The organism is Bradyrhizobium quebecense (genome assembly GCF_013373795.3).
GTDB classification, from domain to species: Bacteria; Pseudomonadota; Alphaproteobacteria; order Rhizobiales; family Xanthobacteraceae; genus Bradyrhizobium; species Bradyrhizobium quebecense.
The window spans coordinates 2,162,772-2,275,252 of the sequence record NZ_CP088022.1 but is presented as its reverse complement, the minus strand read 5'-3'; the positions used below and the strand labels follow the sequence as shown (position 1 = coordinate 2,275,252).

Here is a 112,481-nt window from a genome sequence, read left to right as displayed (position 1 = left end):
TGAATCCGGCGTCGAATGACGTGATGACGCAACCACCCGCGTAGTCTCCGGGTGTGGACACCCGCCGATTCGTCGCTTAGCTGTAAGCACCCGCGCTCGTCGTGTTGCGTCATGCGGGACCGACCCTCCCTGTTCATCTGCGTCAAAAGAATTGCGCATCCCGCCAGCGTCGAGAGGCCGCATCCCCGGCTTCGGCGTGGGTCGGAGGTTGCGAGGAGCACAACATGACCCATCGTTTCCGTTTGGTCGTCGCGGCGCTTGCATTGCTGCTCGGCAGCGGTGGTGCGGCGCTGGCCCAGTCGCTGCCCGACTATATGGCGCCGATCTCGGGCAAGACCACCTCCACGCCGGCCGATATCGCGACCAAGGACGTGCTCGCACTCAACACTGGCATGTTCGAGCTCTATGGCGATGCGGCACGGATCTTCCAGAAGAACATCCTCGACAAGCATCCGGTGATCCTCGGCCTGTTCTCCGGCGCCGGCGGCCGCCTGATCCTGTACCGGCCCGGCAAGCCGCCGACCGAAGCGCCGCAGGTGCCGGTCGTCTATCAGCTGCTCAAGTCGGTCGGCCACAGCACGATGGCGCTGGCCGAGGTGGTCGGCCCCTATGTCAACAATCCCGACGACAAGGCGTGGCGCGGCTCGATGCAGGCCTATCGCAGCCGGATGCAGTCGGCGCTCGACGGGCTCGATGCCACGCCAATGCAGGCGGACTGGCGCGACAACAACCGCGCCATCCTCAAGAACAACATCGCCTTCATGGATGAATGCCTCACCGCCGGCGCGATCCCCTTCGCGACGCTCGAAGCATTCGGCAAGAAGCAGGCGCCGCTGCTCGCCAGGAACGTCGCCTGGGCCGCGCAGACCCAGGTCGCGCACTGGATGACCGTCATGGCCGACTGGAAGACCCAGCTCGGCGCCGACTGGGACAAGACCTATGGCGCGAGCAACACGATCTACGTCGCGCGGCAGAACAACGTGATCTTCAGCGTGCTGGCGCAGTTCTTCGGGCCTGACGCCATCAACAGCCGCCTGATGCTGATCGAGACGATCTCCTTCACCACCACGCCGTCGGACATGCTGGAGTCGCTGACCCGGATCATCGCCGACCGCTCCGTGGGCGCGCTGTTCTTCGGCAGCTACCATTTGATGGACTACGAACTGATGGGGGGCGATGCGCGCGAGGCGATCATCGCCGAGACCAAGAAGCGCGGCATAACGACCTTCCTGCCGCCGCTGGTGCCGTTCGGTTCCAAGCAATGGCCGACCTTGATCACCCCGGGTCCGGGACCGGCCACCATCGCCGACCTCAAGTGAGGCCAGATCTACAAGTGAGAAGGCTACGACCTATTGCGGCATTGCGATCGCGCTCGCTTTGCCGCAACACTGCAGCGTGTATTTTTCCGGTTCATAAACTGCGGCGCGATACGCCGCCGAAGCGTTGATGAGAGATCAGACCATGCAGCCCTCGCGACGCGACTTCGTGAAGTGGTTGTCGGCAGGCGGCATCTCGGTCAGCCTGTCGCATCTGGCGCTTGCGAAGGAACCGGCCTTCGCGACCCGCGAGACGCTTCCCGGGTGCGGCCATTTCAATCCGGCGGCCAAGGGCGCCGGCCGCGTCGACGGGGTGGCAAAGGTCACCGGCGCAAAGCTCTACGCCTCCGACTTTCGCGCCGCCGACATGCCGGGCTGGCCTGCGACCACCTCGCACGCCATCCTGGTCCGCGCCAACGACGCCACGCATGTCTATGCCGGCATGGACCTCGCCCGGCTCGATGGTCCGGCGAAGCCCTCGATCGTCGTGACATCGGCCGATCTCGACCGGATCGGCACGCGGGTGCCGGAGTTCTATACCGGCGATCTGTTCTGCCCGGTCGGCACGACACCGCTCTATCTCGGGCAGCCGGTCGCGCTGCTGATCTTCGAGCAGTTCGACGCCTTCGACCGGGCACGCCTCGCGCTGCGCGATGCCGGCTTCGTCAAGTTCGGCGACGAGACCGGCCCGGTCATCCTGCCGAACTACGGCGCCTATCGCTTCACCCGCGTCGCCGGCGCCACGCCAGAGGCGCCCGACATCTATTCGCCGATCCAGGCCGGCTGGGTCTCGCCGAGCCGCATCCAGAACGCGGCGCTGCCGGTCTGGCTGCCGCTCGCCAAGGAGACCAAGGCCGATTACGCCAAGGCCGCGATCCATGGCGAAGCGATCCGCGCCCAACTCGGCAAGGACGATCCGTCACAGCTCGTGCTCGATCGCGAGTTCGAGACCCAGTCGGTCGATCCGATGTTCCTCGAGCCGGAGAGCGGGCTCGCCTGGTACAGCGACAACAGCGGCAATCTCGAACTGGCGCTCGGCGTGCAGTCGCCTTATGAGGCGACCGAGTCGATCGCCTTCATGCTCGGCAAGGCCCGCCCGCCCTTCCGCCCCTCACATATCAATGCGCAGTTCGCCCATGTCGGCGGCGGCTTCGGCGGCCGCGACCACACCCCGTTCGTGCTTTACGTGGCGCTGGCGGCGATGTTCTTCCCGGGACGGCCGGTGCGGCTGGCACACGACCGCTACCAGCAATTCCAGGGCGGCATCAAACGCCACCCGATCAAGATGCGCTCGCGGATCGGCATCGATCGCAAGAGCGGCAAGATCACCGCATTCGCCGCCGATCATGTGCTCGACGGCGGCGGGCTCGCCAACTTCTCCGCCAACGTCGCGACCGTCGCCGCCACCGCGGCGATCGGCATCTACGACATCCCGAAGGTCGACGTCACCACCGTGGCGCTACATTCGCGTGGCGTCACCGCGGGCTCGATGCGCGGCTACGGCACGCTACAGACCATGACCGCGCTGGAGGTGCTGATCGACGAGGCGGCGAGCGAGCTCAAGGTCGATCCGATCGCGTTCCGCCGCAACAATGCGCTGAAGCAGAACGGCCGGACCATGACCGGCAATCCCTACATCGTGTCGGTGCGCACACCCGACATCCTCGACAAGCTCGAAAAGCATCCGATCTGGCAGCAGCGCGCCGCGTTCAAGCAGAAGGCATCGGAGGGACAGCTGGTCGGCACCGGCGTCGCATGCGTCACCAAGGATTACGGCGCGGGCGCGGATTGCTCGCTCGGCCGGGTCGAGATCGATCCCGAGGGACGGATCGCGATCTTCTGCGATCACGTCGAGATGGGCAACGGCATCGGCACGGCGCTTGCGAACCGCGTTGCCGGCCGTCTCGGCGCCATTGCCGACGAGGTCGCCGTCTCCCGGGTCGACAGTTACGACGCGCTCGGGCTCATCACCTCGGGCGATCCCTACACGATGGATCAGAAGACCCAGGATCTCGCCGAGAAGAATCCGCGCTGGGTCCCCGCGATCAGCTCGGCGACGAGTGCGTCGATCGGCGCCCATGTCGGCACGCACTCTTCGGCCGAGGCCGCCCGCGTCATCTTCCGCTTCGGCCTGTGGCCGGCCGCGCTCGAGCTCTGGCACATCGGCAAGACCGATCCCCGCGCCCGGCAATGGGACAGGGCGCGCTGGAACGATGGCCAGCTCGTGCTCGATGATCTCGCGCCGCTGCCGCTGCCAAGGCTTGCCGCGACCGCGCATGCGCGCAGCTTCGTCACTGGCGCGGTGGCGCACAGCTTCTCGCGCTGGGCCTGGTCGCGCGCGCGCTTCCCGCTGTTCGGCGAGCAATACCGCGCCGAGATCGACGCACTGGCGATCCGCCGCGGCCGCGGCAGGTTCGAGCGCATCGACCGCGTCAGCGTCAAGTTTCCACCGACCGACAACAACCGGATCGGCACGGCCTATACCTCGATGTGCGGCACGCTGGTGCGTGTCGAGATCGAGCGCGCGACCGGCATCCTGCGCATCGCCAAGGCCTACAGCGTGTTCGAATGCGGCCAGGCGCTGGTGCCCGAGGTGGTGCTCGGCCAGTCGCATGGCGGTTTTGCGATGGGCGTCGGCTATGCACTGCTCGAAACCCTGCCGCCGTTCGAAGGCGGGCCCGGCAACGGGCAGTGGAATCTCGGCCAATACCTGATCGCGCGCGGCTCCGACCTGCCGCTGCACGATCTCGAGATCGAGATGCTGCCGCCATTGACGCCGGACGAACCGCCGAAGGGCATGGCCGAGGTGGTGATGATCCCGATCGTGCCGGCGCTGCTCAACGCCATCAACGATGCCACCGGCCACCGCTTCCGCTCATTGCCGGTGACATCGAGCCTGCTCAAGGGAGCGCTTGCGTGACGACGCTCAACCTCACCATCAACGGCCGGAAGCACGGCCCGATCGAGGTCCGCGACGACCTCTCGATGAACGATTTCCTTCGGGAAATGCTCGGCATGACCGGTACCAAGTTCGGCTGCGGCGCCGCGCAATGCCTGAGCTGCGCGGTCATCATCGATAACCCCGACGGCACGAGCTACACCAGCCCGACCTGCGTGGTGCCGGCAGCCAATTTCGATGGCATGGCGATCCGCACCGTCGAGGGCCACGCCAAGGACGGCGAGCTCTCCGCGTTGCAGCGCGCCTTCATCGACCACTTTGCGTTCCAGTGCGGCTATTGCACGGCCGGCTTCCTCAACGAGGGCCAGGTGCTGCTCGAACGGCTGGCGAAAACGCCGGTCGCGCGGGACCAGCTCGAGACAATCATCGCGGAAGCGCTCGACGGCCATCTGTGCCGGTGCACCGGCTACATCAAGTATCATCAGGCGGTACGCGATGTGATCCTCGCCGATTCCAAACGCTATCTGACCGCCAACAAGTGAGCGCGCGAGCGATGACATCGGAAACGCGGTTTCGGATCATTGCAGCGCTGACGGCGCTCGCGACCAGCCTGTGCGCCGGCTACGCGGCGTCGGAGAGCGCGAGCCACGCCCTCGCCTCGCCGGAAAGCTTTGCCGGGATCGAGAATGTCGAACAGCGCTCTGCGGCGATCTTCACCGAGCTCGGCAAGGTGCTGACCCATCCGCGCTGCACCAATTGCCATCCCGCCGGCGACAGCCCGCGGCAGGGCGACATCAGCCGCATGCACCAGCCCCCGGTCACGCGCGGTGCCGATGGCCATGGCACCAGCGCAATGCGCTGCTCGATCTGCCACCAGCACGCCAATTTCGATCCCGGTCGCGTGCCGGGCCACCCGGAATGGCATCTCGCACCGCGCGAGATGGCGTGGGCCGGCAAGACCATCGGCGAGATCTGCGAGCAAATCCGCGACCCCGCGCGCAATGGCGGCCGCAAGATCGAGGATCTGATCGAGCATATCGGCAAGGACACGCTGGTCGGCTGGGCCTGGCATCCCGGCTTCGGCCGCTCGCCGGCACCCGGCACGCAAGCAGAGGCCGGTGCCTTGGTCGAGGCCTGGGTCAAGACCGGCGCGGCGTGCCCGGCGCCCTAGCCGCACACGCTTAGTGGCGCTTGAAATACTGCACGTCGCGCTCGTGCTTTTCCGCCGCGGCGCGTGACTTGAAGGTGCCGAGATTGCGGCGCTTGCCGGTCTTCGGATTGACCTTGCGGGAATACAGCCGGTACTCGCCGGAACGCAGCTTGCGGATCATGACATCGCCTCACCAATGCCTGTCGCATGTCAACGACATGCGACCGCGAGCGTTCCTAGAAGCAGAGATTGGTCACGGCATTGCCGCGCTTGTCCTTGATCACGTAGGGACAGCGCGCCCGTTCCAGCGCCTTCTTGGCATCCTCATCGCCGAGCGCTGCCGCCCGTTCGTAGTAGGCTTTTGCCGCGTCGCTATCCTTCGGCCCGCCGCGGCCGGCCTGTGCAAACGCGCCCATTCGCTCCAGCGCCCCGGATGGTTCTGCGCGGCGGCTTTTTCGAACAGCGCCCGCGCGCCGGCATCGTCCTGCGCCCCGCCCTTGCCTTCCGCCAGCATCATGCCGAGCTGGTATTGCGCCTCCGCATTGGTCTCGGCAGATTTTGCCAGCAATTCGCGCGCGCGCGCCGGGTCGGATGCGACGCTGCCGCCGAGGGCAGCGAGATTGCTGACGCCGCGCGCGTTGCCGGCCTGCGCCGCGCGCTCGAACAGTTTGCGCGCCTGCGCCTCGTCCCTGGCAACGCCGGTGCCATTGCCGTAGAGCACGCCGAGCTCGACCATCGCCGACGTCGAGCCCTTGTCGGCCGCCTTGCGCCAGGCCGACATTGCTTCCGCGGTTTGCCGGTTGGCGGCATAGGCACGGCCGAGCTCGTACATCGCGCGGCGCGACGATTTTGCCGCCACCCCACAATATTTGATCGCGGTCGCGATATCCGCCGACGCGATTTCGGGCACGCCCTTCGCGTCGGCCGGCTTGTCGGGATCGGTGGGATCGGCGGCGAGCCGATCGCACAGCACAAGTTCGGCCGACTGCGCATGAGCAAGCACAGGCGCGGTCAGCGCCACGGCAAGGACGATTGCATGGAGTGTTCTGAACATGGCCGGTAGGTTGCGTCGCGGTGCGGGCAAATTCAAGGCTCGAGCCCGGTCTCGCGCAGCACCGGCGCGACCGCAGCCGATGCGAGATACCGCAGCAGGTGATCGGCGGCCTCTGGCCGCTGCGATGCGGACATGGGGCCCGCGGAAAACACCGCCGGCGTCTGCAAGCCTAAGGGAATTGGCCCGACGATTTCGATACCGTCGATCTGCTTCAACTCGCTGATCTGCTGGATCGCAAGCTCGGCTTCGCCGGTGACGAGCCGCTCCGCGGTGAAGCCTACCGGAATGATCACCGCACGGGCGTTGATCGCCTCCGCAATGCCGAGACGCGCGATCAGCCGCGCGAACAGGATGCCGCTGGCGCCGAGCCGCGAATAGGCCACCGCCCGCGCGCCGAGCAGCGCCGCACGCAATGCGGCTTCGCTCGCGATGTCGGGATGCGCAGCGCCCGCCCTCACGGCGACACCGACATAGGAGCGCGCGAGATCGACAGCACTTTCCCGCGCAACGAGGCCTTCGCCGGTCATCTCGTCGATGCCCTCGCGGGTCAGGATCACGAGGTCGGCGGCCTCGCCGCCGCGCAGGCGTTCGAGCAGCGCCAGCGTCGGCGCGAAATCGGCATCGATCCGCATACCACTTGCGGTCTGGTAGGCCGCGGCAAGGCGCGCAACCGCGCACTTCAGCGCCAGCGTCGAGAGCACGCGAACCGAATTGTCCATCTCGCCTACGCCCGCCGCATCAGCTTGAGCGTGGCCCTGAGGCGGAGGCTGCGCTTGCCAGCAAGCGCGGTTGCTTCGAGAACGGCGCCTTCCGCGTCACAGGTACCGGCAAAGCCGATGCCGACCTCATGGCCGCCGAAGACCGGGTTCTCACCCATCGCGGAGGTGTGCTCCTGATTGAGGATCTGCCCCTTCCAGCGGCCTTTCTCGGAGGTGTAGGTGCCGAGGTAGTAGAAGAACGCATCGCCGCCAAGGATGCGGCCGTTGTTCAGCAGCATCACTCCGGTAAGGCTGCCGTCGACACCGTCGAGCAGCTGGATGTGGATCGAATAGAGCCCGTTGATGATGCCGCCCTCGCCGACGCCGCCGGCGATCGGGATGTCATCCTCGGTGATCGGCGTCATCACCGACTGGAACGGCACGCCGGGCAATTCCTTCAGTTCACCCTTGAAACGATAGAGCTCGCCGTCGGACCCGCCCTTGGCGATGAGCGTCGCGTCATCGGTGCCCGCCATCGCACGGTAGTTCGGATCGGGGTTGTGGCGGACGGTCTGGATCTCGACCGCGACCTCGTCGCCGGCCTTCTCGTAGGTGCCGATATGGGCGAAGGCCGAGTTGCCGCCGAGCATCTTGCCGTCGCCGACATACATCACGCTGCGGCCGACGGCGCCGCCCAGCTCGAACCGGACCTTGTAAAACCCTTCAAACAAGCGCCGTGTCCCCGGCAGCCAAGATACAACCGCTGTCTAGCGCGGTTCATAACGCAGCGAAACCGCTTTCGGCGGCAAGCCCGCCGCAAAGACTGTCGTTAAAAAGCAAAGGTCCGCCAAGGCAGTCGCCCTGGCGGACCCGATAGCGGTACCGGATGGCTCCATCCGGGTCCGACAGCTGCTAGGTCGCGGCCATTAAGCCGCAGCCATTAAGCAGCAGCCATTTACGCCGCAGCCTTGGCGCCGGTCGGCACCTCGGAGATCGTCTTCAGGATCTGCGAAGCGATCTGGTAGGGGTCGCCTTGCGAGTTCGGACGGCGGTCTTCCAGATAGCCCTTGTAGCCGTTGTTGACGAAGGAGTGCGGCACGCGGATCGACGCACCACGGTCAGCCACGCCATAGCTGAACTTGTTCCACGGCGCGGTCTCGTGCTTGCCGGTCAGACGCTTGTCGTTGTCCGGGCCGTAGACGGCGATGTGGTCCATCAGGTTCTTGTCGAAGGCCTTCATCAGGCTCTCGAAGTACTCCTTGCCGCCGACTTCGCGCATGTACTTGGTCGAGAAGTTGGCGTGCATGCCCGAGCCGTTCCAGTCGGTGTCGCCGAGCGGCTTGCAATGGAATTCGATATCGATGCCGTAGCTCTCGGTGAGGCGCAGCATCAGATAGCGGGCCATCCACATCTGGTCAGCGGCGGTCTTGGAGCCCTTGCCGAAGATCTGGAATTCCCACTGGCCCTTCGCCACTTCGGCGTTGATGCCTTCGTGGTTGATGCCGGCGGCCAGGCAGAGATTGAGATGCTCTTCGACGATCTTGCGGGCGATGCTACCGACGTTCTTGTAGCCGACGCCGGTGTAGTACGGGCCCTGCGGCGCCGGATAACCCTCTTCCGGGAAGCCGAGCGGACGGCCGTCCTTATAGAAGAAGTATTCCTGCTCGAAGCCGAACCAGGCGCCTTCGTCATCCAGAATGGTGGCGCGCTTGTTCGAGACATGCGGCGTCTTGCCGTCGGGCATCATGACTTCGCACATCACCAGCACGCCGTTCTCGCGCGCCGCGTCGGGATAGCAGGCGACCGGCTTCAGCACGCAGTCAGAGCTGTGGCCTTCAGCCTGCTGGGTGGACGAACCGTCAAAGCCCCACAGCGGGAGCTGTTCGAGGGTCGGGAACGACGCGAATTCCTTGATCTGCGTCTTACCGCGCAGGCTCGGCGTCGGCGTATATCCGTCGAGCCAGATATACTCGAGCTTGTACTTGGTCATTGAACCTCTCTGTTGATGATGCAAAACCGTGAGGACCGAAAGCCAGTCGGCCGCCGCACGCGTACCCGGCCACCATCGGCCGGCTCTTACTAAGCAATTAAAATGCCAGTCGCTGCACTGCGGCACCCGCCGGGCCCGCGGATGTCCCCAGCGGACATCGCATTTTTAGCTGCGACAAAGCAGCGCAGCTGACATGCGTCATGGTCAGCCAAAATCTTCTCTCAGCGCCCTCCGCCGCTCGTTTCTGCAGCAAATTCAGCTACCGCGTCCGCCGCCGATTAATGCGGCGGCAGCGCCATGTGACAGTTCGTGTCCAACCATCGGGCGCCGAGCAACCTTCGGCTCGGCCCAAGCGTTGGTCAGCTGCATCCTGCCTCGCAGGATGCAAACCGGGATTTGCACACGAATTAGACAGATAATGACTGTTTCTTGGTCAACTTGCACCCTGCCGGACCCGGGCCGATATCAAAATGACGGTAACGACACGCGAATGAGTCGGGCGCACCATGGAGGCTCGCTCCGGCCATAGGAGATTTTGACATGATTACGACGGGCCAAAATCAGGGATCGGCAACGATCTATCAATTCCCGGCTGGGGGGCGCGCGGCTCTCGGCGGACGCCGCTACGGCGAGATGCGGACGGCGCGCGAGCTTGCCGCTGAGGTCGCGACCTCGGCCTGCAGCGAGAGCTGGTACCATCAGGCGGCCATCGACGATGCCAAACCGAGCCGCGATCACTGATGTCGATCAGGCAGAGAGGCGTGGCGCAAAAACGTCAGACAGCAACAGAGCAGTAAGAGAGGGTCGGAACGAAGCGTTTCGGCCCTTTTTTCATGCCAGCTCGCAGGCCGTCACCGGCCGCTTCGCATGCCGGAGCCTGGTCAATCCGGCCCGGGTGATCTCAAGCGTGACACCGCTGCCTCTGTAGCGCGTGCCCGTCAGCGACAGACGCTTCGTCAGTGTCACCGCCTTGCCGTCGAGTTGCAGATGCGCGCGGGTGTCCCCGTTGAAGAACGCGACAATGAACTGCGTGCCGTCGGCACAGTGATAATTCCGGAAGGCGGACTGCGCCGGCGCTGCCGAGGAACCAAAAATCTCGAAAAGAATTGCGCCGACAAGAATGGCGCCTCCGCGATAAGTCATATTCTCCCCCCGAGAGGCCGGTTATAGACCTGTCTGCGCCCATACTCCTGCGCCAGGATTTCTCTGCCAGGATTCCTGCGCCAGGATTCCTGCGCCAAGACCTCATCAGCTGCAACAGGTCCGCCCGATGTCAGAAGCCCCTGCCCGTCACCTCAACCTCGCCGGCGCCAGCAATTTTCGCGACCTGGGCGGCTACCAGACGCGTGATGGCCGGACGGTGCGCTGGCGGCAGATCTTCCGCTCCAACCATCTTGCGCATCTCACCGAACAGGACGTCGCGGTGGTGCGCTCGCTCGGGGTCAAGAGCGCATTCGATTTCCGCGGCGTCGCCGAGCGCGCCGAGGCGCTGTGCGGCATGAGCGACGTGACCGTGCATTCGCTTCCGGTCGAGCCGACGGTGGTTGCCTCGCTGCGAGCGATCGCCAGCACCCGTCAGCTATCGGAAGCCGATGCGATCGATGTGATGCGGGATTCCTACCGCGGCTATGTGCAGGACAACACGCCGCGCTATCGCACGCTGTTTGCCCATCTGCTCGAGGACCGTGCCCCGCTGGTGATCCACTGCACCGCCGGCAAGGATCGCACCGGCTTTGCCTGCGCGCTGATCCTGCACGCGCTCGGCGTGTCCGATCAGGTGATCGCGGACGACTATCTCCTGACCAACCAGTTCTACAAGCGCGACCCGGCCCACAGCACCGAGCTGCCCGATGACGTCAATCAGGTGCTCGGCACCGTACGCGCGGCGTTTCTCGAGGCGGCGTTCGAGGCGATCGATGCCGACTATGGCGGCCTCGACGGCTATTTCCGCGAAGGCCTCGGGCTCGGCCAGGCCGAGCGCAAGGCGCTTGAAGGCCGCTATCTGCAGGCCTGATCAATTTACGCGAGAGCGTTTTCGTGTGAAGCCTGTCCCGCACGTGATGCAGGATGGACACCGGTTCGCGTGATGAAAACGCGGCCAAACTGAAAAAAGCTCAGGCCGCGGCCTCGAGCTCGAGCTCCGCATCGAGGTCGGCAATCACATCCTCGAACGCCGAGATCGCCTGCTGAATCGCTGCGATCTGCATCAGCTCCCAGCTGCCCACTGGTCCGTTGCGGTTTTGCAGCGCCACCACGAGATCGCGCCGCTGCTCCTTAAGCTGAACGAGCGGTAAACCGTGATCCGGAAGATTTCCCATTCGCATAACCCCTACCTTGGCTAGAGTTCCGCTTCTAAGCAAAGGGTTCTGAAAACGACTTACGGAACTGCCGCAAATTTTATCCAACCGGCCCACCTCCGTAGTCTTACGTAGTCAAGACGACGTGCTCGCGCTGCGTGCCACTGCATCGTTGATCGCACCGAGCAACGCTTGCGTGACACAATCGGTCGCCCACTCGCTCGTATGGAGATGCTCCTGTGCACCATCGTCGAGTTCGGAGAGCGGAATTCCGGCAGCGACCCATTGCTTCATCAGCGCAAAGCGGCGGAACAGGTTGACTTTCCTGCTTGCAGCGACGTCGGCGATCATTGGCATGAACTGGTTGGCGAGCTTGAGCACGTCTGGCGCGCCGATGATTGCCTGGGTGTATTGCGAATCCATCACCACGACGTCCAGCGGCAGGCCGGCGAGCACATCGAGTCCTGCCTCGAATGTCGCTTGCACCTGATCGAAGTTGTAGTTCCTGTACACGGCGTTGGTGCCGACCTGCCAAATCACCATCACCGGTGCTTCAGCGATGACATCGGACTCGATGCGCGAGAACTCTTCCGGCGCCTCTTGCCCGCCGATCCCTCGGTTGACGATGTCGATCATCCTGCCGAAGGACTGCTTCTGGCTTCGCCATAAGATCTCCAGCCGCGGTGGAAACGGGAGAATTTTGTCGGCTCCCGCGGTCGACGATGATCCGAGGGCAACGATCTTGACCTTCCGGTCGCGCTTGAGCGCCTGCGCAAGATGCGGCAATCCGTAGCTGAACTTGACGAGTTCGAGATGGGTTTCGCACGGCCTTGGTGTCGGCATCGCAAACATCCTTGAGGCGAATGAATTGATGAATGCGCGCAGTAGGAGACGAAATTGGCAGCATTGCAAATGAAATCCGCCTGATCATAGTGGGCAGCAACCTGTTGCTGATACGGAGAGCGCCATGAACGGAAAAGCCATCGTCATCACCGGCGCGCTCGGCGCGCTTGGCAAGGTGGTCGCCGAAGAAGCCCTGGCGCGCGGCGCGCGCGTTGCCGGCATCGATCATGCGGCCTCGCAGCTTGCCGCGACGGCCGATCGTATCGAGCTCGGCAATGTCGACCTCACCGACACCGCACAGGCGACGGCCGCGATTGACAGGGCGGCTGCGCATTTCGGCCGGCTCGACGGGCTGATCAATATCGCAGGCGGCTTTACCTTCGAGGCGGTGAGCGACGGCGATCCCGCGACCTGGCAGCGCATGTTCGCGATGAACGTGATGACAGCCTTCAACACGTCGCACGCCGCGATCCCGTATCTCACCAAATCCGGCGCCGGACGCATCATCAATATCGGCGCGCTCGGCGCGCTGCAGGCGGCGTCCGGGATGGGTCCGTACGCGGCATCAAAGGCCGGCGTGCACCGCCTCACCGAGTCGCTCGCCGCGGAGCTCAAGGGCAAGGTCACGGTCAACGCGGTGCTGCCCTCGATCATCGACACCGCCGCCAATCGCGCCGCGATGCCGAAGGCCGACATTTCGAAATGGGTGACGCCGAAGGAACTCGCCGACGTGATCCTGTTCCTCGCCAGCGACGCCGCAGGCGCCGTCACCGGCGCGTTGCTGCCGGTCAACGGACGGGTTTAGTCGGCAACCAGCAGCCGCAGCTTCGACCTGAAGCGGATGCTCTGCTTGCCGGCCAGCGCCATGCCGTCGCCCTCGGCGGTCTCGTCGGTGTAGGTGCCGGTAAAACCGATGGTGACCACCTTGCGTTCCCACACCGGGCGCTCGCCATAGGTCGGCGAATGCTCCTCGTTGGTGACCTCGCCCTTCCACTTGCCGTCGGCCGCGGTGTAGCTGCCATGGGCGAAGAAGAACGAGTCACCGCCGCGCATCTGGCCGTCGCGCAGCACCATGACGCCCTGGTTGCCGCCAGAGACGCCATCGAGAAATTCGACGGTGATGTGATAGAGGCCGTTCCGGATCATGAAAATGGTCGCGCCCTGTCCCGGCCCAATAATAGCCGCCTGGCCGCGCTTTGGGCAAATTCCATCGGCCTCAGTAGGCGCAATTCCGCGCTATGCTGGCAACCTGAGTCGCGGCTGGATGCCGCAGGAGCCTGCCTGTTGGAAACCGCGCTTTATCTGCCCGTCAAACGCTTCCTCGAAAAGCTCGGCTTCACGGTGAAGGGCGAGATCGGCGGCTGCGATCTCGTGGCATTGAGCGGCGGCGGCCCGCCTGTCGTCGTGATCGGCGAACTGAAGCTCGCCTTCAATCTCGAACTGATCCTGCAGGCGGTCGATCGCGCCGCCGCCGCCGACGAGGTGTGGATCGCGGCCAAGGTTTCGGCGCGCGGCAAGGGCCGCGAGAGCGACGCGCGCTATCGCAATCTGTGCCGGCGGCTCGGTTTCGGCATGCTCGGCGTCACCGACCGCGGCGACGTCGAGGTGCTGGTGCCGCCGCCGACTGCGGCACCGCGCCGCAATCCGAAGAAGCGCTCGCGCCTGATCACCGAGCACCGGAAGCGCAAGGGCGATCCAGCCATGGGCGGATCGACGCGCGCGCCGATCATGACCGCCTACCGGCAGCAGGCGCTGGCCTGCGCCTGTGCGCTGTCGGATGGGCCCCGGCGAGTGCGCGACCTCCGCGCCGAGATTCCCGACGCCGGCAAGATCCTGCAGCATAATGTCTACGGCTGGTTCGATCGCGCGGAGCGCGGCATCTATGTCCTGACCGATGCCGGCCGTGCCGCGCTGAAGCGCTGGCCGCAGCAACCGATCAATGCGTCAGGGGCGGAAGCCGCCCCGTAACGGATTGGGGGAAATCATGATTGTCGTCACCGGCAGCGTCACCGCCCGCCCCGACTCGTTCGACGAGGTGCGTCGGCTGAGCCTCGAACATGTCCATCGCTCGCGCACAGAGCCCGGCTGCATCTCCCACGCGGTCCAGGTCGACTGCGAGAATCCGCTCAGGCTGGTGTTTTTCGAGCAATGGGCCGACCGCGCCGCGCTGGCGGCGCATTTCGCGGTCCCCGCCTCGCGCGATTTCGTCCGCTCCCTGCAATCTCTTGCGGCCGCAGCGACCACCATCGAACTTTATGACGCTCACAAGATTGAGAGACTCTAGCTGCATGGCTGGATTGCCATCTCATATTCATATTGCAATGCAACATTGGGGACCTTACGTATCTCCCGCGATTCAAAGATGAGGCGGCGATGAGCGGAGACTGGAACACCAAGTATGGCACCCGGCGCGTGCGGCATGATCCGCCGACGCTGGAGGAGGCAATCTTCGCCGCCATCGGCATCACCGATGACGTGGAGGCCCAGGCCGAAATCGCGTCGTCGCTGATGGGGCTGCCCTATGAAGAGGTGCTGGCCGAGGTGAAGAAGACCGCGCGCGTCAGCGCCCGCACCGGCACGGCAACCCGCGTGATCGCCGGCGAACAGGGCGCGCAGCGCTCGGTCGTGGTCGAGCGCCGCGTGGTCCGCCGTCTCGTGCCCGCCAAGCGCACCGGCACCTGAAATACAACATCCGGTTACTCAAAGAAAAAGGGCAATCCGCTGAACGGATTGCCTTTTTTACGTTTGATCTGAGATTCTTATTGGACGCGTTTCCTTCCCGCGAACTGGTGTCCCGTTCGCTTGGAAACGCTATCGGCTCAGGCGGCACGGCCCCAGCCGGACATCTGCATCACCATTCGCCAGTAGGCGCGGTTCATGTCGACGATCACGCGCGCGGCCTCGACCGGCGTAACCGGTGCAGCGGCCGGCGCCGGTTCGGGCTGATTCTGCTCGGTCAGGTCGATGCTGCCGGTGGACTCACCATGACGGAAGCTCAGCTGCGCACCGAACTTGGTGGCGAGCGCACGCATCGCGTCGTTCTGCGCGCCGGTGGTGATGCGCAGGCTGCTGTAGCCCTTGGCATGCGCCTCGGCGATCAGCTTGCGGAACAGGGTGCTGCCGACGCCCTTGCGCCGCACCGCCCGCTCCACGCTGAAGGCGATTTCCGGCTGCGCATCCGGTGACTGCTCCGACGGATGCAGCTCGGCTGCGCCGCGGACCACGCCATCCTCGAAATAGGCGATGATGACCGTGCCGTCGTTGGCGCAACGCTCGGCATAGCGGCGGATGAAACTGTCGTCGATGAAGCCATGAAAACGATCATGGCGGCTGGTACGATCCAGTCGCAGCAGGTGATCGCGCAGCAGAGGAAGCTCCTCCTGCTGGCTCAACGTCCGCACGGTGCCCCTGGCGGACGTCGGACGTATGGAATCATAGTTCATTTCATAACTCCTCTTGGTAGCCCTCGAGGAGGCGTCGAGTCCCTAGCGCTCCCTATATTGTGCGTCGCAGCATATAATTCAAGTACATAGATTCATTTGAATAAACAATGTTGTGATTTGAAAATCACATCATCGCCTCATTATAATACCAGCTGCGTTTGCGTGACGACGGCGACCAGCTTGCCGTCCTCGGTTTCCAGCCTGGTCTGCCAGACCTGGGTCCGCCGGCCCCGATGGACCGGGGTCGCCGTTGCGATCACGGTGGTCCCCTCCTTGGCCCCGCCGATGAAGTTGGTTTTGCTCTCCAGCGTCGTGGTGCCCTTGGCGTCCTCAGGCAGGTTGATCACGGTGGCGGCAGCACCGACCGAGTCCGCGAAGGCCATCACCGCGCCGCCGTGGATGGTGTTGCGGAGCGTGCAGAGGTCCGGCCGCACCAGCATTTTCGCGACCACGCGATCCTGGCCGGCCTCGGTGAAGGTGACGCCCTTCAGTTCCGCAAACGGCATCTTCATCGACTGGATCTTTTCGAGCGGCGTCATGGGCACTCCCTGCTTGTGCGGGCCTCTTCGAGATTGGTGTCGGCATGATGGATTGCCTCATCGGGCCGGGCAATGACCTCCGAGGTAATGGTACGGATGACGTCATGGACGTCGTGACAATCGCTGGCGAGTCTGCATACCGTTCTCGATGCGTGACTTCCCTCCCCGCCGGATCGTCTGCCTGACAGATGAGACGGTCGAGACGCTGTATCTGCTCGGCGAGCAGGACCGCATCGTCGGCGTCTCCGGCTATGCGATGCGGCCACCGCAGGTCCGCCGCGAGAAGCCGCGGGTGTCGGCGTTCATCTCCGCCGATCTCCCAAATATCCTGGCGCTCGATCCCGATCTGGTGCTCGCCTTCTCCGATCTGCAGGCCGACATCGTCGCCGATCTGGTGCGTGCCGGTGTCGCCGTGCACGTCTTCAACCAGCGCGACGTCGCCGGGATTCTCGCGATGATCCGCACTTTGGGTGCGATGGTCGGTGTCGCCGAGCGCGCCGGGCAGCTTGCGCAAGGCCTCGCACAACGGCTGGCCGCGATCGCGGCAACGCCGCGTCCGGCGCCGCGACCAAAGGTCTATTTCGAGGAATGGGACGATCCGCTGATCAGCGGCATCGGCTGGGTGTCCGAGCTGATCGAGATCGCCGGCGGCGAGGACGCGCTGCCGCATCTGCGGGTGCACAAGGCCGCCAGGGATCGCATCGTCACGCCCGACGCCGTGCGCGAGGCGATGCCCGACGTGATCCTGGCATCCTGGTGCGGCAAGAAGGTCGTGCCCGACCGCATCCGCAAGCGGGAGGGATGGAGCGACATCCCGGCCGTGCGCGACGACCGCATCGTCGAGATCAAGTCGCCGATCATCCTGCAGCCCGGCCCCGCCGCGTTGACGGATGGGCTCGATGCGATCGTCAGGGCGTTGTGGGCGGCGCGAGCGTGAATCTCTCCGCCGTCATAGCGAGGAGCGAAGCGACGAAGCAATCCATGTCTCCGCACGTGGTGAGATGGATTGCTTCGCTTCGCTCGCAATGACGCAAACGGGGCAGCTACGCCTTCTCCACCCCGCACCATTCCGCGATGAACAGCGCGGTGGCCTTGGTCGACTTCCGCAGCGATTCCAGCTCGACATATTCGTTGAAGCCGTGCATCGCCGCGCCACTGGCGCCAAAGCAGAGGCTCGGGATGTCGTAGTTCCGGCCGTAGAAGCGCGTGTCGGTCAACGCGGTGAAGGCGCGGTCTTCCACCGCCCCGCCATAGACCGCTTGATGCGCCCTAGCGAACGCCGCTTCCGCCGCTTCGGAGTTCACCAGTTCGTAGCCTTCCGACAGGAATCCCGACCATTCCACCTGCGGCGGATTGTTGGAGAGAAAGCGGTGATCGCGCGCCGCAGCCGACACGCAGGCCAGAATCTCCTTCTGACACTCGGCGATCGACCAGCCCGGCAGCACTGCGATGCGGCAGTCGACATCGCACCAGGCCGGCACGCTGGAGGCCCAGTCGCCGCCCTTGATGATGCCCGGATTGAAATTGATCGGATGATTGACGTCCTTGAAATGGCGGTCGGCCTTGGCGCGCTCGTTCCAGGCGATCTCGAGCTTCTCCAGCGCGTGCACCAGATGGTACGCCGCCACGATCGCGTTCGAGCCGGCGCCGGCCTCGAACACATGCACTGGGAAGCCGCGCACCTTCAGGCGGAACCAGATCACGCCGACCTGCGAGCGGATCATCTTGCCGTTGGTCGGCTCCGGGATGAAGCAGGCATCGGCGCGGTAGCCGCGCTGCAAGGTCGAGAGCGCGCCGACGCCGGTGCTCTCCTCCTCGATCACAGACTGGAAGTGAATCCGCGCCGTCGGCTTCAGCCCGGCCTGCTTGATCGCATCCAGCGCGTAGAGCGCGGCAATCGTGCCGGACTTCATGTCGCAGGCGCCGCGGCCGTACATCCTGCCGTCCTTGATGACCGGCGAGAACGGCGGCGTCTCCCACATCTCGAGCGGGCCGGTCGGCACCACGTCGCAGTGGCCCTGCAGGATCAGCGATTTGCCGGCATTGGTGGCCGGGCGGTAGGTACCGACCACGGTGCGCGCCTTGGAGAAATCATGCTCGATCGGGCCGAAGCCGCGCAAATCCTTCAGCTCGTCGAGATTGATGTGCCAGTCGTCGACCTCATAGCCGCGCTCGCGCAAGAGATCGCCGATCATGTCCTGGCACGGCCCCTCGGCGCCGCGGGTCGAGGGGATCGCGACAAAGGCCTGCGTCGTCGCAAGCTGCGCATCGAATCCCTCGTCAACGGCGCTGAGGATTCGTTGTTGCGTCTCGGCAGTCATTCGGCAGCTCCATGGGGGACATCAGAAAGGGCGGGAGCCGCACCGTAACCCGATTTCACCCCTCCTTGTATTGTGCAAAATAGGCATCCCGCAATGCATCTTCGAGCAGACGGCCTTCCGAATAGCCATCGAGCGTTGTCGGCCGCGTCACGCCGTCGAGCAGCCGCGGGCACGGCTCGGGCGCGCCGAGCACCGTGCGCACCGGAATGCGCTCGGCATAGATCGGCAACTCGTAATCGTCGTCGTCGTCGGCGACGCCCTTGGCGCGCACCTTTGCCGAGGCCTCCTCGATCTCCATCGCGATGAACGAGGTCGCCTTGATTTCCTGCTTGTTGCTGGCGCGCAAGCTCGCGGTACGCTCGGGAAAGAAGCGGTCGACCATCGCGACGATCGCGCGCTCCTTCTCTTCCGGGTCGGTCACGAGGTAGGCAGTGCCGAACGCCATCACCGCGCGATAGTCGGCTGAATGGTTGAAGCCGCAACGCGCCAGCACCAGGCTGTCGAGATGGGCGACCGTCAGGCACACCCGCTGCCCTTCCGACTGGTTCTCCAGCATTCGGCTCGCGCTGGAGCCGTGCCAATAGAGCTTGGTGCCCTCGCGCCAGAAGAAGGTCGGCGTGCAATAGGGCTGACCGTCGATCACGTAGGAGACGTGGCACAGCATCGAGGCGTCCAGGATCTTGTGCACGGTGGCGTGGTCGTAGAAGCCGCGGTCATGGCGGCGCTTGACCCGGTTGCGGGACGACATGGGTAGGACGGAGTGGACGCGCCTTCGGTCACGGCAGTGCCTTTCGAAATCTGGAATCTGTCCAGAGTTGTAGCGGCCCATTTGGTCTGCGATAGTGCCAATTCCATGCGAAAAATTCCGACCAATTCCCGCAAGCCCGCGGCGCGCAAGCCCGAGCTGCCGCTCGACCTCACCGGCCCGCACGTGACGGCGGCAGCGGCCTCGCAGCAGCGGCTCTATCAGGCGCTGTGCCACACCATCGTTGGCGGCCTCGTCAAGCCGGGCGAGCCGCTGCCGCCGTCGCGCGCGCTGGCCAGACAGACCGGGTTTCGCCGCAACGCGGTCACCACGGCATATGAGCGGCTGATCGCCGACGGCTTTGCGGTGGCGACCACGGGCTCCGGCACCTTCGTCGCCGCGCGCATTCCGGCGCAGGCCACAGCGCCGCGACGCGCGAAGATCGAGATCGAGCCGCCGCAGCACAATGCGTTGTCGCTCGGCTGCACGCATATCGATGAGCGCGCGCTGCAGCGCTTCCGCGCCTTTGCCGGCCGACGGCTGCGCGCCTTCGGCTCCGAGCACCTGCACTACGGCGATCCCCGCGGCAGCAGCGAATTGCGCGCAGCCATATCAGACCATCTGCTGTCGGCGCGCGGGCTGCGCTGCGATCCCGACCAGATCATGCTGGCCTCGGGTACGCTGCATGCGCTGCGCATCGTGCTTGGGGCGATCCTCAAGCCGGCGACCAGGTCTGGTGCGAGGACCCAGGTTATCCGGCGGCGCGGCGCGCGATCGAGCATTGCGGCTATCGCCCGGTGTCGGTGCCGGTCGATGGATCAGGCATGCGCATCGATAGGGGACGCGTATCCGCTGCCGCGGCACGCGCCGCCTACGTCACGCCGTCGCACCAGTTTCCGCTCGGCGTGCAGATGTCGATGCCGCGCCGGCTCGAGCTGCTCGACTGGGCCAGGGACGCCGGCGCTTTCGTGTTCGAAGACGATTACGACAGCGAGTTCCGCTATGACGGCGCGCCGCTGCTGTCGCTCGCCGGCATCGATCATCTGCGCCGCGTGATCTACATGGGGACGTTTGCGAAGACGCTGTTTCCGGGATTGCGGATCGGTTACTGCGCGCTGCCCGAAGCCTTGATCGGTCCGGTGACGGCGGCGCGCGCCGCGCTCGATCGCTTTCCCGGCACCCTGATGGAAGGCGCGGTCGCCGACATGCTGAACTCCGGCGCCTTCGCTGCGAACTTGCGCAAATCGCGCAAGCTCTATCGCGAGGCGCGCGACGTGCTGGCGTCGACACTCACCCGCGCATCCGAGGGCGAGCTCACCGTTCCGGTGCCGTCGCAAGGCCTGCATCTCGTGGCGCGGCTCGATCCCGCGACCGATCCGCTGGTTGCCGCGCAGGCCAAGGCGGCTGCCGGCGTCGGCGGCTGGCTGCTCGCCGAGACCTATCATCGCGCACGCCCACTGCCGGCTTCGTGCTGGGATTTTCCGGTCATCCGGTTCCGCAACTCGTCGCGTCGGCGGAACAATTGGCGAAGACAACGCTGGCTGCGCTGCGCGCGACGCGCAAGATATCGGTGAAGCCATCCGCCAGGCCGCAGCGCTCTAGGAGAATCGCAACCACCTGACTAAGGTCGCCCGCGTTCAGTCAGTGTCCGCCTACGGAGATACCGGATGCCCAATCGCAACGTCCTGTATCTCGTGATCGGCGCGCTGGTCGTGATCGCAGGATGCTCGGCTACAATTTGTATCAGGCAAAGAAGCAGCCCGAAGGATTGCAGATCAATGTCGGCCCGATGGGGTCAAGATCCAGAACAAGTGAAGGAGGCTGCGATGCCGCGCATTGGATTGGTCGCGCTGGTCAGCGCTGCAGCACTTGTCGCGATCATTCATGCCGCCTCCGCACAGACCGTCATGCGCGAGGCTGACATCGTCGACCTCCGGGTCGGTCAGCGCGTCCTGGTCGATGACGGCTCCTGCCCGGCCGGGCAGATCAAGCAGGTGATCGGCGCCAAGCTGAGCCAGAACGGTGTGGTGCGGACCCAAAGCTGCGTGCCGCGCCTCGCCAAAAAGTAAAGCGCCCCGCTGTCGCGAGGCGCCTCGTCCATCATTGCATCGGTAACGCGCCGCTCAGTTCGAGATCGGCTCGAACATGCATTGCAGCGTCGGCTTGGCGATCTTGGTGAAGGTCGGGCCAATCTCGTTTTGCTTGGATGGCGGCACCCAATCGGTCTCGATGGTCGGCACACCGGTCTCGCTGATGCCACGCAGCAGCGCCTGGCGCAGATCGGGATCGTCCACCGTCGCGGCAGCATGGTCATGCAGGCAACCGCACACGGCCTCGGGATGCGCCCAGCGCCCGAGCATATGCGGCGCGCACTGGCGCACGAACTCGTCGCGCGGTTCGGGCGCGCGGTAGAGCGACCGGATCTGTATCGAGTCGAGCGGAAGTTGCGATTGGGCCTGCGCGGAACCTAAGAGGGCGAGCGATGCCAGGATCGCGGCGGAACAGATGCGGAGCAACATGGGGAGCCTTTACCGGCAGTTCTGTCTGTCGCGTCGCGCTCAGTTGGCCTGCGCCATCACCATCGGGGCCGAGGTGACCACCGGCGAGCCGTTGTAGGAGAAGGTGCCGATGCCGGGCAAACCATTGTCGGGGGTACCAGCCATCGACGAACCGGCCATCACGAAAGCGAAGGCGAGGATCAGGCTCATGGTCCGCATCTGATAGTCTCCGTCATTCCTGTTCGGCGTCCGGCGCCGTTGTGTTGACGGATTGATAACGATCTGCCGTTTCGGGAGTTCTGCGGAACAAGCTGAAAATGGTTTCGTCGGCCGGAGAATTGTTTCGTCGGCGGGCAGCCCACGAAACATTGGCCGGAAAACACCAATGTTTTCAGTAAAGGTGCGACGCCCATAAGCGCGTTCAAAATTTCGCGCATCGGGGGGAGCCGCCCGGCGGCTGCACTCTGCCCGCAGATTATGCGTGCAAATTGAGCCGGCTACCGCGCTTTCTTAACTTTCCTCTGCTGAGACAGGAAGCAGTACAGCAAGGGCGGCGTGAACCGGCCGGCGGTTCGGCCGACTCATCTGGGCGCCGTGCAACCATCTCGGCGGTGGCACGTTGTGGTGATTCCCGATCCAACGAAGGATGTCAGTCGTGGGCAATGGCAACATCGGTGTTGGCAATCCATCCGCGGCCAGCAAATCCGGCCGGCAGCAACAGATGACGGCCGCGATGCCGCAACAAGGCGCTTATGTGATGGGCGACAATGAGTGCGCGCAGCAGAAGCTGGTCCATCTCGTCGGCTGCCGCGACCCGAAGGTCAAGCCAGGCCTCAGTATCGGCGCGAAGCAGTTCGGGCAAATCAAGCGCTAAAGCACGATGAAGAGCGCGCTTTAGCTACTTGTTTGCGCATGACGTTTCGGAAGACCGCTTCGCACTTTTCCGGATCATGCGTAGCTCGTCCGCCGCGTCAGCCGCCCGGGCCAAGCCCCTGGTCCCGCTACTGAATGAACTCGCCGCACTTCTGCACGGCGGTAGCGTCGGTCGCGCCCCACGGCATGATCGGTACCGACGACGTCGAGTTCTTCGGCGAGCCCTCGATCAGCTTGTCGGAATACACCATGTAAACCAGCACGTTGCGCTTGGCATCGCAGCCGCGCACGATCTGCATCTTCTTGAAGAACAGCGACCGCCGCTTGCTGAACATGTCGTCGCCCTGGCCGAGCTTGCCCTTGAAGCGGATCGGCCCGATCTGCCGGCAAGCCAGCGAGATATCAGAGACTTCCTCGGCAAGACCGAGCCAGCCCTTGAAGCCGCCCTTCTCCGGCACCGTGAAGTGACAGGCGACACCCTCGACCTCGGGGTCGTCGACGCCATAGGTCGCGAGCTTGTCGTTGGGGCTCACCCATTTGAACACCGTCGAACGACGAAAGATCAGGTCCGGTTCGTCGGCCGCGGCCGCGGGAACTGCCTGCCCCAAAGCCAGCAACATCAGCAGCGCCGCGCAGCCCCATCGAGACAACAATCGCACGTCACACAAGCTCACATTTCTCGATGTCATTGAGGTCTCCGCGGGGGTGGGTCCCGCCTATGTAGTGCGCAAACGCCGCACAGGAAGGCGCTGACAGTTCGGTGATCAGACCGGGCGCTTTAACCTCCTGTGAGGCTTTTTTGCTACTCTTTCGTCGAAAATCCGCCCCTCACGGAACGGTTAGATCGCTTGCGCTGGTGAACGCGTTCGGCGTCTGCGACAACCAACAGATAGTTTGGACTGGGATTCGGAATATGCGCGCACGCGGACGTGGGATTTCAATTTTTGATTCTGCGAATGGGCGGTTCTGGCAGTTTGCAATCCTGACGGCGGCCGGCACCGTGGCCGCCTCCTCGCAGGCCGATGCAGCCCTGTTCTACTGGAACCGTGACTCCGGCTATTACGGCGATGTCGAGCCGATGCCGCCGCAGCAGCCCCGGCCGAAGCCGAAGCGCAGCACGGTCAAGAAGAATCCGGCGATCGAGAAGGAGGCCGGCCGCAAGCCGCAGGGTCCCCTGATCATCTCGGTCTCGATCGACCAGCAGCGCGTCAGCATTTACGACACCAACGGCCTCTACGCCGAGAGCCCGGTATCGACGGGCATGAAGGGGCATTCGACCCCGATGGGTGTCTTCAGCGTTATCCAGAAGCAGAAATACCACCAGTCCAACATCTACAGCGGCGCGCCGATGCCGTACATGCAGCGCATCACCTGGTCGGGCATCGCCATGCACGCCGGCGTGCTGCCGGGCTATCCGGCCTCGCATGGCTGCATCCGCATGCCGATGTCGTTTGCGGTCAAGATGTACAACTGGACGCGGATGGGCGCCCGCGTGTTCGTCACGCCGGGCACGATCTCGCCGGAGAGTTTCTCGCATCCGCTGCTGGCGACGCAGAAGGTCATCCCGCAGCAGCCGGTTGCCGATGACGTCCTGAAGATGGATGCGCCGCTCGGCGTGAAGAGCGACAAGGGTGCGGACAGGCAATCCAGTCTCGACTTGCGCACCAGCGTCGGCCATGCGCCCGCGTCGCTGCGCGACAACACCCACACCGCCGACGCCAGCGGCGCGATGCCGGCGGCGAGCGCGTCGGCGACGATGTCCGATGCGTCCTCCTCGACCGCGCGCGACGCCATTGCGGAGAAGATCGCGGCTGACAAGTCCGAGACGACGGCGACCGAGGCTGCCGCGGCCGACAAGCCGGCCGAGGCCAACTCCGCCGCTGGCGACAGCAGCGTCGCCACCGACGACAAGACGGTCGGCGAAACCACCGGCAGCATCGACACGCCGAAGTCCGGGGTGTCCGCAAGCGCCCCGGTGAAGGCCGAAGCCAAAGTCGACGAGCCGAAGCCGGACGCCGCCAAGCCTGGCGTTGCCGAGGCACCCAAGGCCGACGCACCGAAGACTGACGCGGCCAATGCGGCGAATGCGGTCAAGACGGCGGACAAGCCCGCCGAGGCCGCAACCGCCGCTGATACTTCCGATGCCAAGCAGGACGCAGCCAAGGATCCGGCACGGCTGCCGGGCGTCGCCAAGATCGACGCGCCGAAGCGCGCCGGACAGATCGCGGTGTTCATCAGCCGCAAGGATTCCAAGCTCTATGTGCGGCAGAACTTTGCGCCGCTGTTCGAGGTGCCGGTGACGATCGCGGCGAGCGACCGGCCGCTCGGCACGCATGTGTTCACCGCGGAAGCCGACAAGACCGATGCGAACCTGCTGCGCTGGTCGGTGGTGACGCTGCCGACCCGCAACGCCGCCCGCATCGACGTCGAGGAGCGCGCCGCGCATCGTCGCAAGCTGGCGGCCGCAGCGCCGGCCGAGGTCAAGCCGCATCCGGCGACCGACACCCCGGCCGAGGCGCTCGACCGCATCACGATTCCGGCCGACGCGATGGCGCGGATCAACGAAGCGCTCGGCACCGGCGGATCGATCATCGTCTCCGACCTCGGCGTGAACCAGGGCGAGACCGGCGAAGGCACCGACTTCATCCTGCCGCTGCGCTGATTGCGACTTATAACGCCTTCTTGAAAGCCTGCGCCTGCCCACTGGATTATGATGTCAGTGACATCTGTTCCGGGGACGAGACCATGATGGACCGCAGGACACTGATCGTGGCGGCCTTCGCCGCTGCCGCAGGATCCCGTGCACTGCATGCGGAGCAGCAGGCGATGAGCCGGATCACGGCCTACGCCTTCTCATTTCCGGCACTCTCCGGCGGCGACATTCGCCTTGCCGACTATGCCGGCCATCCGCTGATGATCGTGAACACGGCCTCGCTCTGTGGCTTCACGCCGCAATATGCCGGCCTGCAGCAATTGTGGAACGAATTCCGCGATCGCGGCTTCGTCATCATCGGCGTACCCTCCAATGATTTCGGCGGCCAGGAACCCGGCGGCCCGACCGAGATCGCCGAGACCGCGCAGCATCAATACGGCGTCACCTTCCCGATCGCGGCGAAAGCCGTGGTCAAGGGCGCAAACGCGCATCCGTTTTACCGCTGGGCGGCGGAAACACGGCCCAAGGACGTGCCGCGCTGGAATTTCCACAAATACCTGATCGGCCGCGACGGCTATATCGCCGACGTCTTCCCTGAGTCGGTCACGCCGGACGACACGCGCATCAAGACCGGGATCGCACGGGCACTGGCAGCGGCCTGAGAGCCGGCGGTAATCCCCGGAATTAACTGGGATTTCGGACAGGGCCCCGCCACGTTCATTGCCTTGGCGTCGGCACTGTGACTAGGGTACGATCGGTTGGGGGTGAAGCGGCCTTGGTTGCGGCAGTGCCGGCACCGGGCGCGCGATCAGCAGGGAACACGCCATGCGCATTGCGGCAGGTCTGATTTTCGCAGGGACCGTATCGTTGCTCGCGTCGAGCGCAGCTTGGTCGCAGACGCCGCCCGCCAAGGGCGCCGCCGCGGCACCGGCGGCCGCAGCTCCAGCGCCTGCCGCAGCTGCGCCGGCGCCCACCGCAGCGGCCGCTCAAGTGCCGCCGAAGCAACCGCCGCAGCCGGCACGCGCCGCCTGCAACAACCCGAACGCGCTCGGCGTCGCCCGCACCGTCGAGATCGACACCACCGGCGGTCCAGGTTTCGGCTTCGAGCATTTCAAGCAGCTCGACTTCTTGCGCGACCATGAGGTGGTGCTGACCTTCGACGACGGTCCGTGGCCGGCCAACACACCGGCAGTGCTGAAGGCGCTCGCGGATGAATGCACCACGGGCATCTTCTTCCCGATCGGCAAGCACGCCACCTATCACCCGGAGATCCTGCGCCAGGTCTATGCCGCCGGCCACACCGTCGGCTCGCATACCTGGTCGCACGAGAATCTGAACAACAAGAAGCTGACCGAGGATCAGAAGAAGGACGAGATCGAGCGCGGCCTGGCTGCGGTCAAGTGGGCGCTCGAGACGTCGCCATCGCCGTTCTTCCGCTTCCCGGCGCTGCAGCATCCGCCGGAGATGGTCACCTATCTTGGCAACCGCAACATTGCGATCTTCTCCTGCGACCTCGACTCCTTCGACTTCAAGTCGAAGAACTCGCAAGCTGTGATCGACACCGTGATGAAGAAGCTCGCCAAGCTCGGCAAGGGCATCATCTTGATGCACGACTTCCAGAAGCACACCGCGGAAGCCCTGCCGACGCTGCTGACGCAGCTCAAGGCCGGCGGCTACAAGGTGGTGGCGATGCGCGCCAAATTCCCGGCGACCGTGCTGCCGCAATACGAGCAGGAGCTCGCCAAGGACGTCAAGCTGCCGACCGTGAGCTCGCGGCCGGTGAACAGCGTCGTCACCACCGTCGATCAGTAGCCGCGCCGGCGATCGCTTCTGTGCCAGCGTTGCGTGTTGAGGGCTTTGTCATCGTCTCGGCCGACGGCCGGCTGGCGAACGCGCACAACGTGATGCCTGACGATCTCAAGATCGAGGGCGACAAGCGGTTCTTCACCGCAGCCCTCGACCGCGCCGATCTCGTCGTGCATGGCCGCCACTCCCAGGAAGAGCAGCCGAACGCACCGAAACGGCGCCGCCTGATCCTGACCGGCAAGGTCGCGGCGATCGCACCCGACCCGGACAATCCGAAAGCGCTATTGTGGAATCCCGCCGGCTGCCCGTTCGAGACCGCGAGCCGCGAGGCCGGCGTGACCTCGGGCATGGTCGCGATCATCGGCGGCCCCGGCGTGTTCGGCATGTTCATGGACCGCTACGACACATTCTGGCTCTCGGTCGCGCCCAGGGTGCACATCCCCGACGGCGAGCCGTGCTTTCCCGGCGTCCCTGCCCGCACCCCGCAGCAGGTGCTGTCGGCGCACGGCCTTCACGCCGGTGCGCCGCAACTGATCGACGCCGCACAGGATGTCAGCGTCACGCCGTGGCGGCGGGTGGGTTGACAGCGCCGCGATCGTCACCTTGCGATCGGACATCGCTCGCGCCAAGCCATTTGGTTGATGCAGGTCATCGGGTTGAAACTGGTACCGCCGCCGGCCAGCGAAAAAACCGGCTCAAGAGCCAGCAATCGGCCCCGACGGCGGTCCAAACCCGCAGCTGGTTCCGCTTCTCAACAAAACCACCACGCAGCCCTGCGTCGATGTCCGACGCGCGCCGAGCTATAACCGGCAGGAGACGAACTTCGTCAATACGGGCTGATGCTCGAGAAACGCCGCATCAATAGACTGAGACAAAAACGCAAGCCGCGGTATCGCTTCGAACGGCCAGCGATCACTGCCGCGCGGCCATCGTCTTGGGGGAATATGACAACGGGTCGCGCCAAACGGCCCGGCGACGACTTTCCGTTCCGGTAGAGGCGACCTATACCGTGATCTTCCGAGACGATTCATCAAGGGATTGGCACGATCTGCCGCTATGCTCGGGGTGAACCGGCCGGATGCGAAGATCGAATCCCCCGGGAAGACTGTACGCCTGCCACAATGACCGACGACCCCGCGACAACCGGCCAGCAGGAAACCGCCGGAACAATCGGCGATGCTGCCTCCGTGTCGTCCCTACTGCCGACCTTCGGCTTTGCCGCCGCACGGATGGGGACGGATGAAAACATCGCAGCCTGGCGGGAGGCCGTCGCGACGCTGTTCGACGTCGACGAGTTGGGGCGCGACGAGCCAGCGCCGTTCAGCGCGGATCTTTGTTCCTATGCCATGGGACCCTTGCTGATCGGGCTCAGCCGCGCCGGCGGCCAGCGCTTCCTGCGGACCACCGCGACGGTGGCGCGGTCCGGCGTCGATCACATCATCCTGCAGCTCTATCTGAAGGGCGGATTCGACGGCCTTGCCGGTGAGTTGCCGATCCGCGTGCGCTCCGGCGACATATGCGTGTTCGACCTGGCGCAGACGCTGGAGACCAGAGCCACGGCCTTCGAGAACGTGACCCTTGTCGTGCCGCGACCGATGTTCGCGGCCCACATCGTGCACGTCGATGCCCTGCACGGCCTCGTGCTGCCGGCGAGCGGCGTGGTCGGACGCCTTCTGGCCGGGCATCTCACGGCCCTGTTCGAGTTCGCGCCGCGCATGACATTCCAGGAGTGCCCATCGGTCGTCGAAGGGACGATCTCGCTGCTGGCCGCTTGCCTCAGGGGCGAGTTGGAGCGCGGCGATTCCGACCGTGGCGTCACCGCGAACGCATCGCTGATGCGGATCAGGCAACATATCGAGGCGCAGCTCGGCGACGAACATCTCTCGGCCGCGTCGCTAGCGGTCCATTTCGGCTTGTCTCGGGCCTCGCCTTACCGGCTCTTCGCGCCGGTCGGAGGCATCGCCGAGTACATCCGCAGCCGCCGTCTGCATCGGGCTTTCTTCGAGCTCGCTGGCTCGAACGCGCGCCGCCTGAGGATCAGCGAACTTGCAAGGCGCTGGCACCTCGGCACCGACGCCCATTTCACCCGTTCGTTCAAAGCCGCCTACGGCATCACGCCCCGCGCGGCGCGCGAGGCCGCGTTGCTGGGCACCCGTACCGACCGATCAGCGACCGATGCCGACCGCGCGACGATCTCAAGGTGGATGCGGGAAATCGCCCCGCCCCGCATCGCGGACTGATTGCCGTCCGCACTTCCGGCTCGCTTGACCGGGGCTTTGGGGGCCTACACGTCCCCATACGCCGGGTCGTCGCGGCGGGGGCCGCGGCCGTAACCGGCGATGATGAACAGCGCGCCGATCAGCGACAGGTTCTTCAGCGCGTCGATCAGGGTCTTGGCGTTGTCGGGCGCCGGCTGATTCCAGAAATCATGGAAATAGAAGGTCGTGAAGCACACGAAGATGATCAGCAGGATCGCGAAGAACCTTGCCAGCACGTTCACCGCAATCATCAGGCCCGCGATGATCTCGAAGCCACCGATCGTGATCGCCAGCAGTTGCATGAACGGCATGCCGACGAAGGTTTCGATCTGCTGCGTATAGGGCGCGACGATGGCCGGGATCGTCACCTTGGCCGTGAGCAAATCCGCCGTCGCCTGGATGCCGAACAGCTTGCTCGCCCCCGAATAGAGGAACAGCACGGCGAACAGAATGCGCCCGAAGGTGATGAACGCTGGCATGGGTCGGCCTCACTGGATGGCAGAAATCGGACGAAGCAGGCGGAGCGAGTATGGCCGCCCCGCCTGCTTCGATCAAATCGAATCCGTCTCGAGCATGATCCGGACCCGAAGGACCGCGCTAGCGCAAAGTGCCTAGCGGTTTTCCCCCGCGACAAACGCCATGCGTTTGCGCGGAGATCATGCTGAAAACAGCTCTTGCTCAGCCGAACAGCGTCGGCTGCGCGCGGCCGGCGCGCTCCTGGGCCTCGACCGCGGCAACCGCGGTCATGTTGAGGATGCCGCGCGCCGTCACGCCGGGGGTGAGGATGTGCGCCGGACGCGCCGGACCGATCAGGATCGGCCCCACCGGCAATGCATTGGCCAGCGACTTGATCATCTGGTAGGCGATGTTGGCGGCGTCGAGGTTCGGCATGATCAGGATGTTGGCTTCGCCTTCCAGCCGCGACTGCGGCAGGACGAGCTTGCGCGCAACCGCCGACAGCGCGGTGTCGCCCTGCATTTCGCCGTCGGCCTCGATCTCCGGATGCTTGTCCTTCAAGAGCTGGGTGGCCCGCCGCATCTTGCGCGAGGAGTCCGTATCATAGCTGCCGAAGTCGGAATGTGACACGAAGGCGACCTTCGGCTTGAAGGCGAAGCGCTGGACGTGGATCGCCGCGAGCGAGGCGACTTCCGCCAATTCCTCCGCGCTCGGATTCGGCCGCACCTGGGTGTCGGCGAGGAAATGGGCGCCGGTGGAGGTGATCATCAGCGCCAGCGCGGCATAGTCGCTGACCCCCGGCAGGAAGCCGATGATCTCGCGGACATGGCGCAGATGGCTCATATAGCGGCCCTCGACGCCGCACAGCATCGCGTCGGCCTCGCCGCGCGCCACGGCCAGCGCCGCGATCACGGTATTGTTGGTGCGGACCACCGTCCGCGCAGCCTCCGGCGTCACGCCGCGACGGCCGGCGACGTCGATATAGGACTGCACGTAGGAACGGTAGCGCGGGTCGTCCTCGGGATTGACCAGGTCGAAATCGCGGCCGGCCTTGATCGACAGGCCGAAGCGCTTGATCCTGGTTTCGACCACGGACGGACGGCCGACCAGGATCGGCCGCGCCAGCTTTTCCTCGAGCACCACCTGTGTCGCGCGCAGCACGCGCTCGTCCTCGCCCTCGGCGTAGATCACGCGCACCGGCTGGGTCTTCGCCTTGGCAAACACCGGCTTCATGGTGAGGCCGGAGCGGAACGCGAAGCGTTCGAGGTTGGCGGCGTATTCGTCGAAATTGGTGATCGGCCGGGTCGCGACGCCGGACTCGATCGCGGCCCTGGCCACGGCCGGTGCGATGCGCAGGATCAGGCGCGGATCGAACGGGCTCGGGATCAGCGAGCCAGGTCCGAACCCTTGCGTCTCGCCGGTGTCGAAACCATGGGCCACCGCATCCGACGGCGGATCGCGCGCGAGCTGTGCGATCGCGTCGACTGCGGCATGCTTCATCGCCTCGTTGATCGCGGTGGCGCCGACGTCGAGCGCGCCGCGGAAGATGAAGGGGAAGCACAGCACATTGTTGACCTGGTTCGGATAGTCCGACCGGCCGGTGCAGATCATCGCGTCGGGACGCGCCGCGCGCGCCTCTTCCGGCATGATCTCCGGCACCGGATTGGCAAGCGCCATCACCAGCGGCTTGTCGGCCATCTGCTTGACCATCTCAGGCTTCAGCACGCCCGGCGCCGACAGCCCGATGAAGATGTCCGCGCCCGGAACGACGTCGGCGAGCACGCGCGCGTCGGTCTTCTGGGTGTAGACCGCCTTCCAGCGGTCCATCGTGGTGTTGCGGCCCTCATAGACCACACCGTCGATGTCGCAGACGAAGATGTTCTTGCGCTGCGCCCCCATCGAGACCAGGAGATTGAGCGTCGCGATCGCGGCAGCGCCCGCGCCCGAGCAGACGATCTTCACGTCGGACAGTTGCTTGCCGTTCAGCAGCAGCCCGTTGACGATCGCGGCCGCGACGATGATGGCGGTGCCATGCTGATCGTCGTGGAACACCGGGATCTTCATGCGCTCCTTGAGCTGCGTCTCGATCTCGAAGCACTCCGGCCCGCGGATGTCTTCCAGATTGATGCCGCCGAAGGTCGGCTCCAGCGCCGCGACGGTCTCGACCACGCGCTCGATCGTATTGGCGTTGATCTCGATGTCGAACACGTCGATGCCGGCGAACTTCTTGAACAGCACCGCCTTGCCTTCCATGACGGGCTTGGAGGCCAACGGGCCGATATTGCCGAGCCCAAGCACCGCCGTGCCGTTCGAGACCACGGCCACCAGATTGGCGCGGGCGGTCAGCGTCGCCGCCTCGGCCGGGTTCTTGGCGATCTCGGTGCAGGCGGCGGCCACGCCCGGCGAATAGGCCAGCGCCAGGTCGCGCTGGTTGGCAAGCGGCTTGATCGCCTGGATCTCGAGCTTGCCCGGCCGCGGCAGCCGGTGATAGGCGAGCGCGGCGTTATGGAGTTCTTCAGACGATGACGACATGCGTGCTTCCCGCGTTTCCGGCCCAAATTTCTTGTTTCTGTGCTAATCCAGGCAAAAGTCAGTTGTCCGGCAAATCGAGCCGGATGTGAAGCATGTCCCGCCGCTTGGATGCAACATCGGATTCCCCGTCAACAGGCCCGGGCGGGCCCGTTCATCGATGCTGCACCTTCCGACCGCCGATTGGCAATTTTTTTCCTTGATGATCCGGAGTTGACCGAATGAAGAAAATTCTGCTCGGCCTGGTCGCAGTCGTCGCGGCCGGCGGCTACTTCGGTTTCGACTTCTATGCCCAGCGCCGGGTCACGCGCGACGTCGAGGCCGCCTTCGAGCAGGTCCGTGCCGCCGGCGCCAAGGCGAGCCACGGCAAGATCACTTTCGACACCAAGAGCCGCACCCTGACGATTTCGGACATCGCCACCGAGTCGGCGACACAGCCCCCGGTCAGCATCAAGATTGCCAGCCTGACGGCGTCGGGCCTCGGCCAGCCGGAACCGGCACGCGTCTCCGCTGATCGTATCGAGTTCAACGATGTCGAGGTCGGTCTGGCCGGACCGACACCCGCGATCGGCTCCCTCACCTACAAAGCGCCGCGGGTCACGGTGAAGGACTATTCCGGCCCCGCCGGCCTGCCTCAGCTTCCGGCCTCGTCGTCGATCTTCGAACTGTACCGGTTTGGATTCGCCCAGCTTGCGCACATCAGCGCGTCATCGGTGAGCGCGCCTACCTTGACGGGACCGATGACCCTCAGCGCTGTCGCACATGCCGGCGAGGGCTCCAGCGGCGAGTTCGCTTATTCGGGCCTTACCATCGAAAACATGAAGGACGGAAAAATCGCGTCCAGCAAAACCGACAAGGTTGCGTTCACGGTCAACCAGCAGGCGGCCGGCACACCGATAAAGATGACCGGCGACCTCGCCAATATCGTCGCGATCGATATCGACGTCGGCGCGATGGCGGCGATGTTCGATCCCGCCAAGGCCAACGACGACCGGGAGTACCGGATTCAGGGACACGTTTCGGCCGGTCCCTATGTCATCACCGCCAGCCCTGGCATAAGCTTGCGGATCGCCGGCGTGACCATCGACGACGTCAGGATCAACCCGTCACGGATGCAACTGCCGGCGCTGCTGGCGATGATCCCGCCGCCAGGGAGCCCACCGCCGTCTGCGGCCCAGACGCGCGAACTGCTCGAAAAAATCGCCGGCATCTATGCGGGCACCGGCATCGGAAATGCCGAGATGCATGGGCTCTCGCTTGAGACACCGCAGGGCCCGACCAACCTCGCCTCGATGCGCTTCAACTTCGAACACGGCAAGATCGGCGAGCTTGCGGTCGAAGGACTTGATGCACGTGTGCCGAATGGCACCGTCAAGGTCGGGCGTTTCGCGCTGAAGTCGCTCGATGTCGCCAGCTCCGTCCGGCTATCGGCACAGTTCGCCGGGCAGAAGCCGTCACCTGAACAGGCGCTGGCGCTGTTCCCCCTGATCGAGGGCGTCGAGGTCAAGGGTGTCACGTCGCCCTACAAGGCCACCGGCAAGCCGGTCAACATCGACGTCCTCAGCCTCGATTGGGGCCAGTTCGTCGGGACGATCCCGAGCAAGCTGCGGCTGGTCGCGAAGATGGCGGCGCCGCTGGATGCGGCCGATCCGCGGCAACAAGCACTCGTCGCCGCCGGGATCGACCGGATGGCCGTCGACGCCGATCTCGGCGCGGTCTGGACCGAGGCGTCACGCTCGTTCGCGCTCGAGCCGATCAAGCTCGACATGGCGGGCCTGTTGAACGCGTCGGCGAAGGTCTCGCTCGCCAACGTGCCGCGCGAGGCATTCTCGACCAGCGCCGCGGAATCCCTGGGCGCGGTCGCGCAGATCGAGGCCGGCACGATCGAGCTTGCCGTCCACGACCTCGGCGTCATCGATCTCGCCATCGCCCAATACGCGCGCACCCAGAATGTCAGCCGCGACGAGGCGCGCAATGCCGTCCTCGGCAGCATCAAGGCGCAGGGCGAAGCGGTCGGCGGTGGCAATCCTGATGCCGCCGCCCTCATCACCGCGATCAGCCAGTTCATCGAGACGCCGGGGCAGACGCTCGTCATCAAGCTGACCCCACGCGCGAAGGCGCCGGCGCTTCAGCTGATGCAACTGCTCAAGACCGACCCGCAATCGGCACTGGCGCAATTCCGGATCGAGGCCTCGACGGGGTTGTGATCGCCGAGCCCTGACCTGCTCTTTTTCCTCTCCCCGTTCTTACGGGGCCGAGACGAGCGAAGCTCGCTCTTAGAGGGTCAGGGTGAGGGGCTGCATCCGCAAATTCGAAAGATGAGTTTGCACGGAGAGAAGCCCCTCACCCGGCGCTTCGCGCCGACCTCTCCCCGCAAGCGCGGGGCGAGGTGACTTCAAAGGCTAGCCCTTCGCCGGAAGGTTGGTACGGATGTGCAGCTCCTTAAGCTGCTTCGGCGAGGCTTCCGACGGCGCGCCCATCAACAGGTCCATGGCCTGCTGGTTCATCGGGAACAGCGAGATCTCGCGCAGATTGTTGGTGCCGCAAAGCAGCATCACAATGCGGTCGAGACCGGCCGCCATGCCGCCATGCGGCGGGGCGCCGTACTGGAACGCACGGTACATGCCGCCGAAACGGTCGACGACCTCCTGCTCGCCATAGCCCGCGATCTCGAACGCCTTCACCATCGCTTCCGGCTTGTGGTTGCGGATGCCGCCGGAGGCGATCTCGTAGCCATTGCAGGCAATGTCGTACTGGAACGCCTTGATAACAAGCGGGTCCTGCGACTTCAGCGCGTCGAGACCGCCCTGCGGCATCGAGAACGGGTTGTGCGAGAAGTCGACCTTCTTGTTCTCCTCGTCATACTCGTACATCGGGAAGTCGACGATCCAGGCGAGCTCGAACCGGTCCTTGTCGATCAGGTTCAATTCCTCGCCGAGCTTGGTGCGCGCGAGACCTGCGAACTTCCAGAACTTCTCGGGATCGCCGGCGACGAAGAAGGCGGCATCGCCCTCCTTCAGGCCGAGCTGGTCGCGAATCGCAGCGGTCCGTTCGGGGCCGATGTTGTTCGCAAGCGGACCGGCACCCTCGCCGCCCTCGCGCCACATGATGTAGCCGAGGCCCGGCTGTCCCTCGCCCTGCGCCCACGAGTTCATGCGGTCGCAGAAGGCGCGCGAGCCGCCGCCGGTGCCCGGAATGGCCCAGACCTGGTTCTTCGGATCTTCCAGCATCCGCGCGAACACCTTGAAGCCGGAGCCGCGGAAGTGCTCGGAGACTTCCTGCATCACGATCTTGTTGCGCAAGTCGGGTTTGTCAGAGCCGTATTTGCGCACGGCTTCCGCAAACGGAATCCGCGGCCAGTTCTTGGTCACCGGCTTGCCCTTGGCAAAGTCCTCGAACACACCGGTGATGACCGGCTCCATCGCCGCGAACACGTCGTCCTGAGTCACAAAACTCATCTCGACGTCGAGCTGGTAGAACTCGCCCGGCAGGCGGTCGGCGCGCGGGTCCTCGTCGCGGAAGCACGGCGCGATCTGGAAGTAGCGGTCGAAGCCCGACATCATCAAGAGCTGCTTGTACTGCTGCGGCGCCTGCGGCAGCGCGTAGAACTTGCCGGGATGGATGCGCGAGGGCACAAGGAAGTCGCGCGCGCCTTCCGGCGACGACGCCGTCAGGATCGGGGTCTGGAATTCGAAGAAGCCCTGCTCCTTCATCCGCTTGCGCATGGAATCGACCACCGCGCCGCGGGTCATGATGTTCTGGTGCAGCTTCTCGCGACGCAGGTCGAGGAAGCGGTACTTCAGCCTGATGTCTTCAGGATATTCCTGCTCGCCGAACACCGGCAGCGGCAGCTCGGCCGCCGGGCCAAGCACCTCGATCTCCTTGATGTAGATTTCGATCAGGCCGGTCGGCAGTTCGGGATTGTCGGTGCCGGCGGGACGGCGGCGCACCTTGCCGTCGATCCGCACCACCCACTCCGAGCGGAACTTCTCGACCTCTGCGAACGCCGGCGAGTCCGGATCGGCCACGCACTGGGTGATGCCGTAATGGTCGCGCAAATCGACGAACAGCACGCCGCCATGGTCTCGGACACGGTGGACCCAGCCTGACAGCCGGGCCGCCTGGTCGATATCGCTCTCTCGGAGCGCGCCGCATGTGTGTGACCGGTAGCGATGCATATTCGTTCCAAAACTGATGTCGGAGGGTCGAATCGCGACAGGGCCAAAATCCCCTGTCCGAAGTTGCGGAGGGTTTACCCGACGAGGCCGGGTGCGGCAACCAAGGGAACGGCCGGTTTTGCCCCGAAACCGCAGATTTTACGCCGATCCGGCGCCAAGTGAACGCCGATCGTTTGCCTATTCCGCCCGCAGGCCTATCTTCCCGATATGACCATCCATTTCCCGTTCCAGAACTCCTATTCGGCGCTGCCGGCGAACTTTTTCGCCCGCGTCGCGCCGACCCCGGTGGCCGCCCCCCGGCTGATCAAGCTGAACCGGCCGCTCGCGGTCCAGCTCGGGCTGGATCCGGACCTGTTGTCGACACCGGAGGGCGCCGAAATCCTCGCCGGCAAGCGCCTGCCTGACGGCGCCGACCCGATCGCGATGGCCTATGCCGGCCACCAGTTCGGGCACTTCGTTCCCCAGCTCGGCGACGGCCGCGCCATCCTGCTCGGCGAGGTCATCGACGGAGACGGCGTCCGCCGCGACATCCAGCTCAAGGGATCTGGCCCGACCCCGTTCTCCCGCCGCGGCGACGGCCGCGCCGCGCTCGGGCCCGTACTGCGCGAATACATCGTCAGCGAGGCGATGTTCGCGCTCGGCATTCCGACCACGCGTTCGCTCGCCGCGGTCGTCACCGGCGAGCCGGTGATGCGCGAGACCGCGCTGCCGGGTGCCGTGCTGACCCGCGTCGCCGCGAGCCACATCCGCGTCGGCACCTTCCAGTTCTTCGCCGCCCGCGGCGACACCGACGGCGTGCGCGCGCTGGCCGACCATGTCATCGCCAGGCACTATCCCGAGTTGAAGGATGCCGCCCGACCCTATCATGCGCTGCTCGCCGGCGTCGTCGCGCGGCAGGCAAGCCTCGTCGCGCGCTGGCTGCTGGTCGGCTTCATCCACGGCGTGATGAACACCGACAACTCTTCGATCTCGGGCGAGACCATCGACTACGGCCCCTGTGCCTTCCTCGACGCTTACAATCCGGCGCAGGTGTTCTCCTCGATCGATGAGATGGGCCGCTACGCCTATGCCAACCAGCCGCGCATCGCGTTGTGGAATCTGACCCGGCTCGCCGAGTGCCTGTTGCCGCTGTTCGATGGCGAACAGGAAAAGGCCATCGAGCAAGCACAGACCATCCTCGGCGAATTCCCCGAAAAATTCACTGCGGCCTATCAGGCCGGGCTGCGCGCCAAGGTCGGCCTGTTCACCGCACGCGACGGCGACGAGGCCCTGATCCAGGACCTGCTCGACGCGATGGCCAGGAACGCGGCCGACTTCACGCTGACCTTCCGCCATCTCGGCGAGGCAGCGAGCGGCGACGCCGCCGACGTCCGCGCGCAGTTCACCGATCCGGCAGCATTCGACGAATGGGCTGTCCGTTGGCGCGCGCGCCTTGCGCTGGAACAGCACAGCGCGGCCGAGCGCAAAATCGCGATGGGGGCCATCAATCCGGCCTTCATCCCACGCAACCATCGGATCGAGGCGGTGATCCAGGCAGCCGTCAACAGCGACGACTACGCGCCGTTCGAGGAGCTGCTGACGGTGCTGGCCAAGCCGTTCGAGGATCAGCCGCAATTCGCAGCCTACGCCGATCCTCCGCTGCCCGAGCAGATGGTGACGCAGACGTTCTGCGGGACGTGACCACCTTCGTCATTGCGAGGAGCGAAGCGACGAAGCAATCCACCCATCCGCGCATGCGGCCCGATGGATTGCTTCGCTCCGCTCGCAATGACGCGGCCAAGCATCCAGCATCAGGCGATCGTCTATCGCCGCCTGGGACGCGCGCGCCCATGGCTGTTCCCGCGCGACGGCCAGCCGCCGCGCGAGGTGTGGCCGGGCCGGGCGGCGGCTCAGGCTCGACGATCTCGAGGCCATCGCCGACGCCGCGGCACGCGGCATGGGGCTCGCATGGCTGCCCTCCTGGCTGGTGCGCGAACGCCTCGAGCGCGGCACGCTGGTCTGCGTTCTCGGCAATAAAGGGGAACTTCTCTATGATTGCCACGCGCTGTGGCTGCCGACGCCGCGACTGCCGCTGAAAGTCCGGCTTGTAGTGGACGCGCTTGCAGCCGCGCTGCCGAAGCTCGTGGCGTAGCGCAAACGCATTGTGCCGCGACGCCCGTCGTAAGCGTTAACTCACCCTCCACCATGCCGGGAGGCTCGCGGCGGTAACCATAAGGCTTAACAGCGCGTCAACGCTCCCCCAACAAGTCTAACTGTTTCTGATGGGGGAGAATGGCCCGTGGACGCATTTGCATTCGAATTCATGGGACTGGCGATGATCGCGCTGTGTCTCGTCGTGCTGGCAATGCCTGCGGCACGGCGGCCGTCGAAGAATATGCGCTACGAGTGACGCGCCCGATGCGGCGCGCGGATCGGTATCTGGTCGACAGGCGCCCTGCTCGGGCCGTCGCCTTCAACGCAGGGGATCGTTCATGTTGGACCACGTCTCCATCACCGTATCCGACATACGCGCTGCCGAGCCCTTCTACGACGCCGTGATGGCCGCGCTCGCCGTCACCAAGATGAGCAGCGGCGAGACGTGGATCAGCTACGGCGAGCGCTGCGACGCCGATCATCCTGACCTGACCTATTTGCTGATCCGCCCCGGACCGGTGCCCGAAGCAGCCTACGGGCGGCATTGGTGCTTCAAGGCGCAACTCCGGGAGCAGGTTGACGCCTTCTGGCGTGCCGGGCTTTCGGCAGGAGGATCGGACGACGGCACGCCGGGTCTGCGTCCCGAATATCATCCCCACTACTACGGCGCTTTTCTGCGCGACCCCGACGGCAACCGTATCGAAGCCGTCTGCCATCGGCGGTTCGCGTAACGCCGCATCGCGCGACGCCGCGGTCGTCCCGCCATCCGGACACGTCAGCCCTGCCCGATCACGGCCACGCAGCCGGGTTGCACGGTGCTATGTTCGCGCCCCTGCCCGCCGAATGGCGGCTCTCGATCATCCTGCTTGCGACGCTCGCATTCTGGATGACGGACAGCCTGCACGGCATCCGCCCGGTCTGGGTCGGGCTGGTCTCCGCATGCCTTTGCCTGCTGCCGCGCGTGGGCTTCCTCAACGGCGAGGAGTTCGCCGCCGGCGTCAATGTCCGCACCTGCATCTATCTCGGCGGCGGCATTCTCGGGCTTGCTGCCGTTCCGGCTGCCCGGTTGGATCGGCTGATGGTCGTCGCGAGAAATATCGCGCCGAGGCGTCATCGAATGACGATATGCTTGCCCGGATGAGTCCTGACATGGGACGCAACTCAGGGATTGACGACGCTTGAACGACACCGACGTCCAGCACTCCAACACATCCACCGCGGGTTCAGCACACTCGCCGCTCGAGGTGCTGTTCATTTTCCTCAAGCTCGGCGTAACCTGCTTCGGCGGCCCGATCGCGCATATCGGTTATTTCCGCGACGAGTTCGTGACCCGCAGGCGCTGGCTTGACGAGCAGGCCTATGCGGACCTGGTCGCGCTCTGCCAATTCCTGCCAGGCCCTGCCAGCAGCCAGGTCGGCTTTTCGCTCGGCCTGATGCGCGCAGGCTATCTGGGCGCGCTGGCGGCCTGGACCGGCTTCACGCTGCCGTCGGCGATCGCGCTGGTGCTGTTTGCCTTCGGCGCCGGCGGTTTGACCGGCCCGGCCGGCGCGGGCCTGGTGCACGGCCTCAAGCTGGTCGCGGTGGCGATCGTAGCCCAGGCGGTCTGGGGCATGGCGCGCTCGCTTTGTCCGGACCGCGAGCGCGCATCGATCGCGACGGTCGCGGCACTCGTCATCCTCACGAGCTCCTCGTCGATCGCGCAGATCGGCGCTATCGTTCTCGGCGCTATCGCCGGGCTGTGGTTCTGCCGGGCGGCGCAACCGGCCAACGGCGTCACCCACATCGCGATGCCGGTGTCGCGCCGCGTTGGCGTGGCAGCGCTGATCCTGTTCCTTGCGCTGCTGGCCGGACTGCCGCTCCTCGCCCGCGCATGGCCCGGCCTCGGCCTGTTCGAAGCCTTCTACCGCTCCGGCGCGCTGGTGTTCGGCGGCGGCCATGTCGTGCTGCCGCTGCTGCGCGAAGCGGTGGTGACGCCGGGCTGGATCGGCGACGACGCGTTCCTGACCGGCTACGGCGCCGCGCAGGCCGTGCCGGGCCCGCTGTTCACCTTCGCCGCCTATCTCGGCGCCGTGATCGGCGGCGTACCGGGCGCGGTCACAGGCCTCCTCGGCATCTTCATTCCGGGCATTCTCATCCTGCTCGCGGCACTGCCGTTCTGGGATAGCTTCCGCAAGCGGCCGGCGGCGCAAGCGATGATGCGCGGCGTCAACGCCGCCGTGGTCGGCATCCTCGGTGCCGCGCTCTACGATCCGGTCTGGACCAGCAGCGTGCAGCGTCCGCTCGATTTCGGCATCGCGCTGGCCGGCTTCGTCCTGCTCACGGCATGGCGCGCCCCACCGCTCGTGGTGGTCGTCCTCAGCGCGGCTGCCGGCATCGCCACGGGCCTCCTGCAATCGTGAACAGCCGCCCAGGCGTTCGGCCGGCCGGATTAAGAACGCCTTCATGCCTCGCCGCCATGATTGGGCGCGTATGCCGAGCCTACCCAAACAACCGGATCCGACCCGGGTTCCCGTGCTGGACCTGCTGCGGCTCGCCGCGGTCGGAGCCGTGATTCTGTACCATTACGGCTTCTGGGGCACCGCATCGCACGGCGCGCAGAAGGTGGCGATGCCGTACCTCGCCCCGGTCGCCCAGTACGGCTTCCTCGGCGTCCCCGTGTTCTTCGCGATCTCTGGCTTCGTCATTGCCTATTCGGCCGAAGGCCGCACGCCGGTCGGTTTCGCGATCGCCCGCTTCAGCCGGATCTATCCGACCTTCGTCATCTGCATGACGCTGACCTTCCTCACCACGCTGCTGCTGGGCCAGGCGTATTTCCACGTGACGTGGGGGCAATGGCTGGCAAACCTGCTCATCGCGGCGCCGATGCTCGGTCAGCCCTACATGGACGATGCCTACTGGTCGCTGGTGATCGAGGTGGTGTTCTACGTCTGGGTCGCGCTGTTTCTGGCCTGGGGTATTTTTCCGCGAAAGATCGACACCATCATCCTGGCGTGGATCGCCATCACCTTCGCCAACGAGCTGACGCTGGACGTTCCGCTGTTCGAGAAGCTGTTCATGGCCGACGACAGCGGCTTCTTCGCTGTCGGGTTGCTGATCTACGAACATTACCGGGGACGGCGCGACATGCGGCTCTACAGCCTGCTGACGCTGGCGATGGGCACCGCGACGTTCCAGGCCGTGCACAAGCTGGAGCGGCTCGGCGTCCACACCCACGGCGACTTCGATCCCCGTGTCGTCACGTTGATCTGCATCGTCTCGCTCGGCATCGTGTTCGCTGCCACCCGCATCAAGTCCGTGCCGCTGCCGGCCGGCCTCGTCAGGGCTGTCGGCGGCATCACCTATCCGCTCTATCTGCTGCACCTGCAACTCGGTTACGTGCTTCTGCTCCTGATCACGCCAGCACCGGACGCGCTTTCGACCGCGCTTGTTGTATCGGGCACGGTTGTGCTGGCATGGTTCGTCTGGCGCTTCCTCGAAAGTCCCGCGCATTACCTCGTCCGGGACAAGCTCACGATGCTGGCTTCGCGGTACGGATGGCCGTCGCGCCTCGGCCGCCCCGGCAATGCCCTGCTCACGGACGGTTGATCCGGGCCGATTGGTTGGAACGTCGCTATCAGCCGATCGTTGATCGCCATCTCACCGGAGTCTGTCACAGTCCGGCAGAGTTCTACCCGGAGCAAGGAGGCTCGACATGGCAAGTGCGACAGATCGAGACCCGCGTCATCATACGCAGAAGATGCAGAAGGCGCTGAAGGACATCCGCGCCCACCTGCGCGAAGACATTGAGAAAGTGGATGAACCGCAGTTAAAGGCGATGTTTGAAACATCTGCGGAGGTTCTTGGCGGCCTTGAGAAGGCATTCAAGGACTACGAACAGAGGAACGAAAAAGCCTGGCGTTGACGGGCTCCGACGATTACCGGACAGTGCGCGCCTCTGCAGCCGGAGTTCCATCATGGAAGTCGTTATGCCAAGCAAGCGTTGCCTGCTTCTGCTCGGAGGAGCGCTGGCGACCGTTGCGGCGCCCGCCGTTCTCGTCAGGCCGGCCTTCGCCGAAAGGAGAGAGAGCCACGACAAGCTGAAGGCTGCGGGGAAAAAGGAAGAGGATGTCACTCCGCCCGAAGACTTGATGCGCGAGCACGGCGTACTCGATCGCGTTCTCCTGCTCTACGAAGCGGCGATCCGAAAGCTATCGTCGAACGAAGACTTCAACCCCGCATTGGTCACCCAGTCGGCCAGGATCATTCGCGATTTCATCAACAACTATCACGAGAAATCGGAGGAGGAGCATGTCTTCCCGCGCTTCAAGAAGGCCGGGAAGATGACGGAATTGGTCGACACTTTGCTGCGCCAGCACGCAGCCGGCCGCAAGGTCACGGAGACGATCCTGCGGCTCGCGCCGTCAGGTCGGAGCAATGCCGACGATCGCCGGCAGCTGATCGGCTCCATGCAATCCTTCATCACGATGTACCGGCCGCATGCGGCGCGGGAGGACACTGATCTCTTCCCGAAACTGAAGGATGTGGTCTCGCCGCACGAGTACGACGCGATGGGTGAGGACTTCGAGAAGAAGGAGCACGAGCTGTTCGGCGAGGACGGCTTCGAGAAGATGGCGGCCCGCGTCGCTCAACTGGAGCAGCAGATGGGCATCCACGATCTCGACCAGTTCACTCCGCACTGATTGCTGGCGCCGCTACTAAGCGCTGCGACCAACGATTGCTTGCCCATCCTGCGCAGAACACAGCCTCGGCGCTGTTCGGGATGGTCTGCGCGAACCAGCGGTCCACATCCGGCGAGGTCTGGGTCGTTGCCTGATCGCGATAGCGAAGCCGGCCATAGGCGCCCCGCATCGCCATCGTCGCCTTCTCGAGGGCCTGACGAGGATACAGGGCTGCAGCCAGGCGGAGACAAAGCTCGTCGAGATCGCCCCCGTGTGTCTCGGCCGGAATAGCCGGCACAACGCTTCAGCATTGCGCGCGACGCTGGGGCCACAGCCCTCTTCAACAACACGACCCTGTGGTTATGGGTCCCTTGCTTTCGCAGGGACGACGATCGGGATGCAGGCCGCGTCACACATTCGGTGTCGTCCTGGCGAAAGCCAGGACCCATTACCCCCAATGCCGCCCATGGCCGCACGAGGCCGGGGCCGCGATCCCCCGACCAACGAACCCGGTGGCTATGGGTCCTGGCTTTCGCCAGGACGACGGATGGATTCGTGGTGCAAACGGGCCGAAAACGCCCGCGAATCGCGCCCAATCAATTCAAAAACGCCCTGTCCCTCACCCCGCGCAGGGCCAAAATCCCTGCAAGACCCTTGACATAGCTGCCCTTTCGGCAGAACGCGTGGTGTCAAGCCGTCATGGACTGTTCATGGATCTGATTAGCACGACCCCCGACCTCGCCGCCGCCTGCGACCGGCTCGCCAAACACAAGGTCATAACCGTCGACACCGAGTTCCTGCGGGAGACGACCTACTATCCGCTGCTCTGCGTCGTGCAGATGGCGAGCGCGGATGAAGCCGTCGTGGTCGACGCGCTGGCGCCCGGCATCGACCTCAAGCCGTTCTTCGATCTGATGTCGAACGAGGCCGTGCTGAAGGTGTTTCATGCCGCGCGGCAGGACATCGAAATCGTCTGGCACCTCTCCGGCACGATCCCGCATCCAATCTTCGATACCCAGGTCGCGGCCATGGTGCTCGGCTATGGCGACAGCATCGCCTATGACCAGCTCGTCGATCGCGTCACCGGTCACCGCCCCGACAAGACCCATCGCTTCACCGACTGGTCGCGCCGCCCGCTGACCGAGGAGCAACTGCATTACGCCGTCTCCGACGTCACCCATCTGCGCGAGGTGTTCGCGGCGCTCGATGCCGACTTGAGGAAGCGCGACCGCAGCGACTGGGTCAGCGAGGAGATGGAGATCCTGACCTCGCCGAAGACCTACGACTTCCATCCCGAGCGCGCCTGGGAGCGGCTCAAGACCCGCGTGCGCAAGCCGCGCGAGCTCGCGGTGCTGATCGAGGTTGCCGCCTGGCGCGAGCAGGAGGCGCAGAGCCGCGACGTGCCGCGCTCGCGCGTGCTCAAGGACGATGCGGTCGGCGACATCGCCACCCATGCGCCGACCTCGCTGGACAAGCTCGGCAATCTGCGTTCGCTGCCGAAGGGTTTCGAGCGCTCGAAATGGGGTGCCGACATCATCGCCGCGGTGCAGCGCGGGCTGGCCCGCGATCAGGCCACGCTCCCCAAGCTGGAAAAACCGAGAAACAATTCCAATGGCGCGGCGACCGTCGAGCTGTTGAAGGTGCTGCTGCGCATGACCTCCGAGCGCCACGGCGTCGCCAGCAAGGTGATCGCCACCGTCGACGACCTCGAACAGATCGCGGCCAGCGATGAGGCCGAGGTCGGCGCCCTGCACGGCTGGCGGCGTGAACTGTTCGGCGAGGCGGCGCTCAAGCTCAAGCACGGCCAGCTCGCACTCGCGATCGACAAGGGCCGCGTGGTGCGGGTGGATCGGGGCTAGCGCACGCCATTCGCTTGGTGCACGCGAAGTTCCGGCGCCTTCGACCGTCGGCCAGTGGCCGAACGCGCCGGGCCGGAGTTCAGCCGGCACAGGCTGAAGTTGCGTCACGCAAAACCAGCGCGCTTGCTAAGGCGCAGATTTCGTGTTGCAATCCCTTCACAATCGGATTGCGGCCGTTCGACTGTGCGTTTCACGACGTTGATAGCCAAGGCTTCGAGAGGCGAAACTTCGGACTTGAAGACCTTGGATATAGAGACCCGGGAATTGAACAGACAGCGGAGAGCCCGCTTGTGGCGTGGCACGTGGAAAACGTGGCCGCGTCTTTTTTATGTCTAGACTGGGAGAGAGACGATGCCGAAGGGTACCGTCAAATGGTTCAACCCGACCAAAGGTTACGGGTTCATCAAGCCGGCCGTCGGCGACAAGGACGTGTTCGTCCACATCTCGGCGGTCGAACGCGCAGGTCTCAGCACATTGAACGAGAACCAGACCGTCGAGTACGAGCTGGTGGAGAACCGCGGCAAGGCGTCGGCAGAGAACCTCAAGGTTCACTGAACGCCGCTGCTGGCGGAATTCATCTTGACGCCTCCCCCGGCCGCATCACCCGGGGGATTGTTCTCGGTGATCTCTCGTGCAATCGCGCGCTGAGGCGCCGGCGCGATCAGCGTGCTGTCGGTTGCGGCGCTGCCTTGCGTCCTGCAGACGTCGCCTTCGAGCTTGAGCCGGCCGCTCGCCAGAAGCCGAAGCGCCTCCGGATAGATGCGATGTTCGATGGTGATCACGCGTGCGGCGAGCGTCTCCGGCGTGTCGTCGTCCGCCACGGTGACCGCACCCTGCATCACGATCGGTCCCGCGTCGGTCTCCGGGATCACGAAATGCACCGTCGCGCCGGACAGCTTGACCCCTGCACGCAAGGCTTGGCCGTGCGGATCGAGGCCGGGAAAGCAGGGCAGCAGCGACGGATGGATGTTGAGCATCCGCCCGTACCAGTGCCGGACGAATTCGGCCGTGAACAGCCGCATGAAGCCGCCGAGGCAGATCAGCTCAACCTGCTTGTCGTCGAGCGCCCGCTGCAGCGCCGCCTCGAAACCGGCGCGGTCCTTGCCGAACGGCTTGCTCTCGATGACGACGATCGGAATCCCGCTCGCGGCCGCCTTCTCGAGCCCGGGAGCGTTGGCGCGGTTGGAGATCACGGCGACGATCTCGGCCGGAAAATCCGCAGCCTTCGCAGCCTCGATCAGCGCGGCCATGTTGGAGCCGCGGCCGGAAATCAGGATGGCTGTGCGGCGCTTCATCGCGAGAGATCGAGATGACCGTGATAGACCACGCGATGCTCGTGCTCATGCGCCCCCTTGGCCTCGATCACCTCACCCAGCAGCGTTACGGTCTCGCCGCCGGCGGTGAACGCCTCGGTCACCGCATCGACCGCATCGGCCTTGACGATCGCGATCATGCCGATGCCGCAGTTGAAGGTGCGCAGCAGCTCGAGCTCGGCGATGCCGCCCTGCTCGGCCAGCCATTTGAACACCGGCAGTACCGGCAGCCGCGCCAGATCGATGCCGACGCCGAGATGCTTCGGCAGTACGCGCGGAATGTTGTCGGTGAAGCCGCCGCCGGTGATGTGGGCGAGCCCCTTCACTGCGCCGGTCTCACGGATCGCGCGCAGGCAGGATTTCACATAGAGCCTGGTCGGGGTCAGCAGCGCCGCACCGAGCGTCATGACCGGAGCGAACGGCGCCGGCGCATCATAGCCAACGCCGGATTGCTCGACGATCTTGCGCACCAGCGAATAGCCGTTGGAGTGCACGCCGGAGGACGCCAGGCCGATCACGGCGTCGCCCGCCGCGATATCGCCCGTCGGCAGCAGGGTGCCGCGCTCGGCCGCACCGACCGCAAAGCCGCCGAGGTCGTAGTCGCCATCCTTGTAGAGGCCGGGCATCTCGGCGGTCTCGCCGCCGATCAGCGCGCAGCCGGATTCGCGGCAGCCCTCGGCAATCCCCGCGACGATCTGCGCCGTAGCCTCCGGGTGGAGCTTGCCGCAGGCGAAATAGTCGAGGAAGAACAGCGGTTCCGCGCCCTGCACGACGAGGTCGTTGACCGACATCGCGACCAGGTCGATGCCGATGCCGTTGTGGATACCTGTCTCGATCGCGATCTTCAGCTTCGTGCCGACGCCATCGGTCGCGGCCACCAGGACCGGATCCTTGAAGCCGGCGGCCTTGAGGTCGAACAGCCCGCCGAATCCGCCGATCTCGGCGTCCGCGCCGGGCCGTGCGGTGGCCCGCACCATCGGCTTGATCAGATCGACGAGACGATTGCCGGCGTCGATATCGACACCCGAATCCGCGTAAGTGAGCCCGTTTTTGCGCTCGGTCATGCCCAATTCCAGATGATAAGGGGCTGGTTACGAGGAATTCCGCCCCCGCGCAATGGCTCGCGGCGATGCGGCCGCGATACTATGTAGATAACACCCGGCCGCCGCGCAAAAGAGCCGGATATCGAGTAAAATCAGGCTTCTAGCCGGGAAGCGATTCAAGTTGAGCATTCCGAATATCATCACTCTCGGCCGCATCATCCTGGTGCCGGTGATCGTCTGGGCCATCGTCTCGAGCCAGATGGAGATCGCGTTTGCGATCTTCGTGATCGCCGGCGTTTCGGACGCGGTCGACGGTTTCCTCGCCAAGCGCTTCAACATGGCGAGCGAGCTCGGCGCCCTGCTCGACCCGCTCGCCGACAAGGCGCTGCTGGTGTCGATCTATGTCGCGCTGGGAATCTGGGGCGCGGTGCCGCGCTGGATCGTGATTCTCGTGGTGTCGCGCGACATCATGATCGTCTCCGCCGTGATTGTGTCATGGTTGTTCGACAAGCCGGTCGAGATGAAGCCGTTGATGGTGTCGAAGCTGAACACGGTGGCACAGGTCGCGTTCGCGGCTTTGGTGCTGGCCTCGCTCGGCTTCGGCTTTCAGCCGCACCCCTACGACCTGATCCTGATGGGTCTGGTCACGATCTTTACTTTGGGTTCGGTGTCCCTCTATCTCGTGGAGTGGGTGCGGCACATGAGCACGATCGAGGCTCGGTAGCGCACGATCCGGAAAAGTGGAAACCGGCTTTCCCGCGACAAACGCGAAGCGTTTGCGCAGGGATCATGCTAAAATAACCTGGTTTGGAGATTTGCGTGGCCGGTAGCGTTCAACCTCGTCAATTGGCTTTGGCCCTACCGCACGAGGAGAAGCTGACCCGCGACGATTTCCTCGAGGGGCCCGCCAATGAGGCGGCGCTGGCGCTGATCGACGGCTGGCCCGACTGGCCGAACCGAATCATGCTGCTGGTGGGGTCCGAAGGCTCCGGCAAAAGCCACCTCGCCGCGATCTGGGCCGAGATCGCTGGCGCACGCTCGACCGCGGCGCATGCCCTGACCGCCGACACGGTGCCGATGGCGCTTGCGACCGGCGCGCTGGTGGTCGAGGACCTGAGGCCGTCGGATTTCGACGAGCGCGCGATGTTCCATCTGATGAATCTCGCCCGCCAGGACGATGCCTTCGTGCTGATCACGGCGCGCGTGCCGCTGTCGGCGTTCGAGATCGAGCTGCGCGATCTGCGCTCGCGGCTCCGCGCGGTGCCGACAGTGATGTTGCTGCCGCCCGACGACCAGCTGTTCCGCGGCCTGATCGTCAAGTTCTGCGCCGACCGTCAGATGAGCGTGGACGAGCCGCTCGTCAGCTACCTGACCAACCGGATCGAGCGGTCCTATACCGCCGTCCGCCAGGCGGTCGAGCTGCTCGACACCGAGGCGCTCAGGCTCGGCCGGCCGGTGACCCGGGCGCTGGCGGCCGAGCTGTTGCGCGATGCCTGAGCAGTCCCGCGGCTTGACGGCGCAGGCCGGCGGAACATCAATGTCATCGAAACGTCATCGCAATATCACATGGTCTGCGCGGCCCTCGGCTAGACCGCCCCAGCCCCCTGCCCGGAATTGGACCAGCACTTGATGGACTCGGCACAAGCTCCTGAAATCAAAGAGAAAGAGGCGGAGCTTCCGCCCGTCCCCGCGGTCGCGACCAGCCCCGAGCGATTCATCAACCGGGAGCTGTCCTGGCTGCACTTCAACCGCCGGGTGCTCGAGGAATCGGTCAATCTTGGCCATCCCCTGCTGGAGCGGGTCCGCTTCCTGTCGATTTCGGCGAATAACCTCGACGAGTTCTTCATGGTCCGCGTCGCCGGCATCAAGGCCCAGGTCCGCGAGGGCATTGCCGAGCGCAGCCCGGACGGCCTGCTGCCGGCCGAGCAGCTGGTGATGATCAACAAGACCGTGTCGCAGCTCGCTTCCGATCAGCAGGCGATCTGGAGCGACCTGCGCGAGCTCCTGTCCAAGGTCGGCATCCAGCTGGTCGACGGGCGCGACGTGACCAAATCCGAGCGCACCTGGATCGAGGATCACTTCCTCCACAACATCTTCCCGCTGCTGACCCCGCTCGCGATCGACCCGGCGCATCCGTTCCCGTTCATCCCGAACCTCGGCTTCACGGTCGCGCTGCAATTGTCGCGGATCGCCGACGGCAAGGCGATGAACGCGCTGATCCGCATGCCCAGCAAGATCGACCGCTTCATCCGCATTCCCTCGACCAAGGAAGGCGCGCCGGCGCGGCTGATCACACTCGAGCAGGCCACCGGTCTGTTTATCGGCCGCCTGTTCCCCGGCTACACCGTCAAGGGCCAGGGCGCGTTCCGCATCATCAGGGACTCCGAACTCGAAATCGAGGAAGAGGCCGAAGACCTCGTTCGCCTGTTCGAGACCGCGCTCAAGCGCCGCCGGCGCGGATCGGTGATCCGGCTCGAGATCGAGGCCACGATGCCCGAAGAGCTGCGCGTCTTCGTGCAGCACGCGTTATCGGCCGCGGACGATGAAGTGATCCTGGTCGACGGCGTGCTCGCGATGAACGAACTGTCGCAGCTCACTCGCCTCAATCGCCCCGACCTCGAATTCCCGCCCTACGTGCCGCGCCATCCCGAACGCGTCCGCGACCATGGCGGCGATATCTTCGCCGCCATCCGCCAGAAGGACCTCGTGGTCCATCACCCCTACGAATCCTTCGACGTCGTTGTCCAGTTCCTGCAACAGGCGGCGCGCGATCCCGACGTGGTCGCGATCAAGCAGACGCTCTATCGCACCTCGAACAACTCGCCGATCGTACGCGCGCTGGCGGATGCCGCCGAAGCCGGCAAGTCGGTGACCGCGCTGATCGAATTGAAGGCGCGCTTCGACGAGGAGGCCAATATCCGCTGGGCGCGCGACCTCGAACGCGCCGGCGTGCAGGTCGTCTACGGCTTCATCGAGCTGAAGACGCACGCCAAGCTGTCGATGGTGGTGCGCCGCGAGGGCGGCAACCTCACCACCTATGTGCACACCGGCACCGGCAACTATCATCCGGTCACCGCCCGCATCTACACCGATGTCTCCTACTTTACGTCGGACCCGATCATCGGCCGCGACGTCGCGCGGGTGTTCAACTACATCACCGGCTATGCCGAGCCGAGCGACATCGAGAAGATGGCGGTGTCGCCGCTGACATTGCGCAAGCGGATCATCGAGCACATCCACGGCGAGATCGCCCACGTCAAGCATGGCCGGCCCGGCGCGATCTGGATGAAGATGAACGCGCTGGTCGATCCTGACATCATCGACGCGCTGTACGACGCCTCGCAGGCCGGCGTCTCGATCGAGCTCGTGGTGCGCGGCATCTGCTGCCTGCGGCCGGGGCTGCCTGGATTGTCCGAGAACATCCGCGTCAAATCGGTGATCGGCCGGTTCCTGGAACACGGCCGAATCTATTGCTTCGGCATGGGCCAGGGCCTGCCGAGCGCAAAAGCTGCTGTGTATATCTCGTCCGCCGACATGATGCCGCGGAACCTCGACCGCCGCGTCGAGGTTCTCTGTCCGCTGCAAAATCCGACGGTGCATCAGCAGGTTCTCGAACAGATCATGGTCGCGAACCTGAAGGATACCGAGCAGAGCTGGCAATTGTTGCCGGATGGGTCCTCAACGCGTATGAAGGCCGCGAAAGGCGAAGAGCCGTTCAATCTACATGACTATTTCATGACAAATCCGAGTCTGTCCGGCCGTGGTAAGTCTCTCAAGGAATCTTCACCGCGCCGTCTCACGCGTCGTAACGAGCGTCAGCAGCCATCGTCTTAAGGGGGCCCTACGGTGAAGCGGCCGCGGAAGCGCGCTTCCAGCGTCGCTGTGATCGATATCGGCTCGAACTCCGTTCGTCTCGTGGTTTACGAGGCGATGGCGCGCAGCCTCATCACCATCTTCAACGAGAAGGCGCTGTGCGGGCTCGGACGCGAGGTGCAGAGCACCGGCCTGCTCGCAACCGATGCGGTCAACAAGGCGCTCACCGCGCTGCGCCGCTTTCGCGCGCTGTGCCGGATCCAGCAGGTCGGCCGCGTCTACGCGATCGCGACCGCGGCCTGCCGCGATGCCAAGAACGGCCCGGACTTCATCGCCAAGGCCGAGCGCATCTGCGGCGCCAAGATCGAGATTCTGACCGGACCGCGTGAAGCGAAGCTGTCCGCGCTCGGCGTCGTCTCAGGCGTGCACAATCCGAACGGCATCGTCGGCGACCTCGGCGGCGGCTCGCTCGAACTGATCGACGTCAAGGGCAACCGCGTGCGCAGTGGCGTGACGCTGCCGCTCGGCAGCCTTGCGCTGCAGGACCTCTCGAACAAATCGCTCAAGCGCGCCGAACGCATCGTCAAGAACGAACTGCTCGGCGTCGCCCAGCTCAAGACCGGCCGCGGCCGTACCTTCTACGCGGTCGGCGGCACCTGGCGCGCGCTGGCGCGCATCCACATCATCCAGAGCGGCTACCCGCTCAAGGTGATGCACGGCTATTCGATTCCGGCAGCGGACGCGCTCGACTTCGCGCAGCGGCTGCGGCGGCTGGCGGCGACCAACATGCTGGCCAATATCGAATCCGTCGCAGATGCGCGGCGGCCGCTATTGGCCTACGCCGCGCTCGTGCTCGAATACATCATCCGCGTCGCCCAGCCGAAGACCATCGTATTCTCGACCTTCGGCGTGCGCGAGGGCCTGCTCTACGAGATGCTGCCGCAGGCCGAGCGCGCCAAGGACGGCTTGGTCTGCGCCGCGCAAAACCTCAACGAATTGCTGTCGCGCTCGGCCCGCCACGCCCAGGAGCTGACCGCCTGGACCGACCGGCTGGTGCGCGTCGTCAGGCTGCGAGAGACCGAGGAAGACCGCAGGCTGCGTCACGTCGCCTGCCTGCTCTCCGATATCGGCTGGCGCGTCCATCCCGATCATCGCGGCGAGGAAACCCTCAGCCTGATCATGAACGGCAATTTCGGCTCGATCACGCATCAGGGCCGCGCTTTCGTCGCGCTCTCGGTGTTCTATCGCTACGCCGGCCTCAGCGAGGAAAACGAACCGCCGCCGCAGATCCGCGCGCTGGTGACGCCGGCGATGGACGAGCGCGCGCGCGTGCTCGGTGCCGCATTCCGCGTGGCGCATCTGATCACGGCGGCGCGCACCGGCGTGCTGCCGGCAACCCATTTCCGCACCCAGGGCCGCAAGCTGATGCTGGTGTTCGAGCACCGGATGGTGGATCTGGTGGCCGATCGCGTCGGCAGCCGCTTCAAGCAATTGGCGCGACTGCTCGGCCGCGCCGGCTCGATCGTGCGGCGCTAGAGGCGTCGTCGATTTTGATTTCAATCAGAACCGACAATGACCAGCTCTCTCACCTAACGCGTTTTCGTCACGCGAACCGGCATCCACTTCGCTGGAAAGCGCTACGGGACCTCACGCCGCCTTGGCAGCGTGCTTGGCCTTGCGAAGCGCGTGACGGCGCCAGATCGATCCGATGACCAGCACCACGACGATGCCGAGCACGGCGAGCGTGATCTCGCCGCCGTTGCCGCCATGGGCAAATTGCGGCGACATCCCGACCGAGGTCAGCCAGGAATCGAGCCTGGCACCGAGCGGTCCGGCGAACAGCGCATCCAGCTTGGGATGCACGGCCGGATCGGTCGCGATGACGTCGCCCGCGATCCAGCCGAGCAGCGCGGCGCCGGCCCAGACCAGGATCGGCAGCTTGGAGAGCAGCGCCATGATCAGCGCCGCACCGGCAACGATCAGGGGAACGCTGATCGCGAGTCCGAGCACCAGCAGCGGCACGCTGCCGTTGGCGGCAGCGGCGACCGCAATCACATTGTCGAGGCTCATCACGATGTCGGCGACGACGACGATCTGAACCGCGGCCCACAGATGCGAGGCCGTATGCACGCTGTCCTCGTCCTCCTGTTCCGGCACCAGGAGCTTGGCGGCGATCACGATCAGCGCCAGTCCGCCGACCAGCTTCAAATATGGAAGCTCCATCAGGCTGGCGACGATGCCGGTGAAGATGACACGCAGCAGCACCGCCGCGGCGGCGCCGAGAATCATGCCCCACAGGCGCTGGCGCGGCGCGAGCCCGCGGCAGGCCAGCGCGATCACGAGCGCGTTGTCGCCTGACAGCAGGACGTTGATCCAGATGATCTTGCCGACGGCGACCCAGAAGATCGGGGTCGCCATCTCGTTCTTGAACTCGGTGAAGAACGCGCCGATGTACGCCGGATCAAAGATCTGCCACAGCCAGTCCACAGCGAGTCCTATTCGGCCTTGCGGCCGCCCCTGGCGGCGGTGGTCCGCCGCTCCCAGTTCATGTCAACGCGGTCTCCCCAGGAGACCGCGTCACTTTCTGTTGTTCGGCGTCAGCCGACGATCTCGTTGCCGGCGAAGAACTGCGCGATCTCGATCACCGCGGTCTCCGGCGCATCCGAACCGTGCACCGAATTCTCACCGATCGACTTCGCATAGAGCTTGCGGATGGTGCCTTCGGCGGCTTTCGACGGATCGGTCGCACCCATCACGTCGCGATATTTCAGGATGGCGTCCTCGCCTTCCAGCACCTGCACCACGACGGGGCCGGAGGTCATGAAGTCGACCAGTTCGCCGAAGAACGGGCGCGCCTTGTGGACGGCATAGAAGGTCTCGGCTTGGCCGCGGGTCATCTGGATGCGCTTCTGCGCCACGACCCGCAGGCCCGCCTTCTCGATCACCGCGTTGACCGCGCCGGTCAGGTTGCGCTCGGTGGCATCGGGCTTGATGATCGAAAAGGTGCGTTCAATCGCCATGATTTCGTCCTTGTAAACGGTGGCTGGGAGTTGCCGGGGCTTATATCGGCGCGATGGGGTAACGGCAAGCGACCCTGTGACGCGTTAGCCTTTAGTCTTGATGGATTTTCACGACAAAAGCCGTCGTCCGGGCGGTCTCCGGACAGAGACAGGCTCGGCCAACTTACCGCGATTTCACTTAGGTGAACCCATTCTGACAGCGCCGTGCCGCTGCCGTTCAGCTGCAGCCGCCTAGGCTCTGCACCGATCGGACGCCTTGCTGGCCCCCCCCATCCGCAAGCCTCACAGGACGTCTCGGGAAACGATGTCACCGCGGGCGCGTCATGCGCGCCCATACCTCGAGGAGACGATCATGTTACGCAAATTATCGCTCGCTGCCGTTGCCGCAATTTCGCTCAGTGCCGCCGCACTCGCCCCGACCTCCGCCTCAGCCTGGGGTGGTTGGCATGGCGGCTGGCACGGTGGATGGCACCACGGCTGGTGGGGCGGTCCGCGCGTCATCGTCGGAGGTCCGGCCTACTACGGCGGCTATGGATACGGCTACGGTGGCGGGTGCTACGTGCGCCGCGTCGTGCCGACCCCGTGGGGTCCGCGCTGGCGCCTGGTCAACCGCTGCTACTGATCCATCCGTTCTGTCGACTGCTCCCCTGACTTGCCTTCGCCCCGGCCTTGCGCCGGGGCTTTTTTATGCCCGCCAGGGAACCCGGCGGCATGATGCGCCTCACTACCTCAAGGCGAGAGTAAGGCGGAACGGAAACCAAATTCGGGGGTCGCGACTTGTCATGGCAAGGATTGACGAAACACGCGAGGTGGAACTCGCCAAGAGAAATGCCAAGAGCCATGACGATGACCCAGACCGACAACGATCCCGATCGGATTGATCGCAAGACCTGCCGTTACATCTGCGATGCCGTGGGTGAACGGCTCCAGCAAAGCATGCCGCCAGAACCCGCCCTTTCGTCCCGCCTGCAGCAGCTGCTCGAGGAAATGCAACGCCAGGAAACCGGGCGCCATTAGATATTACGGGCTCTCCAGCGGCCCAACTCAGGAGAGATTTTACAGACAGACGGGTTGCGTTTGGCAGCGGGTCCGGTGACAACGCTGCATGCTCTCCATCACTGATATTTCAGTCCGGATCGCCGGGCGGCTGTTGATTGATCACAGTTCTGTGCAAATCGTGCCCGGCGCACGCGTCGGATTTGTCGGCCGCAACGGTGTCGGCAAGTCGACGCTGTTTCATGCCATCCGGGGCGAGCTCCCGACCGAGAGCGGCAGCATCGCGCTTCCGCCACGCTGGCGGATCGGCAGCCTCGCGCAGGAAGCGCCCGACGGGCCCGAAAGCCTGATCAATGTCGTGCTGAAGGCCGACCTCGAGCGCGACGCGCTGCTGCGAGAGGCCGAGACTGCGCACGACCCGCATCGGATCGCCGAGATTCAGACCCGGCTGGTCGACATCGACGCCCACTCCGCCCCTGCCCGCGCCGCGGCGATCCTCTCCGGCCTCGGCTTCTCGACATCAGACCAGGCACGGCCTTGCGCGGAATTTTCCGGCGGCTGGCGCATGCGCGTCGCGCTGGCGGCGACGCTGTTCTCCGCGCCCGATCTCCTGCTGCTGGACGAACCGACCAACTATCTCGATCTCGAGGGCACGTTGTGGCTCGAGAACCACCTCGCCAGCTATCCGCGCACGGTGATCGTGATCAGCCACGACCGCGATCTCCTCGACACCTCGGTCGATCAGATCCTGCACCTCGATCGCGGCAAGCTCACGCTCTACAAGGGCACCTACTCCTCGTTCGAGGAGCAGCGCGCCGCGCGCGAATTGCTCGACGCCAAGCACGCCAAGCGGCAGGCCGACGAGCGCAAGCGCCTGCAGGACTTCGTCGACCGCTTCAAGGCCAAGGCGTCCAAGGCGCGGCAGGCGCAGTCGCGCGTCAAGATGCTGGAACGGATGAAGCCGATCACCGCACTGGTCACCCAGGACGTTCGCGAGATCTCCTTTCCGGCACCGGAGAAGCTGCTGTCGCCGCCGATCATCGCGGTCGACGACGTCTCGGTCGGCTACGAGCCGGGCAAGCCGGTGCTCAATCGCGTGACGCTGCGCATCGATACCGACGACCGCATCGCGCTGCTCGGGGCCAACGGCAACGGCAAGTCGACGCTGGTCAAGCTGCTGGCAGGCAAGCTCGCGCCGTTCGCAGGCAGGATCACGCGGGCGGACAAACTGTCGGTCGGCTATTTCGCCCAGCATCAGGTCGACGAGCTCAATCTCGACGGCTCGCCCTACGATCACATCCGCAAGCTGATGCCCGAGGCGCCGGAGAGCAAGGTGCGCGGCCGCGTCGGCGCGATCGGCTTCTCCGGCAAGGCCGGCGACACGCTGGTGAAGAGCCTGTCGGGCGGCGAGAAGGCGCGGCTATTGCTTGGGCTTGCGACGTTCTACGCCCCCAACATGATCATCCTGGACGAGCCGACCAACCATCTCGACATCGACAGCCGCGCGGCGCTGGCGGAAGCGATCAACGAATTCCCCGGCGCCATCATGATGGTCTCGCACGATCGTTATCTGATCGAGGCCTGCGCCGATCGTCTGTGGGTCGTGGCCAACCAGACCGTGACGGCATATGACGGCGATCTCGACGAATATCGTCGCATGATCCTGTCGGCCAATGACGGACGGACAGCGTCGCGCGAGCGCGTCAAGGAGCCGGCAAAGCCGGAACGTGCGCGCAACGAAAAGCGTGCTTCACCGAGGCAGCGGGTCGCGCAGGCCGAGAGCGAGATCGAGCGCATCAACGGCATCATCGCCAAGATCGATACCGCGCTCGCGCTGCCCGATATCTTCACGCGCGATCCCAAGCAGGCCGCACAGCTGACCAAGGCGCGCGCCGGCGCCGAGAGCGCGCTGCAACGCGCCGAAGAAGAATGGCTGGAAGCCAGCGCCGAACTCGACGAAGCCGCGAACTAGATTTGATCCGCCGGGCGGAGCCACATATTCGGTGTCGTCCCTGCCCAGAGCGCGATTGCGCTCTAGGCAGGGACGACGTGTGGAGGGAGCCTGGGCTCTCATTCTATCCGGTGTCATGCCCGCGCGTGCAGGCATCGAGCTGCCGCTGCCGGCGAAAATGCCCTAACCGTGCGCGGTCTTTTTCTTCTTCGGCTTCGCGGGCTTCGGCTCCGGCGCAGCATCCGGGCCGCGCTCGACCGACGTCAGGCGTCCTGAGGAGAACGTATAGATACCGGCGCGCGCGCCGCGCGACCAGGTCACGACCGCGACGCGCTCGCCGCCCGGCCCGCTGGACAGGTTGACGCTGTCGGGGGCGCCGATGCCGCGCACGACATCGCATTCAGTGTGGCCGAGTGCGACACTGCCGCCGGTCGGCTGCGGCGCACCGCCAGCCTGCGCGTTCGCGTCAGTGGCACCCGCCGGCGGCGCCATGCCGGGACAGCTTCCGTCGGCGCTGACGAGATCGTCGTTGGTCACCGGTTTGTCCGGCGTCAGCGGCGGCGATTCGATCGAGATGTTGCGGATGAACACCCGTCCAGGGCGCGAGAACCAATCTGCGTCACGCGAAAAGATGTCGGACGCGCCCGAGCAGCCGGCAAGGCCCGGCGCAAGTACCAGCAACGCCAGCAGCGACTTCCGACTGAATGTTCCGTCTCGCACGATCGACAAGGCTCCTAACCCCTCTACCTAAGGGCTTGTCCGAACATCACTTTGCGGCATGACCGTGACCCGCCCGAGGAAACGTCGAATTATCATTAATTCATCGATATCGCTATTGGCGCCGCTGCCAGCGTCCCCGCTCGTCGGTCTGCCAATAGGTGACCTCGAAGCCGCGTGCCTTACAGGCGGTCCAGCTCTCCCGCGCCGAAGCCACCGCGTCGGGGTCGTCGCCGTTGAACACGAGGACCAGGCGCTCGTAGCTGTCGCAGTCGGCCGGAAGCGCCGCGTTGTCGACCAGGAACCGGACATTGGCCCGATTCGGATTGCCCTCCTCGATCGACAGGATGATCGGCTGGTCCTGTGCGTCGGCAACGCGCGAGCTCGCATGCGGCAGGAATGAATCGTCGCTGTAGGTCCACAGATGCGCGTCGAGCGTCTCGGCGCGCTCCTGCGATGTCGATTGCACGACCACCCGCCACCCGCGCTCGAGCGACTTCTCGAGCAGCGGAGGCAGCACGCTTTCCAGCGTCATGTTCTGCAGATGGTAAAACAGAACCTCGGTCATGCGCCGGCCGACCCTCTATTGTTATTTCCTGGCTTCATAATATTCGGAGACGAGCCGCTCGAGCAGCCGGACGCCGTAACCTGAGCCCCAGCTCTGATTGATCTCGGTCTTCGGCGCGGCCATCGCGGTGCCGGCGATGTCGAGATGGGCCCATGGCGTGCCGTCGACGAAGCGCAGCAGGAATTGCGCGGCCGTGATCGAGCCGCCATTGCGTCCGCCGGTGTTCTTCATGTCGGCGAATTGCGAGTCGATCTGCTTGTCGTATTCGGGACCGAGCGGCATGCGCCACACTTTCTCGCCGGTCTGAAGGCCGACCGTGGCGAGGCGCTCGGCGAGTTCGTCATTGTTGGAGAACAGGCCGGCGTGATCGGTGCCGAGCGCAACCATGATCGCGCCGGTCAGCGTTGCGAGATCGACCATGAATTTCGGCTTGCACTTCTTGGCGACGTACCAGAGCACGTCGGCGAGCACGAGGCGCCCCTCCGCGTCGGTGTTGATGATTTCGATGGTCTGGCCGGACATCGAGGTGACGATGTCGCCCGGGCGCTGCGCATTGCCGTCGGGCATGTTCTCGACGAGGCCGATGGCGCCGACCGCGTTGACGCGGGCCTTGCGCGCCGCGAGCGCGTGCATCAGCCCGACCACGCAGGCCGCACCGCCCATGTCACCCTTCATATCCTCCATGCCGCCGGCCGACTTGATGGAGATACCGCCGGTGTCGAAGCAGACGCCCTTGCCGACGAATGCGACCGGCGCTTCGCTCTTCTTGCCGCCGTTCCAGCGCATGATCACGGTGCGGCTGGGCCGTACCGAGCCCTGCCCGACGCCGAGCAGCGCGCCCATGCCGAGCTTGGTCATCGCCTTGACGTCGAGGACCTCGACGGTGACGCCGAGCTTGCGCAGCTGGCTGGCGCGGCGCGCGAACTCTTCGGGGTACAGCACGTTCGGCGGCTCGTTGACGAGCTCACGCGCCAGGTTCACGCCGTCGACGATGGACGATTCGGGCGCAAACGCCTTCCTGGCAGAAGCGACGTCGTCGACCGCGATCGAGACGTCGGCGCGTACGGCGCCGTCCTCGCCGTCCTTCTTCTTTGTCTTGTAGCGGTCGAACTTGTAGGCGCGCAGCCGGATGCCAGTCGCGATCGTCGCCGCCTGGCCGGCTGTCATTGCGGCATCCGGCAGTTCCGCGAGGACCGTCATCGCGCCGCTGCCGGCGTTGAGCTTGCCCGCCACCACGCCGCCGAATTTGAGCAGATCCTTCTCCTTGAGGTCGGCCACCTTGCCGGTGCCGATCACGATCAGCCGGTCGACCTTGATTCCTTCCGGCGCCAGGATGTCCAGCGCCGCCCCGCTCTTGCCCTTGAACTGGTTGGCGGCCGCGGCCCGCTTGACGGTCTCGGCGGCAGCTCCCAGCGCCTTCCGGGTGGCGGCTCCCAGCTTCAATTGCTCGTCGCAAAAGGCGACCAGAATGCCGCGGGCGGACGCGGAGAACGGGACGAAGCCGACCTTGACGGCGTCGGACATAGGAAAATCCTCCAGAACTCAGGGTGTTGCTCGGGCCTGAGGCGGCCCTTCCGGCACGCGGGGGTGAGCATTGCGATGGTGGTCCGGAGCGACCCGGACCGGGCTTGTGGCACACTATGACCTGTCGGCTGCGCCGCTGCCAAGCGCCGGAGTGGCTGGAAGGCCACAAAAGCGATTAATTAACCATAAATTAAGCGTGCCTTGGCCCGGCCATTTTGTTGACGGATCAAAGGGATGGTAGTGAGATCGTGAACAGAGAGTGAGCCGGACGAGTCCGCGGCTCGACCATAGGGGAACCCGGGTTGACGGGATTGGTCGAAAGCCGTGCGTTTGGTTGCGCCAAGGGGGCCGTGCGGTAGCGATGGGGTCGATCGACAAGTACATCTTCAAAACGACGCTGGCGTCGTTTGCGCTTGTCCTGGTCAGCCTTACCGGCGTGATCTGGATTACCCAGGCGTTGCGCGGCATCGACCTGATGACCAGCCAGGGTCAGACCATCCTCACCTTCCTCGGCATCACCAGCCTCGTGATTCCTGCCCTGGTCCTGATCATCGCCCCGATCGCGCTGATGATCGCGATCTCGCACACGCTGAACAAGCTGGCGACCGATTCCGAGATCATCGTCATGAATGCGGCGGGCTTCTCGCCGTTCCGGCTGTTCCGGCCGTTCTTCTTCGCCACCTGCGTGGTGGCGGCGCTGGTCGCCTTCATCGGCGCCTATCTCGCCCCCGACGGCATGCGTCGAATCAAGCAGTGGGATGCCGAGATCACCGCCGACGTGCTGACCAACATCCTGCAGCCCGGCCGCTTCGCCCAGCTCGATCAGAACCTGACGATTCGGATCCGCGAACGCTTGCCCGGCGGCGTGCTCGGCGGCGTTTTCGTCGACGATCGCCGCGATCCGCAGCAGCGCGTCACCATCGTCGCCGACCACGGCACCGTGCTGAAGAACGAGAGCGGCTCATACCTCGTGCTGGAGGACGGCAATCTCGAGCGATTCGAGGTCGGCAAGCGCGATCCGACGCTGGTGGTGTTTCAGCGCTACGCCTTCGACATGTCGAAATTCTCGCAGGGCCGCGACGTCACGCTCGGAATTCGCGAGCGCTACCTCTGGGAACTGATGTGGCCGGACGAGAACGACCAGACCTATCAGCAGCTGTCGGGCCAGTTCTTCGCGGAGCTGCATGATCGCTTCATGGCACCGATCTATCCGTTTGCGTTCGCGGCCCTCACCTTTGCCTTCCTCGGCGCGCCGCGCACCACGCGACAGAGCCGCAATTTCTCGATCGGCGGCTCGGTATTCGCGGTGTTCGGCCTGCGCATGGTCGGATTCGCCTGCTCCGTCATGGCGGTGAAGACGCCGCTGGCGGCCCTGGTGCAATACCTGATGCTGTTCGCCGGCATCGGCGTCGGGATCTGGATGATCGTCGGCGGCGTGGTCGTCGAACCGCCGGCAGCATTGATGGAAGTCATCAACAGGAACAACGAGCGCATTGCGCGCCTCTTCCGGAGGCCCGCCACCGCATGAGCATGGTCACAAATACGCTCGGGCGCTATTTCGCCGGCCGCTTCGTCGTTGCGGCGGTGGGCGTGTTCGCGGGCATCTTCGTGCTGCTCGTGCTGGTCGACTACATCGAGATGGTACGCAAGACGTCGAGCCTCGTCGGGGCCTCCGCGATCACGGTCGCGGAAACCTCGCTGTTCCGCGTGCCGCAGCTGCTCGAGAAACTGATGCCGTTCTGCGTGCTGATCGGCGCGATGACCTGCTATCTCGCGCTGTCGCGGCGGCTGGAGCTCGTCGTGGCACGCGCGGCCGGCGTCTCGGCCTGGCAATTCATCTCGCCGGCGCTGGTCAGTGCGATCGTGCTCGGCATCTTCGCGACCACCGCCTACAATCCTGTGTCGGCCAATCTGCGCGAGCTCTCCAAACGGATGGAGGCCGAGCTGTTCGGCTCGGCGCCCGGCGGCGGCATCCAGGACGCGTCCGGTTTCTGGCTCAACCAGATCAACGACGAAGGTCAGGCGATCATCAATGCAGCCCGCAGCGAGCAGCAGGGCATCCGGCTGACCGGCCTCACGGTGTTCCGATTCGATACGGCGCTGCAGTTCAAGGAACGAATCGAGGCCCGCGAAGCGACGCTCGAAGAAGGCCGCTGGGCGTTCACGGGAGTACGCCGATACACCCTCGACAAGGCTCCGGTGGACCAGGACACCTTCTACCTGACCACCACTTTGACCCCTGCACAGGTGCGCAACAGTTTCTCCACCCCTGAAACTGTGTCCTTTTGGCAACTGCCGAACTACATCCGTTCGTCGGAGAGCTCAGGGTTCGCGACGGCTGGCTATCGCTTGCAGTATCACAAGCTTATCGCGCAGCCGTTTTTGCTGGCTGCGATGGTGATGTTGGCGGCTTCTGTGAGCCTCCGCTTCTTCCGGATGGGCGGCGTGCAGAAGATGGTTTTGAGTGGCGTGGGCGCAGGCTTTCTGCTCTACGTCCTGTCGAAAGTAACTGAAGATTTGAGCAAGGCTGAGTTGATGCATCCCATCGCTGCGGCGTGGTTGCCTGTCGTTGTGGGTAGCCTCACCGGTTTCTTAGCCTTGCTGTACCAGGAGGACGGGTAGTGGCTACCGTCGCCGCCCGCCAGTTGAGGTCGCCTGTATCCGGGCGGCGCAGTGCCCTGCGCCGTCAACGGAGCCGCATGGCCGCGTTTGGCGTTTCGATTTCTGCTCTCCTTGCCGCGTTCGTCGTGGTCAGTGCGCTCGACGTCGTCGCGTCGACGCCGGCTTCAGCGCAGGCATTCACCTACAATCCGCGTCCGCCGAAGCCGGTCCGCCCGCCGGCCAAGAATGACGGGCAGATGCTCGTTCAGGCGACCGAGGTCGATTACGACTACAACAACAGCCGCATCTCGGCCGTCGGCAACGTCCAGATGTTCTACAACGGCACCAGCGTCGAGGCCGACAAGGTCATCTACGACCAGAAGACCAAGCGTCTTCATGCCGAAGGCAACATCCGCATGACCGATGCGGAAGGCAAGATCACCTACGCCAACATCCTGGATCTCAGCGACGACTACCGCGACGGGTTCGTCGATTCGCTGCGCGTCGACACCGAAGACCAGACCCGCATGGCGGCGACCCGCGCCGACCGGTCCAGCGGCAATTACACGGTGTTCGACAACGGCGTTTATACCGCCTGCGCACCCTGTAAGGATGATCCGAAGAAGCCGCCGCTCTGGCAGGTCAAGGGCGCGCGCATCATCCATAACCAGACTGAGAAGATGCTGTATTTCGAGAACGCCCAGCTCGAATTCTTCGGCGTTCCGATGGCGTATCTGCCCTACTTCTCGACGCCCGATCCGACCGTGAAGCGCAAGAGCGGCTTCCTGATGCCGGGCTTCACCAGCTACACGGCGTTCGGCTACGGCGTCGAAATCCCCTATTATTGGGCGATCGCGCCCGACATGGACGCGACCTTCAGTCCGCGCATCACCTCGAAGCAGGGCGTGCTGATGCAGACCGAATTCCGCCAGCGCTTCGCGGACGGCTCTTATCAGATCCGGCTTTACGGCATCGACCAGCTCGATCAGGACGCCTTCAAGGGCCAGCCTGGCGACCGCCAATTCCGCTGGGGCGTCGACACCAAGGGCCAGTTCGCGCTGAACGACAAATGGGTCTGGGGCTGGGACGGCGTCGTGCTGTCCGACTACTTCTTCATGTCCGACTACCGGCTCGCCCAGTACAAGGATCCATTCGGTTCGTTCCTTTCACTGCCGACGGAAGCGATCTCGCAGCTCTATCTGACCGGTGTCGGCAACCGCAGCTTCTTCGACGCGCGCGCGATCTACTATCTCAGCTACTCGGGCAACCAGAACCAGGTCCCGGTGGTGGCGCCCGTCATCGACTACAACAACGTGATCAACAACAACATCCTGGGTGGCGAGTTCAGCTACAAGATGAACTTCGTCAACCTGACCCGCGAAACCGCGGTGTTCGATCCGATCACGACGACCGCCAACACCAACGGCCTGTGCTTGACCACGTCCGCGGATCCAATGGCGCGAACCCCGTCGCAGTGCCTGCTGCGCGGCATGCCGGGCACCTACACAAGGCTGACGGCCGAGGCGCAGTGGCGCAAGTCCTACACCGACCCACTCGGCCAGATCTGGACGCCGTTCGCCAGCGTCCGCGCCGATGCGATCAACGCCGACATCTCGAATCAGCCGGGCGTTTCCAACTTCCTGCCGGTCGGCGACACCCAGACGGTCCGCTTGATGCCGACCGTCGGCCTCGAATACCGCTACCCCTTCATCAATGTGCAGCCGTGGGGCACGACCACCGTCGAGCCGATCGCGCAGGTCATCATCCGGCCCAACGAACCCAATGCCGGCAAGCTTCCGAACGAGGACGCGCAGAGCCTGGTGTTCGACACCAGCAACCTGTTCGCGGTCGACAAGTTCTCCGGCTACGACCGCGTCGAGGGCGGCAGCCGCGCCAATGTCGGCGTGCAGGCCACCACGCAGTTCGATCGCGGCGGCAGCATCAAGGGGATGTTCGGACAGTCCTACCAGATGTTCGGGATGAACTCGTTCGCGGTCGCCGACGTCACCAACACCGGCATCGACTCCGGGCTGCAGAACCCGCGCTCGGATTATGTCGCGAGCCTCGCCTATTCGCCCAACCGCACCTACACCTTCAGCGTCCGCTCGCGGATGGATGAAGCGACCTGGAACATCAACCGGTTCGAGGCCACGGCGAGCGCGAATTTCGACCGCTGGTCGATCGCCGTGACCTACGGCGATTATGCAGCGCAGCCGGAACTCGGCTACCTGACGCGCCGCGAGGGCATCCTCACCAGCGGGTCGGTCAAGGTGGCGTCGAACTGGGTGGTTCAGGGTGCGGCGCGCTGGGACCTTGAAGCGAACAAGATCAACCAGTATGCCTTCGGCGCGGGCTATGTGGACGACTGCTTCGTGCTGGCTGCCAACTACATCACGTCCTATACCTATCAGGCAGGCTCGCAGCCGCCCGTCCTCAGCCATGCGTTCATGTTCCAGATCGGGCTGCGGACGATCGCCCAGACCTCCACGACCAGCAGTTCGGCTGGCATGCAGTAGCGAGCGAGGGGCCTGCCAAGGCGCTTGTATTGGGGGCTTGAATTGGGGGCTTGTATTGCCCGCGGGCCTGTGGCCCCGGCTTGAATTGGTTTAAACGGCTGACATGACCACAATGACGACCGCTAGCCTGCCAACGCGCTGCCATTCGCTCATGTTGAGTTCCCTGCTGGCTCTTTTCCTCCTGTTGGGGGGCGGTGCGCGACTGCATGCCCAGACCATCGCCGTGATGGTCAATGGCGAACCCATCACCAATTTCGACATCGAGCAGCGCGCCAAGCTGAACAGCCTGACCGGCGGCAAGAATCCCGATCGAAAGGCCATCCTCGACGAGCTGATCGACGAGAAGCTGAAGATCAAGGAAGCCAAGAAATTCGGCGTCGATCCCACTGCCAACGATATCGAGCAATCCTATGGCGGCATGGCGCAACGGATGCGGCTGAACAACGACCAGCTGACCAAGGTCCTCGAGAGCAAGGGCATCCGCCCCGATACGCTCAAGCAACGCATCAGGGCCGACATGGTCTGGACCAGCCTGGTCCGCGGCCGCTTCAAGGAAAGCCTGCAGGTCGGCGAAAAGGACGTCGCCACTGCGGTCAAGGAGACCGGTGATGCGCCCGACGCCGAAGCGTTCGAATACCGGATGCAGCCGGTCGTTCTGATCGTGCCGCGCGGCTCTCCGCAATCCGAATTCGAGAACCGCCGCAAGGAAGCCGACACCCTGCGCGAGCGCGTGACCTCCTGCGAGGAAGCCAACACCTTCTTCAAGTCGATGCGCAACGCCGCGATCCGCGAGATCGTCGTGAAGACGTCGGCAGACCTGCCGCAGTCGCTGCGCGACATCCTGGACAAGACCCCGGTCGGCCACCTCACCCCTCCCGAAGTCACCAAGCAGGGCATCGAGATGGTCGCCCTCTGCGGCCGGAAGGCAACTACCGTGGACACGCCGAAGAAGCGTGAGATGCGGGACAAGATGTACGTGCAGAAGTACGAGGCGAAGTCGAAGGCCTACCTGCAGGAAGTCCGGAAAGCCGCGATGATCGAATATCCAGGCGGGCGATGATCGACTATCGTTGACGCATGGCTCAACCTCTCGCACTGACATCCGGCGAGCCCGCAGGCATCGGCCCCGACATCACGCTCGCCGCGTGGCTGCGCCGTCGCGAACTCGATCTTCCGCCGTTCTATCTGCTCGGTGACAGGGCGGCCCTGGCCGAGCGCGCCAAGACGCTCGGGCTCACCGTCGAGTTTGCCGAGGTCAGCGCCGAGGAGGCCTCCGCGGCATTTGCACGGGCCCTGCCCGTCGTTGCGACCGGCAAGGTGGCGACGGCGCGACCGGGCAAGCCCGACGGAACGAGCGCCGATGCCGCGCTGGCGTCGATCCGTCAGGCCGTCGCCGATGTCGCGTCGGGCAAGGCCAGCGCCGTCGTCACCAATCCGATCGCCAAGAACGTGCTGTACCGCGCCGGCTTCCGCCATCCCGGCCACACCGAATTCCTCGCCGAGCTTGCCGCGCACGGCGGGACTGCGCCGCAGCCGGTGATGATGCTTTGGTCGCCGGCGCTCGCCGTCGTCCCGGTGACGATCCATGTGTCGGTCCGCGAGGCGCTGGCGCAATTGTCGACCGACCTGATCGTCTCGACCGCGCGGATCTTGGTCGCCGACATGAAGGCGCGGTTTGGCCTCGCCTCGCCGCGCCTTGCGGTCGCCGGCCTCAACCCGCATGCTGGCGAAGACGGCACGCTCGGCATGGAAGACATCGAGATCGTCGCGCCCGCGGTCGAGATCCTGCGCCGCGACGGCATTGCCGCCCGAGGCCCGTTGCCGGCCGACACCATGTTCCACGCAGCCGCGCGCAAGACCTATGACTGCGCGCTCTGCATGTATCACGATCAGGCGCTGATCCCGATCAAGACCGTCGCGTTCGAGGACGCCGTCAACGTCACGCTGGGCCTGCCCTTCATCCGGACGTCGCCCGATCACGGCACCGCGTTCGATATCGCGGGCTCCGGCAAGGCCAATCCCTCGAGCCTGATCGCCGCACTCCGGCTCGCCGCGCGCATGGCCGCGGCATCAAGCTAAGTGAGCGCGATCGACGATCTGCCACCGCTGCGCGACATCATTCGCGAGCATTCGCTGTCGGCGCGCAAATCGCTCGGCCAGAATTTCCTGCTCGATCTCAATCTCACCGCACGCATTGCCCGCGCCGCGGGCCCGCTGGAAGACTCGACCGTGATCGAGGTCGGGCCCGGCCCCGGCGGACTGACGCGCGCACTGCTTGCGATGGGCGCCAAGCGCGTCATCGCCATCGAGCGCGACGAACGCTCGATCGATGCACTCGACTACATCGTCAAGCGCTATCCAGGCCGCATCGAGATCGTGCATGGCGACGCGCAGCACTTTGATCCGCGCCCCTTGCTCGATGGCGGCAAGGCCAAGATCGTCGCCAACCTGCCCTACAACATCGCAACCCAGCTCCTGGTCGACTGGCTGTCGATCGAGCCGTGGCCGCCCTGGTACGACACCATGGTGTTGATGTTCCAGCGCGAGGTCGCCGAGCGCATCGTCGCCCATGAGGACGAGGAAGCCTATGGCAGGCTCGCGGTGCTCGCCAACTGGCGCGCCGAGACCAAGATCCTGTTCGACATTTCGCCCTCCGCCTTCGTGCCGCAGCCGAAGGTAACATCCTCGGTGGTACGATTGATACCGCGCGCCGCGCCGGAGCCGTGCGACCGCCGCATGCTCGAGCAGGTCGCCGCTGCCGCCTTCGGCCAGCGCCGCAAGATGCTGCGCCAGAGCCTGAAGTCGCTGTCGGTCGATCCGGCGCGGCTTGCTGCCGCAGCCCAGATCGACGCGACGCGGCGCGCCGAAACCATTTCGGTCGCAGGCTTTGTTGCCATGGCCAGGGAATTGGCCGATATACGGTCCACAAAATAGAACATCAGGAGAAAACGTAATGGCGCGTATGGTTCGCCAATCCCTCGTCAAGTTCGATGCACCGCTGTGCGAAACCATCGTCGACACGCCCAAGCCGCAGGGACGCGAAGTGCTGGTGCGCATCGAGCGCTGCGGCCTCTGTCATTCCGATCTCCACATCCAGGACGGTTACGCCGATCTCGGCGGCGGCAAGAAGCTCGACACCACCCGCGGCATGACGCTGCCCTTCACGCTCGGCCATGAGATCGCAGGCGTCGTCGACGAGGTCGGTCCCGATGCGCCGAAGGATCTGGTCGGAACGAAGAAGGCGGTCTTCCCTTGGATCGGTTGCGGCCAGTGCCGCGACTGTCTCGCCGGCGACGAGAATCTCTGCGCCAAGCAACGCTTCCTCGGCGTCTCGATCGACGGCGGCTTCGCCACCCACGTGCTGGTGCCCGACGCGAAATACCTGCTCGATTACGATCCGCTGCCGGTCAATCAGGCCGCCACGCTGATGTGCTCCGGCGTCACGGCTTACGGCGCGCTGAAGCGCCTGGTCGATCGTCCGCGCCAGCGCAATCTGCTGCTGATCGGCCTCGGCGGTGTCGGCATGATGGGCCTGTCGTTCGCGCAGGCGATGTTCAAGCAGCCGATCACGGTTGCCGATCTCAGCCCGGCGGCGCGCGAGACCGCGCTGAAGAATGGTGCGGCGGCCGCCTACGATCCCGCGGAGCCCGATGTCGTCAAGCGCATGCTGAAGGAGAACGACGGCGGCTTCGACGGCGTGGTCGACTTTGCCGGCAACGAGAAGTCGATGGCGTTCGCGGTGTCGACGGTGGCACGCGGCGGCAAGATCGTGGTGTCCGGCCTGATGGGCGGCCAGTTCACGTTGCCGATGGTGCAATGGGTCTACAAGCGCATGACCATCGAAGGCTTCATGGTGGGCACGCTGGCCGAGGGCCAGGAACTGATGGCGCTCGCCCGGGCCGGCAAGATCAAGCCGACCCCGATGAAGGAAGAGCCGATGGCCGACGTCCAGAAATGGATCGATGAGCTGCGGGCCGGCAAGGTCGTCGGACGCATCGTCCTGAAGAACTAACGAAGACGTCCCGCCGGCGTTGCGATCGCCGGCGGGACGCGACGTTCTCGCAGCAGCAACGCGCGCTTTGGTCCTGCGGAACCTGACAGGCGACCGAGCGATCATTCAGCCCGCGTTCCAGCCTTCCGCCCGCCGCAATTGCGGTGCGACGCGAGCCTCAATTAAGCCCTACCCGTTCCGGATTTGCGGCGCATTGCGACCCAACTCTTTACCGAGATTGGCGTCACCAGCGTTTGCGTAAAAAAGAATACCGGGGACGCGTATGTCAAATCGTTCAGCGAAGTTCGCTGCGGCGCTTGCCGTCAGCATGTTGGCCGCTGCCAACTTCACAGCCATGGCCCAGACCGCCGCCAGCACGGCGAGCACCAATACGGCGAACGCGAAGGCCGCGGATAGCTGTCAGTCCGCGCCGAAGGGAACCGCGCCTGCGGGAAGCCACTGGTTCTATCACCTCGACCGCAGCACCCAAAAGAAATGCTGGTACCTCGGTGACGCCAAGAACAAGGTTGTTGCCAAGACCGCGACCACGCAGCAGCAGCCCGCGGCCGCGCCCGACACAGCGACGGCCGACGCACAGCCGCCGCAGAGCCAGCCGGCGCCGCCACAGCCGGCTATGCGCAAGTCCGTCGCCGATGCCCATGCCGAATGGCCCTCACCGCAGGCCGCAACAGCACCGGTCGCGCCCCCTGCCGCCGGTCAAGCCGGCGATGCGGTAGCGGCGACCGATCCGACGGCGCCAGGCACGAACGCCCAGGCGTCGGACGTGAACGCCCGATGGCTGGACGCATCGAGCATGGCCGGAACCAACGGAACTCGGCACGCCGCAGACCAGCCGACCGTGATCGCGCAGGCCGATGCGACGCCGCAACAGACGGCCGCGCCGGCACCAGCCGCCCCCGTGACAGCGGAGGCGTCCGCCGAGAAGTCGTCGTCCTCGACGCAGATGCTGCTGATCGTGATGGTCGGCGCGCTGGCGCTGGCCGGCCTGGTCAGCGCGCTGGTGTTCCGCCTGACCCGCACGCGTACGCCGCCCTACCAGATCAGCGACGAATGGCGTGCGCCCTGGGATTCACTCCACACCGAACCGGCGCCGCCGATGGCAGTGGTCGGCCGCGACCGCCCGTTGCGCCTGTCCGAGGCGACGCCGCGCCGGTCAGAGACACCGGTTCCGCGCCGCGCCGAGACGCCGGTTGCTCGCCGCGAGACACCGCGCGAGGCGGATCAAACCGAGCAAGACAACAAGCAGATCGCGGCGATGCTGCAGCGGCTCGCGCGCAGCGCGGCGAACTAGAGCACGCTCAGAAAAGTAGATGAGACGTGATGCGATCCCCGATCGCATCACGGTTCCGGCAAGCTACTTCTCGACAAGCTACTTCTCGAGCTGACGCTGCAGGCCGCGCACGAACTCGGTGAGGCCGGTGCGGCGCTCTCGCTTGAGCCGCTCGGCCTTCAGGATCGACTGCACCTCGGCAAAGGCGTCGTCGACGTTCTGGTTGATGACGATGTAGTCGTATTCCGCCCAGTGGCTCAGCTCATGGGTGGCGCGGTTCATCCGCCCGCGGATGACCTCCTCGGAATCCTGCGCACGGGTGTGCAGACGCTTCTCGAGATCGGCGGCTGACGGCGGCAGGATGAAGACGCTGACCACGTCGGCGCGCGCCTTCTCGCGCAATTGCTGGGTGCCCTGCCAGTCGATGTCGAACAGCACATCCTCGCCGGCCGCGAGCGCAGCCTCGACCGGCGCGCGCGGCGTGCCGTAGCGGTTGTCGAACACGGTGGCCCATTCCAGCAGTTCGCCCTGCTTGGCCATCGCCTCGAACTTGGTCTTGCCGACGAAGAAATAGTCGCGCCCCTCGACCTCGCCCGGCCGCTTCGGCCGCGTCGTCGCCGACACCGACATCTTCAAGCCCGGCATCCGCTCGATCAGCATGCGCGACAGCGTCGTCTTGCCGGCGCCCGAGGGCGACGACAGGACGAACATCAGTCCGCGCCGCTCAACGCCGTCAAAACCCTGCGCCGTCATCGTTCACTCCAGATTCTGGACCTGTTCGCGGAACTGCTCGACCACGTTCTTCATTTCAAGCCCGGTATTGGTCAGCTCGACGTCGTTCGACTTCGAGCAGCAGGTGTTGACCTCGCGATTGAACTCCTGGGCGAGGAAGTCGAGCCGGCGCCCGACCGGGCCGCCCTTGCCGATCATCTCGCGCGCCTGGGCGATGTGCGAGGCGATGCGGTCGAGCTCCTCGCGGATATCGGCCTTGGTGGCGATCAGGATCGCCTCCTGGCTCAGCCGGTCGGTATCGAAGCGATCGGAGGTCTCCAGCAGCGCTGCGATCTGCTCGGCAAGCCGGGCCTTGATCGCCTCGGGCTTGCGACCGGGAGCCGTCTCGGCGCGTTTGGCGAGCCGCTCGATCTCGTCCATGCGCTGCATCAGGATCTGGCCCAGCGCATCGCCCTCGCGGCGGCGCATCTCGACGAGGCTGCCGAGCGCCTGCTCGAACGCCTTCGCCGCCGCTTCGCGCGCCGCCTTGTCCTCGTCCTCGTTGCTGTCAGGTTCGACCACCTCGATAACGCCCTTGATGCCGAGCAATCCGTCGATGCTCGGCGCCACCGCGTCGATCCGCTGCGCGAGCTCACCTGCGACCTTCACGACCGCGGCCAGCACGTCCTCATTGATCCGGATGGTCTGCGCCGCATCGGTGCGCTTGACGCTGAGGTTGGCGTAGACCGTGCCGCGCGACAGCAACTCGCCGGCCCGCTTCTTGGCGAGGGCTTCCAGTTCGTCCCAGCCGGGCGGCAGCCGCAACCGCAGGTCAAAGCCCTTGGCGTTGACCGACTTCAGCTCCCACTCGAACGTATAGGGACCGCTCGCGCCATGGCTTCGGGCAAAGCCAGTCATGCTCGATAGCGCCATCGCGTGAACTCTCCAACAGAAGGATATGGGACTCACCCGGAGACGACGAGACTCGCGGGCAGCCGGTGCGACCTTAGAACGGATTCCGTGAAAGTGGAATTACGTCCACCCTCGGCAAATGCAGAGCTACGGCATGGTCCGGAAAACTGTGAAGCGGATTTCCGAAAGACTATGCTCGAACAAGAAGCTAAAGCGCGATGATCGCATCGCGCTTTAGCGCTGCACAACAGGCGGCGAAGTGGTCTGCTGGGCTGCGCCCTGGCGACCGCTGCGCGGCGGTTTCTTCTGGTTGGTGGGCTTCGGCGGCATGGCCGCCGTGGGATTGGTATCGGCCGCGCCGGGCGCCGCGGCGGCGGGCGCCGGATCATCCGCGGGCTCGACGGTGTCGTTCTGGATCTGCTTTTCCGACGCGCGCAGCTTGGCGACGTTCTTGGCGTGCTGGTCGTAGGTTTCGGTAAAGGCGTGGCCACCGGTTCCGTCGGCAACGAAGAACAGGTCACGCGTGCGCGCCGGATTGGCGGTCGCCTCCAGCGAGGCGCGGCCGGGATTGGCGATCGGTCCCGGCGGCAAGCCGTCGATCACATAGGTGTTGTAGGGCGACGGCTGGGTGATCTCGCTGCGCTTGATCGGACGCCCCAGCGTTCCCTTGCCGCCCACCAATCCGTAGATGATGGTCGGGTCGGATTGCAGCTTCATCCTCTGCCGCAGGCGGTTGACGAACACGGCGGCAACGCGGCTGCGCTCGTCGGCGCGGCCGGTTTCCTTCTCGACGATCGAGGCCAGCGTCACCAGCTGGTCCGGCGATTTCAGCGGCGAATCGGTGTTGCGGCGTTCCCAGATCTCGGCGAGCACGCGCTTCTGCGCCTGCTGCAGGCGCTGGATCACCTGGTCGCGCGTGGTGCCGCGCGGGAATTTGTAGGTCTCCGGCAACAGCGTGCCCTCGCGCGGAATCTCGCGCACCGAGCCGGTGAAGATGTCGTTGTCGGAGAGCCGCGTCACGATCTGCTCCGAGGTCAGACCCTCGGGAATGGTGATGGCGTGCTGCACCACCTTGCCGTCGACAATGGTGGCAATGACGTCGCGCAGGCTGGCATTCTTCTGGAACGAATATTCGCCGGGCTTGAGATCGGAGCTCGCCTTCAGCGCAAACACGCTGCCGATGAAGACCCACGGATTGACGTTGATCACGCCCTCGCGCGACAGCACGTCGGCGATGTCACGCTTGCCGGCGCGCGCGGGGATGTTGACGATCTTGTCTTCCTGCAGCGGCCCCGGCGATTCCAGCGTCTGCTTGCCGTAGTAGTAGGTGGCGCCGGCGCCGATCATCAGGATGATCAGGATGGTGAAGATGGCATTGCCGACGATCACGAAAGGATTGCGGGCACGATCCGAGCGCTTGGGCGGCGGCGGAACCTGTTCGGGCTCCAGCGCGGCACGTGGACTCCTTGGTGAAATGGGCGGCCTCTCACTCATCGATGCAAACCAATATCCTGCCGGTTGAATCGTGGCCGGACAAACCCCTGCCCTGCCAATAGCATACGCCCGCTATTAGGAGTCACCGCGGAATACGGCAAAACGGTGGACTAGTTCTAAAGACCTACTAATTGGTCACGCGCTGCACGATCACGGAGGCGTTTGTGCCACCGAAACCGAAGGAATTGGACAGCGCCACATTCACGTCACGCTTGCGCGACGTATGCGGCACAAGATCGATCGCCGTTTGCACCGACGGATTGTCGAGATTGATGGTCGGCGGCACCACGTTATCGCGAATCGCCAGCACCGCGAAGATCGCCTCGATCGCGCCGGCGGCGCCGAGCAGATGTCCGGTCGCCGACTTGGTCGACGACATCGAAACCTTCGAAGCCGCATTGCCGAGCAGACGCTCGACCGCGCCGAGCTCGATCTCGTCGCCGACCTGCGTCGAGGTGCCGTGCGCGTTGATGTAGTCGAGATCGGATGCGACGAGGCCGGCGCGCTTCAGCGCCATGCTCATGCTGCGGAAGCCGCCATTGCCGTCCGGCGGCGGCGAGGTGATGTGGAAGGCATCGCCCGACAGGCCGTAGCCGGTGACCTCGGCATAGATCTTCGCACCACGCTGTTTGGCGTGCTCGTATTCCTCGAGCACGAGGACGCCGGCGCCCTCGCCCATCACGAAGCCGTCGCGGTCCTTGTCGTAGGGCCGCGATGCCTTTTCCGGCGTGTCGTTGAAGCCGGTGGACAGCGCACGCGCCGCGCAGAAGCCTGCGATGCCGATGCGGGAGATCGGCGATTCGGCGCCACCCGCGACCATCACGTCGGCATCGCCGAGCGCGATCAGCCGCGCCGCGTCGCCGACCGCATGCGCGCCGGTCGAGCAGGCCGTGACGACCGAATGATTGGGGCCCTTCAGGCCGTGCTCGATCGAGACGTAGCCGGACGCCAGATTGATCAGGCGGCCCGGAATGAAGAAGGGAGAGACCCTGCGCGGTCCACGTTCCTTGAGCAGCACCGCGGTCTCGGCAATGCCGGTGAGGCCGCCGATGCCGGAGCCGATCATCGTGCCGGTCGCGAACTGGTCCTCATCGGACTTCGGATGCCAGTTGGCGTCGTCGAGCGCCTGCCTGGCCGCGCACATCGCGTAGAGGATGAAGTCGTCGACCTTGCGCTGGTCCTTCGGCTCCATCCACTGATCGGGATTGAAGGTGCCGCTGGAGCCGTCGCCGCGCGGAATGTAGCAGGCGACCTGGCTCGGCAGGTCGGACACTTCGAAGGTGTCGATCTTCTTGCCGCCGCTCTCACCGGCGAGGATGCGCGTCCAAGTTGCGTCAACGCCGCAGCCGAGCGGTGTAAGCATGCCCAGCCCCGTGACGACAACTCGTCTCATTTCCACGTCTCCGGCCGGCAATGCGCGGCTAATAATAAGAAGCCGGGGGACCGCTCGAACACGGTCCGTCCGGCCCCGTCAACTTCGCGATCGGCGTCAGCTCTTCGCGTTCTTCTCAAGAAACTTGGTCGCGTCGCCCACGGTCAGAATCGTCTCCGCGGCGTCGTCGGGAATCTCGCAACCGAATTCTTCTTCGAAAGCCATCACGAGCTCGACCGTGTCGAGGCTGTCGGCGCCGAGGTCATCGATGAAGCTCGCGCTATCGACCACCTTCTCGGGTTCGACACCAAGGTGCTCGACCACAATCTTCTTAACCCGCTCGCCAATCTCACTCATCGTTCAACCTCGTTGTTCCATTGGACCCGACCCCAAGACGATACGAGCCATCGTGGTCGTCTCGATTACTCAGTCGCGCATAGTCTTGATTCGGCCCGGTCGTAGCCGACTAAAGCCCCGGCGAACGGCAGGCGTCGCCACGCCAATATACAGGGTTTCAAAATCCTGCAATGGCGTTCTTTGCCCATCCATGGGGGGTTCAGCTATCATACTTCCCAAGCCTTGACTACACGCCTGAACCGGCTCTCGAAAACGGCTTTTCGCCGCATTGCGAGAGCCAGCAACCAGCTCAAATCATAGCCATGCCGCCGTTGACGTGAATCGTCTGTCCGGTGACGTAGGCGGCCTCGTTCGAGGCCAGGTAGACCGCTGCCGCAGCGATATCCTCGGGCGTTCCGAGCCGCGCCGCAGGAACCTTCGCCAGGATGGCTTCGCGCTGCTTGTCGTTGAGCGCATCCGTCATCGGCGTCTTGATGAAGCCCGGCGCGATGCAGTTCGCGGTCACGCCGCGCTTGGCGTATTCGGCGCCCAGCGTCTTGATCAGGCCGATGATGCCGGCCTTCGACGCGGTGTAGTTGCCCTGCCCCGGATTGCCGGTGACGCCGACGATCGAGGTGATCGCGATGATGCGGCCGAAGCGCTTGCGCATCATCAATTTGGTCGCCGCGCGCGCCAGGCGGAATGTCGCGGTCAGGTTGACCGCAATCACGTCGTCCCAATCCTCGTCGCGCAACTGCACGAACAGGTTGTCGCGGGTGATGCCGGCATTCGCGATCAGGATATCGACCTGCCCCATCGCGGCTTCCGCCGCCGGCACCAGCGCCTCGACATCATCCTTGCTCGAGAGATTGCACGGCAGCACATGAACGCGCTCGCCGAGCTTGGCCGCGAAGCCGTCCAGCACCTCGCGCCGCGTCCCCGAAATCGCGACCGTCGCGCCCTGCGCATGCAGCGCCTGCGCGATCGCGCCGCCGATGCCACCGGTTGCGCCCGTCACGAGCGCCGTCTTGCCAGTCAGATCAAACATCGAATTCTCCTTCCGGCTGCTTTACGCCGATGTTGCCAGCGCGTCCTTGGCTGCAGCGATATCGCTCGGACCGCCGACGGACACGCCGACCGCGCCATCGGCGATGCGCTTGACGAGGCCGCTCAGCACCTTGCCGGCGCCGATCTCGAAGAACCGCGTCACGCCCTGCCCGGCCATATAGGCAACCGACTCGCGCCAGCGAACCGTCCCCGTGACCTGCTCGACCAGGCGCCGACGGATCTCGTCGGGATCAGCGATCGCCGAAGCCAGCACGTTGGAGACCAGCGGCGCCGCGGGCGCCTTGATGGTGACGCCGGCCAGCGCCTCTGCCATCGCATCGGCCGCCGGCTGCATCAGCTTGCAGTGGAATGGCGCCGACACCGGCAGCAGCATGGCGCGTTTTGCCCCTTTGGTTTTCGCAATCTCCACCGCGCGATCGACGGCTGCCTTGTCGCCGGAGACCACCACCTGGCCGCCGCCATTGTCGTTGGCCGCCTGGCAGACCTGGCCCTGCGCCGCCTCGTTGGCGACCGCGACCGCCGCCTCGTAGTCGAGGCCGAGCAGCGCCGCCATCGCACCGGCGCCGACCGGCACCGCCTTCTGCATCGCGAGCCCGCGGGTCCGCAGCAGCCGCGCGGTGTCGCTGACCGTCAGGCTGCCGGCGGCGGCAAGCGCCGAATACTCGCCGAGCGAGTGCCCGGCAACGAAGGCCGCGTTGCGGCCGACCGAGAAGCCGGCCTCGCTCTCGAGCACGCGCAACGTGGCGATCGAGACCGCCATCAGCGCCGGCTGGGCGTTTTCCGTCAGCTGCAATGTCTCGCCCGGACCATCCCAGATGATCGCGGTCAGCTTCTCGCCCAACGCGGAATCGACCTCGTCGAACACGGCCTTGGCGACCGGAAAGGCGTCGGCCAGGGCCTTGCCCATGCCAACCGCCTGCGAACCCTGCCCGGGAAACGTGAATGCAGCCGTCATCGGCGCTCCCTACCTTGTTGAGCGTGATCCCCGCGCAAGCGCCGCGCCTGCCGCAGGGGAAAACGGTATCCCGTCGCGCGAAACGCGCCACAGTGGGTCCGGACCCTGCCTTGCAACCGGCCTCGGACCGGGCCGTAAGACACTGATGGGGGGCGCGATGTCAAGCCGCGCGCGCGGAACCCTGGGGATGCCGGGGCCGGCTCTGCCTAGAATCCACCGGCATTCTGGTCGGCGTTAACCTCGGCGCCGGCCCGCGCCCGGCGCGCGCTGTTGACGAGTTGGCCCGGGCGGTCTTCCCGATTGGGCTTGGCGGTCGCCAGCCGCAGCACGGCGGCATAGCCCGGCTGGACTTCCATCCGGTCGGCATAGCGGCTTCCGCTCAGGATGCGGTGGACGCGCGGCAGGTTGTAGCAGGGCACGTAGAACAGCAGATGATGCTCGAGGTGATAGTTCACGTAGTACGGCGCGATGAACAGCCGCTCGAGGACATTGGCCCGCGTGGTGCGGGTGTTGCGCAGGGGATCGGCGCTGTCGGGCACGACGGCATGTTCGGCGATGTTGCGGATCCGCGTGATCACCATCATCCAGGTCAGCAGCGGCACCAGCCACAACAGCGGATAGGCCCACCACACGCCCGCGGCGGCGAGCCCTGCGAACAGCAACGCGTTGGTGACGCATTGCGGCCCGAGCTTCTGCCAGAAATTGGTGGCGCGCTGCGATAGCGGCCACTCTTTCGGTCCGATCGCATTGAGCAGTTGCGCCTTGCGCTGCTGGTAGCCGGTCTGCCCGGTGATGTCGCGGAGGAATTTCCGGCGGTAGCTCATCTTGGTGATCGGAAACGGCGCCGACAGCACGAGATCCGGATCATCCTCCTGCTGCGTCCGCGCATGGTGCCGCAGATGATAGCGGCGATAGCCGCGGGTTTCCGCGAAGATCGGGTAGGCGCAGAACCACTGGCTCAGCGTCAGATTGGTCTTCTCGTTCGCCGAGAGACAGCCATGCGCACCGTCATGCATCAGGATGGCGAGCCCGAGCTGCCGCGAGCCGATGATCGCAACCGCCAGCAGATAGGTCAGCGGATTCGGCCACCACGCGACCAGCGCGATCGCGCCCAGGATCAGGGCCCAGGCGTGCACGATCAGCGCTGCGCCCTTCCACGTCGTGCGTTGCCGGACCGTGACCAGTTCATCCTCGGTGAGGAAATCGCGGGCACGCATGCGTAGCGCAGTCATGAGCTGGTCTCCCCGTCCGTTGAGGGTGAATGATCGCGATCGCCGACCAGGCGCAGCCGCGATCCATCATTCGTCGACGTCGATGTCGCCTGCTCGCCAAGCGCGCGCAGCAATTCGCGGCACATCTCCTCGGCTGCGCGACCCATCGCAAAGCCCTCGACGATCACGCCGATCGCAATCGCCCAGAACCGTCGCGAACTCTCTTCGGGCGCGCGCAGCGAGCGCCAGCCGTGTCGCTCGACCTGATCCGCATAGGCGCGCGCGCCTTCGCTGTGCAGACGCTCGATGGTGCGCTCGACCAAAGGTGCGAGATCCTGCCGGCGCCGTGTCAGGGTCAGGGCCTCGGCGAAGAAGGCGACCGTATCGGTCGCGGTCACGGTCTCGGCCAAAGCGTGGGTGTAATCCCGCGGCGTGTGGGCCTTCAGGGCGGCCTGCTCGGTCGCGCGCGCGAGGTAAAGCATGTCGCGGCTGGCGGCTTCGACGAACAGCGCCTCCTTGGTGCGGAAGTAATAGGTGATCTGGCTCGGAAAGGCGTCCGCGGCTGCGGCGATGTCGGAGATCGACGTGCCCGAGAGCCCGCGCTCCTTGAACAGGCGGCTGGCGGCATCGAGCAGCAGCGAGCGCATCTTGCGCCCCGCCGACCGCGTCGCGCGGACCGCGTGCTTTGGATCAGGCGCAGACACGCCGCTGGCGGTCTCCGAACCCATTGATCATCCTCCCTGACATATTTGTATGACATACAAACAAAGAAATCAACACGGAACTGCGCGAAGTTGCGGCGAACGGCCCGGAGGGCTACGACCCGTGGCAAATCCGAAAGGCCGAGAACCCTCCGCGGACCCTTGCCTTCGCGACCAAAATCCGTATAAAGTGCCCCATTCGTGGGCTCCGGCCGGGAGCTGAACGGACGGTCTCAGCAAATTCACCAGTTGATTTTGATGTGGCAAGGCCAGTCGGCCTGTCGTCCCGTGCTCCCGCCTTCTGAGCAGCTCGAGTCCTTTCCGAAGGTCTCGAAGGGCTTGTCGCCGGAAACCACGCCAACACAGGAAAGGACAACCATGCCTCTTTATGAGCATGTTTTTCTCGCGCGTCAGGATGCGAGCACCCAGCAGGTGGATGAACTGACGGCCCAGATGACGGGTATCGTCGAACAGGGCGGCGGCAAGGTCACCAAGACCGAGAGCTGGGGCGTGCGCTCCCTCACCTACCGCATGAACAAGAATCGCAAGGCGCATTTCGTGCTGATGAACATCGACGCACCGTCGTCTGTCGTCACCGAGATCGAGCGCCAGGAGCGGATCAGCGAAGACGTCATCCGCTATCTCACCGTGCGCGTCGAAGAGCACGAGGAAGGCCCGTCCGCGATGATGCGCAAGGCCGACCGTGACCGCGAGCGCGATGATCGTGGCGGTGGCTTCCGCGGCGACCGCGAAGGCGGCTTCCGTGGTGATCGCGATGGCGGCGGCTTCCGCGGCGATCGTGGCCCGCGCCGTCCGCGCGAAGAAGAAGCTGCGACCGAGGAGTAATGAATCATGGCTGATGCTGGTGCCCGCCGTCCGTTTTTCCGTCGTCGCAAGTCTTGCCCGTTCACGGGCGCGAATGCGCCGAAGATCGACTACAAGGATTCCAAGCTGCTGATGCGTTATGTCTCCGAGCGCGGCAAGATTGTGCCGAGCCGCATCACGGCCGTGTCCGCCAAGAAGCAGCGTGAGCTCGCCCGCGCCATCAAGCGCGCGCGCTTCCTCGGCTTGCTGCCCTACGTGATCAGGTAATCGTTTCCGGCCGGCGGCTCGTGCCGCCGGCCGCTTGTTCTCATAAGGCTTCCGGGTCGTCCGGTCGCCGATGGTTGGGGTTCTCGACAGGGAACCTCTAACCGCTCGAAAGGAGCGGGACAGCTGATGATCGCAATACTCATAGTCGCACTTGCAGCCGGCGCCGCGTCGGCGCTGATGTTCGCCTCGATCAGTTCGGGCGCGCTGATCTCGTTGCTGCTGTACTTTCTGGCGCCGCTGCCGCTGATGGTGTCGGCACTCGCGTGGGGACCGCTTACCGCCGCCATCGGCGGCGTCGCTGCCGCCTCCGTCCTCGGCGTGATCTTCGGACTTCCCTATTGCATCGCGTTTGCGATGATGGTCGCCCTGCCCGGCTGGTGGCTCGGCCACCTCGCGCTGCTCGGACGACCGATCGCGGGCGCAGCCGGCGACGGCACCACCCAGCAACCGCCTGTGCTCGAATGGTATCCCGTCGGCCGTATCCTGCTCTGGGTTGCGGCCTTCGCCGTCATCACCACGGCCGCCGCGCTGCTGACGCTCGGGTCGGATGCCGACACAGTCACCGGCACCTTGCGGCGCGGCCTGCTGAAGGTGCTGACCACTGGCGAAGGGCTGCCCAGCGGTGATATCGAACGATTGGTCGACATGCTGGTGATCCTCGCGCCGCTCGCCGCAACGATCCTCGCGATGGTCACGCTGACGCTGAGCCTGTGGCTCGCCGGCAAGATCGCACAAACCTCCGGGCGGCTGAATCGGCCGTGGCCGGATTTCCGCACTACCGCGCTCCCCGCCATGACGCTGGTCGCGCTGTCGGTGGCGGTAGCCATCTGCTTCGTCGGCGGGATGCCTGCGCTGCTGGCGCAGATCGTCACCGCGGCGCTCGTCATCGCCTATGCGTTCGTCGGCTTCGCCGTTCTGCATACGCTGACGCTGTCGCTCGCCAATCGCGGCTTCTGGCTCAGCGGCGTCTATGCGGTCGTCGTCATGTTCGGCTGGCCGATCGTCGCGATGTTCGCGCTCGGCATTGCCGATGCCGTGTTCGGACTGCGCCAGCGCTATCTGCAAACCAGACCGCCGCCTTTGCCGGCGGAGTGAGATTCGATCCAACCACTTAACCCCGATACTTAGCCTCTAAAGGAGAACGAAAATGGAAGTCATTCTGCTGGAACGCGTTGCCAAGCTTGGCCAGATGGGCGAAGTCGTGCGCGTCAAGGACGGGTTCGCCCGCAATTTCCTGCTGAAGCGCGGCAAGGCGCTGCGCGCCACCGAGGCGAACCGCGCCAAGTATGACGGCATGAAGGCCGAGCTCGAGGCCAACAACATCAAGGCCAAGGGTGAGGCCGCCGTGGTCGCCGAGAAGATCGACGGCCGCGACATCATCATCATCCGCCAGGCCTCCGAGTCCGGCCAGCTGTTCGGCTCGGTCACGGTGCGCGACATCGTCACCGCACTCGCCGCCGACGGCGTGACGGTTGCCCGTCCGCAGGTCTGGCTCGACTCGCCGATCAAGGTGATCGGCGCGCAGAAGGTGACCATCGCCGTCCACCCTGAGGTCGAGACCAGCGTCACCGTGACGGTCGCCCGCTCCGCCGAAGAGGCCGAGCGCATCAAGCGCGGCGAGGACATCTCGACCCGCCAGGAAGACCAGGACGCCGCCGCCGAGGCGCTCGCCGCCGCCGGCGAATTCTTCGATCCGGAAGCCCAGCACGACGACGAAGCCGCGCCGGCTCCGGCTGCCGAAGAGAAGTAAGCGTCTCTGCATCCCTCCACCGACTGAAGCCCGGCCCCATCAGGCCGGGCTTTGGATTCGTGCCGCCGCCTGATCGTCGAGCATCGCGATCGACGCGAGCGCCGTCGCGGTGTGCTTCTCCTTGCCGTCGATGACGCAGAACACGTCGGCTGCGACGACGGCGACCTGACGCCCGGGCTTGATCACGCGCGCCCGGCAGATCAGGCGATCGCCCGATGCCGGCGACAGCAGGTTCAGCTTGTACTCGGCCGTCAGCGCCGGCTGGCCACGCGACGTCGCCGCCGCAATCGTGGTGGCGTTGTCGACCAGGAACGCCGTCACCCCGCCGTGAAACAGGCCGTGCTGCTGCAACAGCTCAGGCCGCCGGTCGACCGCGAGCGTGCACGCGCCGCGCGACAGCTCGGCCACTTCAGCACCGACAAGACCCATGAAGCCCTGACGGCCGACATTGTCGCGAATTCGCGTCGCAATCGGCGCAAAGTCCGGATCGATCTCGCTCATGACGTCCCTCCTGCTCGCTCCTGCGCACCCGGCGCCACCACCGCGCGGATCGCGCAGGCGATCAGCGTCTCGACCTGTTCGCGCGGATCACCCGGATGGCGGCCCGACAGATAGGCGCGGCAAAAGACCTGCGCCGGCCCGATGATCTGGCTGAAGAACAGTGTCGCGCTCATCGGCAGCAGCTCGCCGCGCGCGAGCAGCGGCGCGCGCCAGCGCTCGATGCCATCAGTGAGCCGCGAGTTCTCGGTGCGCTGCGCGCCGCGCACCTCCTCGCTCCACTCGCTGCGCGAAATCTCGAACAGGAAGCGCGCCTCGCGCCTGAAGGTCACGACCCAATCGAGATGGGCGCGGATCAGCCGCGCAACGCCCTCGCCGGCGCCGTGCGTATCGTTGACCGCGGTGATGATCGCGGCGTGATAGGTCTGCAGGATCTCCAGGAACAGGGTTCCGGCGAGCTGCTTCTTCGAGGTGAAGAAATGAAAGAAGCTGCCGTTGGACGCACGGGCGCGGGAGCGGATCTCGGCCACCGTCGCACCCTCGAACCCGTCGCGGTCGAACACTGCCAGTCCCGCCGCCAGGAGATCTTCGCGTGCCGTACTCACCCCTGCTCTCCGGTCCTGACTAGATCAATACTCTAGAGTTTTACTCTAGTGGCTGTCAAATGATAACGCCGGACCTCACGGCCCGGCGTTGGCGATTACTTCGAGGTCGGCGCTTCCGGCGGACCGGAGCCCGGCGTCGTTGGGGGCGGCGGCGGCGGCGCGGCCGCGGTTACCGGCGGCGCGGCGGGCGCCGGCGCGGGAGATGCGGCAGCGGCCGGCTCGGGCGCAGGGGAAGCGGCGGGAGCCGCGGGCGTGACCTGCGGAACCGGGTCGGATCGCACGGCAGCCGGCTCGCTGCCCACATTGCCCTTGGGCGCATCGACCTTGGCGGTGTCGGGCTGGCTGGCTGGCTTCGCCGGCTTCTCGGCCTCACCCTTGTCTTCGCGCTTGATGGCGGTCTGGGATTTGGGCTCGTCGCCCGCCGCCTCGCCCTTGGGCGACTCGTCGGACTTCGGCTCCTCGACCGGCTTGCCGCGACGGCCATGCTTCTGGCGCGACGGCCTGCCCTCACCGGCGGCCTGCGGGGTCTGGCCATCGTCCGGCTTGGCACCATCAGGCGTCTCGCTCGGACGCGCCATGCGCCGGCCGCGGTGCGCGGCACGTGCTTCGGGATTCAAACCGTCGGCGTCGGGCTTCGCACCGTCCTTCACGCCTTCCTTGGCCCCTTCCTGCGGCGGGGCACCCTGGTGCTGGCGGCGAGACGGGCGCTCGGCCGGCTGCTCCGGAGACTGGTTTGCCTCCTGGCGGCCGTCCCGGCCCTTGGCCCCCTTGGGCTGATCCTTGGCCTGGTAGCGCGGATCGTTGGCGCCGTTCGAGATCAGATAGGACGCCAGCACGCCGGCCATGTCGCTCGACGTCGTGTAGTGCTGGCGCAGGAAGCCCGGCAGCGAGCCGGCCGGCACGGTCTTCAAGAGACCGCGCGGGCTCTTGTGGCAGGCCGTGCAGGTGTTGGCGAAGATCTGGGAGGGGCTTTTGCCGGCCTCGAGGTTTTGCGCTTGCGCTGATACGGCTGACAGGCAGCCAACCAGAAGCGTCACCGTCGCCAGACTGAGGGCTCGGCTCAACATTCCTTAAGTCTCCAGATTCCGGAAAAATCGCCGCCTGCGCCTCATGGTTCGGCTGCGGCGGTCACCTTTTATCCGATTATCGCGCGAATGGAAGCGCGCGCATGCCGCATCCACGCAATTGTCACATTTTGGAATATCGGCTTTGACCACAACGCAATAGCGCGATCCAATTCCCTACCTATGTTTAGACTCGGGACACATTGGAGTGATCAGCTCCAGTGATGTCAGTGTGCAGCTTGCCGTTCCGTTGGTGCTTCGATGGACCGATTGTTGCGATTTTGCTTGGGGCGCTTCATCCGCCGCGGTTCGATCACGTTCACGACCGCGAGCGGCGCCAAATTCACCTGTGGTGACGGCACGGGCATTCCCGTCGCCGCACGGTTCATGACCAGGGCCGCCGAACTGCGCATTCTGGTCGATCCCGAGCTTTACCTCGGCGAAGCCTTCATGGACGGCACCTTCGTGGTGGAGCAAGGCACCATCGCCGACGTGCTGGCTGTCCTGATGGGCCAGGCGGCCATGTTGCCGAACTTTGCCAGGATGCAGGCCTGGGTTCGTTTCCTCGGGCGGCGCGCCCAGCAGCTCAATGTGCGCGGGCGGTCCCGGAGCAATGTCGCCCGTCATTACGACCTCGACGGCCGCCTCTATTCCCTCTTCCTCGATGCTAACAAGCAATACAGCTGCGCCTATTTCGAGACGCCGGACGCGACGCTGGACGACGCCCAACTCGCCAAGAAGCGCCACCTCGCCGCAAAACTCCTGATCAAGCCCGGCGACCGCGTCCTCGACATCGGTTCCGGCTGGGGCGGACTGGGGCTCTATCTCGCCGAGATGAGCGGCGCCGACGTCACCGGCGTCACGCTGTCGACCGAGCAGCTGCAGATTTCCAACGCCCGGGCGGCGGAGAAGAGCCTGGCGCACTCGGCGCGTTTCCTGCTGCAGGACTACCGCGACATCCCCGGACCGTTCGACCGCATCGTCTCGGTCGGCATGTTCGAGCATGTCGGGGTCGCCTTTTACGAAACCTTCTTCAAGCGCTGCGCCGAGCTGCTGAGCGATGACGGCGTCATGCTGCTGCACTCGATCGGCCGCTCAACCGGTCCCGATGTCACCAGCCCCTGGATCCGGAAATACATCTTCCCCGGCGGCTACATTCCGGCGCTCTCCGAGGTCATGCCGGCGATCGAGAAGGCCGGACTGCTGATCTGCGACATGGAGATCCTGCGCCTGCACTATGCGGAGACGCTGAAGGCGTGGCGCGACCGCTTCATGGCGCGGCGCGAGGAAGCCGTGCGGCTCTACGACGAGACCTTTGCCCGGATGTGGGAATTCTATCTGGCGGCCTCGGAGATGTCGTTCCGGGTGCAGAACATGATGAATTTCCAGCTGCAGCTGACCAAGCGTCAGGGCATCGTGCCGATGACCCGTGACTATATCGGGCACGAGGAAGGCCGCCTCCGGCTCAAGGAAGCCGGCGCTGCAAAACCCCGACTGCAACTCGCCGGCGAATAGCCCTGAAGGAACGGGTACCGTTAGTTGCGCAGACTGTAGGCCGAGCCGCAATGGGTGAAGGTCGGCGCCGGGCGCGCCAGGTGAGCCGCGGCGGCCGAAATCAGGCTGATGTCGCAAGGAACGTTCCGGGCCTCCGGTCGCGCCGCCTGCTCCATGGCTTCGACAAGCGACGCCAGCCAGCGGCGGTCCACGGCGCCTGCCCGGCCAAGCCCAAGGCCAAGTCCAAGTCGCACTGTCTGAAACTCTCGAGCCATCGTCGCCGTATCTTCCCCGAGCGAAGACAACCCGGAATCCGCCGGGTCGTTCCCGCGAAGCCGCCACAAAGAAAAAGCGGCAGATGTGATCTGCTTCACAGAGGTCTGTTCCGGGCTGTCGTAGTGATCCGGAATGACCCGAGAACCGCACCAGACGATGTTGGACCCGCAGCGCGACCTCGTAACCGACTACGCCTTGATCGCAACTGGCGTCGCGGCCGCCTTGATCGCGCTGGCTTTCCTCATCCTGGTCTGAGGAACCGAGACCAGCACCAACCTCGCCGTCAGTTGGGCGCGGCAGCCCGGTAAAAGGTTCAGGCCGCCCCGAATTTTTGCCGACCACATCTTAGATCGGTCGCGCTCCCCTCCTTTCGACCGAATCCCCGTCAAGCGGAATGCATCCGGCCCTCCCGGATTCACACATTGCGTTGTGTGAATCGTGCATAAGAAACATCCGTCCTTTCGCTTCGTGCCGGGCTGGCGCTTGATCGCGGCCCACAGCCGAAAATCTCAGTAACGACGAAATCAGAAGAATAAGCTCGTCCATGGCCTTGATTGATTCGAACGTCCACAAGCTCGCGCCCGATGCCGCGTCCCCGACCTATCGGAGCGCGCCGCACAACATCGAAGCGGAACAGGGGCTGCTGGGCGCGATACTGGTCAACAACGACGCCTTCTATCGGGTCTCCGATTTCCTGGAGGCGAAGCACTTCTTCGAAGCCATCCACCAGCAGATCTATGAAACGGCCGGCAGTCTGATCCGGATGGGCAAGGTCGCAAATCCCGTGACCTTGAAGACGTTCCTGCCTGCCGAGCTGGACCTCGGCGGCATGACGGTCAACCAATACCTCGCCCGACTCGCTGCCGAAGCGACCACCATCATCAACGCACAGGACTACGGGCGTACCGTCTATGATCTCAGCCTGCGCCGCAACCTGATCCAGATTGGCGAGGAGATCGTCAACGTTGCCTACGACGCACCCGTCGATTTTGCCCCGCGCGCGCAGATCGAGGACGCCGAACGACAGCTCTACAGCCTCGCCGAGACCGGCCGCTACGATGGCGGCTTCCAGCGCTTTGCGGATGCCCTCACGGTCGCCGTCGACATGGCAGCCAAGGCGTTCCAGCGCGACGGCAAGCTGTCCGGCATTTCGACGGGGCTGCGCGACCTCGACACCAAGATGGGTGGATTGCAGCCGAGCGACCTGATCGTGCTCGCCGGCCGTCCCGGCATGGGCAAGACCTCGCTCGCCACCAACATCGCCTACAACATCGCCAAGGCTTATGTCCCCGAGGTGCAGGCCGACGGCACCACCAAGGCGATCAACGGCGGCGCGGTCGGCTTCTTCTCCTGCGAAATGAGCGGCGAACAGCTCGCCACCCGTATTCTCGCCGAACGCACCGGCATTCCCTCCAGCCATATCCGGCGCGGCGGTATCTCCGAGCTCGATTTCGAGAAGATCCGCGACTGCTCGATCGAGTTGCAGTCGCTGCCGTTCTACGTCGACGAAACCGGCGGTCTCTCGATCTCGCAGCTCACCGCGCGCGCGCGTCGCCTCAAGCGGCAGAAGGGTCTCGACCTGATCGTGATCGACTACATCCAGCTGTTGCAGGGCTCGGGCAAGCGCGGCAACGACAACCGCGTGCAGGAAATCACCGAGATCACCACCAATTTGAAAGCGCTGGCGAAGGAGCTCAACGTCCCCGTGATCGCGCTGTCGCAGCTCTCGCGCCAGGTCGAAAACCGCGACGACAAGCGGCCCCAGCTTTCGGACCTGCGCGAATCCGGCTCGATCGAGCAGGACGCCGACGTCGTGATGTTCGTGTACCGCGAGGAATACTATCTCGCGAACAAGGAACCGCGGCCCGGCACCCCGGAGCACGCCACCTGGCAAGCCGAAATGGAGCGCGCGCTCGGCAAGGCCGAAGTCATCATCGGCAAGCAGCGCCACGGTCCGACCGGCACCGTCGAGCTGCACTTCGAAGCCAGTGTCACCCGGTTCGGCGATCTCGCATCGGACGGACTGGTCCCGGACCGCCCCCCCTCCTACTAACGGTGGGGCACAGTTGAAGGCCGCTGGTCCCGCTTGTACAACGACGTTTGAGAACGCCCACAGGACCGTTCTTCGCGAGGTTCTTTATCGGCATCATCCCTGGTTTGGTCGCCGAGTTTGCGTTCATGGGGCGGTCGACAAGGCTGACGATGTCGTTTTTCGCTGCACCCTGGACGGATCGCAAGCAGACCGTTGGCTGGAAGTTCCAGCATGGATGTTCGACCGGACGGCCTGCCCTGACGCCGAGCTTCTGACAGTTCGGCCGTTTGTTAGCATCGATGCACTTGCGGCGCTCGCTGCGCTTCTCGATCTGGCGTTGAAGGATCGAACGCCATCAGCTGCCCCGCTTTCTGGCGCATCCAGAGGCTCTCACGACCAGAATCGGGGAGCGACTCATGTCACGCGAGACGGCAATGCCAGGGAGCGGATACCGACACAATCGACAACCGCGGTTGCAGCAGCAGATGGATCTGTTCGGGAGCGGCCTGTCGAACGGCGCCCTCGGCGCGCCGGCATGGTCGGAGCTGCCGGCGGAAGCGCGGGCGGCCCTCACAAGCCTGATGACGCAGTTGATCCTCGACCATGCTGCGATGACAGCGACGCCGCCCGCGAAGGGGGTCGATCATGATCTCTGACAAGGTCAGGCCTCATCATCTGGAGCGTAAGGCGATTCTTTACGTGCGCCAATCCTCAGCACATCAGGTGTTGCACAATCGCGAGAGCAGCGCATTGCAATACGCCATGCGGGACCGGCTGACGGCACTCGGGTGGTCAGAGATCGAAGTGATCGATGATGATCTCGGTCGTTCAGCCGCCGGCGGCGTGCAACGCGCCGGTTTCGAGCGAATGGTAGCGGAGGTTTGCCTCGGTAAGGTTGGTGCGGTTTGCGCCCGCGAGGTCTCGCGCTTCGCCCGCAACAGCCGGGATTGGCAGCAACTCATCGAGATGTGCCGCGTGGTCGATACCGTTCTGGTCGATCAGGAGACTATCTATGCGCCAAGGCACGGCAACGACCGCCTGCTGCTCGGGCTCAAGGGCAGCCTCAACGAGTACGAACTGGATTTGTTGCGCCAACGCTCGCTCTCGGCCCGCTACGAGAAGGCGCGCCGGGGCGAGTTGGTTGTGGCGGCGCCCGTCGGCTTCGTGAAGGCCGGCGACCATTATGAGAAAGATCCGGATCGGCGTGTCCAGGAAGCGATCAAGCTGGTGTTCGACAAGGTCGAGGAACTGGGCAGCGCGCGACAGGCGCTCTGCTGGCTCCACGAGTACAATCTCGATCTACCAGTGAAGCAGTCCAACGGCGACACAGCCTGGCGGCGACCGAGTTACTCCGCCATCCACCGGATCATTGAGAACCCGGTCTACGGCGGCGCCTATGCCTATGGTAAGACGGCTGTGGCGGCGGGATACAGCGCCGGGGGCGTGAGCTTGAAGATCCGCCGCAAGACACGGAACGAATGGCTGGCGCTGAAGCCCAACACCCACGACGGGTATGTGAGCTGGGAGAGGTTCGAGGCGATCCGCACCATGGTCAGCAGCAACGTTCCCACCGGTCGGCATCACGGCGCACCCAAGCATGGTGACGCGCTGCTGGCCGGTCTGATCCGGTGCAAGCGCTGCGGCCGCAAGCTCACACTCCGGTACTCCGGCATGAAGCACCATATCCCACGCTACAGCTGCAGCCGCGCCTGGATGGACAATGGCGGTCCTCACTGCATCGCCTTCGGCGGATTGCGTGTCGATGATGCAATCGAGGAAGCACTGCTTGGCGTCGTCGGTCCGGGCGCTATCGCCGCTGCAACCGCTGCCGCCGAAGGAGCCAGGGAACGGCGGGATCAGGTGCGCGATGCGCTCAGTCGCGATCTGGAAGCGGCGCGCTATGCCGCCGACCGGGCTTTCCGGCAATACGATGCCGCTGACCCCGCGAACCGGTTGGTGGCGAGTGAGCTGGAAGCGCGCTGGAACAGGGCACTCGCTCACGCGGCGGAGGTCGAGGGCAAGATCGCCATGCATGATGCGGCCACGCCCGCACCCATTGCTGATCCAGCTTCGCTCGGCGTACTGGCCTCGAACCTCAAAACGGTCTGGGATGCGCCGACGACGGATGCTCGTCTCAAGAAGCGCATTGTACGCACCCTCGTCCATGAGGTCGTGGCCGATATAGACGACGCGGCGTCCGAGATCGTTCTCATCGTCCACTGGGTGGGTGGCGCTCACAGCGAGTTGCGCTTGCCCAAGCGCCGGCGCGGACAGCGCAACAGCACTTCCGCCGATATTATCCAAGCCGTGCGTCAACTGGTGCTGATCGCCAGCGACGATCTGATTGCCGGCCTCCTCAACCGAAACGGCCTCAAGACGGGCAACGGCAATCGCTGGACCCGCGAGCGCGTCACATCAATGCGCTCGAGCTACCACCTCCCGGTGTTCAAGCCCGCCGATGACGGGATCGAACCCTGGCTCAACCTTAGCAACGCCGCAAAGCTCCTGAAGGTCGCGCCCAAGACGCTCCGGCTCGCCGCTGAAGCCGGCGAGATCGCAGCCATCCATCCGCTATCGGACGGCCCGTGGATCTTTGCTCGCGCCTCGCTGATAACAGCTGCCGCTCAATCTATCGCCGAAGGAGCGCGACAGAACCCAAGATACCCCACAGGATCGCATCCCGATCAGCAAACTCTCTTCTCTTCAACAACATAGACAGATGGGTGTTCTGATGCGCGGTTGTACAACTGAGCCATGAACATCGTGACCGACGCGAAATCGCAGCTGACGCCCGAAGCCAGTTTGCTGGCGGCCCATCCGACCGCCACCGGCATCCTCACCGTCGACCTCGACGCCATCATCGCCAACTGGCGCAAGCTCGAGAAGACCGCGGTCCCGGCGGAATGCGCCGCCGTGGTCAAGGCGAATGCCTATGGCTGCGGCGCCGAGCAGGTGTCGCGGGCGCTGGCCAAGGCCGGCTGCAAGACCTTCTTCGTCGCCACCGTCGAGGAGGCCGCCGTGGTGCGCGCGGCCGTTCCGCAGGCGACCGTCTATGCGCTCGGCGGCTTCTTCCAGCAGACCGGCGACGCCTACGCGAAGATCGACTGCAAGCCTGTCATCGGCGATCTCAACGAGCTCGCCGAATGGGACGTGTTCTGCCGCCGCTCCGGCTGGTCCGGCGGCGCCGCCATCCATATCGACACCGGCATGAACCGGCTCGGGCTGACGGTCAGCGAAGCCCAAGGCATCATCCCGCGGATCAACGCCGGCGATCACGGCATCACGCTGGTGATGAGCCACCTCGTCTCCGCCGAACTGCTCAACAACCCCGCCAACGCCAGGCAGCTGGCGAGCTTCCGCGAGATCGCGAGCCTGTTCTCCGGCGTGCCGGCCTCGCTCGCTAACTCCTCCGGCGTGTTCCTCGGCGCGCAATTCCAGTTCGAGATGGTGCGGCCGGGCTGCGCGCTCTACGGCGTCAACCCGACGCCGGAGGCCGACAACCCGATGCAGCAGGTGGTCGACCTCAAGGCGCGCATCGTGCAGATCCGCAACATCGATCGCGGCGAGACCGTCGGCTATGGCGGCACCTGGACCGCGCGCCGGCCGACCCGGCTTGCGATCGTCTCCGCGGGCTATGCGGACGGCTATTTCCGCGCCGCCAGCGCCAATGACGGCACCCGTGGCGCCGAGGTCGTGGTCGCCGGCAAGCGCTGCCCGATCGCCGGCCGCGTCTCGATGGATTTGATCGCGGTCGACGTCACCGATCTCGACAAGAATGCCGTGCGGCGCGGCCACATGGTGACGCTGATCGGCGAAGGCATCACGGTCGACGAGCTCGCGCATCATTTCGGCACCATCGGCTATGAGGTGCTGACCAGCCTCGGCCGCCGCTTCGTGCGCATCTACAAGGGCGGCGATGCCGTCGCCGCGGCAAGCGACGCTGCGACTGAGAAGAGCGAGCCGGCCGCCACGCAAGCGGCGCCTCCGGCCCTGCCGACGGCAGCGGCCGCTGCTGCGCCGCCGCCATTGCCTGCCGCCGCGCCAACGGCACCGTCCACCTGACGCGATCGAGGTTCGCGATTGCGCATGAAGATCGCGACCTTCAACATCAACAACGTCAACCGCCGGCTGCCGAACCTGCTGCGCTGGCTGAAATCAGCCAGGCCCGACGTTGTCAGCTTGCAGGAGTTGAAAGCCAGCGACGCCGAATTTCCCGCAGCCGCGCTCGAGAAAGCCGGTTACGGCGCGGTGTGGCAGGGACAGAAGACCTGGAACGGCGTCGCCATCCTCGCGCGCAAGGCCGAGCCGGTCTTGATCCGCACCGCCCTGCCCGGCGACCGCGACGACCATGAGGCGCGCTATATCGAGGCCGCGGTGCGCGGCATCGTCGTGACCAGCCTTTACCTTCCGAACGGCAATCCGCAGCCCGGCCCGAAATTCGATTACAAGCTGGCCTGGTTCAAGCGGCTGCGCGCCCACGCCGCCAAGCTGCTCAAGCAGGAGGTCCCCGTGGTGCTCGCCGGCGACTACAACGTCGCGCCGACGCCCTTCGACATCTATCCGACCCGCTCCTGGGACAAGGATGCGCTGATCCAGCCGAAGAGCCGCGCCGCGTTCAAGGCGCTGGTCGATCAGGGTTGGTGCGATGCGCTCCGCACGCTGCACCCGGATCGTCCGATGTTCACCTTCTGGGACTACAAGCGCCAGCGCTGGCCGCGCGATGCAGGCCTCCGGCTCGATCATCTCCTGCTCAGCCCCGACGTGGCGGCACGGCTCGCGAAAGCCGGCGTCGACCGGGACGTTCGTGGCGAGGAACGCGCCAGCGATCACGCGCCGGCGTGGGTGGTTCTGAGGTGATCGATATGTTTGCGCGCGTGCCCCCATCCACGCCGTCGTCCCGGCGCAGGCCGGGACCCATACGCCGCAGCGTGTGGTGTGAACGGGACTCGTCGTTTCAATGTCGCACAACAATGACCATTGGTGGTGATGGGTCCCGGCCTTCGCCGGGACGACATCGAACATGTGGCTCCGCCGGCGAGTCATACTCTCGCATTCTCGCGACATGCACGCGAATGCGGCCGGATGTGGCGGACCGGGTACAGCCGGAGGTGGTGCAAATCGACTAGCCTGCCATCGATTTGATTCATGCATTGGGTCTGCCCATGAAGACATATTTCGTCGCCGCCTCCGTGCTCATGCTCGGCATTGCAAGCGCGCCCGCTGCCGACCTCGCCGCTCGCCCCTATACGAAGGCATCCTCGATCGTCGCCTCTGCCACTGACTGGAGCGGCTTCTATGTCGGCGCCAATGGCGGCGCCGGCTGGAGCCGACAGTGCTGGGACATCGTGCCCTTCGCCATCACCAATCCGGCGCTCGGCGTCGTGAACTTCACCGGCCCGGAAGGTTGCCACACCGCCAGCGGCGCGACCGCCGGCGGCCAGATCGGTTATCGCTGGCAGCAGGCGGCCTGGGTGTTCGGCGTCGAAGCGCAGGGCAATTGGGCCGACCTTTCTGGCTCGAACCCGTCGGTCGCCCCGCTGTTTGCGGGCTTCGCCAACCGCTCGAAGATCGATACCATCGGCCTGTTCACCGGACAGATCGGCTATTCCTGGGGCGCCTTCCTGCTGTACGCAAAGGGCGGAGCGGCCGTCGTGCGCGATCGGTACGAGAGCTTCATCACGCCGGCATTTGGACCGGGCGTACCGGTCGGCTTCATCGCCGACCGCGGCAGCGAGACGCGCTGGGGCGGCGCGATCGGCGCCGGCGCCGAATATGCGATCGCACACAACTGGTCGCTGGCGATCGAATACGACCATCTGTTCATGGGAACCAACAACGTTCACATGACCTACGATCCGGTGTTCATCGCCGAGCTCAATCATGACGAACGCATCCGCCAGGACGTCGACATGGTGACGGTGCGCGTCAACTACCGCTTTGGCGGCCCGGTCGTCGCGAAATACTGACGCGGCGCGCGACGACACACTTCCCTGGTTCAAGGCGCCCTTGCGCCGTCTCGAATCGTGAGGTCACACTGAGCCTTCGCCTTCGAGGCACGCATCGGCGTGGCTCGGATCACGTCCCGGAGTGCGCGTGGGCTTCCTGTTCGTCCTCATTGTCGGCCTTGTCGCCGGCACCATCTCGGGCATCGTCGGCACCGGCTCGTCGATCATGCTGATGCCGGTGCTGGTCTATCAGTACGGGCCGAAGCAGGCGGTGCCGATCATGGCGGTTGCGGCCGTGATGGCCAATCTGTCGCGCATCCTGGCCTGGTGGCGCGAGGTCGACTGGCGCGCCTGCGCCGCCTACTCGGTCACCGGCATTCCGGCCGCAGCCCTTGGCGCGCGCACCCTGCTCGCTTTGCCCTCGCGCGCGGTCGACATCGCGATCGGCGTGTTCCTGATCGCGATGGTGCCGGTGCGGCACTGGCTGGCGCAGCACAGACTGAAAGCCAATCTCTGGCATCTGATGATCGGCGGCGCGCTGATCGGCTATCTCACCGGCATCGTGGCCTCGACCGGTCCGCTCAGCGTGCCGCTGTTTTTGTTTTACGGCCTCAGCAAGGGCGCGTTCCTCGCCACCGAAGCGGCAAGCTCGCTCGGGCTCTACGTCAGCAAGTCGGTGACCTTCGAGCGGTTCGGCGCGCTGACACCCGACATCGCGCTGAAGGGCTTGATCGCCGGCGCCTCGCTGATGGCCGGTGCCTTCATCGCAAAGCGCTTCGTGCTGCAAATGAAGCCGGAGTCATTCCGCCTGATCATGGACGGCATCATGCTGGCGGCGGGCGTGTCGCTGCTGTGGTCGGCAATGGCGCCGTAGAATTCCTGACGCCACTCACTCGACTGCGCGCGACCAAGCCTTGCGCAAATGGATTTCGACGCGACGAACACGACTATCCTCGCAGGGATATCGTAATTCTACGGGGCGCTCTGCGCACCCGGCGGGGTGTACGCCGAAAGAGCCTTGTTTAGCGCTCGCCTCCCGTTGTTATCCGGATTGCCACCATCCGGCGACTGCGCTTATGACATCTTCATTGCGTGCACTCGATCGTTTGCGGACAAGAACTTTGCTCCAGCAGGCATCACGGGATTGATCGACGACCCGGATGCGAATCCCGAGAGTCAGGCGACACGTGGTGGGCAATCGAGCGCACACCTCAGCGGCTGACGTCGACCTGACGGATTCAGGATCGCAAGTCGAAGCATTGGCAGTCGCGGGTTGTCAGAACCCGCGACAGGCGGGAAAGGCAGACGCGCGATGCGCAAGATGATGATCACGACTGCGGCGGCCGTCACGTTCGCCATTGCCGGTGCGGCCTTCTGGCCGACAGCAAAGCCCGATGTCGAACACCTCGGGGACAGCGTTTACGAGACGATCTGGGTCTGGCGAATTCCGGCCTACACGAACAATCCGTCCTGGCGCGTTCGCTGGAGCTGGACCGATCCGCTGCGAGCGCAGGCAAGATGCTGCCGGGCTTTGCCGACGGGTTTGGCGCCGCGCGAGAATTCGCCGCTGCTGTTGTCGGGCCGAGACATCCGCGTTTGAGTGCGGCCGTCGATCGGGCAGCCGCGCATTTGATTCAAATTCGCGTTGTAGTTGAATTCACTTTTTATCCTTAACCAGAAACCCGATCTTTAATTTACATCTGCAGGATGCGGTTTACCTTGTCTCCGCGAACACAGCGGACTCGGGGACAACAAGATGCGCCAGTTAAGCCTCACGCTGTCATTGGCCTTCTTTCTCACAGCACAAGCCTTGAGCGTCGCCGCAGACGATACGAAATCGGGCCAACCGGGTTCGGCTGTCGCCATTGACCGCGTGGCGTGCGCGCTGCGGCCGAAAACCGAGGAACCGTCCGATCCGTCATCGACCTCGGCTATTCCTCATGCTGAAAAGTTCGTCGCACGGGAACATTTCAAGGAGGACATCGCGTCGAGCGCGCCGGTGAAAATCTCCTGGTTGGGTGCGACCTTCGCGCGCCGCTTCACCGACAAGGTCGAGGACGATACCGGCGGCGCATCGTTGCAAACCTATGTGCTGAGCGCCGCGGCAAGCGATAAGGACATCCTCGCCAGGCTCGGTCAGAGCCACGAGAGCAGGCTGGCCGACGTGTGGTGCGCGTTGAAGCAGCAGCCCAACGGCAATGGCGGCCCTCTGGAGATCAACGCCAAGCCGAACGTGTTTTACGTCCGCGATATCGCAGGAGAGCTTGGTGCCGTCGACGTGCTCTGGGGCGGCGTCGGATGGGAGATCGGCGCCAGCCCGGTGGGAGACAAGCCGCGATGGCCGGCCGGAACGCGGGTCTTCTCTCGCTGAGCCTGTCGTCCGATCAGGCGCTCCGTCTTCGTTGGATCGTGCGCGCCGGCCGAACCGTGCTATGCATCATGGGCAATAGCGCGACTCACCTGCTCCATGGCCAAATCAACCCTCTCCTTCGTCTGCCAGAACTGCGGCGCGGCGTATAATCGCTGGCAGGGCAAGTGCGACTCCTGCGGCGAGTGGAACACGCTGGCCGAGGAAGACACCACGGGCTCGGTGCCGGTCTCGATCCGCAGCAAGCGCAAGGGGCGGACGTTCGCGCTGGAATCGCTGTCCGGCAAAACCCAGGACGCGCCGCGGCTGTCGTCGGGCATGGCCGAGCTCGACCGCGTCACCGGCGGCGGCTTCGTCCGCGGCTCGGTGCTCCTGGTCGGCGGCGATCCCGGCATCGGAAAATCCACGCTGCTGACCCAGGCCACCAGCATGATGGCGCGCGCCGGCCATCGCGCGGTCTACATCTCCGGCGAAGAGGCGGTCGCCCAGGTGCGGCTGCGCGCCGAGCGGCTCGGGCTCGCGGACGCGCCGGTGCAGCTCGCCTCCGAAACCTCGGTCGAGGACATCGTCTCGACGCTGTCGGAAGGCGCGGTGCCGCGGCTGATCGTGATCGACTCGATCCAGACCATGTGGACCGACACGGTCGAATCCGCGCCCGGCACGGTGACCCAGGTCCGCGCCTCGGCGCAGGCCCTCATTCGCTTCGCCAAGAAGACAGGGGCAACGATCATCCTGGTCGGGCATGTGACCAAGGACGGCCAGATCGCCGGCCCCCGCGTGGTCGAGCACATGGTCGATGCGGTGCTGTCGTTCGAGGGCGAAGGCTCGCAGCAGTTCCGCATCCTGCGCTCGGCGAAGAACCGCTTTGGTGCGACCGACGAGATCGGTGTGTTCGAGATGACCGGGCTCGGCCTGCGCGAGGTCACCAACCCCTCGGAATTGTTCCTCTCCGAACGCGAGCTCGGCAGCCCCGGTACCGCGGTGTTCGCCGGCATCGAGGGCACCCGCCCGGTGCTGGTCGAGTTGCAGGCGCTGGTGGCGCCGACCTCGCTCGGCACGCCGCGCCGCGCCGTGGTCGGCTGGGATCCGAGCCGGCTGTCGATGGTGCTGGCGGTGCTGGAAGCGCATTGTGGCGTCAAATTGTCCGGACATGACGTCTATCTCAATGTCGCGGGTGGCCTGCGCATCCAGGAGCCGGCCGCGGACCTCGCCGCGGCGGCCGCGCTGGTCTCCTCGCTGGTGAATGCGCCCTTGCCGACGGACGCGGTCTATTTCGGCGAGATTTCGCTGTCCGGCGCGATCCGCCCGGTGGCGCAGACCCCGGCCCGGCTGAAAGAGGCCCTCAAGCTCGGCTTCTGCCGCGCCATCCTGCCCGAATCGGCCCGCGGCGATGGTGGCGGCGATAGCGGGCTCGCGCTGAACAGCGTCGGCAATCTGACCACGCTGGTCGCCGAAATTGCCGCGCGCGGCACGCCCCGAGGTGGCCGGGCCGCACCGAGGGACGACCAGGGCGGCTCCAGGGGCGCTGATGCGGTTGAGAAAAATGCCACACCGGCCCGATTCCGTCGCGAGACCAGCTAAAGCAGGCGTGACGTATCAGCCCCCCGCCGCTATACATCCGCCGCGCGGGACTGGTGGTGTTGCGGCCTTGCCGAATGCCCCCGATGCGCCTCAGTTAGGACGGCACCGACTTTGCCGATTCGCGAGCCCTTAACAGCGGACCCAAACGTACCAGCGGACCTGACCAGCCGATGCCCATAACGATACTTGATCTCGTCCTGCTCGGCGTGATGCTGATCTCGGGCCTGCTTGCCATGGTGCGCGGCTTCATGCGCGAGATCCTGTCGATCGCGGCCTGGGGCGCCGCAGCCCTGGTCACGCTGTATGCTTTCTCGAAGCTGCTGCCGACCGCCAAGACTTACTTCAATAACGACACGGTCGCGGCCGTGGTCGTGGTGGCCGGCGTCTTCATCGGTACGCTGATCGTGGTCTCGATCATCACGGTGCGAATCTCGGACATGATCCTGGATTCCCGGATCGGCGCGCTCGACCGCACCCTCGGCTTCCTGTTCGGGCTCGCCCGCGGCCTCCTGATCGTGGTCGTGGCGTTCATGTTCTTCACTTGGCTGGTTCCGGACAAGCAGCGGCCCGATTGGGTGACCGGCGCGAAATCCCGGGTGGTGCTGCAGGGAACCGGGGATTGGCTGATGGCGCTCTTGCCTGACGACCCCGAGAACACCATCTTAAAGAAGTTCAAGAAGAATAAGCCGGACGACGATTCTGCGGCTGATACCAACGATCAGGCAACGCCGGCGTCGGGCGATGGCTATAGCAAACCTGCGCGTGACAGCTTGAAAAAGCTGATCGAGAAACCCGCGGGCCGATAACTTATTTGGGCCCCTTACGAGAGGCGATGAACGAGATGCAAACCCCTTCCGATCACGCCGCCCAAATGGATCTCGACCTGGGCCCGATCGAAATGCAGGACCATCTTCGACAAGACCACCTCCGGGACAGCGATCTCAGATACCACCCCGATCTCGATGGCGACACGCTCCGCGAGGAATGCGGCGTGTTCGGCATCTTCGGCCACCCCGAGGCCGCCGCGATCACCGCGCTCGGCCTGCACGCCCTGCAACATCGCGGCCAGGAGGCCGCCGGCATCGTCTCCTTCGACGGCGGCCGCTTCCACAGTGAACGCCGCCTCGGCCTGGTCGGCGATGCCTTCTCCCGCCGCGAGGTGATCGATCGCCTGCCCGGCAACGCCGCGGTCGGCCATGTCCGCTACTCCACCACCGGCGGCACCATCTTGCGCAACGTGCAGCCGCTGTTCGCCGAACTCAGCGCCGGCGGCTTCGCGGTCGGCCATAACGGCAACCTGACCAACGGCCTCACCCTGCGCCGTGAGCTGGTCAAGGGCGGCGCCATGATGCAGTCGACCACCGACACCGAGGTGATCCTGCATCTCGTGGCGCAGTCCAAGCGCACCCGCTTCATCGACCGTTTCATCGAGGCGCTGCGCACCATCGAGGGCGCCTATGCGCTGGTCGCGCTGACCAACAAGAAGCTGGTTGGCGCCCGCGACCCGCTCGGCATCCGTCCGCTGGTGCTCGGCGATCTCGACGGCCATCCGATCCTGACCTCGGAGACCTGCGCGCTCGACATGATCGGCGCGAAATATGTCCGCGACATCGAGCCCGGCGAGATCATCGTGTTCGACGAGCGGGGCGCGCACAGCCACAAGCCGTTCCCGCCGAAGCCGGCGCGGCCCTGCATCTTCGAGTACATCTATTTCGCGCGGCCGGATTCGATCGTCGGCGGCCGCTCGGTGTACGACGTGCGCAAGGCGTTCGGCGCCCAGCTCGCGCGAGAGAGCCATCCCGAGGTCGACGTCGTGGTGCCGGTGCCGGATTCCGGCGTGCCCGCCGCGGTCGGCTACAGCCAGTATTCCGGCGTGCCGTTCGAGCTCGGTATCATCCGCAACCACTATGTCGGCCGCACCTTCATCCAGCCGACCCAGACCGTGCGCGAGCTCGGCGTGCGCATGAAGCATTCGGCGAACCGCGCCGCGATCGAAGGCAAGCGCATCATCCTGATCGACGACTCGCTGGTGCGCGGCACCACCTCGAAGAAGATCGTGCGCATGATGCGCGATGCCGGCGCCCGCGAGGTGCATTTCCGCCTCGCCTCGCCGCCGATCCTCTACCCCGACTATTACGGCATCGACCTGCCGGATCGCGGCGGCCTGCTCGCCGCGACCCATTCGCTCGAGGAGATGCGCGACATCATCGGCGCCGACTCGCTGGCCTTCCTGTCGATCGACGGCATGTACCGCGCGATGGGGTATGAAGGGCGCGACCCGGCCAATCCGAGATTCGCCGATCATTGCTTCACCGGCGCCTATCCGACCCACCTCACCGACCAGAGCGAAACCGAGGCCCCGCCGCGCCAGCTCTCGCTGCTGGCCGAGGCGAGCTGACGGCGCACGCCATGCAGCCAATCATCGGCATCCTCTGTGGGGTGCTGCTGGTTGGCTTCATCGTGTTTGCCTTCCGCCAAGGCCTGAAGGTGTCCCCGGATAGCTCGGGCAACGGAACCAACAGCGACAATGTGGACCAGGGGCCAGGCCCCTAGAACCGAGAGCGCAGAATTCCGTCATGGCCGGGCTTGTCCCGGCCATTTCCGTCTGTAATACCCGCCGCCAGACACGGACGGACAGACATGACAAAACCCCTCGCCTCCCGTATTGCCCTCGTAACCGGCGCCTCGCGCGGGATCGGCTATGCGACATCCGTCGCGCTGGCCAAGGCCGGCGCGCATGTCGTGGCAGTGGCGCGCACGCAAGGAGGGCTGGAAGAGCTCGACGACGAGATCCGCAAGGACGGCGGCAGCGCCACGCTGGTGCCGCTCTCGCTCACCGATTACGACGGCATCGCGCGGCTCGGGCTCGCGCTGCATGAACGCCACGGCAAGCTCGACATCCTCGTCGGCAATGCCGGCACCGCGGGCCCGTCCTCGCCGCTCGGCCACATCGAATTGAAGCCCTGGAACGACGTGTTCGCGATCAACGTCACCGCGAATTTCCAGCTGATCCGCTGCATGGACCCGCTGCTGCGCCAGTCCGACGCCGGCCGTGCGGTGTTCGTCACGTCAGGCGTGGCGCACAAGGCCAACGCCTATCTCGGCCCCTATGCCGCCTCGAAGGCTGCGCTGGATGCGCTGGTGCGCTCCTGGGCCAACGAGACCGCCAACACGGCGCTGCGCGTCAATCTGTTCAGCCCCGGCCCGATCCGCACGCGGATGCGCGCGCAGGTGTTTCCCGGCGAAGACCCGATGACGCTGGACACGCCCGACATGGCCGCCGAATTCATCGTGCCCATGTGTTCGCCGGAGTGGACCGAAACCGGCAAGCTCTACGACTACAAGGCGCGCACGCTGCGGAGCTTCCAGCCGCCGGCGTGAATGGGCGCACAAGCTCCTCCCCATCTACTTTGCATCGGACGCAAGCTGAACACCTATGTTGGCCAGATCCGCGATCTGACGCCAGACCTCGACTTGCCGGCCAACGAGTTGGACGGCGACGGCCGGCGACAACGGCCTGATGACTTCGACCAGATGATCGATCGCGCTCGGATCGGTCACGCCGAACTTGTCCACGATGGTGATGATGCTCTCCGGCTTACCCGCTCCGTCTAGCCGCCAGGCCAATTCTGCCGCGAGGCCGGCGTCGTTGCCGACGAGCCGGGCCATCGCCAGGAGTTGCGAAAGATCGTCGCGCGCCCGGTCTTCGTCGCCGGTCGTGTACCAGGCATTGGCTGCAGCGAGCAGCAACGGCGCGTCCTGCACAGTCCCCGCGCGCTGTTCGAGCGCCTCGATCGCCGGCGCGGCTGCCGCCCCGTGGCCGCTGTCGATCGCGCGCCTGACGACATAAGATATCGTTTCGCGGACCTTTGCATCGTCGCCAAGCTTGACGGCGGCGGCGACCGCGCCAATGACGTCGCCGCGCCCCGCGCGCGCAAGCGCCAGATTGTTCAGAGCCGCGTCATGCTGCCATTGCAGCTTCTGATCTCCGGTGGGCGACGACATCGCAAGCGTCATGGCTTCCGCATCGCGCTTTTCGACAAGATCGCGACGTCCGAGCCGGGCATATTCATCGGCGGCCTTGCTGAAGCACTGGCTGCGACGTGCGGAATTGCTCACCGCAGCGGCGGCCGTCTCGACGTCACGATCCCGTGCTAGCCACGCCAGCACCGGGATCAGCGCATTGACAATATTGAATTGAGCGATGTCGTCCTTGCCGCTCACCCATCGCGGCCACGGCTCGACCAGCCTTGCGGCAGGATCAGGTGATCCGACGGCGAGAAAAGCGCCCGCGAGCGCGATCACTGCCGACGGCTGAGCATCGCTGTTCGCAAAGCGATCGACCATCTTGCCGGCGCGCTGTGCGGCTTGAGAAATTTCAGCCAGATCGCCGCGCCTCAGTGCATCGCGCAGCAACTGCTCCAGAGCAAAGGGCTCGTCGAGACGTTCGGCTTCACGCCACGCCTCCTCGCGCCAACCTGTCGCTGCTGGGTACGTGTTGGCGATCACCAGCAACCAATCAACTGTTCTCGCACCGCGACCGCCGACAAGGCGCAAGGTGCGATCGGGCTGTCCGAGGCCGGCCCATACCTTTCCAGCAAGTGCGGGGATGGCCTGCGCGTCTTCATCGCTGTCACCTGCGATCGACGGCAATTCCCGTTCGACGCCCTCGACAATCTCCCGCGCCTGCGCCGCGTCTTTCTCCTCCGCGAGGCGCGAGGCAACGGCAAGCAATCCCCCGAGCCGCTCCACAGTCGACTTTCGCTGCCTCGCGGTCTCAAGAGCGTCAGCGAAGCGGCCCGCGCGCGCAATCCAATCGATATCTTCCCAAGGCGCCGGATCGGGATTGTCTGAAATCACGTAATCGAGAGCAGTTTTGAGGTCATTGTCAGCCAATTCCTGCTCGGCGAATTCAACGCGAGCTCGATTGTCGTCACCAGGTGGCAGTTTCTTTGCGAGCAAGAAGACTTCAGCCGCCAAGCATTTGACGCTGGGCGCAGTCGCGCAATCGATCGGAATGGCGGCCGAGGAGCTCAGGCAAAGCATCGAAGCCGCCATGCCGATCAACCATCCACGCATCCGTTCGGCCTCGCTACCTGAGATAGCAGCTTAATACTGCACGCCAAGTGGTCGCGCAACGCGCCTGCGACGGATTGACTCCTTCCCCTCCCCGCGATTGACTGCCCTCCTCAAGCGGGACCACCGCCAAGAAAACTCTCGGGAGGCATCATGACGCCGACGTTCAATCGCGCGCGCTCCATTCTGTCCGGATTGTTTCTCACCGTCTGCATCGTATCATCCCCCCTCGTTGCACCGACGCCCGCCAGGGCCGGTGACGTCCCGACCTTCGCGGTTGACGCGTCGTGGCCCAAGCAGCTGCCGAACAACTGGATCATCGGCCAGGTCGGCGGCATCACCGTCGACTGGCAGGGACATATCTGGGTGGTCCACCGGCCGCGCTCGCTGACCGATGGCGAGAAGGCGGCGAGCCTCACCCCGCCGCGCGCGAAATGCTGCGTGGCCGCACCGCCGGTGCTCGAATTCGATGTCGACGGCAATCTGCTGCGGGCCTGGGGCGGCCCCGGCGACGGCTATCAATGGGTCGGCCGCGAGCACGGCATCGAGGTCGACGAACGCGGCTTCGTCTGGATCGGCGGCAACGCCGATGACGACAGCGCGATCCTGAAGTTCTCGCTCGACGGCAAGTATCTCGGCCAGATCGGCAAGATCGCAGCCCGCACCAACAGCAACGACACCACCCAGCTCGGCCGCCCCGCCGAGATGGCGATCGACAAGGATGCCAACGAGCTCTACATCGCAGACGGCTATGGCAACCGCCGCGTCATCGTGTTCGACGCCACCACGCTGGCCTACAAGCGGCACTGGGGCGGCTACGGCAAGCTGCCCACCGACGACAAGCAGCCGCCCTATGATCCAAGCGCCGCGGTGCAGGAGCAGTTCGGCAATCCCGTGCATTGCATCAAGATCGCCAATGACGGGCTGGTCTATGTCTGCGACCGCAGCCAGGACCGCATCCAGGTCTTCCAGAAGAACGGCACCTTCGTCAGAGAATGGTTCTACGAGAAGAACACCCGCGGCGACGGCGCCGTGTTCGATCTCGCGCTGTGGCCCGATCCGAAGCAGACCTATCTGCTCAACGCCGACGGCGCCAACAACGAGATCCGCGTGCTGAAGCGCGACGACGGCAGCGTGGTCGGCACCTTCGGCCATAGCGGCCGCAATGCCGGACAGTTCGCCCTGCTCCATGTCATGGCTGTCGACCAGAAGGGCAACGTCTATACCGGCGAGGTCGAGGGCAAGCGGATCCAGAAATTCAGGCTGACCTCGGATGCGCTCAAATAAGCGGCACCGAGAGCTTCGGTTCTGATTGAATCATGACGCTTCGACGCAGCTCATCCGGCTTTATGCGGATTGCCGCTCGCCAAAGGAAAGGGTAAGCGGGAACGCGAACTACCGGCACGAGGCTCCACAAGAGGGCCGTCCGGAAAAAATTGACAGTGGAGGGAATGTCTGATGACGACGACGCTCGCACGGCGCCATGCCGTGCTTCTCGCTTGCGCTGCACTCGGACTTGCAACGCCGGCCTTTGCACAGGACAAGAACGTCAAGATCGGCGTGCTGAACGACATGTCGGGCCTCTATGCCGACATCGGCGGTCCGAATTCGGTGGCCGCGGCCAACATGGCGGTGGAAGATTCCGGCCTACGCGCCAAGGGCTGGAAGATCGACGTGGTCAGCGGCGACCACCAGAACAAGCCGGACGTCGGCGTCAACATCGCGCGCAACTGGATCGACAACGACAAGGTCGACATCATCACCGATACGCCGAACTCCGGCGTCGCGCTGGCGGTGAGCAACCTTGCCAAGGAGAAGAACTCGATCGTGCTCAACTCGGGCGCGGCGACCGCCGATCTCACTGGCAAGGCCTGCAACGCCAACACGATCTCCTACACGTTTGACACCTACATGCTCGCCAACGGCACCGGCAAGGCACTGACCAAGGCTGGCGGCGACACCTGGTTCTTCCTCACCGCCGACTACGCCTTCGGCCATGCGCTGGAGCGCGATACCTCGGCGGTCGTCACCGCGAACGGCGGCAAGGTGCTCGGCGGTGTCAAGCACCCGCTCAACACCGCGGATTTCTCCTCGTTCCTGCTGCAGGCACAGGCCTCCAAGGCCAAGATCATCGGCCTCGCCAATGCCGGCGGCGACACCACCAACGCGATCAAGCAGGCGTCCGAATTCGGCATCACCGCAGGCGGACAGAAGCTCGCGGCGCTGTTGCTGTTCGTCAACGATGTGCATGCGCTGGGCTTGAAGATTGCCCAGGGCCTCACCTTCACCGAGTCGTTCTACTGGGACATGAACGACCAGACCCGTGCCTGGTCGAAGCGCTTCCAGAAGGTCTCGCCCAAGGGCTCGATGCCCTCGATGACGGTCGCCGGCGTCTATGCCGGCGTGCTGCATTACCTGAAAGCACTCGACGCGATGGGCGGCAATCCGCATGACGGCGCCAAGGTCGTCGCCAAGATGAAGGAGATCCCGACCGACGATCCGCTGTTCGGCAAGGGCCCGCTGCGGATCGACGGCCGCCGCATCATCCCGGCCTATCTGTTCGAGGTGAAGAAGCCGGAAGAGTCCAAATATCCCTGGGACTATTACAAGCTGATCGCCACCATCTCGCCGGAAGACGCCGCCAAGCCGCTCGAAGCGAGCGATTGCCCGCTGGTGAAGAAATAGGCGCGTCGTCGGCTTCGTAGGATGGGTAGAGCGCAGCGAAGCCCATCATTTGAAGGCGTGCACAGGCGCGATGGGTTTCGCTTCGCTCTATCCATCCTACGCACTGTGCATTCCATCACTTCGCCGCCGCCTTCCGCGCCGGCGGCGGCAGCGATGCCCATTCCCTGTCGGCACGCGGGCCGCCGGCGTCGCCGGTCAGACCGACGAGCTGTCCGGGCTGAACGTCCAACGTCTGCGTCCAGGTCTGGGTCTGGCACAGCAGCTTGAGCAAGCATCCCTTGAGCTTCAGCCGGTCGGACGCGTCACGCCACAGCGAGACCGAATAGGACTTGCCGTCCTCGGCATTGTAGATGTCGCCGTCGAACCGGCCCTCCGGCGACAGCTTCAATCCGAGGATCAGCTGGTGGCCGAGCAGCGCGCGCGTTCGCTTGCCGGGATCGGGATTGAAGCCGTCGCGGAACGGCTGGCCGCGAGGGTCGAGCGGATCCTTCATCCATACGATGAAGCCGCAGATGCGGTCACGCGGGGCGCCGCAGCGCTCGAGGCGGATGCGTGCGCGCCCGTCCTCGGTCAGCCAGGTGCCGCTGGGATCGGCAGGCGCAATCGTCTCGGCGCGGCCGGTCGAGCTCATCAGCAAGGCGGCGACGAGGCTGCGCAGAAACATGCGAACCAGAAAGTTCATCGGTCAGGACCTTTCATTGTCGGGATTGCAGGAGGCGCGCGACGCGCTCACTTCAGTTGCGCCATGAAGGCATCGGCACCCTTGTCGATGCCGGCGGTGGCGGCGGCGAGATCGCCGACACTGGCCTTGATGTCGTAGGCGTTGGGATATTGCTTGCTGACGTAAGCGCCGAGCAGGCGCGCGGTCGAGCTGTCGAACATCTCGACGGCATAGATCACCGAGCCCGTCATCGTGCCCTCGCCGTCACGCGCGGCCTGCACGCCATTATAGATCGCGCCGGCCATATCGAAGCGCGACAGCGTGCCGAGCACCGGCGTATTGGCGACCGCGCCGGTCAGCGTCAGCCGCAGCCGGAACGTGTTCGGCCCGCGCGTGTTCACCAGCGTGAAGCGGCCGCGCAATTTGTCGGCGAAGCGGGTCTGCATGTAGGCGGCGAGCGTCTCCTTGTCCTTCTCGGACATGTCGCCGAACTGACGATCCGCGCCGCGATAGATCACGACCGGATCGAGCATCACCTTGTTGTAGCTCCGCCAGTCGACCGGCGGCGCATAGCGATACGGCACACGCCCCGACGAGTCGGACGTATCAGGCGTCATATAGGCCGACGAGGCCACGTCCGAATAAGCCACCGGCGTGACGGCAGCACATCCTCCGGCGAAGGCGCAAAGCGCCATCGCTCCCAGACCGCGCGCGGCGATCGAGCTCTCCATTCCAATCTCCTCATCCGAGCTAAAGCGGAAGAGCAGCTCGGCCGCAGCCGCGTCCGGGGCTGAAGTGCGGCTGCGGCCGTCACTGCCGATCTGGCTCGCCCTCACGGCGCCGCCAGATCTTGCCTCAGTGCAACAACTATAAAACCGACCAGTTGGTTTGTAAAGTTGCAATCGCAGGAAACGCACCAGAAAAATTCGGCGATCGAATTGCCGTGGGAGCTGGTGCGGCCGCTTCGCGAATGGCGGTCGCGCGCTGTCACAAACCCGCGGTATCTCTTGTGGTACCGCACCAATTGCCGGGGATTTCAGGGGCCCGGTGACGATCCAACGCCGCCAAGCGATCCATATTCCGCTTGGGCGGCGTTGTGCTTTCGGATCACGCCGGAGATTCAGCCGCGCTTGCGCGCCGATGCCGGCTTTGCGGCCCGTGCGCCCGCAGGCCGCGGCGATGCCGCGCGTGTCGCCGACGCCTTGGATGGCTTTGCGGCCGCCGTTGCGCCCTGCTCGATCGCAGTCCACTTGCTGTCGTCGAGCAGTCGCTCGAACAGGCGGTCGCGCTCGGCATCGGTCAGCGACGACAGGCCGAACAACGAGCTCAGCAGCAGCCCCCGCGCTGCCGCCCAGCGCAGCAGCGCAAGATCCGGATCACGCGCCTCGGCCTTCATCAGCGCGATCTTCTTGATGTCGACATCGCGCGGCATCGCCATCAATTCGGGATTCTCGTTCATCGCAGCCAGCAGCGCGAATGCCCCGGCCCGCGGCGTCGAGATCGCTTCCCGGAGCGTTGCGATCTGCGCCGCCAGTTCGGGCTGATCCGTGGTCGCGCGCGCCTTTTCGAGGTAGCGGGTCGAGAACTCCTCGAAATGCGCCATCTGCTGCTCAAGCAAGGCGCGCAGCACCGCTTCCTTGGTGCGGAACTGATGCATCACGCCGCCCTTGCTGAGCCCGCTCTCGCGCGCGATCGCATCAAGCGTCAGGCGCCCCGGACCATCGCGCGTCACGATGGTGATCGCGGCGTCGAGTGCGGCGTTGCGGGAACGTTCGGAGCGGGAAGGATTATCCATGGAATTACTCAGGAAGGAGTCGCGTGAGATCACAGTATCTCAGCGGCATCAGTCAATCTCAAGCGCTGGATCGGAGCTCGCCTGGCAGCGCAAATGATGTACCCGAAAGCCAATGCCGGCTCCGGGTCACACATCACTTCGACGAATCAAGCATCGCGCTACCCGGTCGCTCGCGCACACCAGCTCCCGGTGCCGCGCACCTTTTGCAGCAGGCGGCGGCGCAGGCCGTGAAGGAATCCGTGAGCCATTCGGCCGATGACCTTCTCTCCCCGGCCACGGCGGCGGGCAACCGATTCCGCGTCGGCATAACTGGCGGCGACGATCGTGCCATGCCTGTTGCCATCAAGCTTCAGGTCGGTGAGATAAACCAGGCCCCGCGACGTCAGCAGCGCCGCCTGCGCGTCGCTGAAGCGGGTCAACTCATCGCAGATATCAACGGCCTCGTCGTCCACCATGCTCCTCCTGCCGAGGCGGCCTCAGGGAACGAGGCGCGCATCTTCATCCAGTATCAGCCTTATACAAACCAACCGGATGGTTTGTAAACAGGCAAGATGACGCAATCCGCAAGATCCGGCCCAGACGCAGCGGCGTGTCGGATCGGCGCCCTCGCATTCGTCCTCGAAGCATCGATCAGCCAACACTCGGAGCACGCGAACGATGACACAGCAGCGCCACAGGGCAGAAACCGAAGTCAGAACAATCATCGAAGCTTGGGCGGACGCGGTCCGCCGGCACGACTATGCGGGCGTCCTCGCCCATCACGATCAGGACATCGTGATGTTCGACGTGCCGCCGCCGTTCCAGTCACGCGGACTTGATGCGTACAGGAAGACCTGGGATCTGTTCTTCGGCTGTCAGCGTTCCTCCTACGCCTTCGATATCGAGGACATCGCGATCACGGCCGGCGATGACGTCGCCTTTGCCGTTGCAGTGATGCGGTGCGGTCCGCTCGACGACACGTTCCAGTTCCGGCTCACGATCGGACTGCGCAAAGTTGGTGGCGGCTGGCGGATCACGCACGAACACCATTCGGTGCCGGCGACTGATTAAGATGTAGGCCGTAACCCACCAACCTTCTTACCGCGGAGGCAATGGTGGGTTAAGCTTCGCTAACCCACCCTACGAAGCTACGTTTTCTTCGCCGCCGTTGCGCGCCACGCAATGGCGAGCGCGAGCAGCAGCAGCGCACCGGCCAGATAGAACGGCGCACCGGGCAGCTTCACCGGCACGTTGTCGCCGATGAAATAGGCGAAGGTCAGCGTGAACAGGAACGGGCCGATCAATTCCGACATGCTCTGCACGCTCGATGTCGCGCCCTGCAACTGGCCTTGTTGATCGGCGGCGACGAGTTGCGTCGTCAGGGCCTGCGTCGCGGCGCCCGAGATGCCCCAGAACGCCATCACGGGAATGCCGATCCAGAACAGTTGCCCGGTCGGTGCCGCGCCAAAGATCAAAAAGCCCAAGGCGCCGCAGACGAGGCCGAGGAACAACGCGTTGCGCTCGCCGAGGCGCTGCACGATCGGGCCGATCGCCGCGCCCTGCACGATCATGCCGCAGAGGCCGACCAGCGCGAGCGTGGCGCCGACGGTGCCGGTATCCCAGCCATAGCGATAGGTGGCGTACAGCACGAACACCGAGGGCAGCACGACATGCGCGAGCTGGCCGAAGAAGGTCGCCAGCGACAGGCCGGCCAGCGTCCGGTTCGCGCGCAGGAAATGCAACGCGCCGATCGGATTGGCGCTCTTCCATTTGAACGGCGCGCGCCGCTCGACCGGGAGCGATTCCGGCAGGATGAACAGGCCATAGAGGCCGTTGACGAAGCTCAGGCCCGCCGCCGCCCAGAACGGCAGCCGCGGATCGATCTCGCCGAGCAGGCCGCCCAGCGCAGGTCCCAGGATGAAGCCCGCGCCGAACGCGACGCCGATCTTGCCGAACATCGCGGCGCGCTGCTCCGGCGCGGTGACGTCGGCGATATAGGCGAACACGGTCGAGATGCTCGACGAGGTGATGCCCGAGATCGCCCGCCCGATGAACAGCCAGATCAGGTTCGGCGCCAGCGCCATCAGCACATAGTCCGCGGCAAGGCCGAAATTCGACAGCAGCACCACCGGACGGCGGCCGAAGCGATCGGACAGCGCGCCCAGGATCGGCGAGCAGACGAACTGCATCAACGCCCAGATCGAGCCGAACACGCCGAAGATACGCGCGGCGTTGGCGGTGTCGTTGTTGACGAAGCCTTCGATCAGCTTGGGCAGGATCGGGATGATGATCCCGAGCGCGAGCATGTCGAGCAGGAGCGTGATGAAGATGAAGGCCACGGCGCCGCTGCGTGCCTGCGGCATGGCCGCAGGGTCAACTTCAGCGCTCCCGCTCACGACGGCCGTTTGCGCTTGTAGGCGAACGGATTGGCCTTCTCGCGCAGCGTGATCCGGATCGGCGTGCCCGGCAGATCGAAGGTCTCGCGCAGCGAGTTGGTGAGGTAGCGCAGATAGGATCTCGGGATCGCATCGGCGCGCGAGCAGAACAGAACGAAGCTCGGCGGCCGCGCCTTCACTTGCGTGATGTAGTTCAGCTTCAGCCGGCGGCCTGAGACGGCTGGCGGCGGGTTGGCCTGGATCGCCTGCTCGAACCAGCGATTGAGCCCCGCGGTCGGCAAGCGCCGGTTCCAGACCGCATAGGCCTCCTGGATCGCAATCATCAGGCGGTCGATGCCCTCACCCATCAGGCCGGAGACGGCGACGATCGGCACGCCCTTGACCTGCGGCAGCCAGTGGTCGGCATCGGTGCGCAGCTGCGAGATCTGGTTGGGCTTGCGCTCGACGAGGTCCCATTTGTTGACCGCGAGCACGATCGCGCGGCCTTCGCGTTCGACCAGATCGGCGATGCGCAGATCCTGCTCCTCGAACTTGTTCTGCGAGTCCATCATCATCACGACGACTTCGGCGAAGCGCACCGCACGCAACGCATCCGCGACCGAGAGCTTTTCCAGCTTCTCCTCGATCCGCGAGCGGCGGCGCAGGCCGGCGGTATCGAACACGCGGAACTGGCGGCCCTGCCAGGTGATCTCGACCGCGATGGAATCGCGCGTGGTGCCGGCCTCGGGGCTGGTCAGCAGCCGCTCCTCGCCGAGCAGATGATTGATCAGCGTCGACTTGCCGGCGTTGGGCCGGCCGACGATGGCGACGCGGATCGGGCGCTGCGCGGCCTCCTCCTCCGAGATGTCCTCGTCGTCCTCGACCTCGTCGTCTTCCTCTGGTGTCGCGGGCACCAGCGCGCTCAGCGCCTCGTGGAGGTCTCCCATGCCCTCGCCGTGCTCGGCCGAGATCTGCACGGGATCGCCGAGGCCGAGCGCGTAGGATTCCATCGCGCCGATCTCACCATGCTTGCCCTCGGCCTTGTTGGCGACCAGCACCACCGGCTTGTTGGCCTTGCGGGCGAAGTCGGCGAAGGCGCGATCGGTCGGCGTCAGGCCGACGCGGGCGTCGATCACGAACATCAGGGCGTCGGCGAGCGCGATCGCGGTTTCGGTCTGTTCCTGCATCCTCGCCGTCAGCGAGCCCTTGGCGCCCTCATCGAGCCCCGCGGTGTCAATGATGGTGAAGTCGAGATCGTAGAGCCGGGCCTGGCCCTCGCGGCGATCGCGGGTCACGCCGGGCTCGTCGTCCACCAGCGCGAGCTTCTGGCCGACCAGCCGGTTGAACAGCGTCGACTTTCCGACATTGGGCCGGCCGATAATGGCGATGGTAAAGGACATGGATCATCCCGGCGCCGCGGCGCGGCGCGCGTCTAATGAATTGAAGCAGGAGCCTAGCGGCTAAATCCGCCGCTCGGTAGCGGCGCGGGGAACGCGCCGCCGGATTGTTGCGTGGTCTGGGTCTGCTGGGCCGGCGCCGCAGGCTGCGCCTGCTGGTCGTCGGCCGTCGGCGCGGTGGTGCGGCGGCGGACGATCTTCTTCGGCTTCGGCTCGGGCGGCAGCGCGGCGGGCGCGCCCTCTTCCGGCGCCGCCGCGTCGGGAGCAGCCGCCTGATCCGCGGCCGGCGCGGCGCGCTTGGTGTGCTTCTTGGCGCCCTTCGGCGGCTCCGGCGGCGGAGCCGGCTGGGCGGCGGCCGCTGCCGCGGCGTTCTGCTGGTCGAGCTGCTCCTGCTGCGAGCCCTTGTACAAATCCTTCGGCACGCCCTGCTCGAGGCCGGGCACGCCTTCCGGGAACACCGGCTTGCGGTCGCCGGCCAGCTTCTTCTTGGTGTCGAGGAAGTCGAGCA

The 112,481-nt window shown here is 65.1% G+C and carries 112 protein-coding genes and 3 pseudogenes (1 of these 115 only partly in view); 68 read left to right on the top strand and 47 right to left on the bottom strand.

Annotated elements, in window-relative coordinates:
- Positions 1-224 precede the first annotated feature (224 nt).
- The 4 genes from HU230_RS10650 to HU230_RS10635 all read left to right on the top strand — a co-directional run bounded on the left by HU230_RS10650 (position 225) and on the right by HU230_RS10635 (position 5,386).
- A complete protein-coding gene (locus HU230_RS10650) occupies positions 225-1,319 on the top strand; it encodes a hypothetical protein (RefSeq protein WP_176531712.1) in 1,095 nt (364 codons plus the stop codon).
- A 142-nt stretch (positions 1,320-1,461) separates the two neighbouring features.
- Positions 1,462-4,236 (top strand): xanthine dehydrogenase family protein molybdopterin-binding subunit, encoded by a 2,775-nt coding sequence (locus HU230_RS10645; protein ID WP_176535070.1) that lies wholly within the window; start codon positions 1,462-1,464, stop codon positions 4,234-4,236.
- Positions 4,233-4,757, top strand: coding sequence for a (2Fe-2S)-binding protein (locus HU230_RS10640; RefSeq protein WP_176531713.1), 525 nt, complete (start codon positions 4,233-4,235; stop codon positions 4,755-4,757). Before HU230_RS10645 ends, HU230_RS10640 begins: the two co-directional genes overlap by 4 nt.
- An 11-nt stretch (positions 4,758-4,768) precedes the next feature.
- On the top strand, positions 4,769-5,386 hold the full coding sequence (locus HU230_RS10635) for an Isoquinoline 1-oxidoreductase subunit (protein WP_176531714.1): 618 nt from the start codon (positions 4,769-4,771) through the stop codon (positions 5,384-5,386).
- 10 nt (positions 5,387-5,396) lie between these two features.
- Here HU230_RS10635 and HU230_RS10630 read toward each other — a convergent pair whose 3' ends face one another.
- The 5 genes and pseudogenes from HU230_RS10630 to HU230_RS10610 form a co-directional block, all read right to left on the bottom strand.
- Positions 5,397-5,546, bottom strand: coding sequence for a hypothetical protein (locus tag HU230_RS10630; protein ID WP_016843021.1), 150 nt, complete (start codon positions 5,544-5,546; stop codon positions 5,397-5,399).
- A gap of 55 nt (positions 5,547-5,601) precedes the next feature.
- Positions 5,602-6,419, bottom strand: a pseudogene (locus tag HU230_RS10625) (tetratricopeptide repeat protein).
- A 32-nt stretch (positions 6,420-6,451) separates the two neighbouring features.
- The gene (locus HU230_RS10620; protein WP_176531716.1) at positions 6,452-7,138 is read right to left on the bottom strand and encodes a substrate-binding domain-containing protein; all 687 of its coding nucleotides are present in this window, start codon (positions 7,136-7,138) and stop codon (positions 6,452-6,454) included.
- 5 nt (positions 7,139-7,143) lie between these two features.
- Positions 7,144-7,848 (bottom strand): hypothetical protein, encoded by a 705-nt coding sequence (locus tag HU230_RS10615; protein ID WP_176531717.1) that lies wholly within the window; start codon positions 7,846-7,848, stop codon positions 7,144-7,146.
- A 224-nt stretch (positions 7,849-8,072) separates the two neighbouring features.
- The gene (locus tag HU230_RS10610) at positions 8,073-9,107 is read right to left on the bottom strand and encodes a glutamine synthetase beta-grasp domain-containing protein (protein ID WP_176531718.1); all 1,035 of its coding nucleotides are present in this window, start codon (positions 9,105-9,107) and stop codon (positions 8,073-8,075) included.
- A 540-nt stretch (positions 9,108-9,647) separates the two neighbouring features.
- On the opposite strand from HU230_RS10610, the gene HU230_RS10605 reads away from it, so the two are divergent.
- Entirely contained in the window at positions 9,648-9,848 is a 201-nt protein-coding gene (locus HU230_RS10605) for a DUF2735 domain-containing protein (protein WP_176531719.1), read from the top strand.
- 90 nt (positions 9,849-9,938) lie between these two features.
- Here the strand turns inward: HU230_RS10605 and HU230_RS10600 are convergent, their stop codons facing one another.
- Entirely contained in the window at positions 9,939-10,250 is a 312-nt protein-coding gene (locus HU230_RS10600; protein ID WP_176531720.1) for an MliC family protein, read from the bottom strand.
- A 127-nt stretch (positions 10,251-10,377) separates the two neighbouring features.
- Between HU230_RS10600 and HU230_RS10595 the strand changes: the two genes are divergently transcribed.
- On the top strand, positions 10,378-11,121 hold the full coding sequence (locus HU230_RS10595; RefSeq protein ID WP_176531721.1) for a tyrosine-protein phosphatase: 744 nt from the start codon (positions 10,378-10,380) through the stop codon (positions 11,119-11,121).
- A gap of 100 nt (positions 11,122-11,221) precedes the next feature.
- Here HU230_RS10595 and HU230_RS10590 read toward each other — a convergent pair whose 3' ends face one another.
- Together HU230_RS10590 and HU230_RS10585 are read right to left on the bottom strand one after the other, a co-directional pair.
- Positions 11,222-11,425, bottom strand: coding sequence for a hypothetical protein (locus tag HU230_RS10590; RefSeq protein ID WP_097675416.1), 204 nt, complete (start codon positions 11,423-11,425; stop codon positions 11,222-11,224).
- Positions 11,426-11,539: 114 nt separating this feature from the next.
- A complete protein-coding gene (locus HU230_RS10585) occupies positions 11,540-12,256 on the bottom strand; it encodes an SGNH/GDSL hydrolase family protein (protein ID WP_224943187.1) in 717 nt (238 codons plus the stop codon).
- A 115-nt stretch (positions 12,257-12,371) separates the two neighbouring features.
- Here HU230_RS10585 and fabG (HU230_RS10580) point away from each other — a divergent pair, with 115 nt between their 5' ends.
- Positions 12,372-13,052 (top strand): 3-oxoacyl-ACP reductase FabG, encoded by a 681-nt coding sequence (gene fabG / locus HU230_RS10580; protein ID WP_176531722.1) that lies wholly within the window; start codon positions 12,372-12,374, stop codon positions 13,050-13,052.
- Here the strand turns inward: fabG (HU230_RS10580) and HU230_RS10575 are convergent.
- Positions 13,049-13,393, bottom strand: a complete 345-nt coding sequence (locus HU230_RS10575) for a GrlR family regulatory protein (RefSeq protein ID WP_092113555.1) — start codon at positions 13,391-13,393, stop codon at positions 13,049-13,051. The two genes, fabG (HU230_RS10580) and HU230_RS10575, sit on opposite strands and share 4 nt — an antisense overlap.
- 138 nt (positions 13,394-13,531) lie before the next feature.
- Here HU230_RS10575 and HU230_RS10570 point away from each other — a divergent pair, with 138 nt between their 5' ends.
- The 3 genes from HU230_RS10570 (at position 13,532) to HU230_RS10560 (ending at position 14,929) form a co-directional block, all read left to right on the top strand.
- A complete protein-coding gene (locus tag HU230_RS10570; RefSeq protein WP_176531723.1) occupies positions 13,532-14,215 on the top strand; it encodes a DUF2161 domain-containing phosphodiesterase in 684 nt (227 codons plus the stop codon).
- A 16-nt stretch (positions 14,216-14,231) separates the two neighbouring features.
- Entirely contained in the window at positions 14,232-14,531 is a 300-nt protein-coding gene (locus tag HU230_RS10565; protein WP_176531724.1) for a putative quinol monooxygenase, read from the top strand.
- An 89-nt stretch (positions 14,532-14,620) separates the two neighbouring features.
- Positions 14,621-14,929: a hypothetical protein gene (locus tag HU230_RS10560; RefSeq protein WP_176531725.1), complete on the top strand. Its 309-nt coding sequence runs from the start codon at positions 14,621-14,623 to the stop codon at positions 14,927-14,929.
- Between the two features lie 137 nt (positions 14,930-15,066).
- On the opposite strand, the gene HU230_RS10555 is transcribed toward HU230_RS10560, so the two are convergent.
- Positions 15,067-15,690: a GNAT family N-acetyltransferase gene (locus tag HU230_RS10555; protein WP_176531726.1), complete on the bottom strand. Its 624-nt coding sequence runs from the start codon at positions 15,688-15,690 to the stop codon at positions 15,067-15,069.
- A gap of 140 nt (positions 15,691-15,830) precedes the next feature.
- Positions 15,831-16,229 carry a PaaI family thioesterase gene (locus tag HU230_RS10550; protein ID WP_092113549.1) on the bottom strand — a complete coding sequence of 133 codons (399 nt, stop codon included), beginning with the start codon at positions 16,227-16,229 and terminating at the stop codon, positions 15,831-15,833.
- Between the two features lie 148 nt (positions 16,230-16,377).
- Here HU230_RS10550 and HU230_RS10545 point away from each other — a divergent pair, with 148 nt between their 5' ends.
- The gene (locus tag HU230_RS10545) at positions 16,378-17,166 is read left to right on the top strand and encodes a cobalamin-binding protein (protein ID WP_176531727.1); all 789 of its coding nucleotides are present in this window, start codon (positions 16,378-16,380) and stop codon (positions 17,164-17,166) included.
- 106 nt (positions 17,167-17,272) lie between these two features.
- On the opposite strand, the gene HU230_RS10540 is transcribed toward HU230_RS10545, so the two are convergent.
- Together HU230_RS10540 and HU230_RS10535 are read right to left on the bottom strand one after the other, a co-directional pair.
- Positions 17,273-18,550 (bottom strand): ArgE/DapE family deacylase, encoded by a 1,278-nt coding sequence (locus HU230_RS10540; RefSeq protein ID WP_176531728.1) that lies wholly within the window; start codon positions 18,548-18,550, stop codon positions 17,273-17,275.
- A gap of 55 nt (positions 18,551-18,605) precedes the next feature.
- Complete coding sequence (locus HU230_RS10535) at positions 18,606-19,298, bottom strand: pyridoxamine 5'-phosphate oxidase family protein (RefSeq protein WP_224943184.1); 693 nt, start codon at positions 19,296-19,298, stop codon at positions 18,606-18,608.
- Between the two features lie 105 nt (positions 19,299-19,403).
- Here HU230_RS10535 and pdxR point away from each other — a divergent pair.
- Positions 19,404-20,916 (top strand): annotated as a pseudogene (pdxR, locus tag HU230_RS10530) (MocR-like pyridoxine biosynthesis transcription factor PdxR).
- 205 nt (positions 20,917-21,121) lie between these two features.
- Positions 21,122-21,364, top strand: coding sequence for a DUF6719 family protein (locus HU230_RS10525; RefSeq protein WP_173643235.1), 243 nt, complete (start codon positions 21,122-21,124; stop codon positions 21,362-21,364).
- Between the two features lie 54 nt (positions 21,365-21,418).
- Here HU230_RS10525 and HU230_RS10520 read toward each other — a convergent pair whose 3' ends face one another.
- Positions 21,419-21,814, bottom strand: a complete 396-nt coding sequence (locus HU230_RS10520; RefSeq protein ID WP_176531731.1) for a hypothetical protein — start codon at positions 21,812-21,814, stop codon at positions 21,419-21,421.
- A gap of 39 nt (positions 21,815-21,853) precedes the next feature.
- Positions 21,854-22,012, bottom strand: coding sequence for a hypothetical protein (locus tag HU230_RS10515; protein ID WP_171947546.1), 159 nt, complete (start codon positions 22,010-22,012; stop codon positions 21,854-21,856).
- A gap of 427 nt (positions 22,013-22,439) precedes the next feature.
- On the opposite strand from HU230_RS10515, the gene HU230_RS10510 reads away from it, so the two are divergent.
- A complete protein-coding gene (locus HU230_RS10510) occupies positions 22,440-22,667 on the top strand; it encodes a hypothetical protein (protein ID WP_176531732.1) in 228 nt (75 codons plus the stop codon).
- A 127-nt stretch (positions 22,668-22,794) separates the two neighbouring features.
- On the opposite strand, the gene HU230_RS10505 is transcribed toward HU230_RS10510, so the two are convergent.
- Positions 22,795-23,355, bottom strand: coding sequence for a CreA family protein (locus HU230_RS10505; protein ID WP_176531733.1), 561 nt, complete (start codon positions 23,353-23,355; stop codon positions 22,795-22,797).
- A gap of 224 nt (positions 23,356-23,579) precedes the next feature.
- Between HU230_RS10505 and HU230_RS10500 the strand changes: the two genes are divergently transcribed.
- From HU230_RS10500 to HU230_RS10480, 5 genes are all read left to right on the top strand, one after another.
- Positions 23,580-25,328: a L,D-transpeptidase family protein gene (locus HU230_RS10500; protein ID WP_176531734.1), complete on the top strand. Its 1,749-nt coding sequence runs from the start codon at positions 23,580-23,582 to the stop codon at positions 25,326-25,328.
- Positions 25,329-25,411: 83 nt separating this feature from the next.
- Positions 25,412-25,981 (top strand): glutathione peroxidase, encoded by a 570-nt coding sequence (locus HU230_RS10495; protein WP_176531735.1) that lies wholly within the window; start codon positions 25,412-25,414, stop codon positions 25,979-25,981.
- A 163-nt stretch (positions 25,982-26,144) separates the two neighbouring features.
- Positions 26,145-27,131: a polysaccharide deacetylase family protein gene (locus HU230_RS10490; RefSeq protein WP_176531736.1), complete on the top strand. Its 987-nt coding sequence runs from the start codon at positions 26,145-26,147 to the stop codon at positions 27,129-27,131.
- A gap of 20 nt (positions 27,132-27,151) precedes the next feature.
- A complete protein-coding gene (locus HU230_RS10485; RefSeq protein ID WP_224943181.1) occupies positions 27,152-27,709 on the top strand; it encodes a dihydrofolate reductase family protein in 558 nt (185 codons plus the stop codon).
- Between the two features lie 537 nt (positions 27,710-28,246).
- Positions 28,247-29,365 (top strand): AraC-like ligand-binding domain-containing protein, encoded by a 1,119-nt coding sequence (locus HU230_RS10480; RefSeq protein ID WP_176531738.1) that lies wholly within the window; start codon positions 28,247-28,249, stop codon positions 29,363-29,365.
- 44 nt (positions 29,366-29,409) lie between these two features.
- On the opposite strand, the gene HU230_RS10475 is transcribed toward HU230_RS10480, so the two are convergent.
- Both HU230_RS10475 and HU230_RS10470 read right to left on the bottom strand, forming a co-directional pair.
- Positions 29,410-29,862 (bottom strand): DoxX family protein, encoded by a 453-nt coding sequence (locus tag HU230_RS10475; protein WP_050401433.1) that lies wholly within the window; start codon positions 29,860-29,862, stop codon positions 29,410-29,412.
- Positions 29,863-30,061: 199 nt separating this feature from the next.
- A complete protein-coding gene (locus tag HU230_RS10470) occupies positions 30,062-32,371 on the bottom strand; it encodes an NADP-dependent malic enzyme (protein WP_176531739.1) in 2,310 nt (769 codons plus the stop codon).
- A gap of 218 nt (positions 32,372-32,589) precedes the next feature.
- On the opposite strand from HU230_RS10470, the gene HU230_RS10465 reads away from it, so the two are divergent.
- The gene (locus HU230_RS10465; protein ID WP_176531740.1) at positions 32,590-34,575 is read left to right on the top strand and encodes a hypothetical protein; all 1,986 of its coding nucleotides are present in this window, start codon (positions 32,590-32,592) and stop codon (positions 34,573-34,575) included.
- A gap of 195 nt (positions 34,576-34,770) precedes the next feature.
- Here the strand turns inward: HU230_RS10465 and aspS are convergent, their stop codons facing one another.
- The gene (gene aspS / locus HU230_RS10460; RefSeq protein ID WP_176531741.1) at positions 34,771-36,546 is read right to left on the bottom strand and encodes an aspartate--tRNA ligase; all 1,776 of its coding nucleotides are present in this window, start codon (positions 36,544-36,546) and stop codon (positions 34,771-34,773) included.
- Positions 36,547-36,753: 207 nt separating this feature from the next.
- Here aspS and HU230_RS10455 point away from each other — a divergent pair, with 207 nt between their 5' ends.
- From HU230_RS10455 to HU230_RS10410, 10 genes and pseudogenes are all read left to right on the top strand, one after another.
- On the top strand, positions 36,754-38,226 hold the full coding sequence (locus tag HU230_RS10455) for a protein adenylyltransferase SelO (RefSeq protein WP_176531742.1): 1,473 nt from the start codon (positions 36,754-36,756) through the stop codon (positions 38,224-38,226).
- Between the two features lie 108 nt (positions 38,227-38,334).
- Positions 38,335-38,677: pseudogene (locus HU230_RS10450) on the top strand (LysR substrate-binding domain-containing protein); the annotation flags it as partial.
- 340 nt (positions 38,678-39,017) lie between these two features.
- The gene (locus HU230_RS10445; RefSeq protein WP_176531743.1) at positions 39,018-39,410 is read left to right on the top strand and encodes a VOC family protein; all 393 of its coding nucleotides are present in this window, start codon (positions 39,018-39,020) and stop codon (positions 39,408-39,410) included.
- A gap of 89 nt (positions 39,411-39,499) precedes the next feature.
- Positions 39,500-39,820, top strand: a complete 321-nt coding sequence (locus tag HU230_RS10440) for a hypothetical protein (protein ID WP_210284250.1) — start codon at positions 39,500-39,502, stop codon at positions 39,818-39,820.
- A 37-nt stretch (positions 39,821-39,857) separates the two neighbouring features.
- Positions 39,858-41,078, top strand: a complete 1,221-nt coding sequence (gene chrA, locus HU230_RS10435) for a chromate efflux transporter (protein ID WP_176531744.1) — start codon at positions 39,858-39,860, stop codon at positions 41,076-41,078.
- A gap of 112 nt (positions 41,079-41,190) precedes the next feature.
- The gene (locus HU230_RS10430) at positions 41,191-42,264 is read left to right on the top strand and encodes an acyltransferase family protein (protein ID WP_176531745.1); all 1,074 of its coding nucleotides are present in this window, start codon (positions 41,191-41,193) and stop codon (positions 42,262-42,264) included.
- A 106-nt stretch (positions 42,265-42,370) separates the two neighbouring features.
- Entirely contained in the window at positions 42,371-42,580 is a 210-nt protein-coding gene (locus HU230_RS10425) for a hypothetical protein (protein WP_176531746.1), read from the top strand.
- A 64-nt stretch (positions 42,581-42,644) separates the two neighbouring features.
- Positions 42,645-43,358 carry a hemerythrin domain-containing protein gene (locus tag HU230_RS10420; protein ID WP_224943178.1) on the top strand — a complete coding sequence of 238 codons (714 nt, stop codon included), beginning with the start codon at positions 42,645-42,647 and terminating at the stop codon, positions 43,356-43,358.
- A gap of 689 nt (positions 43,359-44,047) precedes the next feature.
- Positions 44,048-45,196, top strand: a complete 1,149-nt coding sequence (gene rnd, locus HU230_RS10415; RefSeq protein WP_176531748.1) for a ribonuclease D — start codon at positions 44,048-44,050, stop codon at positions 45,194-45,196.
- A 351-nt stretch (positions 45,197-45,547) separates the two neighbouring features.
- Entirely contained in the window at positions 45,548-45,751 is a 204-nt protein-coding gene (locus HU230_RS10410) for a cold-shock protein (RefSeq protein ID WP_021079877.1), read from the top strand.
- On the opposite strand, the gene purN is transcribed toward HU230_RS10410, so the two are convergent.
- Together purN and purM are read right to left on the bottom strand one after the other, a co-directional pair.
- Positions 45,745-46,491, bottom strand: a complete 747-nt coding sequence (gene purN, locus HU230_RS10405) for a phosphoribosylglycinamide formyltransferase (RefSeq protein ID WP_224943166.1) — start codon at positions 46,489-46,491, stop codon at positions 45,745-45,747. The two genes, HU230_RS10410 and purN, sit on opposite strands and share 7 nt — an antisense overlap.
- Complete coding sequence (gene purM, locus HU230_RS10400) at positions 46,488-47,573, bottom strand: phosphoribosylformylglycinamidine cyclo-ligase (protein WP_176531749.1); 1,086 nt, start codon at positions 47,571-47,573, stop codon at positions 46,488-46,490. Before purM ends, purN begins: the two co-directional genes overlap by 4 nt.
- 160 nt (positions 47,574-47,733) lie before the next feature.
- Between purM and HU230_RS10395 the strand changes: the two genes are divergently transcribed.
- The 4 genes from HU230_RS10395 to ppx all read left to right on the top strand — a co-directional run bounded on the left by HU230_RS10395 (position 47,734) and on the right by ppx (position 52,901).
- The gene (locus HU230_RS10395) at positions 47,734-48,276 is read left to right on the top strand and encodes a CDP-alcohol phosphatidyltransferase family protein (RefSeq protein ID WP_092113493.1); all 543 of its coding nucleotides are present in this window, start codon (positions 47,734-47,736) and stop codon (positions 48,274-48,276) included.
- 95 nt (positions 48,277-48,371) lie between these two features.
- Complete coding sequence (locus HU230_RS10390) at positions 48,372-49,049, top strand: P-loop NTPase family protein (RefSeq protein ID WP_176531750.1); 678 nt, start codon at positions 48,372-48,374, stop codon at positions 49,047-49,049.
- 132 nt (positions 49,050-49,181) lie between these two features.
- Positions 49,182-51,386 carry an RNA degradosome polyphosphate kinase gene (locus HU230_RS10385; protein ID WP_176531751.1) on the top strand — a complete coding sequence of 735 codons (2,205 nt, stop codon included), beginning with the start codon at positions 49,182-49,184 and terminating at the stop codon, positions 51,384-51,386.
- 12 nt (positions 51,387-51,398) lie between these two features.
- A complete protein-coding gene (gene ppx / locus HU230_RS10380) occupies positions 51,399-52,901 on the top strand; it encodes an exopolyphosphatase (RefSeq protein ID WP_176531752.1) in 1,503 nt (500 codons plus the stop codon).
- 111 nt (positions 52,902-53,012) lie between these two features.
- Here ppx and HU230_RS10375 read toward each other — a convergent pair whose 3' ends face one another.
- The gene (locus tag HU230_RS10375; protein WP_176531753.1) at positions 53,013-53,852 is read right to left on the bottom strand and encodes a TerC family protein; all 840 of its coding nucleotides are present in this window, start codon (positions 53,850-53,852) and stop codon (positions 53,013-53,015) included.
- Between the two features lie 110 nt (positions 53,853-53,962).
- Entirely contained in the window at positions 53,963-54,385 is a 423-nt protein-coding gene (gene ndk, locus HU230_RS10370; protein ID WP_176531754.1) for a nucleoside-diphosphate kinase, read from the bottom strand.
- A gap of 352 nt (positions 54,386-54,737) precedes the next feature.
- On the opposite strand from ndk, the gene HU230_RS10365 reads away from it, so the two are divergent.
- From HU230_RS10365 to HU230_RS10355, 3 genes are all read left to right on the top strand, one after another.
- Entirely contained in the window at positions 54,738-55,007 is a 270-nt protein-coding gene (locus HU230_RS10365; RefSeq protein WP_176531755.1) for a sulfur globule protein precursor, read from the top strand.
- 224 nt (positions 55,008-55,231) lie between these two features.
- Positions 55,232-55,402, top strand: a complete 171-nt coding sequence (locus HU230_RS10360) for a hypothetical protein (RefSeq protein ID WP_176531756.1) — start codon at positions 55,232-55,234, stop codon at positions 55,400-55,402.
- An 88-nt stretch (positions 55,403-55,490) separates the two neighbouring features.
- On the top strand, positions 55,491-57,353 hold the full coding sequence (locus HU230_RS10355; protein WP_176531757.1) for an ABC-F family ATP-binding cassette domain-containing protein: 1,863 nt from the start codon (positions 55,491-55,493) through the stop codon (positions 57,351-57,353).
- A 162-nt stretch (positions 57,354-57,515) separates the two neighbouring features.
- Here HU230_RS10355 and HU230_RS10350 read toward each other — a convergent pair whose 3' ends face one another.
- The 3 genes from HU230_RS10350 to HU230_RS10340 form a co-directional block, all read right to left on the bottom strand.
- Positions 57,516-58,061 carry a hypothetical protein gene (locus tag HU230_RS10350; protein ID WP_176531758.1) on the bottom strand — a complete coding sequence of 182 codons (546 nt, stop codon included), beginning with the start codon at positions 58,059-58,061 and terminating at the stop codon, positions 57,516-57,518.
- Between the two features lie 103 nt (positions 58,062-58,164).
- Positions 58,165-58,617 (bottom strand): DNA polymerase III subunit chi, encoded by a 453-nt coding sequence (locus tag HU230_RS10345; protein WP_176531759.1) that lies wholly within the window; start codon positions 58,615-58,617, stop codon positions 58,165-58,167.
- Between the two features lie 21 nt (positions 58,618-58,638).
- Positions 58,639-60,141 carry a leucyl aminopeptidase gene (locus HU230_RS10340; RefSeq protein WP_176531760.1) on the bottom strand — a complete coding sequence of 501 codons (1,503 nt, stop codon included), beginning with the start codon at positions 60,139-60,141 and terminating at the stop codon, positions 58,639-58,641.
- Between the two features lie 361 nt (positions 60,142-60,502).
- Here HU230_RS10340 and lptF point away from each other — a divergent pair, with 361 nt between their 5' ends.
- The 8 genes from lptF to HU230_RS10300 all read left to right on the top strand — a co-directional run bounded on the left by lptF (position 60,503) and on the right by HU230_RS10300 (position 70,561).
- Positions 60,503-61,669 carry an LPS export ABC transporter permease LptF gene (lptF, locus tag HU230_RS10335; RefSeq protein ID WP_092113467.1) on the top strand — a complete coding sequence of 389 codons (1,167 nt, stop codon included), beginning with the start codon at positions 60,503-60,505 and terminating at the stop codon, positions 61,667-61,669.
- Complete coding sequence (lptG, locus tag HU230_RS10330) at positions 61,666-62,763, top strand: LPS export ABC transporter permease LptG (RefSeq protein ID WP_092113464.1); 1,098 nt, start codon at positions 61,666-61,668, stop codon at positions 62,761-62,763. Before lptF ends, lptG begins: the two co-directional genes overlap by 4 nt.
- A gap of 77 nt (positions 62,764-62,840) precedes the next feature.
- The gene (locus HU230_RS10325) at positions 62,841-65,258 is read left to right on the top strand and encodes an LPS-assembly protein LptD (protein ID WP_176531761.1); all 2,418 of its coding nucleotides are present in this window, start codon (positions 62,841-62,843) and stop codon (positions 65,256-65,258) included.
- 151 nt (positions 65,259-65,409) lie between these two features.
- Positions 65,410-66,318: a SurA N-terminal domain-containing protein gene (locus HU230_RS10320; RefSeq protein ID WP_224924399.1), complete on the top strand. Its 909-nt coding sequence runs from the start codon at positions 65,410-65,412 to the stop codon at positions 66,316-66,318.
- Between the two features lie 17 nt (positions 66,319-66,335).
- Positions 66,336-67,337 carry a 4-hydroxythreonine-4-phosphate dehydrogenase PdxA gene (gene pdxA / locus HU230_RS10315; RefSeq protein ID WP_176531763.1) on the top strand — a complete coding sequence of 334 codons (1,002 nt, stop codon included), beginning with the start codon at positions 66,336-66,338 and terminating at the stop codon, positions 67,335-67,337.
- The gene (gene rsmA / locus HU230_RS10310) at positions 67,338-68,192 is read left to right on the top strand and encodes a 16S rRNA (adenine(1518)-N(6)/adenine(1519)-N(6))-dimethyltransferase RsmA (protein WP_176531764.1); all 855 of its coding nucleotides are present in this window, start codon (positions 67,338-67,340) and stop codon (positions 68,190-68,192) included.
- A gap of 19 nt (positions 68,193-68,211) precedes the next feature.
- Positions 68,212-69,270, top strand: a complete 1,059-nt coding sequence (locus HU230_RS10305) for an alcohol dehydrogenase (protein ID WP_176531765.1) — start codon at positions 68,212-68,214, stop codon at positions 69,268-69,270.
- A gap of 262 nt (positions 69,271-69,532) precedes the next feature.
- Positions 69,533-70,561 (top strand): hypothetical protein, encoded by a 1,029-nt coding sequence (locus HU230_RS10300; RefSeq protein WP_176531766.1) that lies wholly within the window; start codon positions 69,533-69,535, stop codon positions 70,559-70,561.
- Between the two features lie 78 nt (positions 70,562-70,639).
- On the opposite strand, the gene gmk is transcribed toward HU230_RS10300, so the two are convergent.
- The 9 genes from gmk to HU230_RS10255 form a co-directional block, all read right to left on the bottom strand.
- Positions 70,640-71,293, bottom strand: coding sequence for a guanylate kinase (gene gmk, locus HU230_RS10295; RefSeq protein WP_176531767.1), 654 nt, complete (start codon positions 71,291-71,293; stop codon positions 70,640-70,642).
- A 3-nt stretch (positions 71,294-71,296) separates the two neighbouring features.
- Positions 71,297-72,184, bottom strand: coding sequence for a YicC/YloC family endoribonuclease (locus HU230_RS10290; protein ID WP_176531768.1), 888 nt, complete (start codon positions 72,182-72,184; stop codon positions 71,297-71,299).
- Positions 72,185-72,397: 213 nt separating this feature from the next.
- Complete coding sequence (gene mltG, locus HU230_RS10285; RefSeq protein WP_176531769.1) at positions 72,398-73,657, bottom strand: endolytic transglycosylase MltG; 1,260 nt, start codon at positions 73,655-73,657, stop codon at positions 72,398-72,400.
- Between the two features lie 127 nt (positions 73,658-73,784).
- On the bottom strand, positions 73,785-75,050 hold the full coding sequence (fabF, locus tag HU230_RS10280) for a beta-ketoacyl-ACP synthase II (protein WP_176531770.1): 1,266 nt from the start codon (positions 75,048-75,050) through the stop codon (positions 73,785-73,787).
- Positions 75,051-75,146: 96 nt separating this feature from the next.
- Positions 75,147-75,386 (bottom strand): acyl carrier protein, encoded by a 240-nt coding sequence (locus HU230_RS10275; RefSeq protein ID WP_002716125.1) that lies wholly within the window; start codon positions 75,384-75,386, stop codon positions 75,147-75,149.
- A gap of 289 nt (positions 75,387-75,675) precedes the next feature.
- Positions 75,676-76,413 carry a 3-oxoacyl-[acyl-carrier-protein] reductase gene (gene fabG, locus HU230_RS10270; protein WP_018271293.1) on the bottom strand — a complete coding sequence of 246 codons (738 nt, stop codon included), beginning with the start codon at positions 76,411-76,413 and terminating at the stop codon, positions 75,676-75,678.
- A gap of 21 nt (positions 76,414-76,434) precedes the next feature.
- A complete protein-coding gene (gene fabD / locus HU230_RS10265) occupies positions 76,435-77,388 on the bottom strand; it encodes an ACP S-malonyltransferase (protein ID WP_176531771.1) in 954 nt (317 codons plus the stop codon).
- A gap of 206 nt (positions 77,389-77,594) precedes the next feature.
- Complete coding sequence (locus tag HU230_RS10260) at positions 77,595-78,620, bottom strand: fatty acid desaturase family protein (protein WP_176531772.1); 1,026 nt, start codon at positions 78,618-78,620, stop codon at positions 77,595-77,597.
- Positions 78,617-79,327, bottom strand: a complete 711-nt coding sequence (locus HU230_RS10255) for a TetR/AcrR family transcriptional regulator C-terminal domain-containing protein (protein ID WP_176531773.1) — start codon at positions 79,325-79,327, stop codon at positions 78,617-78,619. The genes HU230_RS10260 and HU230_RS10255 overlap by 4 nt, the downstream gene beginning before the upstream one ends.
- Before the next feature lie 351 nt (positions 79,328-79,678).
- Here HU230_RS10255 and rpsF point away from each other — a divergent pair, with 351 nt between their 5' ends.
- The 4 genes from rpsF (at position 79,679) to rplI (ending at position 82,142) form a co-directional block, all read left to right on the top strand.
- On the top strand, positions 79,679-80,146 hold the full coding sequence (rpsF, locus tag HU230_RS10250) for a 30S ribosomal protein S6 (protein WP_176535073.1): 468 nt from the start codon (positions 79,679-79,681) through the stop codon (positions 80,144-80,146).
- A 6-nt stretch (positions 80,147-80,152) separates the two neighbouring features.
- Positions 80,153-80,392: a 30S ribosomal protein S18 gene (gene rpsR / locus HU230_RS10245; RefSeq protein ID WP_016844287.1), complete on the top strand. Its 240-nt coding sequence runs from the start codon at positions 80,153-80,155 to the stop codon at positions 80,390-80,392.
- 126 nt (positions 80,393-80,518) lie between these two features.
- Positions 80,519-81,487, top strand: coding sequence for a YybS family protein (locus HU230_RS10240; protein ID WP_176531774.1), 969 nt, complete (start codon positions 80,519-80,521; stop codon positions 81,485-81,487).
- A gap of 52 nt (positions 81,488-81,539) precedes the next feature.
- A complete protein-coding gene (gene rplI, locus HU230_RS10235; protein ID WP_176531775.1) occupies positions 81,540-82,142 on the top strand; it encodes a 50S ribosomal protein L9 in 603 nt (200 codons plus the stop codon).
- 39 nt (positions 82,143-82,181) lie between these two features.
- Here rplI and HU230_RS10230 read toward each other — a convergent pair whose 3' ends face one another.
- From HU230_RS10230 to HU230_RS10220, 3 genes are all read right to left on the bottom strand, one after another.
- Positions 82,182-82,643 carry a PaaI family thioesterase gene (locus tag HU230_RS10230; protein ID WP_176531776.1) on the bottom strand — a complete coding sequence of 154 codons (462 nt, stop codon included), beginning with the start codon at positions 82,641-82,643 and terminating at the stop codon, positions 82,182-82,184.
- The gene (locus tag HU230_RS10225; RefSeq protein WP_176531777.1) at positions 82,640-83,245 is read right to left on the bottom strand and encodes a TetR/AcrR family transcriptional regulator; all 606 of its coding nucleotides are present in this window, start codon (positions 83,243-83,245) and stop codon (positions 82,640-82,642) included. The genes HU230_RS10230 and HU230_RS10225 overlap by 4 nt, the downstream gene beginning before the upstream one ends.
- Positions 83,246-83,340: 95 nt before the next feature.
- The gene (locus HU230_RS10220; protein ID WP_176531778.1) at positions 83,341-84,312 is read right to left on the bottom strand and encodes a hypothetical protein; all 972 of its coding nucleotides are present in this window, start codon (positions 84,310-84,312) and stop codon (positions 83,341-83,343) included.
- A gap of 258 nt (positions 84,313-84,570) precedes the next feature.
- On the opposite strand from HU230_RS10220, the gene HU230_RS10215 reads away from it, so the two are divergent.
- Positions 84,571-85,824: an SAM-dependent methyltransferase gene (locus tag HU230_RS10215; protein WP_176531779.1), complete on the top strand. Its 1,254-nt coding sequence runs from the start codon at positions 84,571-84,573 to the stop codon at positions 85,822-85,824.
- 20 nt (positions 85,825-85,844) lie between these two features.
- Here the strand turns inward: HU230_RS10215 and HU230_RS10210 are convergent, their stop codons facing one another.
- The gene (locus HU230_RS10210) at positions 85,845-86,057 is read right to left on the bottom strand and encodes a hypothetical protein (protein ID WP_176528445.1); all 213 of its coding nucleotides are present in this window, start codon (positions 86,055-86,057) and stop codon (positions 85,845-85,847) included.
- A 154-nt stretch (positions 86,058-86,211) separates the two neighbouring features.
- On the opposite strand from HU230_RS10210, the gene HU230_RS43610 reads away from it, so the two are divergent.
- From HU230_RS43610 to HU230_RS10140, 15 genes are all read left to right on the top strand, one after another.
- The gene (locus HU230_RS43610) at positions 86,212-86,334 is read left to right on the top strand and encodes a hypothetical protein (RefSeq protein ID WP_256437482.1); all 123 of its coding nucleotides are present in this window, start codon (positions 86,212-86,214) and stop codon (positions 86,332-86,334) included.
- Between the two features lie 289 nt (positions 86,335-86,623).
- Positions 86,624-88,132: a replicative DNA helicase gene (locus HU230_RS10205; protein WP_176531780.1), complete on the top strand. Its 1,509-nt coding sequence runs from the start codon at positions 86,624-86,626 to the stop codon at positions 88,130-88,132.
- A gap of 464 nt (positions 88,133-88,596) precedes the next feature.
- A complete protein-coding gene (locus HU230_RS10200) occupies positions 88,597-88,767 on the top strand; it encodes a hypothetical protein (RefSeq protein ID WP_176529003.1) in 171 nt (56 codons plus the stop codon).
- Positions 88,757-90,826, top strand: coding sequence for a recombinase family protein (locus HU230_RS10195; RefSeq protein ID WP_176529004.1), 2,070 nt, complete (start codon positions 88,757-88,759; stop codon positions 90,824-90,826). The genes HU230_RS10200 and HU230_RS10195 overlap by 11 nt, the downstream gene beginning before the upstream one ends.
- Before the next feature lie 39 nt (positions 90,827-90,865).
- Entirely contained in the window at positions 90,866-92,173 is a 1,308-nt protein-coding gene (gene alr, locus HU230_RS10190) for an alanine racemase (protein ID WP_176531781.1), read from the top strand.
- 24 nt (positions 92,174-92,197) lie between these two features.
- A complete protein-coding gene (gene xth, locus HU230_RS10185; protein WP_176531782.1) occupies positions 92,198-92,968 on the top strand; it encodes an exodeoxyribonuclease III in 771 nt (256 codons plus the stop codon).
- A gap of 305 nt (positions 92,969-93,273) precedes the next feature.
- Positions 93,274-94,077, top strand: a complete 804-nt coding sequence (locus HU230_RS10180; protein WP_176531783.1) for an outer membrane protein — start codon at positions 93,274-93,276, stop codon at positions 94,075-94,077.
- Positions 94,078-94,204: 127 nt separating this feature from the next.
- Entirely contained in the window at positions 94,205-94,930 is a 726-nt protein-coding gene (locus HU230_RS10175; protein WP_176531784.1) for a sulfite exporter TauE/SafE family protein, read from the top strand.
- 438 nt (positions 94,931-95,368) lie between these two features.
- Positions 95,369-95,656 (top strand): hypothetical protein, encoded by a 288-nt coding sequence (locus tag HU230_RS10170; protein ID WP_176531785.1) that lies wholly within the window; start codon positions 95,369-95,371, stop codon positions 95,654-95,656.
- 156 nt (positions 95,657-95,812) lie between these two features.
- The gene (locus HU230_RS10165; protein WP_176531786.1) at positions 95,813-96,427 is read left to right on the top strand and encodes a hypothetical protein; all 615 of its coding nucleotides are present in this window, start codon (positions 95,813-95,815) and stop codon (positions 96,425-96,427) included.
- A gap of 96 nt (positions 96,428-96,523) precedes the next feature.
- A complete protein-coding gene (gene radA / locus HU230_RS10160; RefSeq protein WP_176531787.1) occupies positions 96,524-98,005 on the top strand; it encodes a DNA repair protein RadA in 1,482 nt (493 codons plus the stop codon).
- A 170-nt stretch (positions 98,006-98,175) separates the two neighbouring features.
- The gene (locus tag HU230_RS10155; RefSeq protein WP_050406454.1) at positions 98,176-98,811 is read left to right on the top strand and encodes a CvpA family protein; all 636 of its coding nucleotides are present in this window, start codon (positions 98,176-98,178) and stop codon (positions 98,809-98,811) included.
- A 26-nt stretch (positions 98,812-98,837) separates the two neighbouring features.
- A complete protein-coding gene (gene purF, locus HU230_RS10150; RefSeq protein ID WP_420840852.1) occupies positions 98,838-100,403 on the top strand; it encodes an amidophosphoribosyltransferase in 1,566 nt (521 codons plus the stop codon).
- Between the two features lie 11 nt (positions 100,404-100,414).
- Entirely contained in the window at positions 100,415-100,558 is a 144-nt protein-coding gene (locus HU230_RS10145) for a hypothetical protein (RefSeq protein ID WP_176531788.1), read from the top strand.
- Between the two features lie 87 nt (positions 100,559-100,645).
- Positions 100,646-101,386, top strand: coding sequence for an SDR family NAD(P)-dependent oxidoreductase (locus tag HU230_RS10140; RefSeq protein WP_176531789.1), 741 nt, complete (start codon positions 100,646-100,648; stop codon positions 101,384-101,386).
- A 24-nt stretch (positions 101,387-101,410) separates the two neighbouring features.
- Here HU230_RS10140 and HU230_RS10135 read toward each other — a convergent pair whose 3' ends face one another.
- Positions 101,411-103,072 carry a hypothetical protein gene (locus tag HU230_RS10135; RefSeq protein ID WP_176531790.1) on the bottom strand — a complete coding sequence of 554 codons (1,662 nt, stop codon included), beginning with the start codon at positions 103,070-103,072 and terminating at the stop codon, positions 101,411-101,413.
- A 162-nt stretch (positions 103,073-103,234) separates the two neighbouring features.
- Here HU230_RS10135 and HU230_RS10130 point away from each other — a divergent pair, with 162 nt between their 5' ends.
- Positions 103,235-104,368 (top strand): NHL repeat-containing protein, encoded by a 1,134-nt coding sequence (locus tag HU230_RS10130; protein ID WP_176531791.1) that lies wholly within the window; start codon positions 103,235-103,237, stop codon positions 104,366-104,368.
- A 171-nt stretch (positions 104,369-104,539) separates the two neighbouring features.
- A complete protein-coding gene (locus HU230_RS10125) occupies positions 104,540-105,766 on the top strand; it encodes an ABC transporter substrate-binding protein (RefSeq protein WP_176531792.1) in 1,227 nt (408 codons plus the stop codon).
- 115 nt (positions 105,767-105,881) lie between these two features.
- On the opposite strand, the gene HU230_RS10120 is transcribed toward HU230_RS10125, so the two are convergent.
- The 4 genes from HU230_RS10120 to HU230_RS10105 form a co-directional block, all read right to left on the bottom strand.
- A complete protein-coding gene (locus HU230_RS10120; RefSeq protein WP_176531793.1) occupies positions 105,882-106,448 on the bottom strand; it encodes a DUF2147 domain-containing protein in 567 nt (188 codons plus the stop codon).
- 47 nt (positions 106,449-106,495) lie between these two features.
- Positions 106,496-107,158 carry a DUF3313 domain-containing protein gene (locus HU230_RS10115; protein WP_176531794.1) on the bottom strand — a complete coding sequence of 221 codons (663 nt, stop codon included), beginning with the start codon at positions 107,156-107,158 and terminating at the stop codon, positions 106,496-106,498.
- 389 nt (positions 107,159-107,547) lie between these two features.
- Positions 107,548-108,222, bottom strand: a complete 675-nt coding sequence (locus HU230_RS10110; RefSeq protein ID WP_176531795.1) for a TetR/AcrR family transcriptional regulator — start codon at positions 108,220-108,222, stop codon at positions 107,548-107,550.
- Between the two features lie 158 nt (positions 108,223-108,380).
- A complete protein-coding gene (locus tag HU230_RS10105) occupies positions 108,381-108,674 on the bottom strand; it encodes a hypothetical protein (RefSeq protein ID WP_176531796.1) in 294 nt (97 codons plus the stop codon).
- Between the two features lie 205 nt (positions 108,675-108,879).
- Here HU230_RS10105 and HU230_RS10100 point away from each other — a divergent pair, with 205 nt between their 5' ends.
- Positions 108,880-109,272: a YybH family protein gene (locus HU230_RS10100; protein WP_176531797.1), complete on the top strand. Its 393-nt coding sequence runs from the start codon at positions 108,880-108,882 to the stop codon at positions 109,270-109,272.
- Positions 109,273-109,349: 77 nt separating this feature from the next.
- Here HU230_RS10100 and HU230_RS10095 read toward each other — a convergent pair whose 3' ends face one another.
- The 3 genes in view from HU230_RS10095 to HU230_RS10085 are tightly spaced (at most 53 nt apart) and all read right to left on the bottom strand, a layout consistent with a single transcriptional unit that may run on beyond the window.
- Positions 109,350-110,564, bottom strand: coding sequence for an MFS transporter (locus HU230_RS10095; RefSeq protein ID WP_176531798.1), 1,215 nt, complete (start codon positions 110,562-110,564; stop codon positions 109,350-109,352).
- 29 nt (positions 110,565-110,593) lie between these two features.
- Complete coding sequence (der, locus tag HU230_RS10090) at positions 110,594-111,976, bottom strand: ribosome biogenesis GTPase Der (protein WP_176531799.1); 1,383 nt, start codon at positions 111,974-111,976, stop codon at positions 110,594-110,596.
- A 53-nt stretch (positions 111,977-112,029) separates the two neighbouring features.
- A protein-coding gene (locus HU230_RS10085; protein WP_176531800.1) for a hypothetical protein crosses the window boundary here: on the bottom strand, positions 112,030-112,481 show its 3' portion. It continues 106 nt past the right edge of the window; only the last 452 of its 558 coding nucleotides appear in the window; its start codon lies beyond the right edge, outside the window — the gene reads right to left on this strand; it ends in the stop codon at positions 112,030-112,032.

Excerpts from the sequence above, each read along its gene's own strand:
- HU230_RS10650 (WP_176531712.1), top strand. The coding sequence starts at position 225 with ATGACCCATCGTTTCCGTTTGGTCGTCGCGGCGCTTGCATTGCTGCTC.
- HU230_RS10645 (WP_176535070.1), top strand. The coding sequence starts at position 1,462 with ATGCAGCCCTCGCGACGCGACTTCGTGAAGTGGTTGTCGGCAGGCGGC.
- HU230_RS10635 (WP_176531714.1), top strand. The coding sequence starts at position 4,769 with ATGACATCGGAAACGCGGTTTCGGATCATTGCAGCGCTGACGGCGCTC.
- HU230_RS10630 (WP_016843021.1), bottom strand. The coding sequence starts at position 5,546 with ATGATCCGCAAGCTGCGTTCCGGCGAGTACCGGCTGTATTCCCGCAAG.
- HU230_RS10620 (WP_176531716.1), bottom strand. The coding sequence starts at position 7,138 with ATGGACAATTCGGTTCGCGTGCTCTCGACGCTGGCGCTGAAGTGCGCG.
- HU230_RS10610 (WP_176531718.1), bottom strand. The coding sequence starts at position 9,107 with ATGACCAAGTACAAGCTCGAGTATATCTGGCTCGACGGATATACGCCG.
- HU230_RS10605 (WP_176531719.1), top strand. The coding sequence starts at position 9,648 with ATGATTACGACGGGCCAAAATCAGGGATCGGCAACGATCTATCAATTC.
- HU230_RS10600 (WP_176531720.1), bottom strand. The coding sequence starts at position 10,250 with ATGACTTATCGCGGAGGCGCCATTCTTGTCGGCGCAATTCTTTTCGAG.
- HU230_RS10595 (WP_176531721.1), top strand. The coding sequence starts at position 10,378 with ATGTCAGAAGCCCCTGCCCGTCACCTCAACCTCGCCGGCGCCAGCAAT.
- HU230_RS10590 (WP_097675416.1), bottom strand. The coding sequence starts at position 11,425 with ATGGGAAATCTTCCGGATCACGGTTTACCGCTCGTTCAGCTTAAGGAG.
- HU230_RS10585 (WP_224943187.1), bottom strand. The coding sequence starts at position 12,256 with ATGTTTGCGATGCCGACACCAAGGCCGTGCGAAACCCATCTCGAACTC.
- fabG (WP_176531722.1), top strand. The coding sequence starts at position 12,372 with ATGAACGGAAAAGCCATCGTCATCACCGGCGCGCTCGGCGCGCTTGGC.
- HU230_RS10575 (WP_092113555.1), bottom strand. The coding sequence starts at position 13,393 with ATGATCCGGAACGGCCTCTATCACATCACCGTCGAATTTCTCGATGGC.
- HU230_RS10565 (WP_176531724.1), top strand. The coding sequence starts at position 14,232 with ATGATTGTCGTCACCGGCAGCGTCACCGCCCGCCCCGACTCGTTCGAC.
- HU230_RS10560 (WP_176531725.1), top strand. The coding sequence starts at position 14,621 with ATGAGCGGAGACTGGAACACCAAGTATGGCACCCGGCGCGTGCGGCAT.
- HU230_RS10555 (WP_176531726.1), bottom strand. The coding sequence starts at position 15,690 with ATGAACTATGATTCCATACGTCCGACGTCCGCCAGGGGCACCGTGCGG.
- HU230_RS10550 (WP_092113549.1), bottom strand. The coding sequence starts at position 16,229 with ATGACGCCGCTCGAAAAGATCCAGTCGATGAAGATGCCGTTTGCGGAA.
- HU230_RS10545 (WP_176531727.1), top strand. The coding sequence starts at position 16,378 with ATGCGTGACTTCCCTCCCCGCCGGATCGTCTGCCTGACAGATGAGACG.
- HU230_RS10540 (WP_176531728.1), bottom strand. The coding sequence starts at position 18,550 with ATGACTGCCGAGACGCAACAACGAATCCTCAGCGCCGTTGACGAGGGA.
- HU230_RS10535 (WP_224943184.1), bottom strand. The coding sequence starts at position 19,298 with ATGTCGTCCCGCAACCGGGTCAAGCGCCGCCATGACCGCGGCTTCTAC.
- HU230_RS10525 (WP_173643235.1), top strand. The coding sequence starts at position 21,122 with ATGCCGCGCATTGGATTGGTCGCGCTGGTCAGCGCTGCAGCACTTGTC.
- HU230_RS10520 (WP_176531731.1), bottom strand. The coding sequence starts at position 21,814 with ATGTTGCTCCGCATCTGTTCCGCCGCGATCCTGGCATCGCTCGCCCTC.
- HU230_RS10515 (WP_171947546.1), bottom strand. The coding sequence starts at position 22,012 with ATGCGGACCATGAGCCTGATCCTCGCCTTCGCTTTCGTGATGGCCGGT.
- HU230_RS10510 (WP_176531732.1), top strand. The coding sequence starts at position 22,440 with ATGTCAGTCGTGGGCAATGGCAACATCGGTGTTGGCAATCCATCCGCG.
- HU230_RS10505 (WP_176531733.1), bottom strand. The coding sequence starts at position 23,355 with ATGACATCGAGAAATGTGAGCTTGTGTGACGTGCGATTGTTGTCTCGA.
- HU230_RS10500 (WP_176531734.1), top strand. The coding sequence starts at position 23,580 with ATGCGCGCACGCGGACGTGGGATTTCAATTTTTGATTCTGCGAATGGG.
- HU230_RS10495 (WP_176531735.1), top strand. The coding sequence starts at position 25,412 with ATGATGGACCGCAGGACACTGATCGTGGCGGCCTTCGCCGCTGCCGCA.
- HU230_RS10490 (WP_176531736.1), top strand. The coding sequence starts at position 26,145 with ATGCGCATTGCGGCAGGTCTGATTTTCGCAGGGACCGTATCGTTGCTC.
- HU230_RS10480 (WP_176531738.1), top strand. The coding sequence starts at position 28,247 with ATGACCGACGACCCCGCGACAACCGGCCAGCAGGAAACCGCCGGAACA.
- HU230_RS10475 (WP_050401433.1), bottom strand. The coding sequence starts at position 29,862 with ATGCCAGCGTTCATCACCTTCGGGCGCATTCTGTTCGCCGTGCTGTTC.
- HU230_RS10470 (WP_176531739.1), bottom strand. The coding sequence starts at position 32,371 with ATGTCGTCATCGTCTGAAGAACTCCATAACGCCGCGCTCGCCTATCAC.
- HU230_RS10465 (WP_176531740.1), top strand. The coding sequence starts at position 32,590 with ATGAAGAAAATTCTGCTCGGCCTGGTCGCAGTCGTCGCGGCCGGCGGC.
- aspS (WP_176531741.1), bottom strand. The coding sequence starts at position 36,546 with ATGCATCGCTACCGGTCACACACATGCGGCGCGCTCCGAGAGAGCGAT.
- HU230_RS10455 (WP_176531742.1), top strand. The coding sequence starts at position 36,754 with ATGACCATCCATTTCCCGTTCCAGAACTCCTATTCGGCGCTGCCGGCG.
- HU230_RS10445 (WP_176531743.1), top strand. The coding sequence starts at position 39,018 with ATGTTGGACCACGTCTCCATCACCGTATCCGACATACGCGCTGCCGAG.
- HU230_RS10440 (WP_210284250.1), top strand. The coding sequence starts at position 39,500 with ATGTTCGCGCCCCTGCCCGCCGAATGGCGGCTCTCGATCATCCTGCTT.
- HU230_RS10425 (WP_176531746.1), top strand. The coding sequence starts at position 42,371 with ATGGCAAGTGCGACAGATCGAGACCCGCGTCATCATACGCAGAAGATG.
- HU230_RS10420 (WP_224943178.1), top strand. The coding sequence starts at position 42,645 with ATGCCAAGCAAGCGTTGCCTGCTTCTGCTCGGAGGAGCGCTGGCGACC.
- rnd (WP_176531748.1), top strand. The coding sequence starts at position 44,048 with ATGGATCTGATTAGCACGACCCCCGACCTCGCCGCCGCCTGCGACCGG.
- HU230_RS10410 (WP_021079877.1), top strand. The coding sequence starts at position 45,548 with ATGCCGAAGGGTACCGTCAAATGGTTCAACCCGACCAAAGGTTACGGG.
- purN (WP_224943166.1), bottom strand. The coding sequence starts at position 46,491 with ATGAAGCGCCGCACAGCCATCCTGATTTCCGGCCGCGGCTCCAACATG.
- purM (WP_176531749.1), bottom strand. The coding sequence starts at position 47,573 with ATGACCGAGCGCAAAAACGGGCTCACTTACGCGGATTCGGGTGTCGAT.
- HU230_RS10385 (WP_176531751.1), top strand. The coding sequence starts at position 49,182 with ATGGACTCGGCACAAGCTCCTGAAATCAAAGAGAAAGAGGCGGAGCTT.
- ndk (WP_176531754.1), bottom strand. The coding sequence starts at position 54,385 with ATGGCGATTGAACGCACCTTTTCGATCATCAAGCCCGATGCCACCGAG.
- HU230_RS10365 (WP_176531755.1), top strand. The coding sequence starts at position 54,738 with ATGTTACGCAAATTATCGCTCGCTGCCGTTGCCGCAATTTCGCTCAGT.
- HU230_RS10360 (WP_176531756.1), top strand. The coding sequence starts at position 55,232 with ATGACCCAGACCGACAACGATCCCGATCGGATTGATCGCAAGACCTGC.
- HU230_RS10355 (WP_176531757.1), top strand. The coding sequence starts at position 55,491 with ATGCTCTCCATCACTGATATTTCAGTCCGGATCGCCGGGCGGCTGTTG.
- HU230_RS10345 (WP_176531759.1), bottom strand. The coding sequence starts at position 58,617 with ATGACCGAGGTTCTGTTTTACCATCTGCAGAACATGACGCTGGAAAGC.
- HU230_RS10340 (WP_176531760.1), bottom strand. The coding sequence starts at position 60,141 with ATGTCCGACGCCGTCAAGGTCGGCTTCGTCCCGTTCTCCGCGTCCGCC.
- lptF (WP_092113467.1), top strand. The coding sequence starts at position 60,503 with ATGGGGTCGATCGACAAGTACATCTTCAAAACGACGCTGGCGTCGTTT.
- lptG (WP_092113464.1), top strand. The coding sequence starts at position 61,666 with ATGAGCATGGTCACAAATACGCTCGGGCGCTATTTCGCCGGCCGCTTC.
- HU230_RS10325 (WP_176531761.1), top strand. The coding sequence starts at position 62,841 with ATGGCCGCGTTTGGCGTTTCGATTTCTGCTCTCCTTGCCGCGTTCGTC.
- HU230_RS10320 (WP_224924399.1), top strand. The coding sequence starts at position 65,410 with ATGTTGAGTTCCCTGCTGGCTCTTTTCCTCCTGTTGGGGGGCGGTGCG.
- pdxA (WP_176531763.1), top strand. The coding sequence starts at position 66,336 with ATGGCTCAACCTCTCGCACTGACATCCGGCGAGCCCGCAGGCATCGGC.
- HU230_RS10305 (WP_176531765.1), top strand. The coding sequence starts at position 68,212 with ATGGCGCGTATGGTTCGCCAATCCCTCGTCAAGTTCGATGCACCGCTG.
- HU230_RS10300 (WP_176531766.1), top strand. The coding sequence starts at position 69,533 with ATGTCAAATCGTTCAGCGAAGTTCGCTGCGGCGCTTGCCGTCAGCATG.
- gmk (WP_176531767.1), bottom strand. The coding sequence starts at position 71,293 with ATGACGGCGCAGGGTTTTGACGGCGTTGAGCGGCGCGGACTGATGTTC.
- HU230_RS10290 (WP_176531768.1), bottom strand. The coding sequence starts at position 72,184 with ATGGCGCTATCGAGCATGACTGGCTTTGCCCGAAGCCATGGCGCGAGC.
- mltG (WP_176531769.1), bottom strand. The coding sequence starts at position 73,657 with ATGAGTGAGAGGCCGCCCATTTCACCAAGGAGTCCACGTGCCGCGCTG.
- fabF (WP_176531770.1), bottom strand. The coding sequence starts at position 75,050 with ATGAGACGAGTTGTCGTCACGGGGCTGGGCATGCTTACACCGCTCGGC.
- HU230_RS10275 (WP_002716125.1), bottom strand. The coding sequence starts at position 75,386 with ATGAGTGAGATTGGCGAGCGGGTTAAGAAGATTGTGGTCGAGCACCTT.
- fabG (WP_018271293.1), bottom strand. The coding sequence starts at position 76,413 with ATGTTTGATCTGACTGGCAAGACGGCGCTCGTGACGGGCGCAACCGGT.
- fabD (WP_176531771.1), bottom strand. The coding sequence starts at position 77,388 with ATGACGGCTGCATTCACGTTTCCCGGGCAGGGTTCGCAGGCGGTTGGC.
- HU230_RS10260 (WP_176531772.1), bottom strand. The coding sequence starts at position 78,620 with ATGACTGCGCTACGCATGCGTGCCCGCGATTTCCTCACCGAGGATGAA.
- HU230_RS10255 (WP_176531773.1), bottom strand. The coding sequence starts at position 79,327 with ATGGGTTCGGAGACCGCCAGCGGCGTGTCTGCGCCTGATCCAAAGCAC.
- rpsF (WP_176535073.1), top strand. The coding sequence starts at position 79,679 with ATGCCTCTTTATGAGCATGTTTTTCTCGCGCGTCAGGATGCGAGCACC.
- rpsR (WP_016844287.1), top strand. The coding sequence starts at position 80,153 with ATGGCTGATGCTGGTGCCCGCCGTCCGTTTTTCCGTCGTCGCAAGTCT.
- HU230_RS10240 (WP_176531774.1), top strand. The coding sequence starts at position 80,519 with ATGATCGCAATACTCATAGTCGCACTTGCAGCCGGCGCCGCGTCGGCG.
- rplI (WP_176531775.1), top strand. The coding sequence starts at position 81,540 with ATGGAAGTCATTCTGCTGGAACGCGTTGCCAAGCTTGGCCAGATGGGC.
- HU230_RS10230 (WP_176531776.1), bottom strand. The coding sequence starts at position 82,643 with ATGAGCGAGATCGATCCGGACTTTGCGCCGATTGCGACGCGAATTCGC.
- HU230_RS10220 (WP_176531778.1), bottom strand. The coding sequence starts at position 84,312 with ATGTTGAGCCGAGCCCTCAGTCTGGCGACGGTGACGCTTCTGGTTGGC.
- HU230_RS10215 (WP_176531779.1), top strand. The coding sequence starts at position 84,571 with ATGGACCGATTGTTGCGATTTTGCTTGGGGCGCTTCATCCGCCGCGGT.
- HU230_RS43610 (WP_256437482.1), top strand. The coding sequence starts at position 86,212 with ATGACCCGAGAACCGCACCAGACGATGTTGGACCCGCAGCGCGACCTC.
- HU230_RS10205 (WP_176531780.1), top strand. The coding sequence starts at position 86,624 with ATGGCCTTGATTGATTCGAACGTCCACAAGCTCGCGCCCGATGCCGCG.
- HU230_RS10200 (WP_176529003.1), top strand. The coding sequence starts at position 88,597 with ATGGATCTGTTCGGGAGCGGCCTGTCGAACGGCGCCCTCGGCGCGCCG.
- HU230_RS10195 (WP_176529004.1), top strand. The coding sequence starts at position 88,757 with ATGATCTCTGACAAGGTCAGGCCTCATCATCTGGAGCGTAAGGCGATT.
- alr (WP_176531781.1), top strand. The coding sequence starts at position 90,866 with ATGAACATCGTGACCGACGCGAAATCGCAGCTGACGCCCGAAGCCAGT.
- xth (WP_176531782.1), top strand. The coding sequence starts at position 92,198 with ATGAAGATCGCGACCTTCAACATCAACAACGTCAACCGCCGGCTGCCG.
- HU230_RS10180 (WP_176531783.1), top strand. The coding sequence starts at position 93,274 with ATGAAGACATATTTCGTCGCCGCCTCCGTGCTCATGCTCGGCATTGCA.
- HU230_RS10170 (WP_176531785.1), top strand. The coding sequence starts at position 95,369 with ATGCGCAAGATGATGATCACGACTGCGGCGGCCGTCACGTTCGCCATT.
- HU230_RS10165 (WP_176531786.1), top strand. The coding sequence starts at position 95,813 with ATGCGCCAGTTAAGCCTCACGCTGTCATTGGCCTTCTTTCTCACAGCA.
- radA (WP_176531787.1), top strand. The coding sequence starts at position 96,524 with ATGGCCAAATCAACCCTCTCCTTCGTCTGCCAGAACTGCGGCGCGGCG.
- HU230_RS10155 (WP_050406454.1), top strand. The coding sequence starts at position 98,176 with ATGCCCATAACGATACTTGATCTCGTCCTGCTCGGCGTGATGCTGATC.
- purF (WP_420840852.1), top strand. The coding sequence starts at position 98,838 with ATGAACGAGATGCAAACCCCTTCCGATCACGCCGCCCAAATGGATCTC.
- HU230_RS10145 (WP_176531788.1), top strand. The coding sequence starts at position 100,415 with ATGCAGCCAATCATCGGCATCCTCTGTGGGGTGCTGCTGGTTGGCTTC.
- HU230_RS10140 (WP_176531789.1), top strand. The coding sequence starts at position 100,646 with ATGACAAAACCCCTCGCCTCCCGTATTGCCCTCGTAACCGGCGCCTCG.
- HU230_RS10130 (WP_176531791.1), top strand. The coding sequence starts at position 103,235 with ATGACGCCGACGTTCAATCGCGCGCGCTCCATTCTGTCCGGATTGTTT.
- HU230_RS10125 (WP_176531792.1), top strand. The coding sequence starts at position 104,540 with ATGACGACGACGCTCGCACGGCGCCATGCCGTGCTTCTCGCTTGCGCT.
- HU230_RS10120 (WP_176531793.1), bottom strand. The coding sequence starts at position 106,448 with ATGAACTTTCTGGTTCGCATGTTTCTGCGCAGCCTCGTCGCCGCCTTG.
- HU230_RS10115 (WP_176531794.1), bottom strand. The coding sequence starts at position 107,158 with ATGGAGAGCTCGATCGCCGCGCGCGGTCTGGGAGCGATGGCGCTTTGC.
- HU230_RS10110 (WP_176531795.1), bottom strand. The coding sequence starts at position 108,222 with ATGGATAATCCTTCCCGCTCCGAACGTTCCCGCAACGCCGCACTCGAC.
- HU230_RS10100 (WP_176531797.1), top strand. The coding sequence starts at position 108,880 with ATGACACAGCAGCGCCACAGGGCAGAAACCGAAGTCAGAACAATCATC.
- HU230_RS10095 (WP_176531798.1), bottom strand. The coding sequence starts at position 110,564 with ATGCCGCAGGCACGCAGCGGCGCCGTGGCCTTCATCTTCATCACGCTC.
- der (WP_176531799.1), bottom strand. The coding sequence starts at position 111,976 with ATGTCCTTTACCATCGCCATTATCGGCCGGCCCAATGTCGGAAAGTCG.